The following is a 113816-nucleotide window of genomic DNA, read 5'->3' as shown; positions in this document are numbered from 1 at the left end:
GTCGGTCGAGACGCCGTAGTTCCACTCGGTGCCGGGCTGGAACAGCAGCGGTATGTCGGCGAGCAGGTCGCACGCCCCGGCGAGGTCGACGCCGGGCGGGACCGAGTACTCGAAGCCGCGCAGGCGGTACATCTCGTCGACGGGATGGGCGTGGTGGAAGCCGTAGGTCAGCCCGGAGGTGTGGGTGAGCAGGTGCCAGACCCGCACGGGCTCGGTGACCGGGACCGTCGACGGGTTCAGCGCCGGACCGGCGTTGTAGACGCGGGCGTCGGCGAACGACGGGATGAAGCGCGCCACCGGATCGGTCAGCTCCAGCGCGCCCTGCTCGTAGAGCATCATCGCCGCGACCGACGTGATCGGCTTGGTCATCGAGTAGATGCGCCAGATCGTGTCGTCGGAGACGGGCAGCCCGGCGTCGAGGTCGCGCAGCCCGTGGTGGGACAGGTGCGCGACCCGCCCACGCCGGCTGACCGCGACCGTCCAGCCCGCGAGCAGGCCGTCGTCGACGTACCGGCGGAAGTGCCGATCGATCCGCGCGAGCCGGCCGGGGTCGAAACCGACCTCCGCAGGTTCCGCGTCCACCTTGATCAGGGCCACGCGGCCGACCCTACCGGCGCGCGGTGACCTCGTCGTTCGTCGTGAGACCGGCGGCAGCCAGCGCGCCGTCGAGGTCGGTGTGGCGCAGCACCCGGGAGATGCGGCCGTCCGCGACCCCGAACGCCGTCGCGACCCGGACGGGCGCCGTGAGATCGCCGGTGCCCCCGTCGACCCAGCGCGCGTCCTGCTCGACGACCGCCCCCTCGTCGCCGCAGAACCACCGCAGCGGCTGCAGCCGGACGGCCGCGTGCCCCACCCAGCCGACCAGCAGCCCGCGACCCCGACCGGCGCCGCGGGGGCCGCCGACCTGAACGTCGTCGGTACACAGCGCACCCGCAGCGGGGGCGTCACCGGCGTTCACCGCGGTGTGCCACGCCTCGATCACGTCGAGCATGGCGCGGAGAGTAGCGCCGGGACCCTCGCCTCTTCACCGGTGGACACGTCCTGCGGGCGGCAGGATCCCGCGGGTCGCGTCGACGAGCACGAGCGTCCAGTCGTGTGCGGCCCCGTCGCCGACGTCCGGAGGGTGGAGCGTGACGGCCCGTCCCCGCTTCACCGACCCGACGTCGACCGTCTCGCCGCTGACTCCGTCGACCCACCAGCCCCGCACGTCCGGGCCGGTCAGCGCGGTCGTGTCGACGGTGACCGACGCCGTGCCGGCGTGCCGGACGAGCAGGAGCTCCCCCGATGCCGTCGCCCTGCCGACGACGGCATCGACGGCAGGCCGGGCCGGATGCCCGGCGGTGAGACCCGGAGGGATCAGCGACGGGAGCACGGCCAGGCCGAGCACCGCAGCCATGACGGCACCCCCGGCAGACGGCCACGGTGGTCGCACCTGCATCGTCGTACTCCTTCCGGCGCAACAGCCTCGGTCGGACGGATCAGTACGAGGGTTACCCGCAGCTGGCGGTCGGGCAGTCGGCCACTCCGCACCCGATCAGGTGGTGCGGCGACGTCACGGAATCAGGGGAGATGACGGGCCGGCGAGATCCCGCGCCGTACCGCGATTCGGGTATGCGCCGTAATGAAGGTCGTGCGCAACGCGAGAACGATCATGTCAGTCCCCGCTGGGCCCACCGGAGTGCCGCATGCAGCTCGTCCCCCTGTCCACTGACGGCCGGGTCGAGGCCGTCGTGACGACACCGCTGCCACCCGGGCCGCTGCGCGTCGCCCTGCGGCCGGCGGGCGCGGCCGTGACGGTGGAGGCGCTGGGCCCGGGCCGGCCACGGCGGGTGGGCCGGCTGACCGCTGCGGACGCCGTGGCCTACGGGCCCGTGCTGACCCGGCTGGCCGGCCGGGGACACGTGGGCACGTGCCCGGCCCGGGTGACCCGTACCGGCGAGACCGTGACGCTCACGCTGCAGCTCGGATCGTCGGCCACGTGCGCACCTCGCGACTCCCCCTGCTCGACGCCCCTGCCCATCGCCCGGACGACCAAGCTGCTCGCAGCGGTACCCGGCACCCCCACGGCGTCGCGCCGGACCTGTCCCCCGCGGCCGACGACCGGTCCGCGGCCGCACATGACCGCGGGGACGGCACGTGTCGCGACGTCCGCCCCGGTCCGGCGTCCGCCGCTGCCGGCCCGCCCGCCCGCCCAGTTCGGCCAGGCCGAGGACACTCCGCCCCGGCTCACCCCCTGCCAGCGGCGCCGCATCCTGTGGGCGAGCATCGGCATCGCGGCCCTGCTGCTGCTCGCGTTCACGGTGCAGCAGCACAGCGGCACCGCGCAGGCCGAGGCTCTGACGGTCGTACTTCGTTCTGATGACGGGTGAGCTGCGCCTTCCCGCGGAGCCGACGGCCACGAGGCGGCCGGTCGACGAGCCACTGGCGGTCCCGACGAGCGTGGTCACGCACGCCGTGCCGCGTCAGCGCACACGTCCGCCGACGCCGTACGGCGTGCCGCGCCCCCCGGCCACCCGGCGCCGATCGCGGCGGCTGCTCGGGGTCGTCGGCGCGGTCGTCGGGGTGCTGGTGGTCGCGTCCGCGCTCGGCAGCGGGTGCGTGCCGATCGCCAGCGACGTCGACTGCCGAGGCGGCAGCGGCAACGGTCCGGCGTACGTCGAGGGACCTGTACGGATCATCGGTAAGGACATATACCGCCTCGACGGAGGCGGAGAGCCGGGCGTCGGCTGCGAGTAGCGTCGCCGGCGTGGACGCCGACGTCGTGGTGGTCGGGGCCGGGCTCGCGGGGCTGGTCGCCACCGCCGAGCTCGCCGAGGCCGGGCGCCGCGTCGTCGTCGTGGACCAGGAGCCCGAGGCGTCGCTGGGCGGCCAGGCGTACTGGGCCTTCGGCGGGCTGTTCCTCGTCGACTCGCCCGAACAGCGCCGGACGGGCATCCGCGACTCGTTCGACCTCGCGCTGCAGGACTGGCTGGGCAGTGCGGGGTTCGACCGCGGCGTCGACGACCCCACCGGCGAGGACCACTGGGCGCGCCAGTGGGCCACCGCCTACGTCGACTTCGCCTGCGGCGAGAAGCGCGCGTGGCTGCACGGGCTGGGTGTCCGGTTCTTCTCGGTGGTCGGCTGGGCAGAGCGCGGTGGGCACCTCGCCGACGGGCACGGCAACTCGGTGCCCCGGTTCCACGTCGTCTGGGGCACCGGCCCCGGGCTGCTCGAGCCGTTCGTGCGCACGGTCCGCACGGCCGTCGCCGAGGGGCGCGTCGAGCTGCGGTTCCGGCATCGCGTCGACGGCCTCACCACTTCCGCGGGCGCGGTCGACGGTGTCGCGGGAACGGTACTGGCACCGAGTGACGCCGCCCGTGGCCGGGCGAGCTCTCGGGAGCCGGTCGGCACCTTCACCCTCCGAGCCCAGGCCGTGATCGTCACGTCCGGAGGCATCGGGGCGGACCACGACCTCGTCCGGGAGTTCTGGCCCGACCGGTTGGGCACCCCGCCCGGCCGGATGATCTCCGGCGTACCCGCTCACGTCGACGGGCGCATGCTCGCGATCACAGAGAAGACCGGCGGCCGGCTGGTGAACCGCGACCGCATGTGGCACTACACAGAGGGCATCGAGAACTGGGACCCGATCTGGGCCCGGCACGGCATCCGGATCCTGCCCGGGCCGTCGGCCCTGTGGTTCGACGCCCGCGGCCGACGGTTGCCCGCGCCGAACTTCCCGGGCTTCGACACGCTCGGAACCCTCGCCGCGCTGCGCGCGACCGGCCACGACCACTCGTGGTTCGTCCTCACCATGAAGATCCTCGAGAAGGAGTTCGCGCTGTCCGGGTCCGAGCAGAACCCGGACCTCACCGGCCGGAGCCTGCGCGCGGTGGCCGCACGGCTCCGTCCCGGCCCGGCCGCACCGGTACGCGCGTTCCTCGACCACGGCGCGGACTTCGTCGTCGCCGACACCCTGCCCGAGCTCGTCGCCGGCATGAACGCGCTGACCGACGAGCCGCTGCTCGACCTCGCCGAGATCGAGCGGCAGATCGTCGCCCGGGACCGCGAGATGGCGAACCCCTTCACGAAAGACCTGCAGGTGATGGCGGGCCACAACGCACGGAGGCACCGCGGGGACCGCCTGCTCCGCACCGCGGCGCCGCACCGCATCCTCGATCCGGCGGCCGGGCCGCTGGTTGCCGTCCGTCTCCACGTGCTGACCCGCAAGACGCTCGGCGGGCTCCAGACGGACCTGTCGTCGCGGGTGCTCGACGCGTCCGGCGCTCCGATCGACGGGTTGTACGCGGCCGGCGAGGTGGCCGGCTTCGGCGGGGGCGGGGTGCACGGTTACCGGGCCCTGGAGGGCACGTTCCTGGGCGGCTGCCTCTTCTCCGGCCGCCGGGCCGGGCGCGCGGCAGCACTGGAGGTGCGGTGACGGTCCTGACGGTGCGGCGGGAAGCGCCGGGCGACGTGGGATCGATCCGCGACGTCCACCGCGCGGCGTTCGGCGGTGGTGAGCCCGTCGAGGCGGGACTGGTCGATGCGCTGCGCGCCGACGCCGCCTGGCTGCCCCACCTGTCGCTGGTCGCGGTGCGCGACGGGGAGCTGGTCGGGCACGTTGTCGCGACACGGGCACGGGTCGGCGACGTGCCGGCGCTCGGTGTGGGGCCGCTCGGCGTCCTGCCCGCGGTACAGGGCCGGGGCGTGGGCTGCGCACTCATGTACGCGCTGTTGGGTGCGGCCCAAGCGCGCGATGAGACGATCGTCGGACTGCTCGGCGAGCCCGCGTACTACGGGCGGTTCGGGTTCGTGACGGCGACCGACGTCGGGATCACTCCTCCGGACCCGGGGTGGGGCCGGTACTTCCAGGTGCTCGTGGCCGGTGGCCGGTCGTCGACCGGCACGTTCCGCTACGCGGCGCCTTTCGACGACCTGGTCTGACGGCGGGGAGGCCACGTCGTGCGACGTGGCCTCCCGTCGCCCGACCTACTTGGCGCCCGCGTCGTGCAGCTGGCTGATCAGCGTGGCCGCCCGGAAGTACTTGTTCTTCCCGAGATCGCCGATGGTCTTGATGTTGAAAGCGGCCTTGAGGTGCTCGGCGTCGCCGTCGCTGACGCCGGCCAGTGCGCTGACCGGAGCGCTGAGCAGCTCGGCGAGTGAGCTGTTCTCGAACTCCTTGTCGAGCAGGGAGTCGAGGTTGATCTCCACGGCCATGTCCACCTCCGTCGGTAGGGATCCAGGTGCACGTGCGGCACCGGGTGCTTCAGCACTCCGTACCCCGCGACCCGTGTCGTTCACCCGTGCCTCGTCCGGCGGGGCGCATCCACCCCACGATCGTGATCCTTCAACCACCCGTGACCTGCTATCTCGGGCGAACCGGGCAAGCCGGACGTGATCTCTCGACCATGTAACGGTCGGAGACAAGAAGACGATCTCGGTGCGGGGCCGGTCCCGGTGACGCCCCCTCGCATCCGGGGCCGGTCCTCCCCGCCGCACGAGAACGGCCCTCCCCCGCGTTTCCGCTGGTGGAGGGCCGTTCGTCGAGGTCGTGGCGGGTAGAGGATTCGAACCTCTGCAGCTTTCGCGACGGATTTGCAGTCCACTGTCAACCCGGCCTTGACCTGCGGTGCCGCTGCGCACCTCTCCTCTGCGTCCGTGCATAGTCCGCACGAGTGTTCCTGTCGCGATGGCGAAGGTCGGGGCCGGCCGCGGCGGCCGCTTTCTGGACCACCGCGGCCTTGACCGGTGACGTACCCGGGAACGTCACCGACCCCCGTTGTACTTACCCACGGTCCGGGCAGTGATGCCTCACAGAGCACCTGCCGCGACACGCGCTGGCCGCCCGGTGCCGCTCACACCCGGGGATCACCCGGCAGCCGCCTGCCACGACGAGACCCGGGTATCCGGATCGAGCATGACGATGACGATGACGATGACGATGACGATGACGACAGCGGCACGGTGGCGTAGTGGTGGGAGGAGCGGGCCACGCTGCACCGCTCCCCCCACCCGGCGTGCCCGGCAATCCATGACCGCCGAGCAGGTCGTGCGCCGTTGGCGCCGAGGCGACGGCGTCGGCGCTGCCCGCAGCCTTCGGCTCAGCCCGTCGGTGGGTCAGTCCGTGGCCAGTTGGTGGCGCAAGCGGGTCAGGGTGCGGGTGAGCAGGCGCGAGATGTGCATCTGGGAGAGCCCGACCTGGGCGGCGATCTCGGTCTGGGTGAGTCCGCCGAAGAACCGCAGCAACAAAATCTTTCGTTCGCGCTCGGGCAGCGCCGCGAGCAGCGGTGCGAGATCCTCGCGGTGCTCGACCAGGTCGAACTCCGGCTCGGTCTGCCCGAGGGCGGCGGCGAACCGACCCCCGTCCCTCGAGGCCCCGCCCTCGTCACGCCATCCCGGCTCGTCCAAGGATGCCGTGTGGGCCACATCGTGGGCCGCCAGCGCTTCGAGGATCGTCTCGATGTCCAGCTTGAGGTGTCGGGCGAGCTCGCTCGGCCGGGGAGCGCGCCCGTGTCGCTGAGAGAGTTCCGCGGCGGCGTCGTGGATCCGTGACTGCAACTCACGCAGACGACGGGGCGTGCGAATCGTGTGGACCCGATCGCGGAAGTAGCGCAGCACCTCCCCGTTGATCGTGGGGATGGCGAAGGACAGGAAGTCGACCTCGCGCCCGGGGTCGAAGCGGTCCACAGCCAGGACCAACCCCACCGACGCAACCTGCTCCACATCCTGGGCCGGCTCGCCCCGGCGCCCGTACCTGCGCGCGACATTCCGGGCAACGGGCAGGTACCCGGCGATCAGCTCGGTGCGCAGCCGTTCGCGGTGCGGGTGCCCCTCGGGCAGTGCGGCATGCTCGGCGAACAGCGGAGCCAGGTGCTCGTACCCGTTGCGGTACCCGGGCCGCTGCCCGGGATCTGCCTGCGCAGGCACGGGAGCCGCCCCCGGCAGGGCGACACCGGCGGCGCCGACGGGTGAGAAAACGGTCCTGGGATCGGTCGCGGTCGTGGCGTGAACCGTCGGCGCGGACATGGGCCTCCTCGGACTTACGTCATCGAGTGGCCGCACTGCTGGACCGCTTCATACGCTACGCGGACATGCCTCGCTCCGCCATCCGCCGGTCGGTTGCCGTGGGGCAGACCCGACGACGAATCCGCAGCATGGCTGGTCGGTGGGTCAGGAGAAGCGGGGCTTGTCGGTGGGACGGTGTCCGCTGAGGGCGATGACCATCTCGGCGGCGATGTCGCGGAGCTTCACGTTGCGGTTCTGTGAGGCGGTGCGCAGCACCTCGAACGCCTCGTCGGCGGTGCAGCGGTTCTGCCCCATGACGATCCCGAGGGCTTGGTCGATCACCGCGCGGGAGGCCAACGCGGCCTGCAGGTGCGCCGACATCTCGCTGCGCTCGGCCAACCGCACAGCCAAGGTGAGCGCTCGGGATGCCTCCTCGGCGAACCGCCCGCCGACGACCTGCTCCGGCGGTCCGAATGTCCCCGGTCGGGTGGCGTAGATGTTCAGCGCCCCGACCACTTCGCTATCGGTGTGCAGGGGCAGTGACAACGACGAGCGGACTCCGTGGCCCAGGGCCGGCATCTGGTAGCCGCCCCATCGGTCGTCGGAGGCGAGGTCGTCGACCACAGTCACCTGCCCGGTGGCAAGGGCGTGCAAGCAGGGGCCCTCGTCGTGGCTGTACTGGATCTCGTCGACCTGGCAGGCGCGGGTGTCGCTGCTGGCCATCGTCGTCGCGCCGCGTCCGCGGCGCATGGTGATCCCGCAGGACAGCTCGCCCGGCAGCACCTTCGTGGTCAAGGTGGCCAGCTCGTCGAGGAAGTCGGTGATGTCCTCGGTCGCCAACAACAACTGCAGCAACTCGGCGGCCGCCGAGCCCGCCTCGGTCAACTCGAGCGCCGCAGCGTCCGGCTCGGATCCGGACTTGCTGCCGGAGGTAATCTGATCAAGCATGGAGCACGGCCCATCTGGCAGCGGGCTCCCGGGGAACCGGCTGCGAATCATGGCGAATCAAAGACGGCTCGCCACAGGGCCTGACGGGCGCGGAGTGCCTCCAACCTCTCCAGGGTCGCACACCTGCGGCGTTGGCGGGGCCTGGGCATCTGCCGTACCGTCACTGTCGGTCCCGCAGCGCGGCCACTTCCGATCCATGCCCGAGAAGTGGCCGAGGTGAGACATGTCCGCACTGCTGGTCCGGACCTTCAGCCCCCAGGCTCCGCCGACACTGATCACCGTGACCGGTGACATCGACATCGCATCGGCCCCGTCCCTGCGCCGTCATCTGCTGTCGGTCCCCGACCGCAGCACCGTCCTGGATCTGTCCGGGGTGCAACTGCTCTCGGCCGCCGGCCTGACCGAGTTGGTCGACCTGCGCGACCGACTCACCCGCGCGGACGCCCGCCTCGCGCTCGCCGCCGCCCCACGACTCGTTCGGCGGGTCCTCGTCATCGCCGGGCTCGACGACACCATGATGCTGGCCGACACGGTGGACGACGCCGTCCACCTGGTCACTACCCCGATCCCACCGTGCCCACGGCCACGGTCGCTCACCGCGGCCCGAACTCACGCATGACCGCTCAGCAACGCCGACATAGCCGCGTCGTCGAACAGGCCAAGGGCGTCCTCGGTCAGTACGGCCAGCTGACCATGGACAACGCGTTCGATCGCCTTCGCCGCTACGCCCGCAGATACAGGCTGCTCCTAGGCCAGGTTTCCCGCCGCGTTCTGCCGAACGCGACTCCGCTGACCAGGCCCTGCCCTCCTCGCGAGGTGACATCGCCATCTGGTGCCAGCGATTCGATCCGCTGGTGATGTTCTGAGGCCATTTGTGCGAGGTTGATTCGCGTCTCGTGGTCGATGATGCATTGCTCGACACGGGCCTGGATGGCCGCGGCGGCAGCGCTGTGGGCCTTGCGCCGAGCTTCGAGTGCGACGGCGCCCGCGGCGGGCAAGGCGTGGAGCCGGAACGGCACCCGCCGTGAGCCCCGCCGGCTCAAGCACCGCGCCGTCGACGACGTTCGCATCGTGCCGTGCCCGCCGGAGTTGACCGCCCCGTTGCACGCGCACCGGAGCGAGCACGGCACTTCCCCTGACGGCCGGCTGTTCCGCGGCGCCCGCGGCCGGGCACAGCGTCGACCTCCTGTTGCGGGTCTACGCCACGTGCATCGCCGGTCAGGAGGACGCCGTGCGCCGGCGTGTGCGGCGGAGGCGCTGCGGCAAGAGCGCTCATGATCGCGTCCGTGATGCGTCCGTGGATACCCGTGGACGGGCGTCACCAGCCGGACACGACCGGACAGCACGAGAACGGCCCCTGACCATGTTCGCGCTGGTCAGGGGCCGTTCGTCGAGGTGGTGGCGGGTAGAGGATTCGAACCTCTGTAGCTTTCGCGACGGATTTACAGTCCGCTCCCATTGGCCGCTCGGGCAACCCGCCGGGTGCGCCTTGGCGCGGACGAGAGCATACGACAGCGAGAAGCCGGGCCACGCAGGGGCCTGGTGGAGGAGGAACCCATGGCCGACCCGTCGTTCGACGTGGTGAGCAAGGTCGACAGGCAAGAGGTCGACAACGCCCTCAACCAGGCGGCCAAGGAGCTGTCGCAGCGGTTCGACTTCCGCGGCACGGGCACCTCGATCGCCTGGACGGGCGAGGAGGCGATCAGCGTCGAGTCGGAGACCGAGGAGCGGGCGAAGGCCGCCGTCGAGGTCTTCAAGGAGAAGCTGATCAAGCGGAACATCTCGCTGAAGGCGTTCGAGGCCGATGAGCCCGCCGTGTCCGGGCGGACCTACAAGGTGCGCGGCAAGATCCTTCAGGGGATCGCCGCGGACAAGGCCAAGGAGATCAGCAAGGTCATCCGCGACGAGAAGCTCAAGGGCGTCCAGGCGCAGATCCAGGGCGACCAGCTGCGGGTGTCGGGCAAGAAGAAGGACGACCTGCAGGCCGTCATCGCCCTGCTCAAGGGGCGCGACTTCGGGATCGCGCTGCAGTTCGTGAACTACCGGTAGCCCCGACCGAACGGGGACCATTCACCTTTCGTGACCGGTTGGGCCGTTCCGGTGAGCGGAAGCCGTGGTTGAGCGGCGCAGGGGCGGGAAAGCCGCTGGTCAGCACCGGCCCGCGGCTGACCCCGCCGCCGCGGGTCGGTGCATATGCCATCCGGCGGCCGCGCCGTCGGCGTCAGCGGCGGTGGCGATCCCGGGCCATCGCCTCGAGCCGGGCAACGCGGTCCTCGATGGGCGGGTGTGTGGAGAACATGCGCGAGAACTGTTCGCCTGCCCGGAACGGGTTCGCGATCATCAGGTGGCTCTGCGACGCGAGCCGCGGTTCCGGCGGCAGCGGAGCGAGCTGAGTACCGCGTTCCAGCTTGCGCAGCGCCGACGCCAGCGCCAGGGGGTCGCCCGTCAGAGCGGCACCGCTCGCGTCGGCCTGGTACTCCCGCGACCGGCTCACCGCCATCTGCACGACGCCGGCCGCGACCGGGCCGAGGAGGGCGATCAGCAGTGCGGCGATCGGGTTGGGCCGCTCGCTGTCCGAGCCGCCGAACAGACCGGCGAACATCGCCATGTTCGCCAGGAAGCCGATCATGGCGGCCAGCGCGCCGGCGACCGACGAGATGAGGATGTCGCGGTTGTAGACGTGGCTGAGCTCGTGGCCGAGGACGGCGCGCAGCTCGCGCTCGTCGAGGAGCTCGAGCAGGCCCGTGGTGGCGCAGACGGCGGCGTGCCGCGGGTCGCGGCCGGTCGCGAACGCGTTCGGCGCGTCCGTCGGGCTGATGTAGAGCCGCGGCATGGGCTGGCGGGCGGAGCGGGCCAGCTCTCGAACGATCCGGTAGAGGCCGGGCGCCTCGGGTTCGGAGACCGGGCGCGCGTGCATGGCCCGCAGCGCGATCTTGTCCGAGTTGAACCAGGCGTATCCGTTCATGGCGAGCGCGACGACGAACGCGATCAGCACGCCGCCGCGGCCGAACAGTGAACCGACCAGCAGGACCAGCGCGCTCATGGCGCCGAGCAACAGGGCCGTCTTGAGCCCGTTCAGGTGGCGGTGCACGGATGTCGTCCTTCCGGGGACCGGGCCCTCGGTTCCTGGTGGTGGGCCTCCCCGCTCAATGGAACGAACGACGGCGTGACGGTGTTCCAGGGGTACAGCGGGGTGTGACCTCCGCAGGGCAGACCAGAGCGTCGATAAATGAGGAGTTAACCTCGAATGCGTCCACCCGCAACGACCCTGGGACCGGCTCTCACATGACGTCTTCCGACACCACCGCACGCGAGGTCGTCTCCCGGGACCGGGTCGTCATCCGGTTCGCGGGCGACTCCGGGGACGGCATGCAGCTGACCGGCGACCGGTTCACCTCCGAGACCGCGTCGTTCGGCAACGACCTGTCGACGCTGCCGAACTTCCCCGCGGAGATCCGAGCCCCTGCCGGGACGCTGCCGGGCGTCTCGTCGTTCCAGCTGCACTTCGCGAACTACGACATCCTCACCCCCGGCGACCGTCCGGACGTGCTCGTGGCGATGAACCCCGCAGCCTTGAAGGCCAACGTCGCCGACCTGCCCGCGGGCGGGATGCTGATCGTCAACACGGACGAGTTCACCAAGCGGAACCTGACCAAGGTCGGCTACACGGTCTCGCCGCTCGACGACGGCTCGCTCGAGCGCTACACGGTGCATGAGGTTGCGATGGCGACCCTGACCCGTGGCGCGCTGGAGGAGACCGGCCTGAGCAAGAAGGACGCCGAGCGGGCGAAGAACATGTTCGCCCTGGGTCTGCTGTCGTGGATGTACCACCGGCCCACCGAGGGCACGGAGCGGTTCCTGCGGGAGAAGTTCGCGAAGCGGCCCGACCTCGCCGAGGCGAACGTGCTGGCGTTCAAGGCGGGCCACGCCTACGGCGAGACCACCGAGTCGTTCGCCGTGACCTACGAGGTCGCTCCGGCCCCGCTGCCGGCGGGCACGTACCGGCAGATCACCGGCAACACCGCGCTGGCCTATGGGATCGTGGCGGCCGGACACGTCACCGGCCTGCCCGTGTTCCTCGGCTCGTACCCGATCACGCCCGCGTCGGACATCCTGCACGAGCTGAGCAAGCACAAGTCCTTCGGCGTGACGACCTTCCAGGCCGAGGACGAGATCGCCGGCGTGGGCGCCGCGCTGGGTGCGTCGTTCGGCGGCGCGCTGGGCGTGACGACGACGTCCGGGCCCGGTGTCTCGCTCAAGAGCGAGACGATCGGCCTGGCGGTGGCGCTCGAGCTGCCGCTGCTGGTGATCGACGTACAGCGCGGTGGTCCGTCGACCGGCCTGCCCACCAAGACCGAGCAGGCCGACCTGCTGCAGGCGATGTTCGGCCGCAACGGCGAGGCGCCGCTGCCGATCCTCGCGCCGCGTTCGCCCGGCGACTGCTTCGGCACCGCGCTTGAGGCCGCGCAGATCGCGGTGAAATACCGGACACCGGTGATCGTGCTCTCCGATGGCTCGGTGGCCAACGGCTCGGAGCCGTGGCGGGTGCCGGACATCGCCTCGCTGCCGCACACCGACCCCGGGTTCGCCACCGCCCCGAACTCGCCGGACGGCGCGGAGTTCTGGCCCTACCTGCGCGACGACGACACGCTCGCACGGCCCTGGGCCGTGCCGGGCACGCCGGGGCTCGAGCACCGCATCGGCGGTCTCGAGAAGGCGGACGGCCGCGGATCGATCTCCTACGACCCCGACAACCACGACCGGATGGTCCGGCTGCGAGCGGCGAAGATCGCCGGCATCCCCGTCCCGGACGTGGAGGTCGACGACCCGACCGGCCCTGACGATCCAGCCGACCTGCTGGTGCTCGGCTGGGGGTCGACCTACGGGCCGATCGGCGCAGGTGCCCGCCGGGTGCGCAAGCTCGGCCACTCGATCGCCACGGCGCACCTGCGTCACCTCAGCCCGATGCCGGCCAACCTCGGCGACGTGCTGCGCCGCTACCGGCGGGTGCTGGTCCCCGAGATGAACCTGGGCCAGCTCGCCCTGCTGCTGCGCGGCGAATACCTCGTCGACGTGCTGAGCTACACGAAGGTCGCCGGTCTCCCGTTCGGCGCCGAAGAGCTGCAGAACGTCTTCCTCGACCACCTCGCCCAGAACAGTGCCACCCAGAACAGTGCCACCCAGAACAGTGCCACCGGAGTGATCGCATGACCGCCCTGCACAACGGCTCCACTGCCCAGACGATCGGCTCGGGTATCGACCTGGGGCTCCCGACGATCGGCGGCCTCCACGGCGTCCCCACGACGGAGGCCAAGCAGACCGCCAAGGACTTCACGAGCGACCAGGAGGTCCGCTGGTGCCCCGGCTGCGGCGACTACGCCGTGCTGGCCGCCGTGCGCTCGTTCCTGCCGACGCTGAAGATCCGGCGTGAGAACACCGTGTTCGTCTCCGGCATCGGCTGCAGCTCGCGGTTCCCGTACTACCTCGACACCTACGGGATGCACTCGATCCACGGGCGGGCGCCCGCGATCGCCACCGGGCTGGCCGTGTCGCGGCCGGACCTGTCGGTGTGGGTCGTCACGGGCGACGGCGACGCGCTCTCGATCGGCGGCAACCACCTGATCCACGCGCTGCGCCGCAACGTCAACATCAAGATCCTGCTGTTCAACAACCGGATCTACGGGTTGACCAAGGGCCAGTACTCCCCCACGTCTGAGGAGGGAAAGGTCACCAAGTCGACCCCGATGGGGTCGGTCGACCACCCGTTCAACCCGATCTCGGTGGCGCTGGGCGCCGAGGCGACGTTCGTCGGCCGCGCGCTGGACTCCGACCGCAAGAGCCTGACGGCGGTCCTGCAGGCCGCCGCCGAGCACCGCGGCACCGCGCTCGTCGAGATCTTCCAGGACTGCCCGATCTTCAACGACGGCAGCTTCGACGTGCTCCGCAAGGGTGACGAGGCCGCCTCTCGGGTGATCCCGCTGACCCACGGCGAGCCGATCCGGTTCGGCCCGGCGGGCGGCCCGAGCGATCCTGACGGACTGGGCACGTACGCGGTGGTCCAGGAGGGCTTCAAGCTCCGCGTGGCCAAGGCGGACGAGGTCGACGCCACCCAGATCGTGGTGCACGACGCCGCGGACCACGAGCTGGCGTTCGCGCTCTCCCGGCTGTCGGACCAGGACCTGACCCACACCGTGACGGGGATCTTCCGCAACGTCGACCGCACGACCTACGACGACGCCGCCCGCGCCCAGCTGCAGGAGGCCCGCGACAGGGCGCAGTCGAAGGGCGGGGCGAACCTGCAGGCGATGCTGAACGGCCGCGACACCTGGACCGTCGTCGGCTGAGGCCGACCCGCGAGTCCGCGAGTTCGTCAGCGCGAGTCGGCACGTTCGGCAGCCCGAATGTGCCGACCCGCCGAGCTACCGGCACTCGGCCGCGCCGACGACCTCCTCGGCCACGCGTCGGGGACGGGAGCGCACCAGGTCGACGGTGAAGACCACCAGCGCGACCCACACGAGGCCGAACCCGACCCACCGCTCGGCGGGCATCACCTCGCCGTACACGACGACGCCCAGCAGGAACTGCAGGGTGGGCGCCAGGTACTGCAGCGTGCCCAGGGTCGTGAGCGGGATGCGCCGCGCCGCCGCCCCGAAGAGCAGGAGCGGCACCGCCGTCACCGGGCCGGTCAGCACCAGGAGCGCGACGTGCCCTGCCCCGTGCCCGGTCAACGTGGCCGTGCCGGCCAACTGCAGGAACACGAGGTAGGCGGCAGCGAGGGGCGCCAGCACGACGCCCTCGGCCGTCAGGCTGGCCGTCGCGGGTAGCGGGACGGTTTTCTTGATCAGGCCGTACGTGGCGAAGCTGACGGCAAGCCCGAGCCCGAGCCACGGCACCCGGTGGTCGCCGACCGCGATCACCAGCACGGCCACCGTCGCGATCCCGACAGCGACCCACTGCAGCAGGCGCAGCCGCTCGCGCAGAACCACCACGCCGATGAGCACGCTGACGAGCGGGCCGATGTAGTAGCCGAGGGCGACCTCCACGACGTGGCCGACGGCCGTGGAGTAGATGAACAGGCCCCAGTTGACGGCGATCAGGGCCGCCGCTGCAGTGACCATCGCCCAGACCCGCGGCGGGAGCGATCGCAGCGCTCCCCAACCGCGGACGACGCTCAGGATCACGGCCATGAGCACGAGCGTCCACAGCACCCGGTGCGCGAGGATCTCTGTCGGCGCCGCCGCCCCGAGCAGGTGGAAGAACGCGGGGAACACACCCCAGAGCAGGTAGGCGGCGACTCCGAGCGCGATACCGCGACGGTCCGTGTCCGGCGGCCCGGTCACGCCGTGCGGGCGACGACGTACGTGGTCAGGGACGCCAGAGCCTTGCCCGCGGGGCCGTCGGGGAGCTGGGCCAGCTCCGTGCGGGCCGCCGAGGCGTACTCGGCGAGCACGTCCTGGGCGCGGGTCACGCCGGGACCGGCGCGCAGGAGCTCCAGGGCCTCGTCCACCTCGCCGTCGTCCGTGATCGGACGGGCCAGGAGCACCCGGAGCCGGTCGGCGGCGGCGCCGGTGTCCTGCAGGGCGTAGAGCATCGGCAGGGTGAGCACGCCCTCGCGCAGGTCCGTTCCCGGGGTCTTGCCCGAGCTCGCCGACGGCGAGGTGATGTCGATGATGTCGTCGCTGATCTGGAACGCGAAGCCGATCGCCGAGCCGAAGCGGTGCAGCGACTCGATCTGCCCCGGGGTGCAGCCCGAGAACATGCCGCCGTAGCGCCCGGCGGTCGCGATCAGCGAACCGGTCTTCTCCGCGATCACGGTGAGGTAGTGCTCCACGGGGTCTTCGTCCGGCCGCGGGCCACGGGTTTCGCGCATCTGGCCGGTGACCAGCTCCGCGAACGTCTCGGCGATGATCCGCACCGCCGCCGGGCCGAGGTCCGCCACCAGCCGGGAGGCGTGGGCGAACAGGAAGTCGCCGGTCAGGATCGCGACGGTGTTGTCCCAGCGCGAGTTCGCGCTCGGTGCCCCGCGGCGCATCGTCGCGGAGTCCATGACGTCGTCGTGGTACAGCGTCGCGAGGTGGATCAGTTCGACGACCGTGGCCGCCGTGACTACCTCGTCCGCGTCCGGGCGGGGACCCATCTGCGCGCCGAGAAGGGTGAACAGCGGGCGGAAGCGCTTTCCGCCCGCGTCGATGAGGTGCAGGGAGGTCTCGGTGACGAACTGGTAGCCGCTGGTCACCTCGCGGTGCAGGAGCTCCTCGACGCGGTCCAGCCCCGCATTCGTCGTCGCCGTGAGGTCCGGGTCGCCGAGCTCGACTCCTGCGATCGCGTTGGTTGCCACGGCTCTACCCTACGAAAACCCGTGCGCGGTCCGTAGCCACTCAGCCCACGAACCCGCCGCCGCTCGCCCAGTCCAGGGCCAACGACGGTGCGATGCCGAGCAGCAGCGTCAGCAGCACACCCAGCGTGATCGCGGCAGTGGTGAACGCGCCCGGCACCGTCACGGTCGGACCGTCCGCAGCAGGCTCGCTGAAATACATGAGCACGATCACCCTGAGGTAGAAGAACGCCGCCACGGCGCTCGCGACCAGCGCGATCACGACCAGCGGCGCCATACCGTCGGCGATGCCGGCGGCGAAGATCGCGAACTTGGCGGTGAAGCCGCTCGTCAACGGGATGCCGGCCAGGGCGAGCAGCAGGAACGTCATGATCCCGGCTGTCAGCGGCGAGCGCTTGCCGAGGCCCGCCCACTGCGACAGGTGCGTGGCCTCCCCGTCCGCGTTGCGCACGAGGCTGATCACCCCGAACACCGCGAGCGTGGTGAACCCGTAGGCCAGCAGGTAGAACAGCGTGCCCGAGACGCCCTGCGGGGTGACGGCCATCGCGCCGATCAGCAGGAAGCCGGCGTGTGCCACCGACGAGTAGGCGACCATCCGCTTGATGTCGGTCTGCGTCAGGCCGATGACCGCGCCGATGACCATCGAGACGATCGCCACGGCCCACAGGACGCCCCGCCACTCCCAGCGGGTGGCGCCGAACGCCACCTGCAGCACGCGCAGGATGGCACCGAAGGCCGCGACCTTGGTGCAGGCACCCATGAACGCGGTGACCGGCGTGGGCGCGCCCTGGTAGACGTCCGGGGTCCAGGTGTGGAACGGGCCGACCGAACCCTTGAACATCAGGCCGACGACGAGCAGCGCGAGCCCGGCGAACAGCAGCGTGTCCGATCGCGCGGAGCCCGCCGACGCGTTCGCGATGTCCGTGAGCCGGACCGAGCCCGCGTACCCGTAGATCAGTGCGAGGCCGTAGAGGAAGAACGCCGAGGCGAACGCCCCGAGCAGGAAGTACTTGACCGCCGCCTCCTGCGAGAGCAGCCGGCGCCGCCGGGCGAGCCCGCACATCAGGTACAGCGGAAGGCTGAGCACCTCGAGCGCGATGAACATCGTCAGCAGGTCGTTCGCGGCGACGAAAGTCATCATCCCGCCGAGCGCGAACAGCGTGAACGGGAAGACCTCGGTCTGCATCGTCGGAACCTGGTCCGGCGACCCGTAGGAGCGGTCGGGGTCCGTCGGGTCGTACGCCACCGCAGCCGAGCCTCCGGCTGCGGCCCGGGAGGCCGCGGACGCCACGAACGCCCCGCCCGGCTCGACCGAGCGATCGGCGATCAGCAGGACGCTGCCCAACCCGAGCGCGAGCAGCGTGCCCCAGAGGAAGAGCGTCGGACGGTCGACGGCCAGTGCATCGCCGATCGTCGTGATGCCAGCGGGCTCGCCCCCGGCGTAGAGGCCGAGCGCGAGACCGGCGATCCCCAGTGCGGCGACGCTCAGCCCGACCTGGACGGGCCAGCGCTGGTGCCGCGGGAGGAACGCCTCGACGAGGACGGCAGCGCAGGCGGCGCCCAGCACGACGAGCAGGGGTGCCATGGCGCCCCAGTCGATCGGCGGAGCCGTCACCTGCTCCACCTGGGCGAGGTTGATCATCGGGGAAGCCCTCCCACCGGGTCGGTGAGGCCGACCTCCGTCATCGTGGCCGCGACCGACGGGTTCACCACGTCGAGCACCGGGCCGGGGAAGAAACCGAGCACGAGGATCGCGATGATCAGCGGCACCAGGACCGTGATCTCGCGGACGGACAGGTCCGGGAAGCCCGACCCCGCCCGGCGGGCCGCGATCGCCGGGTCGATCATGGCGCCTGGACCGCCGGCTTGATCCGGCGCGGGGCGGCCGCCCCGCGCGGAGTGCGGGGTGGACGCGTCGGGGCCGGATCGGTTACTGCGCCCCAGGGCGTCGAGGACCGCCTTGCCGCGCACCGGCCCCTGCATCGTCTGCTGGTAGACCCAGAGCACGTACAGCGCGGCGAAGATGATGCCGATGGTGGCCAGCACCGTGAACACTGGCTCACGCGGGAACGAGCCGACCAGCACGAGGAACTCGCTGACGAAGGAGTTCGTGCCGGGCAGCGCCAGCGACGAGAGCCCCGCCAGCAGGAAGCACCCGGCGAGCACCGGAGCGAGCTTGGCGACGCCGCCGTAGTCGTTGATCATGCGCGAGCCGCCGCGGGCGGCGAGCAGGCCGACCATCACGAAGAGCATTCCCGTCGACAGGCCGTGGTTGACCATGTAGAGCACCGAGCCGGCGAACGCCTGCGTCGAGAAGGCGAAGATCCCCAGAGCGATGAAGCCGAAGTGGGCGATCGAGGTGTAGGCGACGAACCGGCTCATGTCCTTCTGCCCCACCGCGAGCAGCGCCCCGTACAGGATGCCGATCACCGAGAGCACCAGCACCAGCGGCGCGAGCCGCTGGCTGGCCAGCGGGAACAGCGGCAGGCAGTAGCGCAGGAAGCCGAACGTGCCGACCTTGTCGAGCACGCCGACCAGCAGCACGCCCGCGCCGATCGGCGCTTCCGCACCGGCGTCGGGCAGCCAGGTGTGCAGCGGCACCAGCGGCGCCTTGATCGCGAACGCGATGAAGAACCCGAGGAAGAGCCAGATCTGGGTCGACTCGGGGATCAGCGGGACGATCGTGCGCAGCGTCGCCCAGTCGAACGTGCCGCCCGCAGGCAGGTACTGCGCGCTCGCGACGTACAGCCCGATCAGCGACGCGAGCATGATCAGGCCGCCGAACAGCGAGTACAGGAAGAACTTCACCGCGGCGTACTGCCGGCGCGGGCCGCCGAAGCGCCCGATGAGGAAGTACATCGGGATCAGCATGGCCTCGAAGAACACGTAGAACAGGAAGACGTCCGTGGCGGTGAAGACGCCCATCAGCGTCGCCTCGGTGGCCAGCAGAAGCGCGAAGTAGCCCGACGCCGTGCGGCCCTCGGGCAGCCGCTCCTCCCACGAGAACAGCATCAGCCCGGGCACGAGGAACGCCGTCAGCGCGATCATCACGAGCGCGATGCCGTCGATCCCGAGCGCGAACCGGGTGCCGAACGCCGGGATCCACTCGAGCACGAACTCGAGCTGGAAACGGGTGCCGGCCTCAGCGGCGGGCACCGAGTAGGCGAACCAGGTGACGGCCGCCAGCACGATCTGCAGCAGGGCGGTGCCGATCGCGACCTTCTTGGCCACGTCCGGCGTGCCCCGCAGCGGGTACATCACGAGGGCGCCGACCAGCGGGAACACCAGCAGGACGGGGAGCAGGAAGTTCACGCGTACACCACCGCGAGGAGAGCGCCGATGACCAGGACCGAGCCGCCGAGCATGCTCAGCGCGTACGAGCGCACGAAGCCGGTCTGCAACCGGCGCATCCGCCCCGAGCTGCCGCCCAGGCCCGCGGCCATGCCGTTGACCAGCCCATCGACGCCGCGGTTGTCGAAGTACACCAGCGCTCGGGTCAGCCACGTGCCGGGACGGGCGATGAGCGCCTCGTTGATCGCGTTCGCGTAGAGGTCGCGACGGGCGGCCCGGACCGGCAGCGAGACGAGGGCGGGCTTCTCGACCGGGACGCGGTGGCGCCCGACCGTCAGCCAGGCGATGAGCACGCCGAGCGCGGAGAGCGCGACGACGAGCCACGGGATCACCGCGTGGGGCAGGACGCCACCCTCGACCTCGGTGAGCTCCCCCAACGACGGCGCGAGCCACTCGGTGAGGCCGATGCCACTGAGCACCGCGCCCGCGCCGACCGACCCGAACGCCAGCACGATCATCGGGACCGTCATCGTGGCTGGCGACTCGTGCGGGTGGTAGTCGTGCCCAGCCGGATTTTCAGGGGTCGGGGCGGACGTCAGCTTCTCCCACCGCCGCTCGCCGAAGAACGTCATCAGCACCAGCCGCGTCATGTAGAAGGCGGTGAGCCCGGCGGCCAGGGTGGCGGCGCCGCCGAACACCCAGCCCTGCCAGCCCTCCTGCGCGAACGCGGCCTCGATGATCGCGTCCTTGGAGAAGTAGCCCGACAGGAACGGGAAGCCGATCAGCGCGAGGTAGCCCAGCCCGAACGTCGCGAACGTGATCGGCATGTAGCGGGCCAGCCCGCCGAAACGGCGCATGTCGACGTCGTCGTTCATCGCGTGCATAACCGAGCCCGCCCCGAGGAAGAGCCCGGCCTTGAAGAAGCCGTGGGTGAGCAGGTGGAAGATGCCCAGCGCGTAGCCGGCCGGACCGAGCCCGACCGCGAGGAACATGTAGCCGATCTGGCTGACCGTCGAGTAGGCCAGCACCTTCTTGATGTCGTCGTAGGCGCAGCCGATGATCGCCCCGATCAGCAGCGTGACCGTTCCGATGATCGCCACGACCAGTCGCCCGGCGGTGGACAGGTCGTAGATCGGGTGCGTCCGGGCGATGAGGTAGACGCCCGCGGTGACCATGGTCGCCGCGTGGATGAGCGCCGAGACCGGGGTCGGGCCCTCCATGGCGTCCGGGAGCCACGCCTGCAGCGGGAACTGGCCGCTCTTGCCGCAGGCACCGAGCAACAGCATCAACGTGATCGCGAGGAGCACCCCGCCCGAGAGGTCGCCGACCCGCTCGAACACCTCGGTGTACTGCAGGGTGCCGAGGTCGCGCCACAGCAGGAAGATCGCGATCGCCAGGCCGACGTCGCCGACCCGGTTCATGAGGAAGGCCTTCTTCGCGGCCGTGGCCGCGGACGGGCGGTCCTGGTAGAAGCCGATCAGCAGGTACGAGGCGAGCCCGACGCCCTCCCAGCCGAGGTAGAGCATCACGAAGTTGTTGCCGAGCACCAGCAGCAACATCGCGGTGACGAACAGGTTGAGCTGGCCGAAGAACCGCCGCCGACCGGGGTCGTGGCTCATGTAGCCGACCGAGTACAGGTGGATCAGCGTGCCGACGCCGGTGATGAGCAGGACGAACGTCAGCGACAGCGGGTCGAGCCGCAGCCCGAAGTCGACGTCCAGGCCGCCCACGGAGAACCACTGGAACAGGGACAGCTCCCGCGTGCGCTGGGCGGGATCCAGCGCGAGGGTGTCGAAGAAGATCAGCAGGCCGACGACGAACGCCGCTGCGACCGTCGCGACACCGAGCCAGTGTCCCCACCGGTTCGCGCGGCGTCCGGCGAGCAGCAGGACCGCGGCGCCGAGCGCAGGCAGCGCGAACAGCAGCCACGCCAGGGACGCGGTACCGGTGGCGGCGCCCACCTCCGGGAGCTCACTCATCTCGGTTCTCCACCGTCGGGGACCGGTGCACGGACACTCCTAGTACTTGAGCAGGTTGGCGTCGTCGATCGACGCGGTGCGGCGGGTGCGGAAGATCGACATGATGATCGCAAGCCCGACGACGACCTCGGCCGCGGCGACGACCATCACGAAGAAGGCCATCACCTGGCCGTCGAGCGCGCCGTTGATGCGGGCGAACGTGACGAGGCTCAGGTTCACGGCGTTGAGCATCAGCTCGACGCACATGAACACGACGATGGCGTTGCGCCGCACCAGCACGCCGACGGCGCCGATGGAGAACAGCAGCGCGGAGAGCAGCAGGTAATAGGTGGTGCTCACCGGTCGGCTCCCTCGACGGCGTCGGCGCGCGAACCGTTGTGATCACTGCCGGCATGCGGGCGGCCGGTCAGCGCGTGTGCGTCGTCCGGCGACGGCACGGGTGCCGGCTGGACGTCGGTCCGGTCGATGATCTCGGAGAGCGACTCGGGCGCGATCGAGCCGTCCGGCAGGAGCGCCGGCACGGCCACCGAGTTCGCCGTGGCGAACACCCCGGGGCCGGGGAGCGGGGAGATCCGGGCGTGCTCGCCGCGCAGCCGTGCCTCCACGGTCTCCCGCTGGCTGCGCTTGGCGTGTGCGCGGGTCTGCGCGTACGCCAGGACCATCGCCCCCAGCGCGGCGGTGATCAGCAGCGCCGAGGTGAGCTCGAAGGCGAACAGGTACTTGGTGAAGATCAGCCGACCGATGCCGGGCACGTTGCCGTTCCAGTTCGCGCCGCCCGCGTCGAGCCCGACCGGCGTGACGTCGGTGAACGCCCGCCCGACCGCGGCCACCAGCAGCACCGCGAGCCCGACGCCGAACAGCAGCGCCGCCGCCCGCTGGCCGCGCAACACCTCGACCACCGAGTCCGAGCTGTCGCGGCCGACGAGCATCAGCACGAACAGGAACAGCATCATCACGGCACCCGTGTAGACGATGATCTGCACGAACCCGAGGAACAGCGCGCCCTGGGCCATGTAGAGCAGCCCCAGCGAGAGCATCGTCCCGGCCAGGCACAGAGCCGAGTGCACCGCGTTGCGCGCGAAGACCATTCCCAGCGCCCCGGCCAGCGCGACCGGGCCGAGGATCCAGAAGGCGATCCCCTCGCCGAGCCCGGTGTCGGCGCCGCCGGGCAGACCCGCCTCCTGGGCGAGCAGCAGAAGACTCATCGGACCTGCTCCCCCACCGGGTCAGGGACATCGGAGCCCGGTTTCATCGAGCGCCGCGCCAGCGTCGGCCCCTGGACGTAGTAGTCCTGCTCGTTCTCCCCCAGCCGCATCGGGTGCGGGGGCTGCTCCATGCCCGGCAGCAGCGGGGCGAGCAGCTGCTCCTTGGTGAAGATCAGGTCCTGCCGGTTGTCGTCGGCCAGCTCGTAGAAGTTCGTCATCGTCAGCGAGCGGGTCGGGCAGGCCTCGACACACAGGCCGCAGCCGATGCACCGCAGGTAGTTGATCTGGTAGATCGCGCCGTAGCGCTCACCCGGGGAGAAGCGTGCCTCCTCGGTGTTGTCGCCGCCCTCGACGTAGATCGCGTCGGCCGGGCAGGCCCAGGCGCACAGTTCGCAGCCCACGCACTTCTCCAGGCCGTCCGGGTGCCGGTTCAGCTGGTGGCGGCCGTGGTAGCGCGGGGCGGGCGGCGGGAAGTCCTCGGGGTACTCCTCGGTGACCACCTTCTTGAACATCGTCGAGAAGGTGACGCCGAACCCCTTGAAGAAGTCGAACATCTACTCGCTCTCCCTAGCCAAAGGGTCATGCGCGGAGTCGGAGCCGGAAGTGCGGGAACGGGCGCCGGCCCCGACCGTGCCCCGGGCCGAGCGGTTCCGACGGCCGCGGGGCGCAGGTGCGTCGTCCACCGCGCGCCTGCGGGGGCGCGACGGGTCGGGAACCACGAGGTCCAGCGGTGGCAGCGGGAAGTCGGAGGCCGGTTCGACCTCGGGCGCCTCGGGCCGGTGGCGGTCCGGGACGAGGAACGCCACCACCAGCACGGCGGCGACCACGATGCCCAGCGTCAGCAGCACGACTGTGACGTCTCCGCTGCCCACGGTGCGGTAGGTGCGCAGCGCGAAGACCACGAGGATCCACAGCAGGCTCAGCGGCACCAGGGCCTTCCAGCCCAGCCGCATGAACTGGTCGTAGCGGTAGCGGGGCAGCGTGCCGCGCAGCCAGATGAAGACGAACAGGAAGATGAACGTCTTGATCAGGAACGCCACGAACTGCAACCAGCCGTTGCCGTTGAGGAACGACAGCGGCCACGGCCACTGGCCGCCGCCGAGGAACAGCGTGGTGGCCATCGCCGAGACGGTGACCATGTTGACGTACTCGGCGAGGAAGAACAGCGCGAACTTCAGCGACGAGTACTCGGTGTGGAAACCGCCGACGAGCTCGGACTCGGCCTCGGGCAGGTCGAACGGGGCGCGGTTGGTCTCGCCCACCATCGCGATGACGAACACGGCGAAACTCGGGATGAGCAGCCAGCCGAACCAGCCCGACGCCTGTGCGCTCACGATGTCCGCGGTCGACAGCGACCCGGCGTAGAGGATCACGGCGACGACGGAGAGACCCAGCGCGATCTCGTAGGAGATCACCTGTGCCGCCGAGCGCAGCGCCGCCAGCAGCGGGTACGGCGAACCGGACGCCCAGCCGCCGAGCACGATGCCGTAGACGCCGATCGAGCTGCACGCCAGCACGACGAGCACGCCGACGGGCAGGTCGACCAGCTGCAGCGCGGTGCGCTCGCCGAAGATCGAGACCTCGCCGCCGAACGGGATCACCGAGAAGGCGACGAAGGCGGGGATCGTGGAGATGACCGGGGCGATGAAGTAGACCTTCTTGTCGGCCGCCACCGGCATGATGTCTTCCTTGAACGCGAGCTTGAGCCCGTCGGCGAGGCTCTGCAGCCAGCCCTTCGGCCCCACCCGGTTCGGCCCCGGACGCTGCTGCATCCGGGCCACGACCTTGCGCTCCCAGTTGATCATGAAGAGCGTGAGCACCACGCCGAGCGCGAACAGGCCCACGACCTTGATCAGGATCAGCCAGATCGGGTCGTCGGCCAGCAGCTGCTGGGTGTGGGTGAGGCCTTCGGGAGCCGGCCCCTGCGCGAGCACCTGTGTCGAACCGATCTGGGCCGAGAGGCTCTGGGCGAGGTTCATGCCGACACCCCCACGAGATCGCCGTGCCCGGCTCCCAGCGTGTCGCGGACACGGGAGCCCGGGGAGTTCGCGGGGAGCCACACCACGCCGTCCGGCAGGTCCGCGATCACCAGCGGCACGGTGATCGCCCCACGCTCGGTGCGCACCGTCGCCGGCGCTCCGGCCGTCAGGCCCAGGCGCTGGGCCGTCGCGAGGTTGCACCGCAGCTGCGGCGGACGGGCCGTGCCGGCCAGCGCAGGCTCGTCGACGGCGAGCGACGACTCGTCGAGCAGCTGACGCCACGTGGCGAGCACGGCCTGCCCGACGACGACGGGGCGCAGCGGCTCGGCAGGCGCCACGACCGGGCCCGGCGAGGAGAGACCGGCACGGGTGCCGAGCCGCGCCATGTCGCCTGCCGCGGCCGCGGGCGTCTGGGTGAACAGGTCGACGTCCATCTCGACGGCCAGGGTGTCGAGCACCCGGCAGTCGGGCAGCACGCCGGTGGCGTCCAGCGCGGGGCCGAACTCGCGACGGCGGCCCTCCCAGTTCACGTAACTACCGGACCGCTGGGCGTCCGGAGCGACCGGCAGCACGACGTCCGCGAGCTCGGTGACCGCCGAGGTGTGCAGCTCGAGGCTCACCAGGAAACCGACGTTCCGCAGCGCCTCCAGTGCCACTGCCGGGTCCGGGAGGTCGAGCGGGTCGACCCCGCCGACGACCAGTGCCGCCAGTTCGCCCGCCGCGGCCGCGTCGAGCATCTCGCTGGTGGAACGGCCCGGGGTGGTCGGCAGTGCGCCGTCCGGGAGCCCCCAGGCCCGCTCGACCTCCGCGCGGGCGGCGGAGTCGGTCACCGAGCGACCGCCCGGCAGCAGCGTGGGCAGTGCACCGGCCTCGACCGCGCCGCGCTCCCCGGCACGCCGCGGCACCCAGCCGACGACGGCGCCGGTGCGCTCGGCGAGCCGGGCGACGGCTGTGTACAGGCCCGGCACCTCGGCGGCACGCTCTCCCACGAGGATCACGCCACCGCCCGTCAGGGCCTCGACGACGTGCGGGGCGACCTCGGCCAGCTCGGTCAGCACCGCGGCCTCGGCTCCGGGCACCGCGCGGATCAGCCCGTCGCGGGCTGCGGGCTCGGACGAGCCGAGCTCGACCCCCGTCCGCAGCACCGCGGGGGTGGTCCACTGGCCGAGGTGGAAGACCTTCTGCCGGTGCTTCTGCGCGGCCTTGCGCAGGCGCAGGAAGACGACCGGTGCCTCCTCCTCCGGCTCCAGCGCCACGCAGAGCACCGCGGGCGCCGCCTCGAGCCGTGTGTAGCTCAGCCGCTCGGGGCCGTGGCCGACGACGTGCGCGGCGAGGAAGTCGAGCTCCTCGGCGCTGTGCGTGCGGGCGCGGGAGTCGACGTCGTTGGTCCCCGCGGCGACGCGCGCGAACTTGGCGTAGGCGTAGGCGTCTTCGACCGTCAGCCGGCCGCCGGCCAGCACACCGATGCCACCCGCGCGGGCGGCGAGCAGGCCCTCCGCCGCCACCTGGAGCGCGTCGGTCCAGGAGGTCTCGACGAGCACGCCGTCGCTGCCCCGCACCATCGGCCGCGTGATCCGGCCCTTGCTCGTGAGGTAGCGGAAGGCGAAGCGACTCTTGTCGTCGATCCACTCCTCGTTGACCTCGGGGTCGTTGCCCGCCAGCCGGCGCATCACGGTGCCCCGGCGGGAGTCGATCCGGATCGCCGCCCCGCTGGCGGAGTGCTCGTCGACGCCGGGGGTCGACACCAGGTCGAACGGGCGCGAGCGGAACCGGTACGCCGCGCTGGTCAGCGCCCCGACCGGGCAGATCTGGATGGTGTTGCCGGAGAAGTACGACTGGAACGGCTTGTCCTGTGCCACACCGATCTGCTGCAGTGCGCCGCGTTCGAGCAGGTCGATGAACGGGTCGCCGGCGACCTGCTCGGAGAAGCGGGTGCAGCGCTGACACAGCACGCAGCGCTCGCGGTCCAGCAGCACCTGCGTGGAGATCGGGAGCGGCTTGGGGAAGGTGCGCTTCACGTCGACGAACCGGGAGTCGGTGCGGCCCGTGCTCATCGCCTGGTTCTGCAGGGGGCACTCGCCGCCCTTGTCGCAGATGGGGCAGTCGAGGGGGTGGTTGATGAGCAGCAGCTCCATGACCCCCTCCTGCGCCTTCTTCGCGACCGGGGAGGAGTGCTGGGTCTTGACGACCATGCCGTCGGCCACCGTCATGGTGCAGCTGGCCTGCGGCTTGGGCATCGGCCGGCCACCCATCTCGACCTCGACCAGGCACTGGCGGCAGGCGCCCGCCGGGTCGAGCAGGGGGTGGTCGCAGAAGCGCGGGACGATGATGCCGAGACGCTCGCAGGCGCGGATCAGCAGCTCACCCTTGGGCGCGTCGACCTCCCGCCCGTCGATCGTGAGCCGGACGTGGCCCTCGGGCACCGGCCTGGTTTCGGGCTTCTGCTCGGGAGCGATGGTCATGCGGAGGCTCCGGTCAGTTCGGCCAGCTGGTCCGGGTGCGCGACCGACGGCTGCTCGGTGCACAGGTCCAGGAACTCCTGGCGGAAGTACTTGATCCCGCTCGTGATGGGGCTGACGGCACCGTCACCGAGCGCGCAGAACGAGCGGCCGAGGATGTTGTCGCAGATGTCGAGCATCGTGTCGACGTCCGCGGGCGTGCCCTCGTGGTGCACCATCCGCTCGAGGATCTGCAGCAGCCAGTACGTGCCTTCCCGGCACGGGGTGCACTTGCCGCAGCTCTCGTGCTTGTAGAACTCGGTCCACTTCATGACCGCCCACGGCACCGAGACCGTCTCGTTGAAGAGCTGGACGGCCGTGGTTCCGAGCATCGAGCCGGCACCCGCGGCGCCCTCGAAGTCGAGCGGGATGTCGAGGTGCTCCGCGGTGAACATCGGCGTCGACGACCCGCCCGGCGTCCAGAACTTCAGCGGGATGCCGTCCTTCATGCCGCCCGCGAGCTCGAGCAGCTGCCGGAGCGTGGTGCCCATCGGCGCCTCGTACTGACCGGGGCGGGTGACGTGCCCGGACAACGAGTAGATCTTCGGACCGGGGCTCTTCTCCCGGCCCATGGTGCGGAACCACGAGCTGCCGCCCTGCACGATCGCCGGGACCGAGGCGATCGTCTCGACGTTGTTGACCACCGTCGGCGAGGCGTAGAGCCCCGCCGTGGCCGGGAACGGCGGCTTGAGGCGCGGCTGGCCGCGGCGGCCCTCCAGCGAGTCGAGCAGCGCCGTCTCCTCGCCGCAGATGTAGGCACCGGCGCCGGCGTGCACGACGATGTCGAGGTCGAACCCGGAGCCGAGGATGTCGCGGCCCAGGTAGCCCTTCGCGTACGCCTGCTCGACGGCGTACCGGACGCGGCGCAGCGGGTGCAGCGCCTCCCCGCGGATGTAGATGGCGCAGAAGTTCGCGCGGATCGCGTAGCTGGTGATGATGCAACCCTCGATCAACGAGTGCGGGTCGGCCATCATCGTCGGGATGTCCTTGCAGGTGCCCGGCTCGCCCTCGTCCGCGTTAACGACGAGGTACTTGGGCTTGGCGCCCGGGCCCGTGGAGCCCTGGGGGATGAAGCTCCACTTCATGCCCGTCGGGAAGCCCGCGCCGCCGCGGCCGCGCAGGCCGGAGGCCTTGACCAGCTCGATCAGCTGGTCCGGGAGGCCGCTGAGGGCGTGCCGCAGGGCGGTGTAGCCCTCCAGCTGCTCGTAGACGTCGATGTCCCAGGCGCGCGGGCTCTGCCAGCGCTTGGTGAGCACCGGGACGATCGGGTCCGGGGTGATGGGTTCCGTCATCGCGTCACTTCTTCTCCGGCAGGTCCGGCAGGACGGGCGGCTTGTCCGGCATCGCGGGCGCCACCCAACCGCGCTCGCTCGCCAGGTGGGCGCCGCGCAGCGTCTCGGGGGACATCGAGTTGCCCTGCACGGCCATGGCGAGGTCCGGGAAGATCCCGGCCAGCTCCAGCTCGACCGTCTTCAGGTCCGTCAGCGGGGCACCCCGGGTGGGCTGGGGCTTCTCGCCGCGCTGCAGCGCGTCGACCAACGCCTCGGCGGACTCGACGGTCTGGTTGTCGAAGTACTCGTAGTTGACCTGCAGTACCGGGGCCAGGTCGCACGCCGCCAGGCACTCGGCGTGCTCCAGGGTGATCGACCCCCGGGAGCCGGGATCGCCGTAGGTCTCCTCGTGCCCGACCCCGAGCTTCCGGGACAGGCGCGCGTAGATGTCGTCGCCCCCCAGCGCCGCGCAGAGCGTGTTCGTGCAGACGCTCACCAAGTGCTCGCCGCACGGTGTGCGCTTGTACATCGTGTAGAACGTCGCGACCGCCGACACCTCGGCGGTGGTCAGCTCCAGCACCTCGGCGCAGTAGCGGATGCCGTCCTGGCTGACGTAGCCCTCGACCGACTGCACGAGGTGCAGCAGCGGCAGCAGCGCCGACCGCGACTGCGGGTACCGCGCGATGATCTCCGCGGTCCGCTGCCGGGTGAGCTCGTCGAAGACGGGCGTGAGCGGCGACTGCTCGTGCACCACCGGCTCCCACTCGACCTCGTGGGGGAGGTAGCCGTTCGCCGCCTGGCCGTTGTGACCGCTCTCCGGCTGACCCTCTGACGTCGTCACCGGTCCACACCTCCCATGACGGGGTCGATGCTCGCGACGGCGGCGATGACGTCGGCGACCATGCCGCCCTCGCTCATCGCCGGCATCGTCTGCAGGTTCACGAAGCTGGGCTCGCGGACGTGCACGCGCAGCGGCCGGGTGCCGCCGTCGGAGACCAGGTGGTAGCCGAGTTCGCCGCGCGGCGACTCGACGCACGCGTACACCTGGCCCGCCGGGACCGCGAAGCCCTCGGTGACCAGCTTGAAGTGGTGGATCAGCGACTCCATCGACTGGCCCATGATCTTGCGGACGTGCTCGAGGGAGTTGCCCATGCCGTCGCCGCCCACCGACAGCTGCGCGGGCCAGGCGACCTTGCGGTCGTCGACCATCACCGGGCCGGGCTCCATCTTCGCCACGGCCTGCTCGACGATCTTGAGCGACTCGTGCATCTCCGCCACCCGCAGGCGGTAGCGGGCGAAGCAGTCGGCCTCCGTGGCCGTGGGCACCTCGAAGTCGTACTCCTCGTAGCCGCAGTACGGCTCGACCTTGCGCAGGTCCCAGGGCAGCCCGGCGCTGCGCAGGATCGGACCGGTGGCGCCCAGCGCCAGGCAGCCGTCGAGCGGCAGGTAGCCGACGCCCTCGAGCCGGTTGCGCCAGATCGGCTGACCGGTGAGCAGCTTGTCGTAGTCCGGCAGCCGCGAGCGCATCACCGCGATGAAGTCGGTGACCTTCTCCGCCCAGCCCTCGGGGAAGTCCTGGGCCAGCCCGCCGGGGCGGATGAACGCGTGGTTCATCCGGAGACCGGTGAGGAACTCCAGCAGGTGGAGCACCTCCTCGCGCTCGCGGAACCCGGCCGTCATGCCGGTCAGCGCGCCCAGCTCCATGCCCCCGGTGGCGAGGCACACGAGGTGCGAGCCGATCCGGTTGAGCTCCATCAGCAGCACGCGGGCGACGGTGGCGCGGCGCGGCGCCTCGATGCCGAGCAGCTTCTCCACGCCGAGGCAGTAGGCCGTCTCGTTGAACAGCGGCGCGAGGTAGTCCATGCGCGTCACGAACGTGACGCCCTGGGTCCAGGTTCGGTACTCGCAGTTCTTCTCGATACCGGTGTGCAGGTAGCCGATCACCGATCGGGCCTGGGTGACGGTCTCGCCCTCCAGCTCCAGCACGAGCCGCAGAACCCCGTGCGTCGACGGGTGCTGCGGGCCCATGTTGATGACGATGCGGTCGTCGTGCTCGTCGTCGAGGAACGTGTCCCAGTCGCCGCCGGTGACCGTGTAGACCGGTCCCTCGGTGGTGATGCGCTCCTGTGCAGGATCGACCGGTGCCGGACGGGCGTCGTCACGGATCTCTGTCATGAGTACGACCTCCGCTGATCGTGACACTGCCGGGATCTGCGCGCCCGAAGCATTTTCACGAGTACGACCTCCGCTGATCGGGCGGCGGTATCTGCGCGCCCTTGTACTCCACGGGGATCCCGCCGAGCGGGTAGTCCTTGCGCTGGGGATGGCCGTCCCAGTCGTCCGGCATGAGGATCCGGGTCAGCGCCGGATGGCCGTCGAAGACGATGCCGAACATGTCCCAGGTCTCGCGCTCGTGCCAGTCGGCCGTCGGGTAGACCCCGACGATGCTGGGGACGTGCGCGTCGTCGACGTCCAACGCGACCTCGAGCCGGATGCGGCGCCGGTAGGTCATCGAGAGCAGCTGGTAGACGACGTGCAGGCGCTTCGCGACGTCAGGTCCGTAGTCGACTCCCGACACCGAGGAGCACAGCTCGAACCGCAGTGCCTCGTCGTCGCGCAGCGTGCGGCACAGGTCGAGCACGCGGTCGCGGTCGACGTAGAAGGTGATCTCGCCGCGGTCGATCGTGATCTGCTCGACCGCACCGCCGACACCGCGCTCGGCCAGTGCCGCGCCCAGCTCGTCGACGAACGCGTCGAACCAGCCGCCGTACGGGCGCTCGGCCGGCGCGGGGACGTAGCCGGGCAGCTGCAGGCCGCCGAACCCGGAGGTGTCGCCGGAGCCGCGGACGTTGAACATGCCGCGGCGCGCACGGGCGGGGGCCTGCCGGGTGCCGCCCTCGGGGCTCGTCTCCGAGCCGAGCGGGTCCACTGACTGCTCGGACTCACCAGCGCGGGCGGGTGTGGCGCCGCCCGCCTCCTGCGCGGCCTGGTCCGGGCCGCTGCGCTGGGCCGACGACTGCGGGCCGCCGGTGGGCTCGGCGTTCTCCTTGCTGGTGCCTGCCGCGTTCTCGTCGCTCATCGCGTGTCCTTGCTGTGCTCCGCCAGCGCCCGGAGCTCGTTCGGGGCACCCAGGACCGTCTCCCGCTCGTGCCGCTTGTCCTTCGGGGCGAACTTGATCGACGACGGGAGCAGCTCCGTCTTGTGCCCGGACGCCGCGAGCTCGGCGGCCCGCTTCGTGCCGAGCGGCTCGTCCATGATCTTGGCGTGGATCTTGAGGATCGCATCCATGAGCATCTCGGGGCGCGGCGGGCAGCCCGGCAGGTACATGTCGACCGGCACCACGTGGTCGACGCCCTGGACGATCGCGTAGTTGTTGAACATCCCGCCGGAACTGGCGCACACGCCCATCGCGAGCACCCAGCGCGGCTCGGGCATCTGGTCGTAGATCTGGCGCAGCACCGGCGCCATCTTGTTGCTCACCCGGCCGGCGACGATCATCAGATCGGCCTGGCGGGGCGAGGCGCGGAAGACCTCCATCCCGAACCGGGCGAGGTCGTAGCGCGGTGCGCCGGTGGTCATCATCTCGATCGCGCAGCACGCCAGGCCGAAGGTGGCCGGCCAGAGCGACGACTTGCGCGTCCAGTTGACCAGCTTCTCGACGCTGGTCAGCAGGACGCCGCTGGGCAGGTGTTCTTCGAGACCCATCTCAGATTCCCTAGTTCCAGTCGAGCCCGCCGCGGCGCCACACGTAGATGTAGGCGAAGCCGACGGTCACGATGAACAGCACGATCTCGACCAGCCCGAACACGCCGAGCGCATTGGCGCTGACCGCGAAGGGGTAGAGGAAGACCATCTCGATGTCGAACAGGATGAACAGCATCGCCGTGAGGTAGTAGGCGACCGGCATCCGGCCGGCTCCCACCACCGGCTGCGGCGAGGGCTCGATGCCGCACTCGTAGGCCTCGAGCTTCGCGCGGTTGTAGCGGCGCGGGCCGATGTAGGGCGCGGCCGTCACCGAGAACAGGGCGAAGCCCGCGGCGAGCGCGAACATCAGCACCAGCGGGAGGTAAGGACCCATTCCTCGTGCAACCCCACAGTCTCCGTCGAACCGTCTCGGGCCGTCCCCCGGCGTCCGGGGAATCCGGTCGGCGCCGCGACACTAGGTCGCGGCGCCCGCCCGGCCGGAGCCAGGCGAGCCTTACTTGCACTAGACACTCGGAGCGAGCCGCGCCATCGCCGTGATCACGCGGTCGCTCGTCGCGCCGTCCTTCGGGTCGTACAGATTCGCGAGCAGCTTGAGCAGGAACTCCATGAGCGTGCGACGGGGCAGGCCGTGCCGGGTCGCGAGGCCCATGATCGTGGGATTGCCGATCAGCCGGGAGAAGAGGTTCCCGATCCGGTAGTAGCCGCCGAGCGCCTGCCGCAACTCCGTCGGGTAGCTCTCCAGCGCCTTCTCCGCGGCGGTGCCGCGTCGAGCCAGCGACTGGATCGCACACCGCGACGCGATGGCGGCCGACTCCATGGCGTAGGCGATGCCCTCGCCGTTGAACGGGTTCACCAGGCCGCCCGCGTCGCCGACCAGCAACATCCCCGGGCGGTAGTGCGGGATCCGGTTGAACCCCATCGGGAGCGCGGCGCCGCCGACCGACCCTTCGGCGTTCTCCTCGCGGAAGCCCCACTCCTCGGGAGTGCCGTCCAGCCAGCTCCGCAACAGGGCCCGGTAGTCCGTGGACCCGTAGGCGCGGCTGGTGGACAGGATCCCCAGCCCGACGTTGCTCGTGCCGTCGCCCATCCCGAAGATCCAGCCGTAGCCGGGCAGGAGCTTCGGGTTCGCCGGGTCCGACCGGTCCCACAGCTCGAGGTGGCTCTCGAGGTAGTCGTCGTTCGTCCGCGGGCTGCGGTAGTAGCGGCGGACGGCGACGCCCATCGGCCGGTCGTCGCGCTTGGTGATGCCGATGCTGAGCGCGAGCCGCGCCGACACCCCGTCGCAGGCCAACGTGAGCGGCGCGCGGAAGCTGACCGGCCGCTTGTCGCCCGATTTCCCACTGCCGCGACCGACGTGGCCGGTGACGCCCACGACCCGCCCCGTGCGCTCGTCCGTGACGGCGTCGGTGACGGTGGTGTCTTCGTGCAGGCGCGCACCCGACTTCTCGGCGTGGCGGACGAGCAGCTCGTCGAAGTCCTGCCGAGTGCGGACGGCGCCGTAGTCCGGGAACGACGCGAGCGTCGGCCACTCGAGCTCGAGGCTGACACCGCCGCCGAGCACGCGCAGGCCGCGGTTGTGCAGCCAGCCGGCCTCTTCGCTGCAGTCGATGCCGAGATCGATGATCTGCTTGATGCCACGGGGTGTGAACCCGTCGCCGCAGACCTTCGCGCGCGGGAAGCTGGACTTCTCGAGCAGCAGCACGTCCAGGCCGGCGCGCGCGAGGTAGGTGGCGGCAGTGGAGCCGGCGGGCCCGGCACCGACGACGATGACGTCGGCGTCGGCTTCGGGGCGGCTGCCGGTGGTGGGATCGGCGACCACGGGGGACTCCTTGTGGGACTCCGGGGCGGGGCTCCTCGGTGAAGCTCCTCGGTGAGGCACCTTGTGAAGGGATTCACGAAGTGCCCCGAGTGTAGGCGGCACCCCCGACAGTTGCGCGCCCGCCCGCCGGGAAAGGGTCGGAAACGCGACCTCAGGCGCGAGTTGCGCGGTGCAGGGCGACGGCGCCGCCCGCGAGGTTGCGCCAACCGACGGCCGTCCAGCCGGCCGCCGCGATCCGGGCCGCCAGCGCGGGCTGCGCGGGCCACGCCCTGATCGACTCCGCCAGGTACAGGTAGGCCTCGGGGTTGCTCGACACCGTCCGGGCCACGGCCGGGAGCGCGTGCTTGAGGACGACGTCGTGGTAGGCGGCGCGGTAGGGGGCCCAGGTCGGCGTGCCGAACTCGCAGACCAGCAGTCGGCCGCCGGGGCGCGTCACGCGGGCCATCTCGGCGAGTGCGGCGTCGGGGTCGGCGACGTTGCGCAGCCCGAACGAGATCGTCACCGCGTCGAAGGCGGCGTCCGCGAAGGGCAGCGCGAGGGCGTCGGCGGCGACCTTCGGGACGTCCCGGGCGGAACCGGCACGCAGCATCCCGAGCGAGAAGTCGGCCGCGACGCACCACGCGCCCGAGCGGGCCAGCGACACGGTCGACACCGCCGTCCCCGCCGCCAGGTCCAGCACCCGCTCGCCGGGCCTCAGGTCCAGCGCGTCGCGCGTCAGGGCCCGCCAGCGCCGGTCCTGGCCGGCGGTCAGCACGGTGTTGGTGAGGTCGTAGCGGCGGGCGACCCCGTCGAACATCGCGGCGACGTCGTGCGGGTCCTTCTCGAGGTCGGCGCGGCTCACGGGACCGAGGTTAACCGGCAGCGGCCCGGTCGCGGTCGCGACGGCTCCTGCGCCGCAACCACACGGCCAGGGGACCGAGCACCGCCCAGACGGCCGCGACGCCCAGGAAGGTCGGCACGATCCCGTCGACGACGCTGCGACCGGCGACGCGGACCTCCTCCGGGTCGGTCAGGGCGTACTCGACGACGACCGTGTCGCCCGTGGTGAGCCCGCGCGGGTACTGGACGCCGCGTTCCGGGACGACCGCCTGCCCGTTGGCCGTCGGGAACCGGATCAGCGTGCGGGAGAACGAGCTGTCGAGCACCTCGGCCGTCGCCGTGCCCCGCTCCGCGTTGATCGCCGCGTCGTCGATGGCCGCCCCGGCCAGCGCCAGGGCGGCCAGGGCCGTGACGACCACCGCGAGGCCCACCACGATCTCGGCCGCGTACCAGCGCACCACCCGCAGCGCGGGAGCGACGGTCCCCACCAGTTCGGTGAGAGGACTGTCGGCACTGGTCACACGGCCGGATCCTAATCGCGCCGGACGTGGCGTCCGCCGCACCTCCCGGCCCGGACGGGCGTCGGACGCGCGGCGTCCCTACTCTCGGAGAGGTGACGATCGCTCCGCTGCCGCCCGGGCTGCGCGTGCGGACCCGTCCGGTCGACGATCCGGGCGGACTGCTCGACCTCTTCCCGGACGAGCACCCGCTGTGCTGGGTGCGTGACGGAGAGGGGCTCGTGGGCTGGGGTGAGGTGGCCCGGTTCACCGCCTCCGGGCCGGACAGGTTCGCGGCGGCCGACGCCTGGTGGCGCTCGTTCGCCGCCGATCTGGAGGTGCGCGACCACGTCGGCACCGAGGGCAGCGGGCCCGTCGCGTTCACCAGTTTCACGTTCGCCGACAGCTCACCGGGCTCGATCGTCGTCGTCCCGCGGGTGATCGTCGGCCGGTCCGAGGGCCGCGCGTGGATCACGGAGTTCGTCGGGGGCGACGGGCCGTCGGTGCAGCCGGTGCGTCCGGTCCGGCGTACCGGACCGCTCCGCTTCCGCGCGGGCCGGCTGCCGGTGGAGGGCTACCGCGCGGCGGTCGCCGCGGCGGTGGACCGGATGCGGGCCGGCGAGCTGGAGAAGGCGGCGCTCGCGCACGACCTGCTGGCCGTCGCCGACGCCCCCCTGGACCCACGCTTCCTGCTCGGCGGCCTGGCGCGGCGCTACCCGTCGTGCTGGTCGTTCGCCGTCGACGGGCTGGTCGGCGCGACTCCTGAGCTGCTGGTACGGCGCAGCGGCGCGACGGTCTCGTCGCGGGTGCTGGCCGGCACCGCCTGGTCGGAGGCGGGCGCTCCCGCGGACCGCCCGACGCTCGCGCGGCGACTGCTGTCGTCGGAGAAGGACCGCCGCGAGCACGCGCTGGCGGTCGAGTCGCTCGCGGCCGCGCTGCGGCCGCTGTGCGCGGAGCTGGACGTGCCGGGCACCCCCGGGGTGATCGCGCTGCACAACGTGTCGCACCTGTCCAGCGACGTGCACGGCAAGCTGGACCGCGACGACCCCGCGACCCTGCTGCGCCTCGCCGCGACGGTGCACCCGACGGCCGCGGTGGGCGGCACACCCCGCAACGCCGCGCTGGCGCTGATCGCCGAGCTCGAGGGCATGGACCGCGGGCGGTACGCAGGCCCCGTGGGCTGGATGGACGCCGACGGCAACGGCGAGCTGGGGCTGGCGCTGCGGTGCGCCCAGCTCGACGGCCCGGTGGCCCGGCTGTTCGCCGGCTGCGGGGTGGTGGCCGACTCGGACCCGGACACGGAGGTCCGCGAGGCGGCGGCGAAGCTCATGCCGGTGCGCGAGGCCCTGACGGGCGGCTCCCCCGCCTGACCCCGACCCGCGAGTCGGCACGTTCGCCAGCGCGAGTCCGCGTGTTCGTCAGCGCGAAAGCGCACATCTCGGCCTGACGAAGGTGCCGACTCGGGGTTACAGAGCGGCGGCGACCGCCGCGCGGACCGCGGCGTGCCCGGTGCGAAGCGTCGTCCGATCGCCGCGGATCTCCACGAGACGCATCCCCGGCCGGGGTTCCAAGGCCGCCGCGAGCGCGGACAGGTCGTCGACGCGGGTGTAGGCGAGGCCTGTCGCCGTCGCGAGCGCCGCCATGTCGACGGTGTGCGGGGTGCCGAACACCCGCTCGAAGGCCTCGGCATGCTCCGGCGCGCCCTGCTCCAGCAGGCCGAAGATCCCGCCGCCGCCGTCGTTGAGCACCACCACCGTCAGGTCCGGGCGCGGCTCGTCAGGGCCGATCACGAATCCCGTGGTGTCGTGCAGCAAGGTCAGGTCGCCGAGCAGCGCGTACCCCGGTCTCGGATGGGCGAGGGCCGCGCCGACGGCGGTCGACACCGTCCCGTCGATGCCCGCGACGCCCCGGTTGGCCAGCACCGTGACGTCCGCACGCGGCGCCGCCGCGAGGGACACGTCGCGGATCGGGTTCGACGAGCCCACGACGAGCAGCGCGCCGCCGGGCAGCGCATCCACCAGCGCCCGGGCCAGGCGCAGACCGCCGGGCGCGCCGGCGGCGTCGAGCGCGGCGTCGAGCGCCTTGCCCGCGGTGCGGTCCGCGTCGAGCCAGCTCGCCGTCCACTCGGGGGCGGGTCTCCACGACGGCGCGGCGCCGACGGCCCGCACGGCTCCGGCGACGTCGGTCCAGCTCCGACCCTGGGGATCGGCCAGTGCGTACACGGCCACCCGCGGGTCGGCGAGCAGCCGCTGCACGGGCCGGTGCAGGGTCGGGCGGCCCACAACGACGACCTGGGCGGGTCGGAGCGCGTCCGGCAGCGCACCGAGCAGCCACGGTCCGGAGCGCAGGCCGACGTCCCACACGCCGGACGCCGGTTCGGCGATCACCGGCAGCCCCCACCCGCGCACCTCCGGCGGGGCCCCGGCTCCGGCGACCACCAGGGTGGGCGCCGCCGGGTCGAGCGGCAGCGGGTCCGTGTGGACCCGTCGCCGCGACACCGCGGTCCACGGGGCCCCGCCGGGCCGGCCCGCCGGAACGGTTCCGGCGTCGGGTACCAGCGGTTCCGCGAAGGGCAGGTTCAGGTGCACCGGGCCTGGCGGCGTCCCGAGCGCGGCGGCCAACGCCCGCGCGACGGCCGCGCGCCACAGTCCGTGCTCCCGCTCGGGATCACTCGCCGGAGCGGTCGTGAGCGCCAGGCGCACGGCGTCGCCGAAGATCCCCGGCTGGACGACCGTCTGGTTCGCCCCCGTGCCCACGAGCTGCGGCGGGCGGTCCGCGGTGAGCACCAGTAGCGGCACGCCCGCGTGGGAGGCCTCCAGAACCGACGGGTGCAGGTTCGCCACGGCGGTGCCGGACGTCGTCACCACGGGCACCGGCCGCCCGGACCGCAGCGCGAGGCCCAGCGCGAGGAAGCCGGCGGTGCGCTCGTCGATGCGCACGTGCAGCCGCAGCCGTCCCGCCGCGTCCGCGACGTGCAGCGCGAACGCGAGCGGTGCGCTGCGGGAACCGGGGCAGAGCACGGCGTCGGAGACCCCGCTGCGCACGAGCTCGTCGACGATCACCTGGGCATGGGCCGTCGAGGGGTTCACCTCACCGAGGTTAGGTCGGGATCAGCTCGAACGCGGCGGCGAGGGTCGCGCCCGGCAGCTTCCGGCCCGCCTCCTCGGCCATCCCACGCAGGAAGGTGTCGGCCGACGGGCCGCCGAGCGCGGCGAGGTAGGCCGCGTGGGCCTGGAGGGAAGCGACGGCGCGGTCGAAGGTGTCGCCGATGTCGACCGCGTGCCCGGCCTCCGGCGAGGCGAACGCCGCCACCCGTCGCACGCCCGGCCACGGGTCGAGCCCGGCCTCCGGGAAGAGCCAGCGGTTCCCGGCGTCGGCGACCGCGTCGATCGCGGCCTGCCCGACGGCGCGGTGGTCGGGGGTGTTGAGGTTGCCGCCCGGCCAGCTCGGGTGGTGGTTGCCGGTGATCACGATGTCGGGGCGGTGGCGGCGGATCGCGTGGGCGATGTCGCGGCGCAGCGCGGGGCCGTACTCGATCGTGCCGTCGGGGTGGTCGAGGAACTCCACGACGTCCACCCCGACGATCCGGGCCGCCGCCCGTTGCTCCGCCTCCCGCAGCGGCCCGCACTCCGCGGGCGCGATCGTGTCGATACCCGCCTCACCGCGGGTCACCAGCAGGTAGACGACCGTGCGGCCCTCGGCGGTCCACCGCGCGACGGCCCCCGCCGCGCCGAACTCGAGGTCGTCGGGGTGGGCGACGACGGCGAGCGCGCGCGACCAGTCGTCCGGGAACGGGGCGTACGGGGTGGGCACGCGACGATCTTGGCCCGGTGTTCCTGCCGTTGCACGGAATCGCTCGGCGCGGCATTGAGTTGAACAACGTGTGACCGCATCGACGAGCGCGCCCACCGCCGCGCAGCGCCTTCTGCAGGTCGGCCTGGTCTACGCCGAGCCCGAGGCCCGCGACTCGCCTCGCGGGCAGGAGATCCTCGCCCGCTTCCCCGGCGCCGAGATCGTCGAGGTCGACTCGCACTGGAAGATCCCCGAGCTGCACGGCAACGAGGGCAACGTCGAGCGCTGGGTACGCGTCAAGACCGAGACGCTCGTGCTCGGCGTCAAGAAGTCGCTCTCGGCGCGGCCCAACGGGCGGTCGGCCGACTTCATCGCGCCCTCGACGTCCAACGGCTGTGCGATGGCCTGTGCGTACTGCTACGTGCCGCGACGCAAGGGCTACGCCAACCCGATCACGGTGTTCACGAACATCGACAAGATCACCCGCTACCTGCGCGGGCACGTGAAGCGCCAGGGCGTGAAGCCGGAGCCGGACCAGATCGACCCGGCGGCGTGGGTCTACGACATCGGCGAGAACTCCGACTGCTCGGTCGACGCCCTGGTCAGCGACAACGTCGCCGACCTCGTGGCCACCTTCCGCGACCTGCCGACGGCCAAGGCCAGCTTCGCGACGAAGTTCGTCAACCGCGAACTGCTCGACCTCGACCCGCAGGGCCGCACCCGCGTCCGGTTCTCGCTCATGCCCGAGCGTGACGCCAGGCTGCTCGACATCCGCACCAGCTCGATCCCCGAGCGGATCGCCGCGATCGACGACTTCGTCGAGGCCGGCTACGAGGTGCACCTGAACTTCTCACCGGTGGTGCTGCGCCCGGGCGGCGACCGCGACTGGGCCGAGCTGCTCACCCGCCTCGACGACGAGCTGAGCCCGGCGACGAAGGCGCAGGCCGCGGTCGAGGTGATCATGCTGACCCACAACAGGGACCTGCACGAGGTCAACCTCGGCTGGCACCCGAAGGCCGAAGACGCGCTGTGGCGCCCGGAGCTGCAGCAGGCCAAGCGCTCGCAGAGTGGCATGTGGAACGTGCGCTACCGCAACGACGTCAAGCGCGCAGGCGTGCAGTCGATCCAGGACCTCATCGCCGCCCACGCGCCCTGGCTGCGGGTCCGGTACGCGTTCTGACGCGCGAACGGCGCCCACCTGCCGTGGGCGCCGTTCGTCTGCCGTGATGTGACATTCGCGCTGTCGAACGTGCCGACTCGCGCGAACGCGGGGGATGGGCTCGCTCAGCCGAAGTTGTCGGGGTCCGGCCCGGTGCGCTCGTGGCGGTCGAGCGCGGCGACCGCGTCCATGTCGTCGTTGGACAGGTCGAAGTCGAAGACGTCGATGTTCTCCCGCATCCGCTCGGGCTTCATCGACTTCGGGAAGACGATGTTGCCCAGCTGGATGTGCCAGCGCAGCACGACCTGGGCCGGCGTCTTGCCGTACTGCTCGGCCAGGTCCTTGAGCGTGCTCTCGGTGAGCAGGTCGCCGCCCTGCGCGATCGGGCTCCACGCCTCGGTCTGGATGCCGTGCTCCACGTGGTAGTTGCGCAGCTCGCGCTGCACCAGCCGCGGGTGCAGCTCGATCTGGTTGACCGCCGGGACGGTGTCGGTCTCCTTCGCGAGCCGCTCCAGGTTGGCGACCGTGAAGTTGGAGACGCCGATCGAGCGGGCCTTCCCGTCGGCCAGCGCCTTCTCGAGGCCCTTCCACGTCTCGACGTAGCGGTCTTCGCGGGGCCGCGGCCAGTGGATGAGGTAGAGGTCGACGTGGTCGGTGCGGAGCTTGGCCAGGCTCTCGTCCAGCCGCTCGACCGCCGCGTCGAAACTGTGGCCGTCGTTGTTGAGCTTGGTGGTGATGAAGACCTCGTCGCGGGACAGCCCGGACTCCGCCAGCGCCTGGCCGACGCCCTCCTCGTTGCCGTACATCTGCGCGGTGTCGATGTGCCGGTAGCCGGCGTCGAAGGCCGCCCGTACCGTCTTCGCCGTCTCCTCCGGCGGCACCTGGTACACCCCGAAGCCGAACTGCGGGATCTCCACGCCGTTGTTGAGCCGGATGTTCGGAACCTGTGTCATACGTGCGGTCTACCCAGCGAGGGCCGCGGCCACCCCGGGTACCGTTCCGACGAGATGAGCGCCACCCTGCAGGCCACCGCCCTCGCCGCCGGCCACGGCGCCCGCGTGCTGTTCTCCGGTCTCGATCTCGTGCTCGCCCCCGGCGACGTCGTCGGTCTCGTGGGCGCGAACGGCGCCGGCAAGTCGACGCTCCTGCGCATGCTCGCCGGAAAGACGACGCCGGAGGAGGGCACCGTCGTGCTCAGCCCGCCGACGGCGACGGTCGGGCACCTGCCGCAGGAACCCGACCGGCGGCCCGGGGAGACGGTGGCGGCGTTCCTCGCCCGCCGGACCGGGGTCGCCCGTGCGCAGGACGAGATGGACGCGGCCGCGGAGGCGCTCGGCTCCGGCGCCCCGGGCTCCGACGACGCGTACGCCCTCGCGCTGGACCGCTGGCTCGCCCTCGGCGGCGCTGACCTCGAGGAACGGGCGGGCGCCGTCGCGGACGACGTCGGGCTCGGCGTCGCGCTGGACGTCCCGATGACGGCGCTGTCCGGCGGGCAGGCCGCCCGCGCGGGGCTCGCCGCGCTGCTCCTGTCGCGCTACGACGTGCTGCTGCTCGACGAGCCCACGAACGACCTCGACCTGGACGGGCTGGAGCGCCTCGAGCGGTTCGTCTCCGGACTTCGCTCGCCGACCATCGTCGTCAGCCACGACCGGGAGTTCCTGGCCCGCACGGTCACCCGGGTCGTCGAGCTGGACCTCGCCCAGCAACGGGTGGGGGTCTACGACGGCGGCTACGACAGCTACCTGGCCGAGCGCGAGGTCGCCCGGCGGCACGCGCGCGAGGCCTACGAGGAGTACGACGACAAGCTCGGGTCGCTGAAGGACCGCGCCGTCATGCAGCGCAACTGGATGGCCCAAGGCGTGCGCAACGCCCGGCGCAAGTCCACCGACAACGACAAGATCGGCCGCAACAAGCGGGCCGAGACCAGCGAGAAGCAGGCCGCGAAGGCCCGGCAGACGCAGCGGGCGATCGAGCGGCTCGACGTCGTCGAGGAGCCACGCAAGGAGTGGGAGCTGCGGATGACGATCGCCGCGGCGCCCCGGTCGGGCGCGGTGGTGGCGTCGCTGTCCGGCGCGGTGGTGCACCGCGGGCCGTTCACGCTCGGGCCGGTCGACGCACGGGTCGACTGGGCGGACCGGGTCGTGATCACCGGCGCGAACGGCTCGGGCAAGTCGACGCTGCTAGGTGCGCTGCTCGGGCGCATCCCGCTCGACGAGGGCAGCGGCGGGCTCGGGGCGTCGGTGCGGGTCGGCGAGATCGACCAGGCGCGCGGGCTGTTCCTCGGCCCGGAGCCGCTGGTGCGGGCGTTCCGTGACGCGGTCCCGGACTGGTCGGAGCCGGACGTGCGGACGCTCCTGGCCAAGTTCGGGCTGAACTCCGCGCACGTGCCGCGGCCCGCGGCGTCGCTGTCGCCGGGCGAGCGGACGCGGGGCGCGCTGGCGTTGCTGCAGGCCCGCGAGGTGAACCTGCTGGTGCTCGACGAGCCGACCAACCACCTCGACCTCCCGGCGATCGAGCAGCTCGAACAGGCGCTCGACGCCTTCCCGGGCACCGTGCTGCTGGTGACGCACGACCGCCGGATGCTGGAGAGCGTGCGCACGACGCGGCGCTGGGTGGTCGAGGCGGGGCGGCTGCGCGAGGAGTGACATCAGCGGCCGTACGCGGGCACGCGGTCGAGGGTCGCGAGCAGGCCCTCGCACGTCCGCACCACCACTCGGCAGGCGTCCGCCGGGCCGCGGGGGAGCATGGGGTTCTCGGCGCGGCGCTGCCAGCGGTCCAGAGCCGTGAGCGCGGCGTCGCGCAGTGCCGCCGCCGGTGCGTCAGCCGGCAGTCCCAGCCGGGCCGGGGCAGCCGCACCGCGCTCCCCCAGCAGCGCCTGAGCCTCCGCCGCCAGCTCACCGGGCAGCGTCACGGCCCGCGACCGCAGCGCCCCCAGCAGGCGCAGCTCGGCGAACTCGTGGGCGTCGGCGAAGATCCGCTCGACCTCGGCGGCGAGGCGCCCGCCATCGCGCGCCGGCGCGTCCGCGACCACCCGCAGCACGGCCAGCAGGGCCGACCGGGCCTTGAGGACGTCGCGGCGCTGGACGAACTGCGCGTCGAGGGCCTGCTGGAGGTCGTGCAGCCCGCTGCGGTCGAGCAGCTCCGCGGCCAGCGCGGCCGGGCTCGCATAGCCCTGCCGGATCAGCACGGTGCCCAGCCGCAGCCCGAACACCCCGAACCGGCGCAGCAGGCGCGCGCGGTCGTCCGCCGCCAGGCCCGCGATGTCCGCATCCGGCCGCAGGAACCGGTCGGCGGTCAGCAGGGCGCTCTCCAGATCCTCACGGGGGACGGCGGCGAGGGCGGCGAGGGCCGCGAACTCCGTGTGCCGCAGCGTCCGGGCGGTCTCGGCGAGCAGCCCGGCGACGGCGACGACGTTCTGGGCGAGCCCACGCAGTACCGGCTCGGTCCGGTACCGCCGCGCGACCGCGCGGGCGGACACCATCGCGTCCACCCGGCCGCCGCCGATCTCGTCGGCCCGCGAGATCACCGCCACGGCGTTGACCCCGGCCGACTGCGACACCCCCTGGTCCCGGAAGGCCTCCAGGAACTCGGCGTCCGCGGCGTGCAGGTGCCGCATCAGGTAGACGACGGCGTCGGCCTCGGTCGGGCGCTCGTCCTCGGGGTCGAGGAACCGCAGCGCCCGCTTGCCCACCTCGGTCGACATCGAGGCGATGCCCGGCGTGTCGATGAGGCTGGCCACCCGCAGCGAGGGCGTGGGCCAGTCGACCTCGAGGTGGTCGACGTCGTCGACCGGGGTGCCGCCCAGGTCGATCACCAGGGCGCCGTCGCGGCGGTCCACCGCGAGCCCGACCGGGGCGCCCTGCCGGGGGAACAGCGTGATCCGCGGCTGCCGCCCCGCGCGGTACCAGGTGACCACCTTCGTGCACTCGCCCGCGTCGGCGGGGGCGATCTGCTCCCCCACCAGCGCGTTCAGCAGCGTCGACTTGCCCGCCTTGACCTTGCCCGCGACCGCGATCCGCAGCGGACCGTCCAGCCGGGCGACCTGCTGGGCCAGCCAGCCCGAGACCGTGGGGTCGTGCCGGTACGCCTCGACCGCCTGGACCAGCACGGCCCGGGCCATCACGGACAGCCTCCCCGGCCCCACTGCGTGCACGGCCGTCATCGCGCCGCGACCACCGGCCGGGGCGCGTTCGGGGTCGCCTCCGGCAGCAGGGTCCCGACCCGCGCCTGCAGCGTCTCCAGCCGCGCCAGCTCCGTGTCGATCTCGGCGATGCGGCGCACGCGGTCCTCCTTCGACGCCGTCGCCGAGCGCTCCGTCGCCGTCAGCGACTCCTTGAGCGAGCGGGTCAGCTGCTCGGCCAGGTCGGTGAAGTGGTCGCGGAGATCGCGCTGCACGCCGCGCAACATGTCGCGGGAGTCCTTGCCGACCTGGAAGGTCACGTCGTCGACGTAGCGGCGCACCACCGTCTTCGCCTCGGCCTGCCGGCGGGTGACGACGCGGCGCCGCTCGTCGCTGATCGTCTTGCCGCCGAGCAGCAGGCCCGCGCCGATGGAGAACGGGTTGAGCAGGCTCAGCCCCACGATCGTCCCGATGAACCCGAACATGAGCACGCCGATGTAGCCGCCCCGCAGGCCGGTGAGCGCCTGCTGGCCGAACGAGAACGACTCCCCCTCGCGGACCTTCATCTCCCGCACCGCGCCGAGGGCCGCCGACGCTTCGGTGCGCAGCGCGGGCAGGACCGCCTCGCGCTGGTCGTCGAAGTGGGTGGACACCTGACGCGCGAGCCAGCGGGCACGCTCCGTGGCCCAGACGAAGTTCGCCGAGGCCGCCGAGGCGACCTGCTGCTGGACCCACGTCGTGAGCTGCTCCCAGGTGCGGGTCGGGTCGCCGCCCCCGTCGATCTCCTCCTCCGCGAGGCGCGTGACCTCGCGCATGCGGTCGCGGAGGTCGTGGTCGATGTCGGCGTTGAGGTCGGTGACGCCGTCGTTGAGCGTGTGCTGCCAGCGCGCCGACCGCTCCTTGAGCGCCGCCGCCCGGCCCTGTGCCCCGGTCAGCTCCCGGACGATCTCCTGCGCCCGCGCCGGGTCGCTGCGCGCGGCCCGCTCGGCCCGCAGGGAGTCGCAGATCTGGTCGGTCACGGCGAGGACGTCGTGCACGGTCGACCGCCGGCTGAGCAGGTCGGCCTGGCCCAGCACCCGCCGGACGAGGTACTCCTCCAGCTCGGCGAACCCCGACTCCGCGTTGAGGTCGAGGTCGCCCGTCGTCACCGCCTGCCAGCGCACCTGCGACGACACCGCGATCAGTTCGGCATCGACGCCCGCGGTGCGCAGGTGTCCGCGGTCGAGCTCGGCGATGCGGCGCCACTCGGGGTACAGGTCGGTCTTGGTCAGCACGCACGCCACGTTCGGGCACAGCCGCACCGCCCGGCTCAGGAACTCCAGCTCGGGAGCCGTGTACTCCTGGGAGGCGTCGGAGACGAGCAGCACGGCGTCCGCGGTCGGCAGCGCGGACATCGTCGCCGCGCCGTGGACCGAGTTCAGCCCGCCGACGCCCGGGGTGTCGACGATCTCCAGACCGGCCTGCAGCAGGTGCCGCGGCACACCGACCTCGACGTGGTGCAGCTTCTGCCGGTTGTCCGGGTTGTGCGACTCCGCGACGTGCGCGGCGACCGCCTCGGACAGCTCGGGCAGCGGGACGTCGGCACGGCTGGTGCGCTGCTCGACCGGCCCGTCGGCGCCGTCGTGCTGCCGGACGACGGTCAGCACCGGTTCCTCGGCGAACTGCACCACGGTCGGCACGGCCGTCGCGACGTCGTCGTAGACCGGGCAGACCGGCGCGCTGACCAAGGCGTTGACCAGCATGCTCTTGCCCTGCTTGAACTCGCCGACGATAAGGACGCGGATGCGGTCGTCGAGCAGCCGCGCGCGGGTCTGGCGCAGTCGCGCCTCGAGGTCGGGTCGGCCGTAGGGCGCGATGGTGGACAACGCGAGGTCGACGGCCCGGACGGGCGCAGGCAGCTCCACGACGTCAGACGTGCTCGAGGCCGGCGTGCTCGGCGCCGTCGCCCGGAGTGACCGACGCCGCCGGCGCGTCCACGGCGTACGAGTCGTTGACGGTGCCAGTGCCGAACGAGCTGCCGAACGAGCTGCCGAACGAGCTGCCGAACGAGCCGCTGTCCGGCTCGCCGTAGGCGATCGAGACCGGCGTGCCGCCGTCGCCGCTGTTCGCGACGTCGTCCCAGTCCTGGACGACGGTCTCGTTGCCCGAGTCGACGACCGTGGTCGAGTCGTTGCCGGACCCGGTGACCGTGGACGTGTCGGTGGTGTTGCCCGAGCCACCCATGTCCCCGCCGGACACGGTGCTGTCGTCGATCCTGCCGCCCTTGTTGTCGACCCCGTCGTTGTCCTGGTTGTAGGAGTCCTGGATCACGGTCGAGCCGTCCGAGGCGTGCACGGAGTTGTCCGTGCTGAACTCGGTGTACGAGTTGTAGGTGTATTCCTGGCTCACGTTGGTGATCTCCGGCCGCGTCACCGTGTACTCGCGGGTCACGTGGTGGATCTCGCGCACGACGTCGTGGTGCGGGGAGGACCCGTGATGCCCGGAGCCGCCGTGCAGCCGGCCACCGTGCTCCCCCGGGCCGTCGCCGGCGACGCACTGGACACCGTCGACGTCGGCCAGCATCGGCTGGACGTCACGGATGTCCTGTGCAGTCACCCCCGCCAGACCGCGCGCAGCGAGCGTGGCGCTCGGGTCGCGCGCGAACTCGGCCTGCGTGGCCTCGTCGCGCAGCATGTCCAGCAGGAACTCGATCAGTGAGGAAAGGGAGAGCACTGTCGTTCACCTCCGACGGCGGGTAGCGGAACCGGGCCGTGCCCGCCCCGGGCGTGGGGCGGGCACGGTCGACGGCGCGGGGTCAGGGGAGGATGTCGGTCACGTTCGAGGCGTCGACCTGGATGTCGCTGACGTCGAGGTCCAGCGCGTCGTTGTCGAAGACATTGCCGACGACATTGCCGACGACATTGCCGACGACGTTGCCGTTGAAGCTGTCGCTGACGTCGACCGAGTCGTCGATCCAGGTCGCGGTGTCGTCGTCCGACGAGTTGTCGATCGTCGTGTCGTTGTCCTGGCGGTAGTCGTTGCCGACGTTCGACCAGTTCTGGGTGGACGTCTCGTTGCCGACGTTGCTCCAGTTCTGGGTCTCGTTGAACGAGTCGGAGACGTTGGTGGTCGACGTGTGGTTGCCCGAGTCGGCCATGTCGCGGCCCGAGATCGTGCTGTTCTCGACCCGGCCGCCGCCCAGGTCGACGCCGTCGTTGTCCTGGTTGAACGAGTCCTCGAACCGGCCGCCCTTGGCGTCGAACCCGTCGTTGTCCTCGGTCTTGAACGAGTCGCTGAACGAGAACGAGTTCGAGGTGTTGATGTTCTGGTCGGCGGAGTTGGACCCGCCGTCGCCGCTGAAGCCTCCTGCGCCGCCGAGGGCCGTGCCGGTCACCGCGTTCGCCGGGCCGGACCCGCCGTCACCTGCGCCAGCCACACCGCCGGTGACCGCCGCACCTCCACCGACACCCGCCGCCGCGCCCGAGGCGCCGGCGCCGGAGCCGCCCGCGCCGCCGACGCCGCCGTCGGTCGCGAACAGGTCCAGGAAGTCGTCGCCACCGTCGCCACCGTCGCCGCCGTCGCCCCCTGCGCCGCCGGTGCCCGTAGCGTCGCCGCTCGCACCGAGGCCGTCGCCGCCCGCGCCCGCAGCCGAGGCCTGTGCGTCGCCACCCGCGCCACCGCTGCCCACCGCCGCCGCGTACGGGTTGCTCTGGGCGGCCCCGCCGTTCGCGTCGCCGCTGCTCGCGTCCTGGTCGTTGCTGTTCACCGGGACGACGAACTGGGCGAAGTTGAAGCTCGGAAGGCTGGGATTGGTCATCGGTACCGGTCCATTCGGTAGGGAAACGCGCTGACGGATCGCTGCGCGACACGGGGAGAACGCGGGAGATCCACCCCCGAATCCGCAGAACGTCAAACGAGCGAGGACTCCCCGACGATTCGCGCAGGCGCCGTCTTTACGAGTCGAGTGCGGGCAGGTTCCGGACGACGTCGGGCAGCACGGCCTGCAGTGCGGTGCAGGAATCGGGGCTCCCGCCCACGAGCGACGCCATGAGCACCTGGTCCGGCGCCACGGCGACGTCGTACTGGCAGAACTCGCCGGTGCCGGTGAACGTCTCCAGCGCCGGGTAGCCCGCGAGGCGGACCCGGGACGTCGTGGGCTCGCTGTTCGCCGCCAGCGTGGCCAGCCCCCCGGTCCCGACGAACACGGTGATCCCCAGTTCAGGCTCCGTTTCCGGGGTCGTCCGCCACTCACAGCGGCGCCCTTCCGCGGCCGTGGTCGCCGCGCCCGGCGTGCGGATCCCCAGCGTCGCGAGCTGCCCGCCCGTGGGCAGCGCGCAGAGATCCGCGCTGCGTGCGTCGCGGGCGTTCCCGATCAGGGGAACCGTCTGGGGCGCCGCGTCGCCGCGTCCGCACGCCGCGACCGTCGTGACCAGCACCACTGTGGCGAGGGCGGCGAATCGACCCCCTCGACCCATCATCACCCTCCGCGATTTCGCCGACGGACACATTCTGCGATCCTGCCCCATTCGGTTGTTCGTCGTCCCCCACACGCAGGAAAAGGCCGACTCGGTAACTGTCGTGGCGCCCCGTTCGAGCGCGGGGACTCCGCGTACGCTAACGCCCTTCCGGTATGTCACCACACACCGGAAAGCCCATGCGAAAGAAGTACTCGGGGGGATCGCCAAGGTGCACCCGCACTACCAGCTCGGTATCGACCTGGGCACCACCTGGACCGCGGCCTCGATCTGCCGCGAGGGTGCTGCCCGCCCCGAGAGCGTCGCACTGGGCGCCGCGGGCGCCGCGGTCGCCTCCGTGGTCTTCCTCGCTCCCGACGGGACCATGCTCACCGGGGATCCCGCCGCGCGGCGTGCGTTGTCCGAGCCGGGCCGGGTCGTGCGGGAGTTCAAGCGCCGGATCGGCGACGGGACCCCGCTGGTGGTGGCCGGACGGCCGGTGCCGGCCGAGGTGCTCTCCGCGCGGTTCGTGGCGCGGGTCGTCGCCGAGGTGGCGCATCGCGAGGACGGACCGGCAGAGGCGGTCGCCGTGACCCACCCGGTCGAGTGGGGCGAGCACAAACGGCGCGCGTTCGCCGACGCACTCGACGCCGAGGGCCTCCCGAACGTCCTGTTCCTCACCGAGCCGCAGGCGGCCGCCATCGGGTACGCGAGCGCGGAGCGCGTCGAGGCCGGCCGCACCGTCGCCGTGTACGACCTGGGCGGCGGCACGTTCGACGCGGCGGTCGTCCGTAAGGCCGACGACGGCACGTTCGCCCTGCTCGGGCGGCCCAGCGGCATCGAGCGCCTCGGCGGCGTCGACTTCGACGACGCGGTGTTCGCCCACGTCCGCGGGGCGGTCGGCGAGGCCTGGGACTCCCTCGACCCGGACGACCCGGGGGTCCAGACGGCGGTCGCGGGCCTGCGCCGGGAGTGCACGGCGGCGAAGGAGACGCTGTCCGCCGACACCGAGGTCATGATCCCGGTGCTGCTGCCGGGCCTGCACACGATGGTGCGCCTGGGCCGGGCCGAGTTCGAGGACATGATCCGGCCTTCCGTGTCGGAGACGGTGGAGGCCCTGCGTCGGGCCGTGACCTCGGCCGGCGTGCACCCGGGCGATCTCGACAGCGTGCTGCTCGTCGGCGGCTCGTCACGGATCCCGCTCGTCGCGCAGATGGTCTCGGCCGAGCTCGGGCGACCGGTCGCGGTGGACGCCGACCCCAAGGCCGTCGTCGCGGCGGGAGCGGCACTGGCCGCGCGCGCTCTGCACGCACCGGCGCCGGCCGCGGACGACCCGACGGCCGAGGAGCCGGCCAGCCCTCCCCTCGCGTTCGACGCCGCGCCGAGCACCGAGGCCGCAGCCGCCTCGCGGCGGCGGCCCCGGACCGGGGTCCTGGCCGCCGCAGGAGTGACGGTGGCGGTGGTCCTCGGGCTGTCGGCGTCGGTGGTGGCGGGGATCGGGCCGGTGGCGGCGAGTTCGGCGGTGGAGGAACCCACGTCCGCGGCGGGGCCGGTGGACGCCTGGACCGGCGACCCCCTGGCAGCAGGCGCCGTCGACCCGGGCCTGGAGGCCGGCACCCTGGAGGCGCTGACGACGCCGGCGGGTCCACGCCGGGAGCAGGCGGTGGCCGCGCAGGTGCGGCCGGTGGCGCGCAACGTCCCGACCGGCGCGTCGGGGGCGAGGCAGGCCGTGGCACCGGTCGTCCAGGCCGGCGGTGCGCCTGCACCGGCCGCACCCGGTGCGCCCGGCAAGCCCGAGGTCCCGCCGGCCGCGGAGCCGGAACCGAGCACGGCGCCCGGTCCCGTCGTCGAGCCGAAGCCCGGCCCCCAGCCCGAGCCGACGGCCCCGCCTACGGCGAACGATCCCGCCCCGGTGACGCAGCCGGAGCCGAAGCCCGACCCGCAGCCCGAGCCGGAACCGGCGCCCGACCCGCAGCCGCCGGCCCCGCCCGAGCCGGTGACCCCGCCGGCCGGCAGCGGTACGGGGGAGGCGGCCGGCGCATGAGGGACACCCCGCCCCGGCAGGTCGGGCCGCCACCGGCCCGTCCCCGCTTCGAGTTCCGCGAACGCCCGTCGGCGGTCACCGTGCACCGCCCGACGATCGTCGTCGCGTCGTCCGTCCTGTGGCTTGCCGCAGGTGCCCTCGGAGCCGTCGCGGCGCTGGTCATGCTGCTCGACCTGCAGGCCCTGGAGGCCGCCGTCCGCACCGTCGTCGACCGCGACTTCCCCGCCGAGCAGCCGGCGACCCGCGACCGCGCTGTCGCCCTGACCAGCGCGGTCCTCGTCGCGGGTGGCGCCGTCGGGCTCGCGCAGGTCGCCGCGGGTCTCCGGCTCCGGGAAGGCCGCGGCGCCGTGCGCTACCTCCTGGTCCTGCTGCTCGTGGCCGCGGTCGTCGAGATCGTGCTGGCGGTCGGCGTCGTCGATCCCGTCGCCCGGCTGGCACTGCTGCTCGGTGCGGCGTGCGGCGCCGTGGCCGCCGTGCTGATGTACCTGCCCGACGCCAACCGGTGGTTCGCCTCCCGCCGGCCCTGACATCCGAAATGTGGGACCGGGAGGTGTCGCCGCGCCCACGAGGGGCACCTGCATGCCGGGCAGGACCTCCGGGTAGCACTGCCCGGGAACGCCGGGACGACACAGATCGGGGACGACGCATGCAGCAGGTCCAGAACGGGGTCGCGCAGGCCGCGAAGGCGGAGGCGGACGCCTACCGCAACGGCGAGCAGCGCCCGCTCGGCGGCTACGTCGTGGTCATGGCGGTGTTCGGGGCGATCCTGTCCGGTGCCGCAGGTCTGGCGTTCGCCACGGGACGCCGGCTGCCGGAGGGCATCGGGCCCTGGGACCTGCTGCTGATCGCCGCAGGAACCCACAAGCTCTCGCGCACCCTGACCAAGGACGCGGTGACCAGCCCGCTGCGCGCGCCGTTCACCCGCTATCAGGACTCCGGCGGGCCCGCGGAGGTCATGGAGGAGGTCCGGCACCGCGACGGCCTGCGACACTCCATCGGCGAGCTGATCACCTGCCCGTTCTGCTTTGACGTGTGGATCGCCGCCGGCTTCACGATCGGTCTCGTCTTCGCCCCGCGGCTCACCAAGCTCGTCGCCGCTGCGCTCACCGCCGTCACCGGCGCGGACTTCCTGCACCTGTTCTACGCCAAGGCGCAGGAAGCCGGGAGCTGATCAGGCAGCGTTGACGGGAGTGGGGTGCCGGGCGGCGTGTGCCGCCCACACCCCCATCACCACGAGAGCGGCGACCTCGGTCAGCGCCACCCCTCGCTCGAACACTCCCAGCGGCACGAACTGCCACCACGGCACACCGGTCAGCGGGCGCAGCACGAAGCCCAGCAGGATCGGAACGAGCCAGGCCAGCGATGCGACCCCGAGCCACAGCGTGGCCCTCGCGAACCCGCCCCACCGCGCGTCGCCCCGCCACGCACGACCCAACGCCAGCGCCGCCACGGGCAGGCAGAGGAACGCCACCAGGCTGGCGTAGCGGTGCACGTAGCCGGTGGGCGTCGGGCCGACCGACCAGTCGATCTTCTCGAAGGCGACGACGACCACCAGGCACACGCTCCACACCGCCAGCAGCGCCACGGCCGCTCCGCGCCCGCGCGTGAGCCCGGTCCGGACCAGCCCGGCCAGCACCGCGACGGACCCGAGCGCCACCGCCAGCACCCCGGCGTCGAAGACCGGCTTCCACGGGCCGAGGGCGTACTGGCTCAGAGTCCGCCGAACCGGGTCGACCTCCTCCAGCGCGACCACGTGCAACGCGAGCACCGCCACGACTCCCGCCGCGATCAGCGCCGTACCCGACAACGCCCAGGTGCGGGCGGCGGCGGAACGGATCGGGGCGTGCGCGGTCACGGGCGACTCCAAGCAGGGGTTGACGGTTCAACGAGGCGGGATCGTGACGTGTTCCCGCGCGCCGCTGAGCCCGAGGCCTAGTGTCCTGGGCCGTGCCCCCGACTGCGCAGCCCGACCAACCGTCAGCCCTCTTCGACCCCGACGCCTGGGTCCCCGTCGCCGGCTTCACCGACCTCACCGACATCACCTACCACCGGGCCGTCGACACCGGCGCCGTACGGATCGCGTTCGACCGGCCCGAGGTGCGCAACGCCTTCCGCCCGCACACGGTCGACGAGCTGTACCGGACGCTCGACCATGCCCGGCAGTCGGCGGACGTGGGCTGCGTGCTGCTCACCGGGAACGGGCCGTCGCCCCGGGACGGGGGCTGGGCGTTCTGCTCGGGCGGCGACCAGCGCATCCGGGGCCGCAGCGGCTACCAGTACGCCAGCGGCGAGACGGCGGACACCGTCGACGCCGCCCGCTCCGGACGGCTCCACATCCTGGAGTGCCAGCGGCTCATCCGGTTCATGCCGAAGGTGGTGATCGCCGTCGTCCCGGGCTGGGCGGCGGGCGGCGGGCACTCGCTGCACGTCACCTGCGACCTCACGCTGGCCAGCGCCGAGCACGCGCGCTTCAAGCAGACCGACGCGGACGTCGGCAGCTTCGACGGCGGCTACGGCTCGGCCTACCTCGCCCGGCAGGTGGGCCAGAAGTTCGCCCGCGAGATCTTCTTCCTCGGCCGCGCCTACACCGCCGAACAGGCGCACCGGATGGGGATGGTCAACGAGGTGGTGGCGCACGCGGACCTGGAGAAGGTCGCGCTCGAGTGGGCGCGGGAGGTCAACGGCAAGTCGCCGACGGCCCAGCGGATGCTCAAGTACGCGTTCAACCTCCTCGACGACGGCCTGGTCGGCCAGCAGCTGTTCGCGGGCGAGGCGACCCGGCTGGCGTACCTGACCGACGAGGCGGTCGAGGGCCGCGACGCGTTCCTGGAGAAGCGCGAACCCGACTGGAGCCCGTACCCCTGGCATTACTGACTGGCACTACTGACCGGCACTACTGACTGGCACTACTGACTGGCACTACTGATTGGCATACCGACGACTCCGTACCGCCACGCGCGCCCGTCGGTTGAGGGGGTATGACCGAGCCCTCCCCCACCGTCCTGGACCGCCTCGTCGCCGCCGGGATCGCCGACGACCGCGCCCGCGCCCACCTCGCCGCCGGCCTGGTGCGGGTGGACGGCGAGGTCGCCGACGGCCCCGACCACCCCGCGCCGCCGCCGTCGCGGGTGGTGATCGACGGCGCGGGGTGACCGTCCGCGGACTTCACCCGCCTGGTGTCGCCCGATCGTGACCGTCCTCAGCGTGACTACAGCGACGACGGGTTACACAGGGGATGAGCACGGCGCCCCCACGGGCGTGGAGGGAGGCGAGCGATGACGACGGAGGTCACCACCGCAGGGGTGTCGTCGGCGGCACCGGCGGTGCGGCAGATACCCGCTCCGCGCCGCGGGGACGACCGTCCCGACACGGACCGGACCGGCCCCCCACGGGCTCAGACGCCGCTGTGCCGGTGCGGGCATGCCGTCGAGGCCCACGAACACTTCCGACCCGGGAGCGACTGCGGGGCCTGCGGCGCCGCGCAGTGCGGGCGGTTCCGGGCACCGGGCCGGCCACGGCTGTGGTCCCGGCTCTCACGGCGCCCCTGACGCACCTGCTGCACAGCAGAGCGTGCGACGGCGGGTCGACACGGCGGAGGATGGTCGGGTGCGGATCATCCGGCTCGACGGCTCGCCCGAGTCCGTGGGCGTGCTCGCCGGGGCCGTCGCCGCCGCGCTCGACGGCGGCCCCGCGGTCCTGCCGCTCGGCCCCGCAGCGCCGCCCCCGCCCCCCGCGAGTCGGCACGTTCGTCAGGCCGAGTGTGCGCCGGACGCCGCGCGAGTCCCCACGCCTCGTACCGCGAACCCCCCGATCCGGGACACCCCTGCCCTCGGCGGGGTGCTCGTCGCGACCTCCGGCTCCACGGGCAGTCCGCGGCTCGTCGTCCTCCCGCCCACCGCGCTGCGCGCCTCGGCGGAGGCCACGGCGACCCGGCTGGGCGGCCCCGGGCGCTGGCTGCTCGCCCTTCCGGCCGACCACGTCGCCGGTGTCCAGGTCGTCGTCCGGGCGCTGCTCGCCGGCGCCGCGCCCGTCGTGCAGGACCTGCGTGGCGGGTTCCGGCCCGACGGGTTCGCCGCCGCGACGGCCCGGCTCGGACCCGGACGCCGCTACACCAGCCTCGTGCCCACCCAGCTGCTGCGTCTTCTCGACGCGGGCGGCGCCGCGCTCGACGCGCTGCTCGGCTACGACGCCGTACTGATCGGCGGGGCCGCGCTCGACGCCGGGCTGCGGGCGCGCGCCGAGGCCGCCGGGGTGCGGGTGGTCGCGACCTACGGCATGACCGAGACGTCCGGGGGGTGCGTCTACGACGGGCTGCCGCTCGACGGGGTGCAGGTCCGCCTCGACTCCGATGGGCGCGTCGTGCTGGGCGGACCGACACTCGCCGCCGGGTACCTCGACGACCCGGCCGCCACCGACGCCGCGTTCGCCGAGCACGACGGGAGCCGGGAGTTCCGCACCGGCGACCTGGGCCGGTGGACCGAGGGCCGGCTCGAGGTGCTCGGCCGGGCCGACGACGTCATCGTGACCGGCGGCGAGAAGGTCGCCCCGGCCGCGGTCGAGCGCGTGCTGGTCGCGCAGCCGGGCGTGCAGGCGGCCTGCGTCGTCGGCCTGCCGGATCCGGAATGGGGCTCGATCGTCGGAGCCGCCCTGGTCGTCGACGGCTCCCCGGCGCCGGACGGGCTGCGCGCCGCGGTGCGGGCCGCCCTCGGCCGGGCCGCGGTGCCGCGCGTGCTGCAGGCCGTCGACGCCCTCCCGCTGCGTGGGATCGGCAAGCCCGACCGGGCCGCGGTCGCCCGTCTGCTCGCGACGCCGCGGGCCACCCGGCACGGTGACCGCCCCGAGGCGATCGTTCAGGTCGACGTCGAGGGGCTGCCGCGGAGCACCTCGATGACGGTGGAGTCGTCGCGGCGACCGAGCCCGGCGCGGTGGCCGGTGAGGTAGAGCTGTTCGGCCGCCTCGGCGAGCGGCGCGGTGAAACCGCCGGCACGGGCGGCGTCGGTGACCAGCGCCATGTCCTTGACGAAGATGTCGAGCGCGCTCTTCACCTCGTCGGTGCCGTGCACCATCCGGGCGCCGCGGTCGTCGAGCATGAACGACGCGGCCGCGCCACCGCGGAGGACTTCCCAGGTGGCGGCGGGGTCGAGGTCGAGGGTCTCGGCGAAGGCGAGTGCTTCGGCGGCGGCGGCGATGTGCACCCCGCACAGCAGCTGGTTGACGAGCTTGACCTTCTGCCCGTCGCCCGGCGCGGTCCCGACGTGCGGTGCGGTGCGGGCCATCGCGTCGAGCAGCGGTCGCACCCGCTCGACGGCCGTCTGTGTGCCGCCGACCATGATGAGCAGATGCCCGGCACCGGCGCGGGCGGCGCCGCCGGAGACCGGGGCGTCGACCAGGTCGACCTGCTGCCGCCCCAACCGCTGCGCCCACCGCCGGACCGGGGCCGGCCCGACCGTCGCCATCACCACGACCACCGCGCCGGCCGGGAGCGCGTCCGCCGCGGCGTCGTCGCCGAACAGCACACTCTCGACCTGGTCGGGGGTGGCGACCATGACACCCAACACGTCGCTGCCGGCGGCCGCCTCGCGGATCGACGTCGCCGGGGCCACCCCGTCCACGGCCAACGCGTGGGCGCGGGCGGGGTCGATGTCGTAGGCGGTGACGGCGAACCCCGCCCGGGCCAGACATCCCGCCATCGGGGAGCCCATCGCACCCAGACCGACCCACCCCACCCGCGGTCCCGCATCGTTCTCGGTCACTGTGCGGTCCTTCCGCTGAACAGGTCGATCACGTAGGCCAGGGTGTTCTCGTCGCCGACGTTGCCGGCGAACACCACGTAGGGGACCCCGACCACTTCCGGTAGGGCTTCGACGGGTTGGAACACCGACACCAGCCCGGGCAGGAGCTGGCCCAGGACGGTGGCGCGGCGGATGCCCAGGCCGCGGACGGCGACGTCGTGAGAGGTGATCCCACCCTTGGCCACCACCCACGCCGGCCCCGACCCCGAGGCAGAACCCGCGACGGCGCCGCGGACGACGGTGATGACCGCGGTGGAGACCTGCCGGGCGATGTCCAGGCTGGCGGCGGGGTCGGTGTCGCGCAGCAGGGTCCGGCTGGTGAACAGCAGCACATCCGACCCGGCCAGCGCGTCCACCACCCGGGCCGTGACCTCGGCGACGTGGGCGTCCCGACGCGTCGGGTCGGCGACCGCGGGCACGTCCAGCTCGACCTCGACGATGCCGCCCCGTTCCTGCGCGACGGCCACCTGGCGGCTGGTCAACCCGACGTGCGAGCCGACCACGACCAGCCCGTGCCCGCCCGGTCGGTCCGCGGGCCAGATGTCGGACGCCGTGAGCGGGGGTCGGGGGTCCAGCCCGGCCAGGGCTTGCGGAAACGACGGCCCGGTCCGGTACAGGAACGCTTTTCCGGCCACCTGCGGCTCGAGCAGGCCGAGGACGACGACGTCGAGGTCGGCGTAGTCGACGGCGTTGACCACGACGAACGCGCCGTCGGTCACCCCGGCGAGGATCTCGGCGACCCGTTGTGATCCGCCGCGGCGGATGTCGTCCAGCGTGAGGCTGTGCACCTGGCCCGGTGCGATGGTGCCGCGGCTTTTCTCGGCGACGAACTCCCGCAGGTCCGAGGCGGTGAAGCCGAAGGTGGCGTCGCGGGCGAACTCCGTCTCGCCGACCGGTGTCGGCTCGCCGTCGACCCGCGCCCAGTGCACATCGCCGGCGGTGAAGCGGCCGGCCTCGAGGAACGCCGGGATCAGCAGCACCCCGTCGAACCCGCGGCCCAGGACTTCGCGGCGGACCGCGTCCAGCGCGCTCACTTCGGCGATGACGTGCCCGCGCAGGGTGGAGTCGCTGCGACTGATCACGTCGATGGGTGCGTCGAGGCGGCGGCCCAGCTCGAACACCGTGCGACCGACCCGGGTGTTGAGCGCGACCGCGTCGGTCTCGTCCATGCTGCGGGTGTTGGTCAGGATGAAACACGTCGAGCCCGGCCCGTCCAGACCGGCGGCGATCTCCTCGGGGTCGAACACGGTCACCACGGCCACGTCATGCACCGTCTGCGACCCGGTCGGGTCGTCGTCGAACACCGCGATCCGACGACCCGCACCGGCGAGCGCCTCCCTGATCCGCCACCGCGCATCAGGCACCACCCGCAACGGTGGGAGCGCGGCCAGATCCACGCCGGGGTTCGTCATGGCTGCCTCAGTGACCGCGGATGTCGGCGGCGGAGTCGACCTCGTCGAGGTGGCCCGCCTCGATCTCGTTGGCCTTCTTGAACACGGCCGTGAGAGCGAACAGCGCCGCGCCGAGGATCGCCGCTACGGCGAGCGAGTAGAGACCCGCGTTGCCGCCGACGCTCTTGTCGAAGTAGTCACGCATGTTCGGCGCCAGGAAACCGCCCAGATTGCCGAGCGAGTTGATCAAGCCGATCCCGGCTGCGGCGGCATACCCGGTCATGTACTCGGTCGGCAGCGTCCAGAAGATCGGCTGCATGGACACGAACCCGATCGCCGCCAGGGAGAGCCCGGCGATCGCCAGGACCGGAGTGCCGCTCAGCGCGCCGGAGACGAAGATCCCCACGGCAGTGGCCAGCAGCAGCGCGCAGCCGATCGGCCGGTGCTTGCGGGTGCGGTCGGCCAGCCCGGGGAAGAACGCCACCCCGAGCAGAGCGAACACCCAGGGGATGGCGGTGACCAGCGAGGCCTGGAACCCGAGCTTCTGCCCGGTGATGGCAGTGACCTGGGTGGGGAGGAAGAAGGTGACCCCGTACACGGCGATCTGGATGCAGAAGTAGATCAGCGCGAAGTACCAGACCCGCCAGTTCCCGAGCGCCGCGAGCACCTTCTGCGGGCCGTGCCCCTCGGCCTTCGCGGTGTCCTCGGCCTCGACCGTCTCCATCAGGGCCTGCCGCTCGTCCGAGGGCAGCCACGTCGCGTCCTTGGGCCTGTCGGTGAGGTAGAAGTAGGCCCAGACACCGACCACCACCGCCAGCAGGCCCTCGACCAGGAACATCCACTGGATTCCCCGCCACCCGAGGACGCCGTCGAGCTCGAGCAGCCCACCGGACAGCGGGTTGCCCAGGATGCCGGCGATCGCGATTCCCATGTAGAAGTAGCCGCGGGCACGGCTGAGGTGCCGGGCGGGAATCCAGTAGGTCAGATACAGGATGACCCCGGGGAAGAAGCCGGCCTCCGTGACTCCCAGCAGGAACCGCAGGATGTAGAAGCTGGTCGGGCCCTGCACGAAGACGAAGGCGGCGGAGACGAGCCCCCAGCTGACCATGATGCGGGCCAGCCACCATCGCGCCCCGACCTTGTGCAGCAGGATGTTGCTCGGGATCTCGAACACGGCGTATCCGACGAAGAACAGCCCCGCGCCGAAGGCGTAGGCCGAGGCGCTGATCCCGAAGTCGACCTCGAACTCCTTCTGCGCGAAGGAGACGTTGCTGCGGTCCAGGAACGCGATGATGTACATGAGCAGGAGGAACGGAATCAGGCGGCGGAAGACCTTCTTCGTCGCCGCCTCGCTCAGCTCATGACGTCGTCGGGTGCCCTCGGCACCGCTGACCTCAGACATCGATGTCTCCTCGCTCAGTGAGCACGCGGTCTTCCCGCGTCAGTGCATGTGCTTCCCGCCGTCGATCTGGATGGTCGAGCCGTTCAGGTAGCCGCCGCCGTCGGAGAGCAGGAACGCCACGGTGGCGGCGATCTCCTCGGGCTGGCCGACCCGGCCGAGGGGGATGCCTTCGGACATCGACGCCTTGCGCTCGTCGGTCAGCCGGCCGCCCATGATCTCGGTGTCGATCGGCCCGGGCGCCAGGACGTTCACGGTGATCCCGAACGGCCCGAGCTCCCGGGCACCCCCACGACACATCCCGATCACGGCGGCCTTCGCCGTGGCGTAGACGCCCTTGGAGAAGGTCCCGCCCCCGTCGAAGGCGGTGATCGACGACGTGTTGACGATCCGGCCGACGCCCTGCGGGATCATCCGGGCGGCGGCCGCCCTGAGCATGAGGAACGACCCGGTGACGTTCACCGCCATCACCCGCTCGAACTCCTTCAGGTCGCACTCGTGCAGCGGGGTCGGGCAGGCGATGCCGGCCAGGTTGACCAGGCCCACGACCGGGGGAAGCGCGCCGTCGATCCGGTCGAACGCCTCGTTCACCGAGGATTCGGAGGCGATGTCGGCCGTCACGGCCAGCAGGTCCTCGTGCCCGGCACCGCGCAGTTCGGCCTCGACGGCGGACAGGCCGTCGGCGTTGATGTCGACCAGCGCGACCGCCCACCCGCTCTCGGCCAGCACCTGGGCCGTCACCCGGCCGATCCCGGCCGGCCCGCCGGCCCCGGTCACGACCGCGGTGCGGCGGTCCGGCAGGCGTGATGATGTCGAAGCGGTGGCGGCGGACGTCATGTCGCTCCTTTCGGGAGGCAACGGCTCGAGGTCAGTCGAGGAGCTGGGCGAGGAGTTCCCGGACGTAGGCCCGGTTCCGGCCGATCACGGTGATCGCGTCGTTGCCGTAGTGCTCGCACAGGAACGCGCCGCGGAAACCGAGGTCGAGCGCCTGAGCGATCGCCGCCCGGTAGTTGATCAGTCCGAACTCCATCGGGACGGGGAAGGTCATCACCTGGCCGGTGGCCGGGTCCTCGTCGCGCGCGTAGTTCTTGACGTGCCAGTAGTTGCTGTACGGCAGCACCTTGTCGAGCATGTCCTGCACCGGCTCGATCGGGCGGTGGAGGCGGATGAAGTTGCCCAGGTCGGGGTTCAGCCCGCAGGCGTCGTGGCCGACCTCCTCGAGGAACTTCACCGCGCCGTCGCAGGTGCCGACGTAGGTGTCCTCGTACATCTCCAGGGTGATCTGCTGCCCGTTGCCGGCGGCGTGCTCCGCCAGCTCGCGGATCAGCGAGGCGGCGCGGCTCCGGGCCTCCGCCGACTCGTCGTCGTGCCATCCCTCGGCCAGCCAGAACCACAGAACCTGCCGCTGGGCCGGGGTGAACGCCTGGAAGAAGCCGAAGCTCACCATCGGCACACCCAGCTCGGCCGCCGCGTCCAGCAGCCGGTGGCTGTAGGCGAGGTTCTCCTCCCCGTGCGCGGGGTCCATCACGCTCCGGCGGGACGTGGAGATGGCGGGGACCGTGAGTCCGACGTCGCCCAGCACGCCCCGGAACTCCTCCAGCCGCCCCGCGTCGAGGTCGCCGACCCGGACCCACGTGTCGGTGGGGTCGACCTCGGTGAAGCCGATCCGCCGCACCAGCCGCAGGTGCCTGGCCCATTCCTCCGGATCGGCGTCCTGGATCGGTCCGCCGTGGGAGTCCGTGCTCCCGAACGGGAGCATCGCGGCCGCGATCGGCCAATTCTCGGCCGTGTACGGAACGGCGGTCATCGGAGCCGTCTCCTTCCGGGCAGGTGAACGAGAAGCAACCGGCGTGGCCCGGGTGGGCCGGCCACAGGGCATCACCCCGGGCACCGCGTGGTCTTGTCGGTGACGGAACAGTCATGGACGGGCAGCGCACATCCGCCGGTGCGGCTGCCCGAAGACCGGCCCGGCCCCTCGTCGGCTGGTTAGCGTGGCCCGACCCTGCTTCAGCGAGAAGGGACGCGTCGAGGTGGAGATCAACAAGGTTGCCCAGGTGGGGGCGGGATACATGGGTGGCGGGATCGCCCAGTCGCTCGCCAACGCGGGCTTCCAGGTCCGGCTCGCCGACGTCGACGCCGACGCGACGCGGAAGGCGCACGAGCGCCTGCTGGCCGAGGCCGAGCAGTTCCAGGCGCAAGGCCTCTTCCCTCCCGGCAGCACCGACCGGATCCGCGAGAACCTGCACGTGGCGCCGTCGATCGAGGAGGCGGTCGCCGACGTCGACTTCGTCGAGGAAGCGGTCCCCGAGGTTCCCGGGATCAAGCGGGACGTCCTTGCCAGGGTCGAGGCTGCGGCCCGGCCGGGCACGATCATCGGGACCAACACGTCGACCATCCCGGTCCACGTGCTCGCGGAGGGGCTGAAGGATCCGAGCCGGTTCCTCACCGTGCACTGGAGCAACCCCGCGCCGTTCATCCCGGGAGTCGAGATCGTGGCCGGGGAACAGACCGATCCCAGCGTCATCCCCGTCGTCGAGCGGATGCTGGCGCGGGCCGGCCGGCGCAGCGCGCAGGTCGCCGACGTACCGGGCTTCGTCCTGAACCGCCTGCAGTACGTGCTGCTGAATGAAGCCATGGCGATCGTGGAGGAGGGCGTTGCCGACGCCACCGCCGTGGACACGATCGTCACGAGCACCTTCGGCTTCCGGCTGCCCTTCTTCGGTCCGTTCGCGATCGCGGACATGGCGGGCCTCGACGTCTACGCCGACTCCTTCAAGACCCTCGAGCAGGCCTTCGGCGAGCGCCTCGCGGCGCCCAAGGTCCTCACCGACCTCGTCGCCCAGGGCAGGTTCGGCGTCAAGTCCGGATCGGGCTTCCTCGAGCTCGACCCGGAGAAGCGGGATGCGCTCATCGCGTACCGGAACAAGGCCTACAGCGCGATGAACGACCTGCTGCGCGAGCTCGGACCCTCACCCCTCGCCGACGGTTCGTGAGGCGGACGGACACATGCGCGCCCTCGTCTACCACGGCCCGAACGACATCGGCGTCGAAGAGCGTCCCGATCCGCAGCCGGGTCCGGGCGAGGTGCTGCTCCGCATCACCGCGACCGGGATCTGCGGGTCAGACCTGCACGGCTACACGGGAGAGAACAAGCGGCGGCACCCCGGTCAGGTCATGGGCCACGAGACGGTGGGCAGGATCGTCGCCGTGGGCGCGGACGCCGCCGGCGACGGCCGTGAACCGGGCCGGGTCGCGACCGTGAACCCGGTGATCGGCTGCGGCGAGTGCGCGCAGTGCGCCGCCGGGAGCGAGCAGCTGTGCCCGCGCCGGAAGGTGATCGGCGTCGACAGGGAGATCGAGTCGGCGTTCGCCGAGCTGATGCTGGCGCCCGCCCGCAACGTCGTCGTGCTGCCGGACGGCATGCCGGAGGAGTGGGGGTCCCTCGTCGAACCGCTCTCGGTCGGGTACCACGCCACACGCAGCGGAGGTGTCGCGCCCGACGACACCGTGCTGGTCATCGGTGGCGGCCCGATCGGGCAGGCGTGCGCCCTGGCCGCTCGCCGCCTCGGAGCGGAGCAGGTGGTGGTCTCGGAGCCGGGCACCGCGCGGCGCCGACTCGTGGAGAAGCTGGGCTTCGCCACGATCGACCCGACGACCGGTGATCTCGCCGACCAGGTCCAGGACGCGCTCGGCCGGCCGGCGACGGCGGTGCTCGACGCCGTCGGGACCAGCCGGACGGTGGGCGACGCCCTGCGCGCCTCGTCCCTCGGAGCCCGGATCGTGCTGGTCGGGATGGGGTCCCGTGAGCTGACGCTCGCCGCGTTCGACGTGACCACGTTCGAGCGGTCGATCATCGGCTCGTTCACCTACCCGTCGAGGGAGTTCCGCGAGACCGCGGAGTGGGTGGCGTCGCGACCCGAGGGCCTGGCGCACCTCATCGACGACCGCGTGGGGCTCGACGATGCGCCGGAGGCCTTCGCCCGGCTCGCCTCGGGCGACCTCCACGCCAGCAAGATCGTGGTCTTCCCGCAGGGACCGAGGGGCGCGGGCGGATGAGCGTGCCGCGGATCCGGCACGTGCGCGCGTCGGTGGTCCGCGGCGGCGGCGCGGACTACCACGACCAGTCGTCGGGCCACTGGATCGACGACCACATCGCCACACCCATGGCGAAGTACCCGGAGTACCGGCAGAGCCGCCAGTCCTTCGGCATCAACGTGCTCGGCACACTCGTCGTCGAGGTCGAGACCGACGACGGCGCCACCGGGTTCGCGGTGACCACCGGCGGCGAGCTCGGCGCGTGGATCGTCGAGAACCACCTCGCGCGGTTCATCGAGGGCCGACCGGTCACCGACATCGAGAAGATGTGGGACCAGATGTACCTGTCGACGCTCTACTACGGGCGCAAGGGCATCGTGCTCAACACCATCAGCGGCGTCGACCTCGCGCTGTGGGACTTGCTCGGGCAGGTGCGGCAGGAACCCGTGTACCACCTCCTCGGCGGGGCGGTCCGCGACGAGCTGGTCTTCTACGCCACCGGCGCCCGACCCGACCTCGCCAAGGAGATGGGGTTCATCGGCGGGAAGATGCCGCTGCAGCACGGCCCCGCGGAGCGCGAGGAGGGGCTCACCCGCAACATCGAGACCCTGCGCACCATGCGGGAGCGGGTGGGTGACGACTTCTGGCTGATGTTCGACTGCTGGATGTCGCTGGACCTCGACTACGCCACCAGGCTGGCCCACCGCGGGGCGGAGTACGGGCTCAGGTGGATCGAGGAGGCGCTGCTCCCCGACGACTACTGGGGCTACGCCGAGCTGCGGCGACGGGCGCCCGCGCAGATGCTGATCACGACCGGGGAGCACGAGGCCACCCGCTGGGGCTTCCGGCTGCTGCTCGACATGGGCTGCTGCGACATCCTGCAGCCGGACGTCGGGTGGTGCGGCGGGATCACCGAGCTGCGACGGATCTCCGCGCTCGCCGACGCCCACGGCAAGCTGGTCGTCCCGCACGGGTCGAGCGTGTACTCGTACCACTTCGTGATCACGCAGCACAACAGCCCGTTCGCCGAGTTCCTGATGATGCATCCGGTGCCCAGCGAGGTCGTTCCCATGTTCTCGCCGCTGCTCGCCGGGGAACCGGTCCCCGAGCGAGGACGCCTGAGGCTGTCCGACAAGCCGGGCTTCGGCGTCGAGCTCGACCCTGCCACGACGCTCGAACGCCCCTTCACACACTGACGACCCGGAGGCCGGGAATGCGATTGCTGCGCGTGGGAGAGCCGGGTGCCGAACGGCCGGCCGTCGAGGAGGGCGGGCGGGTCTTCGACCTCAGCGCGGCGCCGGGCCCGGTACCTGGCCTCGCCCGAGGAGGCGGCGGACGTCATCGCCGGGTACACCGTCTCGCACGACGTCTCCGAGCGCGCCTTCCAGACCGAGGTCTCCGGAGGGCAGTGGTCGAAGGGGAAGTGCTGCGAGACGTTCAATCCGCTCGGCCCGTACCTGGTGCCGGCCGACGAGGTCGATCCGCAGCGCCTCGGCCTGCGCTCCTGGGTCAACGGGGAGCCCCGCCAGGACTCCAGCACCGCCGACATGATCTTCTCCGTGCACCACCTCGTCTGGGATCTGAGCCGGTACCTCGTCCTGGAGCCCGGCGACCTCATCAACACCGGCACTCCGCAGGGGGTCGCCCTCTCCGGCCGCTACCCGTACCTGACCGACGGCGACGTCGTCGACCTCGAGATCGACGGCCTCGGAGCGCAGCGGCAGACGGTGGTGCCGGCCGACGTACCCGCCCCGAGCACGGCCAGGGCCTCCTGAGGCTACGCGCCTGCGTCTGCGGGCAGCCGCTCGAGGGCGGCCAACAGCACGTCGGTGGTCCGGCCGACGTGGGCGCGCAACGCAGCGACGGCGCGCTCCGGGTCGCGGGCGAGTGCGGCGTCGAGCATCTCGCGGTGTTCGGCCGGCGCGTCCCGGTCTGTGTCCTGCCCGATCGACAGGGTCCAGCGCTGGTAGAGGACGGAGGCGTCCCGCATCGAGAGCGCGATCGAGAGCAACCGCCGGTTGCGGCAACCGCTCAGAAGGGCGGCGTGGAAGGCGTTGTGCGCCGTGACCCACGCGTCGTCCATCAGGGCCGGGTCGGCCGCCCCGGTCTGCGGGGTCCGCTCGAGTCGGCCGTGGGCCTGCACGATCCGCGACTCCCACGCGGAGTCGCCCTCGACGACGGCCGAGCGGAGGGCGAGCGTCTCGTTGAGCAGGCGCACCTCCGTCAGGTCGCGCAGGTCGTCCGCGGTGAGCGGGATGACCCGGAAACCACGCTGCGGCGTGGCGACGACGAGGCCCTCCTCGGCCAGGCGGGACAGCCCCTCCCGCACCACACCCGCACTCGCCTGGTAGCGAGCGCACAGCTCGGCGAACGGCAGCCGCGATCCCGGCTCCCGCCTCCCCGCGAGGACGTCGGAGCGCAGCTTGCCGTAGACCTCGTCGGCCTTCGTGCGGGGCGGCGCGTGAACGGACCTGTCGACCATCGGGATCCCTCGACCTCTCTGCACGAGCGGATCATCTCGAGGGCACCAGATGTCGCGGGCGCGGTCTTGTCCGTGAGGGAACAGCGATGAGCCGACGACGCACGGTGCTCCTCGCCGCCCGGGACGATCACGCGCCTCGTGCTGCGAGGGACAGGCGGTCGCCGTGGTGCAGGCGGTATTCGCGCGGACTGACCTGGAACGCCTCCCGGAACAGGCGGCTGAAGCGCGACGCGTCGGGAAGGCCCCACCGCGCGCCCACGGCGCTCACCGACCGCGCGGCCAGAGCCGGATCGGCGAGGTCGCGGCGGCAGTGCTCGAGCCGCCGGGCACGGATCCACGCACAGGCCGTGGTGCCCTCGGCCTCGAACAGCTTGTGCAGGTACCGGGTCGAGATGTGCAGCGACGCGGCGATCGCCGCCGGGCCCAGGGCGGGGTCGTGCAGGTTGTCCTCGACGAACCGCAGGGCCCGCGTCAGAAGGCCCTGCCGGAGATCCGGCACCGGCTCCGCATTCCGCAGGTTCTGTTCGAACATCGTCCGGAGGAGGTCGATGACGTTGTCGGCGAGGTGGACGACGCTGCACCCGTCGCAGTCGGCCAGCCGCGCCAGGAGCCCGGACAGGAACGGTGACACCAGGGCGCCGACGCCGCGCCGTCCGGAGAAACTGGTCGCGGTCAACCGCTGGACGTCCCGGGACGTCAGCCGCATGAAGCGCCTCGGGCAGGTGATCACCAGAGCCCGGAACGGCGCACGGGAGGCGAACTCGTAGGGCCGGGTGGTGTCGCAGATGGTGATGTCGCCGGGCGTCAGTGCGGCCTTCCGGCCGTCCTGCACGACGACGGCGTCCTCGCGCAACGCCATCGTGATCAGGTAGCACTGCGGGTCGCTCGACGAGATCACCTGCGGCGTCCGCCGGACCCGCTGGACGTCGGACGTCACCTCGGACACCCGCAGCGGGCCGAGCTCGGTCGACTCGATCCGGCCGCGGAACAGAGCGTGCGGATCGCCGGTGACCTCGACGGGCACGAACGCGCGTGACACGAGCTCCTGCCAGGCCGACAGGCGGTACCGGGGCGGAAGTCCGTCGACCGAGACGAGGTCCATCGCAGCACTCCCTCGGGCCACGCCGGGGTCTGACCGGGTTCGGGCCCCGATGGACGGGTCGCTCCGACGGTAACCGCAGCGTAACCAGGGTGCAACAAAATTTCGAAATTCCGGGGAACCGCCGCACGAGGTCGGCCGGCGCTCGCGAGATACCCCCGACGACGAGCGTCAAGCCGCCCGATGTGATGTTTCGAACGGGCTCTTGTGGTGCGCCGCGGGACCTCGGACCACCCGTTCCGGTACTGCTCACTCTCCGTACTTGCAGGACCCCCGAGGGTGCGATGTCCTTCGCCGTGGACGACGACCGACCCGGGGAGTGAGCGACGATGCAGACGGCAGGGGCGCTCCTCGCCGGAGTGCTCGTCGTGGCGACGACGGTCGTGGGATCGTCCACCGCGGACGCCGCCCCGGCCGACACGATCAGCTGGTCCCCGCCGCTCGCCGGCGAGGCCGCGGGGGTCACGGTGTCCGGCGGAACGGCGCAGCTCAGCCCGGACCGCGCGCAGGTGGGCACCGCACGAGCCGACGGCCACGGCGACGCGGGCGCCCCCGGTCTGCTGACCCTGCCCGCCCGGTCCCTGGACGTACCCGTCGACCGGGTCGACGCGGTGCTGACTCTCGCGCCAGGAACCAGCGGCGCCACGGCCTCGCTGGACGTCCGCGGACTGCGTCCGGGCGGCGGATGGACCGAGTGGGAACCCGCCGAGCCATCGGCGGGCGCCCCCATCCTGACCGCTGCGCTGCCCGTACCCGTCGTCCAGGTGCAGGCGCGCCTCGTGCTCGGCCCCGTCCAGGATGCGGCGGACCCGGGCCCGGTCGTCCGGAACCTGACCCTGACGGCCCGGCCCGCGGCCGGCCCGGCCGCCACCGCCGTCCAGGAGGACCCGAAGCGTTACCGGGTGTTCGCGACGCGCGAGGGCCTCGTCGGCGGCACGACCGCGAACGGCCACGTGATCACCAAGCGGGACCTGTTCGTCGCCCTGCCCTCGCGACGAGCGCTCGCGCCGCGCAACACCAGCGACTACACGGTGAAGGTGTGCGCGCCGACCGGCCGCTGCGCGTTCGCGCCGGTGTGGGACGTCGGCCCGTGGAACACCCGCGACGACTACTGGAACGCCCCCAAGAGGCGCCAGGAATGGCGCGACCTGCCCCGCGGAGTGCCGCAGTCACAGGCCGCGAAGCAGAACGGCTACCACGGTGGGAAGGACCAGTTCGGCCGGAAGGTGGTCAATCCCGCGGGCATCGACCTGGCCGACGGCTTGTTCTGGGACGCGCTCGGACTCAAGGACAACGCCTGGGTCGAGGTCGACTACCTGTGGACCGGCGACAGCCCGCTGGGCACCGTCCGGGTCCACGACCGGGTGGAGCTGCACGAGGCACCGGATCCGAAGGCGCCGGTCGTCGGGCTCGCCGCGGAGGGGGCGGCGGTGCCGCTCCAGTGCGCGACCGGCGCCTGGCTGCGGGTCGGGGCCGGCGAGTTCCTCCCGGCCTCGGCGGTGCCTCCCCAGCAGTGGCCGCGTCACCTGCCCGGCTGTTCTGGATAACCTCGTCGGGTGGCGAGTGTCGGACAGTGGGTCGCGGGAGCGCGGCCACGGACGCTGCCGACCGCGATCTCCCCGGTGCTGGTCGGCACCGGCGCGGCGGTCGGCGGCGGAGCGGTGCAACCGGGACGGGCGCTGCTCGCGCTGGTCGTCGCCGTCGCGCTGGTGATCGGCGTCAACTACGCCAACGACTACTCCGACGGCATCCGCGGCACGGACGACGATCGGGTCGGCCCGGTGCGGCTGGTCGGGTCGCGGCTGGCCGTGCCGGCGGCGGTGTGGAACGCGGCGTTCCTGTGCTTCTCGATCGCCGCCCTCGCCGGGCTGACGCTCGTGTCGCTGACGCGGCAGTGGTGGCTCGTGGCCGTCGGCGCCGTGTGCATCGCCGGGGCCTGGTTCTACACGGGCGGGCGGCGACCCTACGGCTACGCCGGGCTCGGCGAGGTGGCCGTCTTCGTGTTCTTCGGGCCGGTCGCGGTGCTCGGGACGGCGCTGACGCAGAGCGGCACGGTGAGCCCGCTCGCGATCGTCGGTGCCGCGGGAGTCGGCCTGCTCGCCTGTGCCGTGCTGGTGGTCAACAACCTGCGCGACATCGACGGCGACACGGCTGCCGGCAAGCGGACGTTGGCGGTCGCGCTCGGCGACACCGACACCCGACGCCTCTACGTCGCGTGCGTCCTGCTGCCGCTGGGCCTCTCGGCGCTGGCCGGGATCCGCAGCTGGCCGATGCTGCTCGGACTGCTCGCGCTACCGCTGGCCGCCGCCGTGACCCGCCGCGTGCTCGGCGGTGCGGACGGACGCCGCCTGGTGCGCGTGCTCGGCGACACGGGCCTGCTCCTGCTGGCCTGGTCAGTCACCACGGGGGTCGGACTGGCTCTCGGGCCGATCGCCTGACGCGGTGTCGGGCTCGTCGCCGCGTAGCCTCGCCCGCAGCGCCGACCGCTCCGTGGTGCGTCGGGCCCGGGACGTGGCGAGCGCGACGTCCAGCCGGGCCCGCAGCCCGCGGAACACCAGCATCGACAGCGGCAGCGCGACGATCAGTGCCACGAGCAGGGCGATGAGAACAGGAGTGCCGGCCAGGAGCAGCAGGCCGGCGATCAGCGCGAGCAGGCCGAGCCGGGCCAGGGTGTAGAGAGCCAGGGTGGCGGCCATGCCCGGCTCGCGGGCAGGTCGGCTCGCCCGCGGGTCGGTGGGGGCGCTCATACGGACGAGCGTACGGCGTCGCCGGCGCTCACCGTCCGCGTCCGATTCGTCCTTTAAGTTCTCTTTACCTCTACACAACCGTTCGAGTACCTGGCATCCCCGGTGTCACGATGGCCGGGAACATCCACGTTGCTGCTCCATCGACGCACACGGGAGACACCATGGTCACCCCCACCCAGCCGGCCCCGACGGACGGCGCGGAGCACCTGCTCACCCCCGGCGAGGTCGCGAGCCTCTTCCGCGTCGACCCGAAGACCGTCACCCGGTGGGCCTCGGCCGGCCGCATCGGCTCGATCCGCACCCCCGGCGGGCACCGCCGGTTCCGCGAGTCCGAGGTCCGCAACATGCTCGCGAGCCTGACGAGCGAGGCACTGCCCCAGACCACCCGCTGACCATCCACCCTCGTCCGGCCCCTGCGCACAGCGTCGTGTCGGGTGACCGGGTGGACTTCACACCCCGTCGCCGACGCCTCGGCTAATCTCGACGTCGGAGGTGGTACCGATGCTGTTCCTCATCGCGTTCGTCGGCGCCGCGATCATCGCACTGGTGCTGTGGAAGGCGATGAACTCGTCCCGCAGCGACGCTCCCCCGGTCGCCCGGCGGCCACAGCCCCCGGGTGCAGGCCGGCCGCGGGTCAGCGGCCCGGACGACGACCCCGACTTCCTGCGGCAACTCGACGAGAAGGTCAAGCGGCGCGACGACCCCCCGACCGTGTAGATCCTCAGGAGGGGAACGCGTCGGCGACCTCGGCCGCCAACTCGAGCAGGCCCAGCCGCGTGCGCGGGTCGAGGCGGTCCAGGTCCACCTCGGCCCCCTCCTGCAGGTGCGGGTCGAACGGGATCCGCACCACCGCCCGGCACCGGCCCGCGAAGTGCTCCGCGACCCGGTCCAGGTCCACCCCGCCCGCCGACCGGCTCACACAGTTGATCACTACGACCGCGTTGCGGACCAGGTCGCCGTGCCCGTGCGCGTCGAGCCAGTCCATGGTGGCGCTGGCGCTGCGGGCACCGTCGATCGAGCCCGACGAGACCACCACGATCTGGTCCGCCACGCCCAGCACCCCGTACATCGCCGAGTGCATCAGGCCGGTGCCGCAGTCGGTGAGCACCATGTTGTAGAAGTGCTCGAGCAGGTTCACCGTGCGTCGGTAGTCGTCTTCGCTGAAGGCCACGGACACCGCGGGGTCCTGCTCGCTGGCGAGCACCTCCAGCCGCGACGCGCCCTGCGAGGTGTAGGCACGGACGTCGGTGTAGCGCCGCACGCGCTGGGCGTCGCGCAGTAGGTGCCGCACCGTGGCGCTGGTCTCCAGCGGAATCTTCTGGCTGAGCGTGCCGCGGTCCGGGTTCGCGTCGACGGCCACGACCCGGTCGCCGCGCAGCGACGCGAAGGAGGCGCCCAGCGTCGCGGTCATCGTGGTCTTGCCGACGCCGCCCTTGAGGCTCAGCAACGCGATCTTGTGGCAGCCGAGGAGCGGGGCGTTGATCCGCGCGATGAGCTCGCGGCGGTGGATGTCGGCGGGGCTCTCGCCCGGGTTGATCAGCTTGCCGGACAGCACGTACACCAGCCGCCGCCAGCCGGACTGCGGCGGCCGCTTCGCGGGGCGCAGCAGCCGGGCCGACGAGAGATCGGTCGGGAGACCGTCGATCCCGGAGCTCACCACACCGCTGCGGGCCCGCTGGGCCTCCTGGGCGGCCACGGCGCCGGGATCGACCCAGCGACCGACGCCGCGCGGTGGTGTCCAGGGCGCCTGGTGCGCCGTGTGGTCGCTCGCGCTGCGCGCCTCGGGCACGCGCGGCAGGTCCGCGACGACGTGTGGGCCGGCGCCGTCCGGGCGGACGATGTCCGGGCCGGCCGCCCGCTCGACCGTCCCCGGCTCGGTGTCGACCGGTTCCGGGGCGGGTCGCACGGCGCCCAGGCCGGCGGCCGGGGTGGCGTGCTGGGGCCCCGGCGACCGGGGTCCGGGCGAAGGAGGAAGCGTCGAGGAGGTGCGGCGCCGGGATCGGCGTACCGAGGTGTCGGTGTCCCACTGCTCCCGCACGTACCGTCGCACGGCCCCGTCCGGCTGCTCCGGATCGGGCTCGCTCTGCGTCACGACCGGCCCCCCGCAGAGGCCCTTTCCCTTTTGGTCAGCACGCTGTCCCCCACGGAATCCGACGGTAGTCGCGTCGTCCCTGTCGGTCGATGGGCTAGCCGGGGGCCGATGGTCACGGACCGCGAGAGATGGGACGGCACATCCGCTCAGATGCCGGCGTAGGAGTGCAGGCCCGCGACCACCATGTTGATGAAGAACAGGTTGAACAGCACGACCGCCCACCCGGCGACGTTGATCCACGCGGCGCGGCCGGTGCGCCAGCCGGCTGTGGCCCGGGCGTGCAGGTAGGCGGCGTAGACCACCCAGGCGACGAACGCGACGGTCTCCTTGGGGTCCCAGCCCCAGAACCGGCCCCACGCGGCCTCCGCCCAGATCGCCCCGGCGATCACGCCGAACGTGTACAGCGGGAAGGCGACGATCGTGGTGCGGTAGGCCAGCCGGTCCAGCGTCGCGGCCGACGGCAGGCGGTCGACCAGCGCCCCGCCCCGGCCCGACCGGCGCAGCAGGAAGAGCAGGCTGGCGACGCCCGGGACCAGCAGCAGCCCGGACGACACGGTGATCGTGGTGACGTGCACGACCAGCCAGTACGAGCGCAGCGCCGGCACCACCGGCGCCGCCCGCGCGTAGAGGACCGTGCCGCCCAGGAAAAGCAGGATCACCACCGGGAGCAGGACGAACAGTGCGACGGCGCGCAGTGCCGGCAGCCTGCGCAGCACGACCAGCCAGGTCACCACCGCCGCGAGGCAGACGGCGGAGGTGAACTCGTACATGTTCCCCAGCGGCCAGCGGTCGGCGGCCAGCCCGCGGGTGACGATCGACCCGAACTGGAGCAGCGCCGCGAGCACGACCAGGTTCACCGCGGCCCCGCCGAGCCGGTCGGCGCGGGTGCGCGGACGAGCGGCACTCTCGTCGGACAGGTCCGGACCGCCGGGCCCTTCGTCGGGGACGGCCGCCCCCGGGCTCGCGGACGTCGCCCCGACAGCGACCGCCTCGGCCGGCGCTGCTGCCGGCTGTGCCGAGCGGAGCGCGGCGTACTCGGCGGCGTGCAGCGCCATCGCGAGCACGTACACCCCGACCGCCGCCATGAACAGCCGGTCGCTGTACATGGCGAGCACCACGTCGTTCACGGGCGGTCCTCCGTCTTCGGGGATTTCTGCATGTCCATGCCGGCCGAGTCTGCGCCGGGTCCGTCGGGATCCGTACCCAGCACGGCCGCGGTGAGGCGGTCGAACTCCTCGCCGTAACCCGCGCGGTCCGTGCGCGCCAGCCCGCCGAGCTCCACCCGGGTTTCGCCTGCACCCGTCGGGGTGAGCCGTACCCAGAACCGGCGGCGGCGCACCGCCAGCGACAGCATCAGCCCGGTCAGCATGAAGACCGCCGAGGTCAGCACCCACACCTGCGCGGGGTCGTGGCTGACCTGCAGCGACACCCAGTCGCGCACGCCGTCGAAGCGGACGCGCGTGCCGTCGTCCAGGGTGATCTCGTCGCCGGGCCGCATGTTCTTTCGCGCCGCGCGCGTCAGCTCGCCGGTGTCGAGCTTGCTCCGGTCGACCGTGAAGATCGACTGCCCGCGGCCGTCGTCCAGCCCGAGGTCGCCCCGCAGCACGTCGACGGCCACCTCGGGGTCGTCCAGCGCCGGGAACACCGAGGTCACGACCTGCCCGCCCGAGCTGGTGGGCGCCAGCAGGCCGGTGACGGCGAGCTGGCTGGTGCGGCGCTGCTCCTCGTCCGTCACACCGGGGCGGGCGAACTTCGTGGCACCCTCCGACAGCAGCGTGGTCTGGTCGACGGGCCGCCACTGGACCTCGCCGGTCCGCTGCCGGCCGTCCGGGTAGGTGACGGTGAAGCGCGGGGCGTAGCCGTGCCCGAGCAGGTAGAGGCGGCTGCCGTCGGTGCGGAGCGGGTGGTTGACCGCGATCGTCGTCGGCCGCCAGGCGTCCGTGCCGGCAGCGAGGTCCGCCGCGGTCTGGTAGCCGATCCCGGCGGTGAAGCTCGCGGGCTGCCCCGTCGCCTCATACGTGGCGGTGAAGTCGTCGACGCGCACGCAGAACGGCTGCAGGTCCGTTCCGTCGACCCGCAGGCCGGCACGGAAGGAGTCGTACCCGAGGATGCCGGTGTTGCAGAACTGCCCGCCGCCGGACAGCACGATCACCTGGCCCTCGTAGCCGAACATCTTGCCGGCGGCGAACGCGACGAGCAGGCCGAGCAGGCTGAGGTGGAACACGAGGTTGCCGACTTCGTGCATGCGACCCCGCTCGGCCGACACGGTCCGGACCGGGTGGGCGGAATCAGGGCCGGGTTCGTCGCGCCAGCGGACCTGCCAGCCCCGCAACCGCCTGCGCACCCGAGCCTCGACGTCGCCGGCCGGCTCGTCCAGGGTGGTCGTTAAGGCGTGCGGGAGCCGGGAGAGGTTGCGCGGGATGGCGACCGGCGGGGTGCGCAGCCCGCGGATCTGCTCGACGGTGCGCGGCACCAGGCAGCCCACCAGCGAGATCATCAGCAGCAGGTAGACGGCGGCGAACCAGGGCGCGGCGAAGACGTCGAAGAACTTGAGGTCGTCGAGCAACGGGGCGAGCGTTGGATGGTCGGTGAAGTACTGGGTGACCAGGCGCTGGTTCAGCGAGCGCTGCGGGAGCAGCGCCCCCGGCAGCGCGGCGACGGCGAGCAGGAACAGCAGCACCAGCGCGGTGCGCATGCTCGTGAGGCCCCGCCAGGTGTTGCGCAGCAGCGCCCACAGCGCGTGCGGCGGGGCCGGCGGGCTCTCGTCCGGAGGGGCGGTGGGCGGTGCGGTGGTGGTCATCCGGAGCGCCGCCTACAACACCGGGGTGAAGCCGGCGACCGACACCTGGAGCTGCGCCAGCAGCCCGCCCCACAGCCCGCTGACCAGGAGCAGGCCGACCGTGACGAGCAGCACTCCCCCGCCGACCTGGATCCCGCGCGTGTGCCGGCGCAGCCAGCCGAGCGCGCGCACGGCCCGGGCGGCGCCGAGGGCGATCACCACGAACGGCAGGCCGAGCCCGGCGCAGTAGGCCAGGGTGAGCACGACCCCCCGCACCGACCCGCCGCCGGTGCCGGCGGCGACGGCGACGACGCCCGCGAGCGTCGGCCCGACGCACGGCACCCAGCCCAACCCGAACACCGCGCCGAGCAGCGGCGCACCCCAGATCCCGGCGCGGGGTACCCAGTGCACGCGGCGCTCGCGCTGCAGGAACGGCACCAGCCCGACGAACGCGAGGCCCATCGCGACCATCACGACCCCGCCGGCCCGCTGCAGCAGCGCCTCGTTGCGGACCAGCGCGTCCGCCACCCACACGACGCCGACGAGGATCGCGCCGAACACCGCCGTGAACCCGGCGACGAACAGCACGGCTGCCCCGGCCACCCGCCACCGGCCGCTGCGCGGCCCGCGGGCCTCCTCGAGCGTCGCGGGCGGCGCGTCGGCCCCCACCAGCCCGGCGAGGTAGGCCAGGTAGCCGGGGACCAGCGGCACCACGCACGGCGACGCGAAGCTGACCGCGCCCGCCAGCACGGCCACGGCCACCGCTGCAAGCAGCGGGCCGCTGACCGCGAGAGTGGTCGAGGGGTCCATCGAAGACGAGAGTAGGTGCCAGGACCGACACTTCGCCCGTCGGGTTCTACGACGCGTAGATCCGATCGTGGGTGGGCTGCATCACCGGCCGCGCGGGCTACGGGGCCGGTTCGGCTGCGAGGCGCTGGACCAGCGGGATGAGCTCGGGCACGCGGATGGACGTCAGGTACACCGCCGCCACCCGATGCCGGCGGTCGAGCACGATCGTCGACGGCACGGTGTTGCGCGGGTAGCCGCGCAGGGCCGCGAGCGTGCGGCCGGGCGGGTCGAAGACCGAGTCGTAGGTGATCCCGCGGTCGCGGATGAAGTCGGCGGCGGCGTTCCGGTCGTCGCGGACGTCGACGCCCAGCACCGAGACCCCGTCCGCGGCCGTCTGCTGCGCGACGAACTCCAGGTCCGGGGCCTCGGCGCGGCACGGGCCGCACCAGGAGCCCCAGATGTTGAGCACGACGACGCGGCCGGTGAGGTCCTCGAGCCCGACGGTCGTGCCCGGGTTCAGCAGGCTCTCCCCCGACAGTTGCCGCAACGCACCGCGGCTCTCCGGCGGGTCGTAGACGATCATGGTCTGCCCGCCCGGGGCGACGAAGGTGAAGTCCTGGCCGGTCTCCACGGCGTCCTTGCTGGTGCTGCAGGCCGTCAGCAGGAACGCGGCGACGAGCAGCGCAGCAAGCCTGCGGAAGATGGTCGTGGTCATGCGCCGGTCTGGGCGGGGTCGCTGCGTCCGGCGGGCTCGGTGTAGCGCAGCTGCACCAGCTCGCCGTCGTCGAACACCAGCGAGGTCAGCGAGGCGAGCGCGCACTGGCGGCGGCGCGGGTCGTGCCAGAGATGTTGACCGCTGACGTAGCGACGCAGCGTCCAGATCGGCAGCTGGTGGCTCACGCACAGCGCCTCGTGCCCGGCAGCGAGCTCGCGGGCGCGGTGCACGACGGCGAGCATCCGCTGCGCGATCTCCTGGTACGGCTCGCCCCACGAGGGGGTGAAGGGGTCGCGCAGCAGCCACCAGTGGCGCGGGTTGCGCAGCGCGCCGTCGCCGACGGACACCCGCTGCCCCTCGAAGCTGTTGCCCGCCTCGATCAGCCGGTCGTCGGTGACGATCTCCAGGCCGTGCTGGGCGGCGACCGGCGCGGCGGTCTCCTGCGCGCGCTGCAGCGGTGAGGCGAGCACGGCGGTCAGGTCGGCGTCGGCGAGCGACTTCGCGACGATGTCGGCCTGGTCGCGGCCGTTCTCGGAGAGCCGGAACCCCGAGATGCGCCCGTAGAGGATGCCGCCGGGGTTGTACACCTCGCCGTGGCGCAGCACGTGCACGACCGTGCGCACGGCCGTCACTGTGCCGCGTCCGTCGGCGAGATCGCCGTGGCCGCCGCCTTCGCGGCGTGGGGCAGGGCGTCGTCGATCGTCTGCCAGGCGTCGTCGTCCAGGGCCGTGGAGACGAACCACGCCTCGAAGGCGCTCGGCGGCGGGTAGACCCCGCGGTCGAGCAGCGCGTGGAAGAACGGGGGGAAGCGCCAGGTCTGCGCGGCCTGCGCCCCGGCGTAGTCGTGCACCTCGTCGCCGGTGAAGAACACCGACAGCATGTTCCCGGCCCGCTGCACGCGGTGCGGCACACCTTCGGCCGACAGCGCGTCGCCCAGCATCCGCGTCAGCCGGTCCGCGTTCGCGTCGAGAGTCGCGTAGACGGCGTCGTCCGCGTGCCGCAGCGTGGCCAGACCGGCGGCGACCGCGACCGGGTTCCCCGACAGCGTCCCCGCCTGGTACACCGGGCCGGCCGGGGCGAGGTGGCCCATCAGCGTCGCCGACCCGCCGAACGCCGCCGCCGGCAGTCCGCCCGACATGACCTTCCCGAACGTGTAGAGATCGCCCGCGACCCCCTCCACGCCGAACCAGCCGGAGCGGGAGACCCGGAAGCCGGTCATCACCTCGTCCATGATCAGCAGAGCTCCGTGGGCGGCGCACAGCTCCTTGAGCCCGGCGTTGAAGCCCGCGAGCGGGGCGATCGCGCCCATGTTGCCCGCCGCCGCTTCGGTGATCACGCAGGCGATCTCGCCGCCGCGCGCCGCGAACACCGCGCGGACGGCGTCGAGGTCGTTGTAGGGCAGCACGATGGTGTCGGCGGCCTGTGCACCCGTGACCCCGGGGCTGGTGGGCAGGCCGAGCGTCGCGACGCCCGAGCCGGCCTGGGCGAGCAGCGCGTCGACGTGCCCGTGGTAGCAGCCGGCGAACTTGACGACGCCGGTCCGGCCGGTGATCCCGCGGGCGAGCCGGACGGCGCTCATCGTCGCCTCGGTGCCCGAGTTGACCAGTCGCACCTGCTCGACCGGCGCGACCCGCCCGATGATCTCCTCGGCGAGCTCGATCTCGGCCGAGGTCGGCGCGCCGAACGACAGCCCGCCGCCCGCGGCCTCACGGACCGCCTCGACGACCGCGGGATGCGCGTGGCCGAGGATCATCGGGCCCCACGAGCAGATGAGGTCCACGTAGCGGTGGCCGTCGGCGTCGGTGAGCCACGGGCCGCGGGCCGAGGCCATGAACCGCGGCGTGCCGCCGACCGAGGTGAAGGCGCGGACGGGCGAGTTGACCCCGCCGGGGATCACGGCGGCGGCGCGGGTGAACAGGGCGCGGGAGACGTCAGTGCCGAGTTCGGCGACGGGGGGCGTGCTCACGACCCCAGTCTTCCCCAGCACACGGCCGGCCCGCAGCACGCCCGGTGTGAGGTGCGATCAGCGGCGGCGCGCGAACCATTCGCGGGCGGCCGAGCCGAACATCAGCGCGAGGGCGAGCAGGGCGAGCACCAACGGAACGCCGAGAACGAGCAGGCTCCCGCCGTCCATCGGCAGGCCCTGGGATCCCGCCGCGACCGCGGAGGTGGCGACCATGAAGACGAACCCCGCGGTCACGGCGGCGAGCAGGCCGCGGGCCCAGCGTCGTCCCGTCCAGGCGAGCACCCCGAGCAGCAGGTACACCAGGGCGGTCGCCACCAGCACGAAGCCGGTGACGCGGACGAGCTGCTCGAGGTCGACCCCCAGCTCCTGGATCTGCGCCAGGTCTTCGGGCGGCAGTGCGGCCGCGGCCTGCCCGGCGCCGACCACCGCGAGCAGCCCGACCAGCAGGTACGGCAGTGCCGAGAGGACGACCAGCAGCAACGCCAGGTGCAGCGATCCCGGCCGCCGGGGCGGCGGCAGCACCTGCTCGGGGCCCAGCCCCGCGGGGGACGACGGGTACGAGGCGGGGTAGGGGAAGTTGCCGTACGGGTTGTAGACGTACGGCGGCGCGGCCGCAGGATCCGCCGGACCGCCGGCCGGAGCCTGCGAGTACGGGGACGGACCGGGGTACTGGGACGGCCCGGGGTACGGCCGGGCCGGGTCCGGCAGATCGCGCTCGTCGGGCGCCCGCCCGTCCCCCGGGATGCTCACACGACCTCCTCGCCCGTACCCGTCGGCCGCGTCCGCGGCGCGCCGGCCGAGCTCACGCGGTCACGGTACCCGCTGTCCACGTCCGGTCAGGAGCGGTTGCGCATCGCCCGGATGTCCTCCGACATCCGCACCACCGCGTAGTAGAACTCCAGGAACACGCGGAAGAAGATGACGTAGAACAGCGCGGCGACCGCGCCGAGCAACAGCACGACGAGGCCGTAACCGGCGCTCTGGGCGAACGCGGTGACGACGAACCCGACGTAGCCCAGCCCGATCCCCACCAGGCCCAGGATGTAGAGCACCTTGATCACGACGGGGGTCGCGAACGAGTTGAAGCCGAAGTCGAACAGCGCGCCGAAGAAGCTCGGCGCCTCGTTCTGCGGCGGGATGCCGGTCGTCCCCGCCGGGTAGCCCGGGTAGCGCTGCTGGCCGGGGGTCTGCTGCTGCCAGGTCGGCTGCGCCGCCTGCCCGTAGCCCGCGGGCTGCCCGGGCGGCGGCGGGTACGACGCGTACGTCGGCTGCTCCGGCTGCTGCTGGCCGTAGCCCCCCGGATAAGGCTGCTGACCGTGCCAGCCGGGCTGCTGCTCGCCGCCGGGAGCCGGGTCGTTACTCATCGTGCAGTTCCTCCACCAGATAGGTCGCGCCGGCCTTCGGGCTTCGGCGGGGCGGCAGCATACCTGCAGGTCGATGGACGAACGCCCAGGTGGGCCCGCTCGTGACCTAGTCGCGGTCCAGCCGGGCGGCGACCTCGACCGCCCAGTAGGTGAGGACGACGTCCGCGCCGGCCCGGCGGATCGCGGTGAGCGTCTCCAGGATCGTCCGGTCGCGGTCGAGCCAGCCGTTCGCCGCAGCCGCCTCGACCATCGCGTACTCGCCCGAGACCTGGTAGGCGGCCACCGGCACGTCGGAGACCTCGGCCACCGCCCGCAGCACGTCCAGGTAGGCCATCGCGGGCTTGACCATCACCAGGTCGGCGCCCTCCTCGAGGTCGAGCGCGAGCTCGCGCAGCGACTCGCGGATGTTGCCGCCGTCCTGCTGGTAGGTCTTGCGGTCGCCGCGCAGCTGGCTGTCGACGGCCTCGCGGAAGGGCCCGTAGAACGCCGAGGCGTACTTGGCGGTGTAGGCGAGGATCCCGGTGTCGCGGTGACCCGCGGCGTCGAGGGCGGCCCGGATGACGCCCACCTGGCCGTCCATCATCCCGCTCGGTCCGAGCAGGTGCGCTCCCGCGTCGGCCTGCGCCACGGCCATCTGCGCGTAGACCGCGAGCGTGGCGTCGTTGTCGACCCCGCCCTCGTCGTCGAGCACGCCGCAGTGGCCGTGGTCGGTGAACTCGTCGAGGCAGGTGTCGGCCATGATCACGGTGGCGTCGCCGACCTCGGCCCGCAGGTCGCGCAGGGCGACGTTCAGGACGCCGTCCGGGTCGACGCCCGCACTGCCGGTGGCGTCGCGGCGGGCGGGCACGCCGAACAGCATGAGCCCGCCGACACCCGCGGTCACGGCGTCGACGGCGGCCTTGCGGAGCGAGTCGCGGCTGTGCTGGACGACACCGGGCATCGACCCGATCGGCGTCGGCTCGGTGGCGCCCTCCTTCACGAACATGGGCAGCACGAGCTGGCGCGGGCGCAGGGTCGTCTCGGCGACCAGCCGCCGCAGCGCCGGCATGGCGCGCAGCCGGCGGGGCCGGTGGGTCGGGAAGGCCATCAGCCCAGCGTACGACCGGCCGGCGGCTTGTCGTCGCCCTGGCGTCGGATGAGGACGCCCAGCATGTCCGCGATCTGCCGGCGGCGAGATGCGGCCGGGAAACGAGCGAACGCGGCGTTGGCAAGGTCTGACTTGCCGAACGCCGCGTTCGCTCGTTTCCGTGCCGCGATCCGATCAGCGGCGGCGGATCTTGGCCTTCCGCGGGGGAGGCAGTGCGCCCTCGGCGCGGAGCCGCGCCGCGTGCGCCGCCAGCGCGTCGACCAGCGCGGGCACCCGCGCCTCCTCCGGCTGCACGTCGACCCGCAGGCCGAACTCGCGTGCGGTCTCGGCCGTCTGCGGGCCGATGCAGGCGACGATCGTGCGCGCGTGCGGCTTGCCGGCGATCCCGACCAGGTTGCGCACCGTCGACGACGAGGTGAAGCACACCGCGTCGAACCCGCCGGTCTTGATCGCCTCGCGGATCGGGGCGGGCGGCGGCGCAGCGCGCACCGTGCGGTACGCGGTCACGTCGTCGATCTCCCAACCGCGGTCGCGCAGGCCTGCGGCCAGCGTCTCCGTCGCGATGTCCGCACGCGGGAGCAGCACGCGGTCCACGGGGTCGAGCACGTCGTCGTGCGGCGGGAAGATGCCCAGCAGGCCCTCGGACGACGACTCCTGCTCCGGCACCGTGGGCACGAGGTCCGGCACGATGCCGAAGGCGCGCACCTTCTCCGCCGTCGAGGCGCCCACGCAGGCGATCTTCACGCCGGAGAACGCGCGGGCGTCGAGCCCGAACTCCGCGAACTTCTCCCACACCGCGCGCACGGCGTTCGTCGAGGTGAACACCACCCACTGGTAGCGGCCGTCGACGAGGCCCTTGACCGCGCGTTCCATCTGGGTGGGCGACCGCGGCGGCTCGACCGCGATGGTCGGCACCTCCTCCGCGGTGGCGCCGTGCACGGCGAGCCGGTCGCTCATCACGCCGGCCTGGTCCTTCGTGCGCGGCACCAGCACGCGCCACCCGTAGAGGGCCCGCGACTCCCACCACGACAGCCGGTCGCGCTGCGCGACCGCGTCGCCGATCGTCACGACGAGCGGGCCGTCGAGGTCGGCGCCCTCGCTCGCCAGCGCCGCGAGAGTGGTCTGCACCGTCTTCTGCGCGGTCAGCGTGCCGCGGGAGGTCACGGCGACCGGGGTGGTCGGCGCGACGCCGTGCTCGGTCAGCCCGGTGACCACGTCGAGCAGGTGCGCCGCGGTGGCGTGCAGCACCAGCGGCCCGGGTACGGCGGCGAGCGCCGCCCAGTCGAGACCCGCCCGCACGTCCGCCTCGACGTGCGCGGAGCCGAGCGGGACGCCGGCGTAGGCCGGCACCGCGGTGCCGGTGCCGACGCCCGGGACGACGTCGAACGGCACGCCTGCGGCGGCGACGGCGAGCGTCTCGGCCACGACGGCGTCGGCGGTCAGGGGGTCGCCGCCGACCAGCCGCACCACCTGCCGGCCTGCGGCCGCCTCGGCGACCAGGCCTGCGGCGACGTCGGCCGGCTCGCCCACGGCGGGCCGGATGTCGGCGCCGTCGGCCACGAGGGCGAGCACGCCCTCGGCGACGTCGGGGTCGGTGACCACCAGCGGGGCGCCGGCGATCGCGTCGCGAGCGCGGACGGTGAGTAATCCGGGGTCGCCGGGGCCACTGCCCACGAAGGCGATGCGTCCGGGGGTGGACGGTGCGCGGTTCATCGATCTACTCCCGATTGAGCTTGTACGGAGTCCGCGCCGGCAGGGCTCGGGCCTCCCTCGGCGGCATCCAGTGAGCCGCCTCCTATGTCGAGCAGCTCCGCGGCCAGCGCCGCGCCGAGCTTCTCGACGTCGTCGAGGTCGCCGGTGGCCGACGCGCGCACCAGCGCACCGTCGCCCGTGCCGACCACCGCGCGCAGGAACACGCGGTCGACGACCCGGCCGTCGTCTGTCAGGTCGGACACCACGTCGGCCAGCGCGCCCACGGGGGCACTGCAGCCGGCTTCCAGCGTGGCCAGCACCGCCCGTTCGGCGGTGACGGCAGCCCGGGCGCCTGCGTCGTCGAGCACCTGCGCGAGGAGCGCGGCCAGCGCGGTGTCGGCTCGCCCGAATCCCTCAGCGCGGCACTCGACAGCGAGCGCACCCTGGGCGGGTGCGGGCAGCATCTGCAGGGGGTCGAGCAGCTCGCTCGCCTCGTCGATGCGGCCCAGGCGGCGCAGCCCTGCGGCGGCGACCACCACGGCGTCGAGCTCCCCCGCGGCGACCTTGCCGATGCGGGTGTCGACATTGCCCCGGATCGGCACGATGCGCAGACCCAGGCCGAGCGCCTCCAGCTGAGCGACCCGCCGCGGTGCGCCGGTACCGACCGTCGCTCCTGCGGGCAGCTCGCCGAGCACCCGGCCGTCGCGGGCGACCAGTGCGTCGCGCGGGTCCTCCCGCGGCGGGACCGCGGCGATCACGAGCCGCGGGTCCGGTGCCGTGGGCAGGTCCTTGTAGGAGTGCACGGCGACGTCGACCTCGTCCGCGACGAGCGCGTCGCGCAGCTGCGAGACGAACACGCCGACGCCCAGAGTCGGGATCGGGGCCGCCGACCGGTCGCCGGAGGTGCTGACGGTGACCAGCTCGACTGCGTGGCCGGCGGCGCGCAGCCGCTCCGCGACGAGCTCGGACTGGGCCACGGCCAGGGCGCTGGGCCGGGTGCCGAGGCGGAGGGGACGGTTCTGGGCCGACGCGGTCACCGGTGGTCCTCTCGGTGTCGCGGAAGGCCGGGGCCCTCCGCTGCGGTGCCCACCGGCGCCTCCAGCGCGGCGAGGACGTCGCCGTGGCGTTGCACCGCGACGGCCGCCGGGGTCTGCGGGTCGAGCTCGAACAGCTCGCGCAGGGCGTGCGCGTAGCTGCTGCCGTCCGGGCCCTCGGCGAGCCGCTTGACCTGCACTGTCGGCGTGTGGAGCAGCTTGTCGACCACGCGGCGGACCGAGCGGACGAACTCCTCGCGCACCGCGGGGTCGAGCTCCGGCAGCCGCGAGTCGAGCCGCAGCAGCTCGCCGTCGATGACCTCCGACGCGCGGCGGCGCAGGGCCGTCACCGTCGGGGTCACCTCCGCCGAGCGCTGCGCGGCCAGGTAGGCCTGCGCCTCCTCGGCGACGAGCTCCTGGGCCGCCGCGACGGCCTCGCCGTGGGCGCGGGGGGCGAGCCGGGCCTGCAGCGAGACGAGGTCGACGACGGAGACACCGGGCAGCGCGGCCACGCCGGGGTCGACGTCGCGGGGCAGCCCGAGGTCGATGACCGCCAGCGGGCGCCCGTCGCGGGCGACCATCGCGGCGGCGACGGTCTCGCGCGCGACGACCGTGCCGACCGCGCCGGTGCTGGCCACCAGCAGGTCCGCCGTGGTCAGCTCGTCCGCGAGCGCCTCGAGCGGTGCGTGCCGGGCGGGCGTTCCGGTACGCCGGGTGTTCTCGACGAGCCGCTGGGCCCGCTCGGCGGAGCGGTTGAGCACGACGATCTCCTGCGCGCCCGCGCGGCGCAGGTGGGCCGCGGTGAGCGCGCCCATGGCCCCGGCGCCGACCACGACGGCCCGCACACCCCGGAGATCGCCGAGCGTCTGGGTGGCCACGGTCAGCGCCTCGGAGACGACCGAGGCGCCCGCGGCGTCGATCCCGGTGCGGGTGTGCACTCGCTTGCCGACCCGCAGCGCCTGCTGCGACAGCTCGTGCAGCGTCCGCCCGACCGTGCCTGCGGTGTCCGCCGCGGCGTACGCGGCGCGCAACTGGCCGAGGATCTGCGCCTCGCCGATGACCATCGAGTCGAGCCCGGCCGCGACGGCGAACAGGTGCTGGACCGCCGACCCCGCGTAGTGCACGTAGAGGTGCTCGGTGAGCTCGGTCAGCGGCAGCGCGGCGTGGCGCCCGAGCACACTCGAGACGTCGGCGAGGCCGCCGTGGAAGGCGTCGACGACCGCGTAGACCTCGATGCGGTTGCAGGTCGACAGCATCATCACCTCGGTGACGTGGCTGCCGTGCAGCATCTCGTCGAGCAGCTTGGGGATCTCGTCGGCACCGACGGCGGCGCGTTCCAGCACCTCGACCGGAGCACTGCGGTGGGACATCCCCACGACAAGAACACTCATGACCTCACCACCGCGTGCCCGTTGACCGCATCGAGCCCTTCCCTCTCGGCGAGGTGCCTGCGCGCGACGTGGAAGGACAGGATCTGCAGTTCCACGGCAAGGTCCACCTTCCGCACCTCCACCTGCTCCGGTACCTGCAGGACGACCGGGGCGAAGTTCAAGATGCACGAGACACCCGCTCGGACCAGCAGGTCGCAGGCACCCTGGGCCGCGGGAGCGGGCGTGGCGATCATGCCGATCGTGACGTCGCGCTCGCGGCAGACGTGCGGGATGTCCCGCACGTGGTCCACGAGGATGCCGTTGATCTTGATGCCCACCAGGTCCGGGTCGACGTCGAACAGCGCCGTGACCGGGAAGCCGCGACCGCCGAACCCGCCGTAGCCGGCCAGCGCGTGGCCGAGGTTGCCGATGCCGACCAGCGCGACGGACTGGCGGTGCGTGAGCCCGAGCGTCGACTCCAGGTGGTGCAGCAGCGGGCCGACCTCGTAGCCGACGCCACGGATGCCGTGCGAGCCGACGTACGAGAGGTCCTTGCGCAGCTTGGCCGAGTTGACCCCGCAGACGGCCGCGAGCTCGTCGCTCGACACCGTGTCGGTGCCCTGCTCGGCGAGCTCGCCCAGCATGCGCAGGTACACCGCGAGGCGCGCGACGGTGGCCTCCGGGACGGCGCGTGCAGCAGGCGCTCCGCCGGTTCCGGTGGCCGCTGCCTCCCCGAGGGCTGGGGTGCCCTCCGGGCCTGCCTGCGGCGCGGACGTCACGCTGACGCACTCCTCGGACGATCGAAATCGGGGCGGTCGCGGTACCCCGCGGCGGTGAACGCATGGGGGCGGGGTATTGACGGCGACGCTCCGCCACGGTAGCCGCTCGTGAACGCGTGCACAAAGTTGCGATCTTGAGGCGGATCGTGCTCGCGCGCGCGTGCCGGTGGGCGCGTGCGGGCTGCCGTTGGTCGCGCCCGGTCAGGACACGGTGACGACCACCGAGTGCCAGCCCGCCGCCCCGTCCGGAACAGGCGCGGTGCGTTGCTCGGGCTGGGTCGCGCCCGACCTGTCCGTGGCCCGGCACTGCAGCACGTGCCGGCCGGGCCCGAGATCGAGCTCGGCCCGCCACATCCGCCACGTGTCGAGGTTCACCTCGGTGGCGAGTTCCGCGGTCTGCCACGGCCCGTCGTCGGCACGGACCTCCACCCGCTCGACACCGGTGTGCTGCGCCCAGGCCGTACCGGCCAGCAGGACGGGCCCGGCCGGGACCGAGCCGAACGCGCGCGGGCGGTCGATCCGCGACTGGGTCTTGATCGGCGCCTGCTGCGCCCAGCCGCGCTGCACCCAGTAGGCGTCGCGGGCGGCGAAGGTCGTCAGCTCCAGGTCGGTGACCCACTTGGTGGCCGAGACGAAGCCGTAGAGGCCGGGGACGACCATCCGCACCGGGAAGCCGTGCTCGCGCGGCAGCGCCTCGCCGTTCATGCCGACGGCGAGCAGCGCGCCGCGGTCGGGCTCGAGCACGACGGCGGTCGGCGTGCCCGCGGTCCACCCGTCGACGCTGGTGGACAGGAGCTGGTCGGCGCCGTCGCGCACCCCGGCGTCGCGCAGGACGTCGCGCAGGTCGACGCCCACGAAGCGGGCGGTCGAGACGAGATCGCCGCCGACCTCGTTGGACACGCAGGTCAGCGTCAGGGTCCGCTCGACGAGTGGGCGGGCGAGGAGGTCGGCGAACGACAGCGTGAGCTCACGGTCGACCATGCCGTGGATCCGCAGCGTCCAGTCCGTGGCCGAGAGCGCGGGCACACGCAGGGCGGTGTCGATCCGGTAGAAGTCGGCGTTGGAGGTGATCACCGAGGGCGCGCCGAACGCGGTGAGGTCCGCGCCGGGCGGTACCGGCGGTGCGGGGGCGACTCGGGCGGCGGCGAGCAGACGGGTCACGTCGGCACGGGAATCGCCGACGCCGCGGCCCAGGAGCTGGCCCGCTCCGCCCGCGACGACCGCGGCGGCGCCGACGAGGCCGAGCGCGGCGGAACCGTGCAGGACGCCGCGGCGGGTCACCGTGCCCGGGTCGGCGTCGGCGGGCGACGGGTCGGACGGCTCGACGGGGACGGGGAGCAGCCCCCGGTGCAGCCAGCGGACCGCCATCACGCCGACGATCGTGGCGGCCAGCGCCGGCACCACGTCGAGCTGCGCGAACGACGGCGCCGTCCAGGCCGCGGCCCCCGCCACCACGCCGAGGGCGACGACGACCGCGACCGCGGGCAGCGGCCGACGCCGGGAGGCGAGGCCGGCCAGCGCTGCGACCGCCACCAGCACGACGGCGACCCCGACGAACAGCACCAGCTTGTCCGCGGTGCCGAACGTCGAGGTCGCGAACTCGACCACCGGCAGCGGGGCGAGCCGCACCGCGGCCGCGGCGACGGCGAGCGGCGGCGAGGCGGCCGGGGCGACGAGCGCCGCGGCGAGGTGCCCGGCGCCGACGGCGACGGCCACCGAGGTGACGCCGAGCGCCGCGGCGTACCCGCGCGGGATCCGCTCGGGTGGCGCGAGCTGGTCGGCGGGCACCGGCCGGGTCAGCGGGAGCGGCCGGTGAGCGCGGCGCGGAACCGCTGCTCCTCGACCTTCCAGTAGCCGTGCTCACGGCCGTCGATGTCGATCACGGGCACCCGGTCGCCGTACTCGGCGCGCAGGTCGGGGTCTCTGTCGACGTCGACGGCCTGCCAGGTCTCCCCCAGCTCGCCGCAGATGCGGGCGACGTCGTCCTCGGCCTTCGCGCAGGCGGGGCACCCGATGCGCGTGTAGACCGTCACCCGCGCAGCGTCCGCGGGCCCTGCCGCCCGGGCCGCTGCCGTCTCCTCGGACACGCCGTCTCCCTCTCCCGTGCACAGGTCGGCCTCCGGCCGACCTCAGCATGGTGGCTTTGCTGCGGTCGGACCGCAGTAAAGCCACCATGCTGCATTCCCGTCGACCGGCCGCGCGTCAGGTCTGCGTCGCCCGCTCCGCCAGCAGGTGGCGGGCCAGGCGACCCGCCGCCGTGCGTGGCAGCTCCTCGACGAACACCACCTGCGCCGGCACCTTGAACCGGGCGAGCCGCGTGCGGCAGTGCGCCCGGACGGCGTCGTCGTCCAGCGCGGCACCCGGCGCGCGCACCACCACTGCCCGCACCGCGTGGCCGGTGCGCTCGTCCGGCACCCCGACCACCGCGGCGTCGGCGACGGACGGCAGCTCGGCCAGAACCCGCTCGACCTCGTGCGGGTAGACGGTGAAACCGCTGACCACCACCAGGTCCGGCGACCGGTCGACCAGGTGCAGCGCGCCCGTGCCGTCGAGGAACCCCATGTCGGAGGTGACGAACCAGCCGTCGGGGCCCGGGCCCCCGGTGCGTCCTGGCCAGTACCCCGAGAACAGGTTGGGGCCGCGCAGCGCGATGTGGCCGGCGTCGCTCGTGGGATCCGCCGGACCCTCGACGTCCTGGGCGTCGTCGATCATGTCGCCCACCGGATCGCCGACGCGGACCCGGTCGGCGGCCGCGCGGACCTCGGCGACGCTGCGCTCGGCCGCCGCACGGACCTCGGCGACGCTGCGCTCGGCGACGGCGCGGAACTCCGCGACTCCGCGCTCGGCCACCGCCCGCACGTCCGTCGCCACCCGGCTCGCGGTGGCGCGCACGTCGGTCGCCCCGGCGCCGGATCCGCTGTGCGGCCGGTCGTCGGGAGCAGCGGCGTCCACCTCGGCCGGGTCGGCCGCCGGCTCGTCCCCGTTCGCCTCGGGCCCGAGCGGCTCGGCGGCTGCGGGCTCCGCCTCGTGCTCCGGCGCCTCCGGCGCAGCGGCCGCCCGCGGCGTCGCCAGCAGCCGGCCGTCGCCGTCCAGCAGCCTCAGCTCGACCCCCGGCAGGGGATGCCCCACCGAGCCGGGCGAGGCGACCCCGTCGATCGGCGTGCTGGTCACCACCGGACCGGCCTCCGTCAGCCCGTAGCCCTCGACGATGCGGTGCCCGGTCGCCTCCTGGAAGGCCGTCGCCCACGGCCGCGGCAGCGGGACCCCGCCGCACGTGCACAGCCGCAGGCCGGCCAGGGCGGTGCGCAGCTCGTGCGGATCCAGCTCGAGCAGCGCGCGGTAGGTCGACGGCACGCCGGCGAGCCCGCTGACCCGGTGCCGCGCCACGATGTCGGCGAGCTCCTCGGGGTCGGGGCGCCCGGGGCCCGGCAGGACGGCGGTCGCCCCGGCCCAGCAGACCTGGAACAGACCGGCGGCGAGCCCGTAGGAGTGGAAGAGCGGCTGGGCGAGCAGCACCCGGTCCACCGGGGTGACGGGGGCCGGACGCAGCGCCGCCGCCTGCGCGCGGTTGGCCAGCACCGCGCGGTGCGACAGACAGACGGCGCGCGCGTCGGAGGTGTAGACGAGCAGCGCGATGTCCTCACCGCCGCCGACCGCGGTGACGGGCTCTGCGCGGGCGTCGAGATCGGGGGGACCGACGACGGTGACGGCGGCGGGCACCGGCTCCGGCCCGTCGGTCACGACCAGCCGGGGCGCGCAGTGGGCGACGACCGCGGCGACGTCGCCGGGCGGTACCGGAACGGCCACCCCACCGGCCCGCAGCGCCCCGAGCACGGCGACGGCGACGGCGGGACCGCTCGCGCAGCGGATCACGGCCCGGTCGCCGGCCGTCAGCCCGGCGTCCGTGAGCCGCCGGGACTCCGCCGACACCGTGGCGTCGAGCTCGGCCCACGAGAGAGTGGCTCCGGTCGCGGCGTCGACGAGCGCCGGGTGGTCGGCATGGCGGGCTGCGGCGGCCGCGACCAGGTCGGCCAGGTGCGTCGGGCGGGGCGTGCTGTCCACGGCGGCCGGCCTCCTCGATGCGTCGTTCTCGCGTTCCTCCGCCAGTCTGGCGCGCACACGACCGGCACGGCGAGCGCGGTCCGGCTACGAACTCATAGTGACCGCCGATCGCACGCAGAGTCACGCCGGGCGCACTCACACCTTGTTGATGATTTAACACGCTGCGCGGCCTGACGCTGACCGATCGTGATCGTCCGCTCGGCGGTTGATGCGGACGGTGAGCGACCGTGTGCGATCCGGGGTCGAGATCCGGTCGTATGCTCCGCCGCTACAGCCGACTCAACGCGCGACCCGACGGGTCGGGCGTCAAGCTCACCCGAGGGAGTGGCATGCCGACTGTCGTCAGTACGCCGCGGACAGTTCCGCGGTCCCCTGCACCACCCGCTCCCGGGGTCGATCGGGAGTCATGACCCGCCCGATGCGCGCTCCCCGGCTGCTCCGCAGCGACACCGCCTCCACCGGCGTGGACCGGCCCGCCCCGGTCCCGCCCGCCGGTCGCACCCGACCGGCTCCCGGCGCTCCCACCGGTGCGTCGCCCACCGCGGCACCGGCCACACCGCCCCCCGGCCCGGCGCACCCGAACGTGGACCGGCCCACCCGGGCGGCCCCGTCGGCCGCGGTCGACCCCGCCGGCGGCCGCGGCCCCGCCAGGTACACCGGTGCCGACGCGGCACAGGTGGCCGGCCCTCCGCGGCAGCGGGTGCCGGGCCCGTCGGGCGATCTCCGTGCGGCGACGCCTCCCGGGCCCACCGCCACGCCGAACCAGCGCCCGGCACCGGCGGATCCTCCGGTCCCGGAGGAGAACGGCCCATGGGCGCTGGTCCGCAGCGCCCAGGCCGGCGACATGAACGCCTTCAGCGAGTTGTTCGACCGCTACTACGACGTCGTCTTCCGCTATGTGCTGTTCCGGATGAACGACCGGACCCTGGCCGAGGACGTGACCCAGGAGACGTTCCTGCGCGCCCTGCGCAGGATCTCCTCGGTCACGTATCAGGGCCGCGACATCGGGGCGTGGTTCGTCACGATCGCCCGCAACCTGATCTTCGACCACGTCAAGTCCAGCCGGTACCGGCTGGAGTCGACGACGTCGGACATCGTCGAGCTGTCGCCCAGCACCCATGGCCCCGAGCAGCAGGTGCTGGACATGGCGACGAACGAGGAGCTGCTGCGCTGCATCCGCAAGCTCAACGCGGACCAGCAGGAATGCATCTCCCTGCGGTTCCTGCAGGGCCTGTCGGTCGCCGAGACGGCCACCATCATGGACCGCAACGAGGGGGCGGTGAAGGCACTGCAGCACAGAGCGGTCCGCAGGCTCGCCCAGCTGCTGCCCGAGGGGTTGCGATGACGGCCGCGAGTCGAGTGGCCATCTGTATCGTTCCGGAAGACCCGAGCGCTACAGGAGCGACGAATGTGCGACTCGATGCGGTGAACGGTACATCGGCCGTAACCCGCGCCCACCCGCCTCGTTGGATGGATGAACGTCGGGGACGCGCAGCGACCACACGATGCACAGGGATGCAGTGAGGACGGCCAACATGCCCGCGGGATGGGGCGAGGAAGAGCGGTTCGCCGCCGAGGTGGAGCGCGGACGGACGCCCGTCGGAATCGACGACGGGATGGACGACCTCGCACACGAGTTGGAGATCGTGGCACTGCTGCGATCCGCCGGTCCGGCACTCGGGCCGACATCCGCCGCGAGAGCGCGGGCGAAGCAGCGGCTCATGTCCGCCTTCGCGGAGCAGCACGGGATCGGACACGCGGACGACACCGGCCCGGTGCAGGTGATCGCCCCCGTCGCCGTCGCGGAACCGCCGACGGAGCGCCACGCGGAGCCGACGCCCCTGCGGGCGCGGCACGGCGGCCGGCACTCGGCGCCCGCCGAGACGGCCGACGACGAGGGCACCGCGCTCGCCGAGACGGTTGAGCCCGACCTCGGGCCCGACGTCCGCCGCCTGCGCCGGAACCGGCCGGAGCGCGTCGGGCACCGGCGGGCCGCGCTGCTGGGTGCGGCGGCCGCCGCGGCACTCGTCGCGTTGGCCGGCACGGGGACCTTCGCGAGCCAGGGCGCGCTGCCCGGCGACCCGATGTACGGGGTCAAGCGGGTGGCGGAGTCGACCGGCTACGCGCTGACGTTCGGCGAGGAGGCGAAGGCCCGCCGGCACCTCGAGCAGGCTCAGCGACGGCTCGACGAGGTCGAGGGCATGGTGGCCCGCGACCAGGCGGAGCGGGCCAGCGGCGCCGCCGTCGATCCGGCGGACTCCGAGCGCGTGCGCTCGACGATGCAGGAGTTCGACAGCAACGCGACCGAGGGCTCGCGCCTGCTGCTCGCCGGGCAGTCGCCGGACACCGCCCAGGTGGACGACGTGCGCGAGTGGGCGACGGAGCAGTCGACACGGCTGTCGGAGCTCAAACCGACGCTCCCGGCGCAGGACAAGGCCGACGAGTCGCTGGCGCTCCTGAACCGGCTGCTCGGGCAGACGGGCGGGCTCCAGGACTCGGCGTGCGACCCGACGGTCGTGGCGTGCCCCGACGTGTCCGTCACCGACCCGGCCCAGACGGGGCCGACGTCCGATCCGGACGGCACGAGGTCCGGCACGCCGGAGGGCAGGACGTCCCCGCGCGGCGGTGCCGACACGGCCGGCGGAGCCGACGGCGACGACGCCGACGACCCGACGTCCGCGGACGACGAGCAGGCCCCGTACGGCGGCGCGTCCGGCGGCGCGTCCGACGACGGGTCGGACGACCGGAACCGCAGCAACTCCGGCGGCTCGAGCGGGTCGGGCGGCTCGAGCGGGTCCGGCGGTACCACCGGCGGTGGCGCCGGGTCCGGTGGCAGCGGTCTCCCGTTGGACGTGCCGGGGATCGTGAACAACCTGCTGCCGGGACTCGGCTGACCCCGGTGACACAGCCCGGACGGGCCGCCGTGACACCACCGCGGCGGCCCGTTCGGGCGTGTTCCGGCGGGACCGTGCAGGCACGACGCGGCACCCGACGGCGACGGGCGGCGACAGTAGGCTGGCGCCACGTTCGTCCGTCGACCGGAGGCACTGGTGGGAGTAGGAGAGCAGGGTCGCCCCGAGGTCGCGGGCATCGCGGAGTCGTCGGGCGTGCTCGACGCCGTGACGGCACTCGACCCGGCCGTCCGGGCCGGTGAAGCCGCTGCGGCGGCCGCCGTGGCCGCCGAGCGCAGCGTGCCCTCCGCGCCCCTGCCCACGGACCTGACCGCGGCCGCCTTCTTCGACGTCGACAACACGATGATGATCGGCGCGTCGATCTTCCACTTCGCCCGCGGGCTGGCCGCGCGCAAGTTCTTCACCACCTCGGACATGCTCGGCTTCGTCTGGCAGCAGCTGAAGTTCCGGGTCGGGGGCCGGGAGCTCAGCTACGGCCACACCACCGGCCGCGACACCGCGCTCTCGTTCGTGGCGGGCCGTCCGGTCGCCGACATCGTCGAGCTCGGCGAGGAGATCTACGACGAGCTGATGGCCGACCGGATCTGGGCCGGCACCCGGGCGCTGGCCCAGATGCACCTCGACGCCGGTCAGCGGGTCTGGCTCGTCACGGCCACTCCGGTGGAGCTGGCGCTGATCATCGCGCGGCGGCTGGGCCTCACCGGCGCGCTCGGCACGGTGGCCGAGAGCGTCGACGGGCACTACACGGGCCGACTGGTCGGCGAGGTGCTGCACGGCCCGGCCAAAGCGCACGCGGTGCGTGCCCTGGCGGTCACCGAGGGCCTCAACCTGCGCCGCTGCACCGCCTACTCGGACTCGGTCAACGACGTCCCGATGCTGTCGGCCGTCGGGACGGCTGTGGCCGTCAACCCGGACCGCGACCTGCGCGACATCGCGCGGGCCCGCGGCTGGGCGATCCGCGACTTCCGCACGGGCCGGCGAGCGACCCGCATCGCCGTGCGCTCGGTGCTCGGTGCGGGCGCCGTGACGGGGGCGGTGGCGGCGGGCCTCCGCCGCTGGCGCTAACGCGTGTCCTGTCGGTCGGCGCCGTAGCGAAGCACGGCGACGATCCACAGGTGGAGTGACGTCGCCTCAGCCGCGGAAGGCCCCGCGGCGGCGACCGAGCAGCCGGTAGAGCGTGAGCTGGATGGTCTCCCGGACCTGGTCGGCCAGGTTGAACACCAGCATCGGGTCGTCCGCGGCGTCGGGGCCCAGCTCCGCGGTGGAGATCGGCTCGCCGAACTCGATGAGCCACTTCGACGGCAGCGGCACGGCGCCGAGCGGCCCGAGCAGCGGGAACGTCGGCGTCACCGGGAAGTACGGGATGTTCAGCAGCCGGGCCAGGGACGGGATATCCGCGATCTTGGGGTAGGTCTCCTCGGCTCCGACGATCGAGCACGGGATGATCGGCTTGCCGGTGCGCAGCGCCGCGGAGACGAAGCCGCCGCGGCCGAACCGCTGCAGCTTGTACCGGTCGGCGAACGGCTTGCCGATCCCCTTGAAGCCCTCCGGCCAGACCCCGACGAGCTCGCCGTCGGCCAGCAGGCGCTCCGCGTCCGCGTTGCAGGCCAGCGTGCTGCCGTGCTTGCGGCTGAGCTGGCCGACGACCGGCAGCCGGAACACCAGGTCCGCGCCGAGCATGCGCAGGTGGCGGTGCGCGGGGTGGTCGTCGTGCAGCGCGACCGAGGTCATCAGGGCGTCGAGCGGGATGGTGCCGGAGTGGTTGGCGACGACCAGCGCCCCGCCCTCGTCGGGGACGTGGTGCAGGCCGGTGGTCTCGACCCGGAACCACGTCCGGTACAGCGGCCGCAGCAGCGGGAGGACGACGTTGTCGGTGAGCTCGGCGTCGAAGCCGAACTCGTCGACGGCGTAGTCGCCGGTGAGCCTGCGGCGCAGGAACGCGAGCGCATCGGCGAGCGCGGCCTCCCAGTCGGGCGGGAGCCCGGGCTCCGCCCCGGTGTCGACGGACGCGGCCGCGTCGGTGGCCGGCTCGGGAACCGCTCTGACCGGGGCGACCGGTGTGGGGCCGGACCTGCGGGCCGCCCGGCGGGGCTCGGCGCGGCGGCGGGCCCGGGTCGGGTGCGCCGGGGCCGCAGGCTCGGCCGGCGCCGCGGGATGCAGGGGGACGACCCGGGCACCGTCCCGATCGGGGGCGCGCCGGTCGTCCGGGCCGTCGCCGGTCATGTCCGCGCTCCGAGCCCGGCGAGCAGCCGCGCGGCGGCGTGCACGCCGCGGTCGACCAGCCGCTCGGCCTCCTCCACCCGCTCGTGCGCGATGACGGGGCGCAGGGCGCGGCCGCGCACGAAGTCGTCGAACGCCTGCACGGTGGTCCAACGCGGAGTGAAGCCGAAGTCCGTGCGCAGGCGGGTGGTGTCGACCACCCGGCCGAAGTCGAGGAGCCGCAGCTGCTCCGGGGAGAAGGAGGCGATCCGAGCCCCGGCCAGCACCCGGCCCACGACGCCCACGGCGGGCGGCGGCACCGGCAGCGGAACCCGCCCGGCGCGCCGGATCGCCTGGGAGAGCAGGAGCACGCCGTCGGCAGCCACGTTCACGACGTCGGGCAGGTCGTCGTGCGCGACCGCGCGTTCGAGCACGGCGAGTGCGTCTTCCTCGTGCAGCAACTGCAGGCGGGCGTCGTAACCGAGGACGGTGGGGACCACGGGCAGCGCGAAGTAGCGCGTGACCACCGTGTCGATCCGCGGGCCGACCAGGCTGGCGAAGCGGAGCACGGTGGTCGAGACGTCCGGCCGCCGCCGGGAGAAGCCCCGCAGGTAGCCCTCGATCTCCGTGGCGTCGCGCGCGTACCCCGACGTCGGCAGGTCGTTCGGCGTCATCGTCTCGTCGAACAGCGCGGGGTCGAGCGGGCTCGCCCCGTAGACCGCGGTGGTCGACTCGAGCACCACCCGCCGCACGGTGGGCGCCTTCTGGCACGCCGCGAGGAGCTGCATGGTGCCGAGGACGCTCATCTCCTTCGTCGCCGACCCCCACGTCCCGGACGGGTCCGGCGAGAGCGCGGCGTGCACGACCGTGTCGACGTCCGCGCGAGCGATCACCTTGGCGATCAGCGGGTTGCGGATGTCGGCACGGACGAACTCGACCCGGCCCATCCGGCTGCGCAGGTCCGGCCCCGGAGGAGCGGTGTCGACGCCGAGCACCCGCCCGATCGACGGGTCGGCGGCGAGCCGCGCGGCGAGATGGCCGCCGAGGAAGCGGCTGACACCGGTGACGAGGACGACCGAGGGGGCCACCGACCGGACCCTAGGACCCCGCCGGACCGCGGCGGAACGCCGTGACGACCGCTCGGGTCACTTGCCGAGCTTGCGACGCTGCACGCGGGTCTTGCGGAGCAGCTTGCGGTGCTTCTTCTTCGACATCCGCTTGCGGCGCTTCTTGATGACCGAACCCATACGTCGGTTCCTTCCTCGGTTGAACGGGGACTGACCGGCGGCCCAGGGCACACCGTCACGAAGACATGCGCCGACCGGGCGTCGACCGATGGCCCACTGTACCGGCGCCGACCGACACCCAGCGGCCTGGGACGGCAGCGGCCGTCAGCCGGCGTCGGACCAGGCGTCGCGCAGGTGGCTCTCGACGGCGCGCCGCGGCACGCGGAAGGACCGGCCCACCCGGGCGGCAGGCAGCTCGCCGCCGTGCACCAGCCGGTAGACGGTCATCTTCGACACCTGCATCCGGGCGGCGACCTCGGCCACCGTCAGGAACTGCACCTGGGGAAGGTCGACCTTGTCGGACTGTTCCGAGGGCATCGGATCACCGCCTCCTGGTCGCACCGGCCGGCGCGGCCCCTCGCCAGGCCCGGACGGTGTCGCGCCGGGAGCCTATTCCCCGGTCCCCCGCGCCCTTTCCGCGGCCTGCGTCGGGCGCCTGGTCAGCGCTTGCCGAGCTCCACCGACCGGTCGCGGGCGGCCTCGATCGCGGCCAGCAGGGCGGCGCGCACGCCGTGGCGCTCCAGCTCGCGGACCGCCGCGATCGTCGTCCCCGCGGGCGAGGTGACGGCCTCGCGGAGGATCACGGGGTGGTCGCCGGACTCGCGCATCATGACCGCCGCGCCGTAGGCCGACTGCACGATCAGCTCGGCCGCCACCGCCCGCGGCAGCCCCAGCAGGATGCCTGCGTCGATCATGGCCTCGACGAGGAAGAAGAAGTAGGCCGGTCCGGATCCGGAGAGGGCCGTGACCGCGTCCTGCTGGCTCTCGGGCAACCGCACCACCCGCCCGACCGAGCCGAGCATCTTCTCCACCGCGGCGAGGTGCTCGTCGGTCGCGTGCGTGCCGCCCGAGACCGCACTCATCGCCTCGCCGACCAGCATCGGGGTGTTCGGCATGACCCGCACGACCGGTGTCCCGGCCGGCAGTACCTGCTCGTAGAGCGAGGTGGGCAGCCCCGCGCACAGCGACACCACGAGCGTGCCCGGCTTCAGCGCGGCGGTCAGCTCGGCGAGCAAGGGGTCGATGTCCTGTGGCTTCACGGCCACGACCAGCACCTCACTGCGTGCGGCCGCCTCGGGCACGCCGACGGCGGCGACGCCGTGCCGCGCGGTCAGCTCGCGGGCCCGCTCCGGGTGGCGCTCGGTGAAGAGGAGGTCGCCCGCCGGCTGCCCCGCGGCCAACAGCCCCGCCAGCAGCGCTTCCCCGATCTTGCCCGCCCCGAGCACCGCGATCCGCGTCATGGCTCGCACCGTAGCCCGCGACTCCGGCGACTAGCTCGGGGCGGGGGTGGGCTCGGCGGGGGCCCGCAGGTGCAGGCGCGCGAACAGGAGCGCCTCGGCCAGGAGCGCCGCCCGGTCGTCGCGGGTGCGGGCGCGCCGCGTGTTGATCTCCAGGACGACGGTTCCCGCGAACCCCGACGCCGCGAGCAGCTCGCACACCTGCGCGCACGGCTGGTTCCCGCGGCCGGGGACGAGGTGCTCGTCCCGAGGTGCGCCGGTGCCGTCGGCGAGGTGGACGTGGGCGAGCCCGGCCGTGGCACCCGAGCCCGTCCCGCCCACCCCCATCCGGTTCGCGAGGGCGAGCGCGTCCGTGCCGCCGACCGCGGTGTGCGACAGGTCCAGCGTGTAGTGCCGGTAGCCGACGTCGGTGGGGTCGTAGCCCGGGCTGTAGGGCACCGCCCGTACGCCGCCCCGCACGATCGGGAACATGTTCTCCACGGCCACCGCGATGCCCGTGTGCTCCTCGGCGCGGCGCACCTCGTCGTCGAACACGGCGGCGTAGCGGCGCTGCCACCGGAACGGCGGGTGGACGACGACCGTCGACGCACCGAGCTCACCGGCGGCGGCCACCGAGCGCCGCAGGCGCTCGACCGGGTCCGCGGTCCAGACCCGCTGCGTGACCGCGAGGCACGGCGCGTGCAGCGCCAGCACGGGGACGCCCGATGCCTCGGCGAGCCGGCCCACCGCCGCCACGTCCTGGCTGAGCCGCTCGGACCAGACCATCAGCTCGACGCCGTCGTAGCCCAGCTCACGGGCGAGGGCGAACCCGGCACGGACCGACTCCGGGAACACCGAGGCCGTGGAGAGCGCGACGGGCGGAGTCATCTCCCCAGTAGTACCAGCACCGCCGGCGACGCCGTGAGCAGCAGGCCGACGAGGACGGCGAAGCCCGTGGTGCGCCGGTCCACGTGGTGCAGGAGCTGCCTGACCAGCAGGACGAGCCCCGCGGTGACGAGCACCGCGGCCGCGAGCGCGACGACCGGCAGCTCGCGCCACAGGAAGCGGAACAGCACCCAGAGCACCGCGCCCGCGACGGCACCGGCCAGCCACTGCGCCACGACACCCGCCCACGCCTGGGCCGGTCGGGTGCCCTCCCGCTCGGGGTCGTCGTCGAGATCGAGGTCGGGGTCGTCGCGCGCGTCGTAGTCGTCGTGCCCACGGTCGTCGTCGCGCTCGTCGCGCTCGCCGTCGTCGTGCTCACGGTCGAGGTCGTGCTCACGGTCGAGGTCGTGCTCGCGATCGAGGTCGAGGTCGAGGTCGCGGTCGAGGTCGAGGTCGAGGTCGAGGTCGTGACCACGGTCCAGGAGGTGCTCGTCGGCCCGATCGAGCCGGTCCCCCGAGAATCCATCAGCGAAGAAGCCGTTGCCGGCGAAGGCGTCGGCGCCCTGCAGGTCGTCGTCCTCGTCGTCGTCCAGGACGTCCGGACGCGCGCCGCGGTCCGTCAGCTCGGTCGGCTCGTCGAGGACACTGCCGACGACATCGCCGGCGAACGGGCGGACCCGCGGCGGCGGCGATGTCGGCCGGGGCGCCGGAGGGGGGACGAGGGGCGCGGCCGCGTTGCGGCCCGACCGCACGCGCGAGCCGGCACCGAACTGGGGGCGGCCGGGCGCAGGCCGCTGGCCGCCGGTGACGTCGAACTCCGTGGCGGGCCCGTCGGCCAGCCCGCTCCGGCCCGTGACGTCGAGATCGGTGGCCCCGCCGTCGCGCCGCAGGGCCGTGACGTCGAAGTCCGTCTCCGGGCCGTCGGTCGGCCGCGCGGGGTCGGGCCGGGCGCCGCGGCGGCTGCCGAGGTCGAACTCGGTGGCCGGGCCGTCGCCACGGACCGTGTACTGATCCCGGCGGGGAACGGCCGTCGGGCCGCGGCGTCGGGCGTCCGCCCCGTCGACGACGGTGTGCGGCCCGTCGTCGTCCTCGTCGTCGAACTCGAACGGGTCCCACGCCCCGGTGGCCGGCCCGGAGTCGGGCACGGGACGCACCGGCGGACCTGCGTGCTGCTGGCCGCGCGCGGGAACGGCGGACGGACGGTGCGGCGCCGGCTGCGGGGTCGCAGCGGGCAGGTACGGGCGACCGACCGGTTCGCGGAGGGCGGACGGTCCGGGCTGCTCGCGCACGGGTGCGGCGGTCGTCGGCGGCCCACCCCAGGCCGTCGCGGGTCGCAACCGGCCCGGTCCGCCGGCTTGGGTGGCGCGCTGGGGCTCCCACGGGTTCGCGGCCGGCGACGGTGCCACCGGGCGCATCGGGCCCGAGGCGGCGCCGCGACCGTTCGAGGGCGGCGCGACGTCCGGTGCCCCTGGGCCGGCAGTCGGCACCGCACGCAGCGGACCCGACGCCGTCGCCCTTCCGGGCACCTCACGGCCACCCGGCGGCACCACGCGCATCGGACCGGACGCCGAGGACGGGCCGGCTCCGTTCGACGGAGCGCCCCCTCGGGGCGTGCCGGGCCCGTACCCGGCGGTTCCGGGCCGGCCCGTGGGCGGCCGGTCCGCGATGACGCCGGTCGGGCGATCGCGACGGACGGGCGCCGGTCGTGGAGGCACCGGCGGGGCACCACGGTATCCCGGATCGCGGCCCGCGACGGTCTGCGGGCCGGGGTCGTGCATCGGCCGGGCGGGGCCGGCGTCGGGCGGGTACCGCGGCGGCGGACCCTGCGGCGGCCCGGGCGGACCACCGGGGGGCGGGCCGTCGCCCTGGCGCCGACGACGGCGCCCGGGGCCGGCCTCGCCGTGCTCGGCGAGCAGCTCGGCGACGGTGCGCTGCCGCGTGTAGTCGATCTCCGGCCTCATCGCCTACACCGTGCCCCGTCGCTCGTCAAAGTCCAGGCCCCTCTCGTGCGCGGTGCGCCGAGCGGTCGCTGTGTGCCGGAGCGGCGGACGTCCGGCGCGGCATCCGCGCGTGCGCGCACCGCTCGGACGCAGGGGTCCGCGGGACGACGCATTCGGGTGCACACGAGGAGGCTACTGCCCGGGCGTGACGAGTTCGTGACACGGGCCGTCACGCACGGGTGAAGCACAACTACTAAACGTGATCAGGCCTCGAACTTGTACCCCAGCCCACGCACGGTGACCAAGTGACGCGGCACCGACGGGTCGGCCTCGACCTTCGACCGCAGCCGCTTGACGTGCACGTCGAGTGTCTTGGTGTCGCCCACGTAGTCCGCTCCCCACACCCGGTCGATCAGCTGGCCCCGGGTGAGCACGCGGCCCACGTTGCGCAGCAGGTACTCCAGCAGGTCGAACTCCTTGAGCGGCAGCGCCACCTCCGCGCCGTCGACGCTCACGACGTGCCGCTCGACGTCCATGCGCACGGGACCGGCGGTGAGCACCCCGGCCGCCGGTTCGCCCTCCGCCGCCTCGCCGCCGCGGCGGAGGACAGCCCGGATCCGCGCGATCAGTTCGCGGGCCGAGTAGGGCTTGGTGACGTAGTCGTCGGCACCCAGCTCCAGCCCGACGACCTTGTCGATCTCGCTGTCGCGGGCGGTGACCATGATCACCGGTACGGCGGAGCGGGTCCGCAGCGCCTTGCAGACGTCCGTGCCGCTCATTCCCGGCAGCATGAGGTCGAGCAGCACGATGTCGGCACCGTTGCGGTCGAACTCCTCGAGCGCGCCCTGCCCGGTCGCGGCGATCGCCGTGGCGAAGCCTTCCTTGCGGAGCAGGAACTCGAGCGGTTCGGCGAACGACTCCTCGTCCTCGACGATGAGCACCCTGGTCATGCACGTCCTCCGGGATCGGTGGTGGTGACGGCCGCGGCGGTGCGATCGGCAGAACGATCGGCGCTGCGCGCGGGAAGGCACATGGTGAACGTCGAGCCGGTGCCGGGACTGCTCCACAGGCGCACGTGGCCGCCGTGGTTGGCCAGCACGTGCTTGACGATGGCGAGCCCGAGCCCCGTGCCGCCGGTGGCGCGGGAGCGGGCCGGGTCGACGCGGAAGAACCGCTCGAACACGCGGGTCTGGTGCTGGGGGGCGATCCCGATGCCGCGGTCGGTGACGGCGATCTCCACGGTGTCGCCGATCCGGCGGCGCGAGACCGACACCGACGCCTCCGGCGGGGAGTACGCGATCGCGTTCTCCAGCAGGTTGGTCAGGGCGGTGACGAGCAGCGTCCGGTCGCCGTCGACCTCCAGCCCGGACGGCCGGTCCACGGTGATCTCGATGCCTGCCGACTCGGCGGAGAGCCGGTTGCGGGCGAGTGCCTCGCTCACCAGGTCGTCGACGTCGACGGCGGACAGCTCGGGCAACCGCTCCGCGCCCGTGAGCCGGGACAGCGCGATCAGCTCGGTGACCAGCGCGCCCAGCCGCGTCGACTCCTTGAGGATCCGGGCGGCGAAGCGGCGCACCTCGGTCGGGTCGTCCGCAGCGTCGAGCACGGCCTCGGCCAGCAGCCCGACCGCCCCGACGGGCGTCTTGAGCTCGTGGCTGACGTTCGCGACGAAATCGCGCCGCGTGGCCTCCAGCCGCACGACGTCCGAGCTGTCGGTGGCCTCGACCACCGTGAACCCGTCGCCGAGACCGCGCACCTGACCGAGCACCGCCGCCGGCCCCCGGCCGCGGCGCTCGAGCGGCGACAGGTCGACCTCGACGGGCAGCGCACCGGGAGCGCCGTCGGAGGTGCCGTGAGCCGCGGCCTGGCGGCAGGCCGTGCGGGCCCGCGGATCGGCGACGCCGGCGTTGACGAGCCCGAGCTCGACCGCGCGCGGATTGTGCAGCACCACCTCGCCCGAGCCGGTCAACACGGCCAGCCCGGCATCCGACGAGCGGAACACGCGCAGCAGCAGGTCGGCCAGCGTGGGACCGGGCTCGTCGACGGGGACCGGATGCTCCACCCGGGGCACCGCGACCCGGCGGGCGAGCAGGACACCACCTCCGAGCCCGGCCAGCAGCGCCACCGCGGCCGGCAGGATCGACGCCAGCAGACTCACGGCCGCATCGTAGGCGCGCACCACGGCACGACAGGGCCGTCGTGATCCCGGCGACCACCGGTCGGGGGACTTTTCGACCTCCGTTCATGTGGCGTTCACCATGTACGTCACGCTCGATATAGTTGAAGCTCCACGTTTTTCCTGGCACACTGGGTGCGAACGACGACCATCGGAGGTTCCCGTGCCCATCCAGCGCCTCAACCACGCAGTCCTGTACGTCCGCGACGTCGACGCGAGCGTCGCCTTCTACACCGAGGCGCTCGGTTTCCGGGTCAAGGCCGCCCTTCCCGGTGCAGCTTTCCTGCAGGCCGAGGGCTCGACCAACGACCACGACCTGGGCCTCTTCGCGGTCGGCGGTGCCGCGGGCGCCTCGGGCGCCGGGCGCAGCACCGTCGGGCTCTACCACCTCGCCTGGGAGGTCGACACCCTCGCCGAACTGCGGCGCGTCGCCGCCGTGCTGGCTGAGCGCGGCGCTCTCGTCGGCGCGTCGGACCACGGCACCACCAAGGCGCTCTACGCCCGCGACCCCGACGGGCTGGAGTTCGAGGTCAGCTGGCTCGTGCCGGCGGCTCTGATCACGCCCGACCTCACCATGCGGACCAGCCCGCTCGACCTCGACGCCGAGATCGCCCGCTACGGCGCCGACACCCCCGGCGGCATCGGTGTCTCGATAGCAGCGCTGTCGTAACCCTCGGTCGCGGCTCGCGTACCGTTCGGCGAGACCGGACGGCGTTCGTCCTGGTAGGGCTTACACTGTGAGTTGCGATCGTGAGCGGATCCAGCCTGCGAATCCGCCGAATGCGCGGCCTGCAGGGCCGCCGCCGACTCCGCAGGAGGTCCGATGGGCTCGAAGGACGCGGTGCCGTGACGGCGACCGCCGAGCAGGGCGGCCCCCTGGGCACTCTGGAGCACGACGCGCTGTTCTACGCGAACGACGACGAGTACGTCGCCGGCGTACTCGGCTTCGTCCGTGAGGGCCTCGAGCGCGACGAGCCGGTTCTCGTCGCAGTGCCCGGCTGGAACCTGGAACTGCTGCGCGCGGCGCTGACGCCCGAGGAGATGCCGCGCGTCCGGCTGCGCGACATGACGGTCGCCGGTCGCAACCCCGGCCGGATCATCGGCACCGTGCTCACCGCCTTCGTCCGCGAGCACGCGGACCGGCGCGTCCGGATCGTCGGCGAGCCGATCTGGGCGGGCCGGACGGACGAGGAGTACCCGGCCTGCGCCGAACACGAGGCGCTGATCAACGTCGCCCTCGGCTCGTCGCCCGCGTACATCCAGTGCCCGTACGACACGGCCAAGCTGCCCTCGTCCGTGCTCACGGACGCCACGCGCACGCACCCCATGCTCGCCACGGCGTTCGAGCGCTGGACCAGCCCCACCTACACCGACCCCGGCGCGGTCGCCGCGTCCTTCGACTCCCCGTTGAGTCCCGTTCCGAGCGACGCGGAGTTCGTCGTCATCGGGCCTGCGACCGGTGCGCGGTCCGCGCGGGTCCTCGTCCACGACGCCGGCCACATGTTCGGGATGGACGCCGACCGCCTCACCGACGTCCGGCTCGTCGCGCAGGAACTGGCCGTGAACACCCTCACGCACTCGCCGAACGGACGCGGCGTGCTGGAGGTCTGGACGGCGGACGACCACCTCGTGCTGCAGGTCGAGGACGGCGGCCGGATCACGGACCCCCTGGTGGGTCGCCGTCCGCCGGAACCGCCGCACGTCGGGCACGGGCTGTACGTCGTCCACCAGCTCGCGGACCTGGTCCGGATCCACCGCGACACCACCGGGACGACAGTCCGGGCCTACTTCCGACTTCCTTGAGCCGTCACGCCATCCGGTAGCCCTGCGCGGGCGAGAACGTCGCCGTCACGCTGAACCGGTCGCCGCGCACCAGCGTGTGCCGCCACTCCACCGCCTGCGCGCCCGCGAGCCCGAGCCGGTCGATCGCGAACGCCGCCACCTCCGGCCCGGTACCGAGCAGCTCGCGTTCGGCCTCGCCGGGCACCACGGCGTGCAGGTGCTCGTGACCTCCCGTGACGCGGATCCCGCAGCGGGTGGCGTACTCGTCGTAGAGGGCGGTGCGGGCGAAGTCGACGTCGAGCAGCGGCGCGGCCAGCCGCTCGGGCATCCACACCCGGTCGATCGCCAGGGGCTCCTCGTCGGAGAAGCGCAGCCGCTCCAGGTGCACCAGCGGCGTCGACTCCTCGAGGCCCAGCCGCGCCGCCACCACGCCGTCCGCCCGGACGTCGAGCGTGCGGACGACGTTGCGCTGCACCCGCCCGGTCGCCTCGACCGACTGGAACAGGCTGTACGGGGTGCCCAACGGTTGGGCGATCTCGGTCGGCGACGCCAGCCGCGGCGGCCGCCCGCGCTCGGCGACGACGAGCCCCTCTTCGCGCAGGCGGCGCAGGGCCTCCCGGACCGTGTGCCGGCTGACGCGGTACTCGCCGACGAGCGCCAATTCACCCGGGAACGCCACGCTGAACTCGCCCGCCGCCAGCCGTCGGCGCAGGTCCGCGAGCAGCTGGACCCACAGCGGGGTGGCACCCCGGCGGTCCAGATCGTGCGCCCCGGCCCGGTCGTGCCGGACCGGGTCGACACGGGTGGTCATCGGACGCTCACGGGACCAGTCTGCACCACTTACTGGAACAGTTCGTCCAACGCCCGCTGCTCGAGATCGACCCACCGGCGCACCCGCTCGCGCGCCTGCTCGATCTCCTTCTCGTCGAGGTGACGGGCGCCCTCCGGGGTCATCCGACAGACGTTCATCGGGCCGCCGATGCTGGGCGAGGTGCGATCCAGCGCGTCAAGCGTCCGCATCGCGGCCAGCACGCCGTGGTCCACGCTGCGCTCGGTCATGCGGTACTGCGCGAGCAGCGAGCCGGCCTGCTGGGCCATGGCCGCACCGCTGCCGATGGCGTGGAAGCCGACCTCCTCGTAGCGGCCGATCAGCCCGTGCGGGTCGACGTCGACGATGAACGGCTGGTCGCCCGAGTAGCCGACCGCGAGGACGAAGGTCGCAGGCGTAGCCCCACCCGCCGGCTTCCCCGGGATCTCGGGGATGAAGCTGGCGTAGTGCCTGCGCAGCACCGGCACCACGGCGTCCTGCAGCGCGTGCCCGACGTCCGAGGCCTCGACGATCGGCGTCGGGTTGGCGTCGAACATGCCCTCGAGCTCGCTGAGCACCGCCCGCGCGCCGCTGCCGCCCCACGCCGCGTGGTCGCCGAGGTGGTGCAGCTTGCGGGCGGGATAGCTCAGGCCGCGGTCGGCGTCGGTGATCTGCGAGTCGGCCGCGAGCACCAACCCGTCCGCACAGCGCATGGCGAGGACGACGGTCACGGGCACCTCCGTTGGTGGGACTGCACACACTACGGCGGCAGGCGGCACGCCGCGGATCCCGCCTCCTGCGGCAACGGACAAATCGGTTGCCGTCGCGGCCTACCGTCGAGGGGTGCGCGTGACGTTTACCCGCCTCCCCGACGGAGCCCGGTCCTACAGCGTCGTCGAGCGCTCGGACGGGGTCCGGTACCGCGTGTACGACGGCACCGCGACGTCCCGGCTGCCGCACGACCTGGGCCACCTGGTCGTCGAGCGGGAGACCGGCGACCACGAGGGCTTCTGGGGCGCCGTCGCGGCCGGTGTGGTCTTCGCGAGCATGGAGCACCTCGACGGACGGCGGCCGCCGCATGCGCGCGAGCGGTCGGAGGCCGCGATGCGCGAGCGGAGCGGCGGGCTGCGTCGGGCCGAGCTGATGGTCTGGCTCACCGGGAAGGTCGCCGAGCAGGGCGTCACGTCGCCGGAGCGGGTCCGGGCCGCCGCTCAAGAGGCGCTCTCGACGTTCCCGGGCGCTTCGGTCGACGCGGACCGGGTGCTCGCGGCGAGTCGCGCCTTGCGGGAGGCGGAGGAGCGCTGGGCCGCCCTGAGGCCGGGCGAGGAGCTCGTCGTGGACTGGCCGGAGCAGCGCCCGCGCCGACCCGCGCACCACGCCGGCGCCGACCGGGGACCGCGGCGGGACCGGGGCCGCCGACAGCGATCGCGCTGACCCCGCGTGACGCGGAGACGGAACACGGACATCGGAAGGGTTGCCTCCCGACGACTGAGGCCACCCGATCGGCCCAGCGTAGAGATCTTGTCGCGGATCTTCGTTCATGCCATCGTGGCCGCCTCGGCAAGACGGGGTGCCCCCCGCAGCCGAGGTGGCCGCGCTCCCCACGCGGCCCGACCGGCCGACCGCGCGACGCCCCCGATCCCGCGGTCGACGGGTGGAGAACTGCGGGGTGGCCCGGGGTCAGATTCCCCCCTCAGGACCCGGGCCACCCCGCCTCCGCCCCGCTCGGCGGCGCACCGCCCACACCACGGCCCCGGCCACCGCGAGCAACGGCAGGAACGGGAGCAGGAACCCGGTCGCCGTCGCCAGGCCCGAGCCGATGACCTTCAGTCCCGACCAACCCGCTCCCAGCCCGGCCCCGAACCCGGCGGGATCCGCGGGCGCCGGAGTGCTGGCGGTCCGCAGCTCGACGGTCAGAGTGGAGAGAGCGACCCGGTCCTTCAGGGTCGCGAGGCGGCGCTGCAACGAGTCGAGATCCGCCTCCCGGCGGGCCAGCTCCGACTCCACGGACACGATGTCGCCGATCGAGGTCGCCTGGGCGAGCAGCGCCCGCACCCGCGTGACGCTGGCCTGCTGCGTGGCGACGCGGCTGTCGAGGTCGACGACCTGCTCGGTCGCGTCCTCCGTCCGTCCCGACCGGCCGAGCACGGTGCCGGTCGCGGCCAGGTCGTCGACGAGCCGGTCCAGGCCGGTCGCGGGCACCCGGACGACCAGCCAGGCGCCGGTGCTGTCGACCTGCTCCTCGGAGATGACCCCGCCCGCCGCCGCGACCGCGGTACGCACGCCGCGGGTGGCGGCGGTGAGGTCGGCGACCTGCACGGTGAGCTGGGCCGTGCGGACGACGTCGCGGCCAGCCAGGTCGGGTGCTGCTGTGTCGGGCGCGGTGCCGGATACCGGGGGCGCGGCCGGGCTCGTGGCGGAGCGAGCGTCGTCGGCGCTCTTCCCGGCCGCCCCGCTCGGCGCCTCCGCCGTGCCGATCTCCGGCGCGGGCGCGATCATCGGTGATCCGGCCGAGGACGAGGTCCCGCCGCCGTCACCGCTCCTCCCGTCGACGAGGGCCACGACCGCCCCGAAGACCCCGAGCAACGCCACCCCCACCGTCGCCGCCACCACAATCCGCCGTCGCACACCGCGCACGTCGCCCTCCTCGCCGGTTCGTTGAGGGGAGGACGGAAGCCGTGCCGCGGCGCGTTGGCCGGGTCAGGTCACGATCCGGTCGCGGGTGCGCGCCGGGGTTCGCAGCATGGTGGCTTTGCTGCGGTGGGAGTGCAGCAAAGCCACCATGCTGCACTCCCGCGCCCCGCCCCAAAGGCCCCACGGGACGAGCGTTGTCGCCCGCAGGTCGCGCTGGCCGGGCCTCACCCCAACAGGTGCTCGAACGCCGCCAGGTTCGCCGTCGACTCGCCCCGCTCCGTGCGCCACGCGTACTCGCGGCGGATCGAGGAGGCGAAACCCAGCTCCAGCAGCGTGTTGAAGTCGCCGTCCGCCGCCTCGAGGACCTGTCCCAGCAGCCGGTCGACCTCCTCGGTCGTCACCGACCCGAGCGGGACGCGGCCGACGAGGTGGATGTCGCCGATCCGGTCGAGCATGTAGTGCACGCCGTACAGGCGGGCATTGCGCTGCAGCAGGAAGCGGTAGACGACCTCGTTCTCCTCGTCCGGCCGCCTGCAGACGAACGCCTGCACGAAGAGCGCGTGCTCGCGCACCACGAGCCAGCAGTGGGTCCGCAGCCGCCGGGTGCCGGGCAGGGTGACCAGGAACTGGCCCGGATCGCGCTCCTCGTGCTCGACCCCGAGCTCGGCCAGCGCCGCCGCCAGCACCTTCGCAGGAGTGCTCATGACATCCACGCCGTCGCGTGCAGCTCCGCCGCCTGCCGCCGGGCGAACTCCGCCGCGGCCTCCTCGTAGGTGCTCAGCAGGGCGTCGGTCGTGCGGTCCCACGAGAACCGGTTCGCGTGCGCCACCGCCTCGTACGACAGCGCCGCCCGCCGGGCCGGATCCAGGGCGACCGCGGCCAGCGCGTCCGCCCACGGCCCCGCCCGGTGCCCGTCGACGAGCAGGCCGGACCGCCCGTCCGCCACCGCGACCGGCAGCCCGCCCACACGCGTCGCGACCACCGGTGTCCCGCACGCCTGCGCCTCGAGCGCGACCAGCCCGAACGACTCGTTGTGGCTCGGCACCGCCACGACGTCCGCCGCGCGGAACACGGTCGCGAGCCCGTCCGGGGTCTGCGGCGGGAGGAAGCGCACGACGTCGTCGAGCCGCAAGCGGGCGGCGAGCTGTTGCAGCCCGGTCGGCTCGGCTAGGCCGCTGCCCGACGGTCCGCCCGCCACGAGCACCACCATCCGCGCACGCAGCGCGGGGTCGCGCTCGAGCAACGCAGCGGCGGCGTGCAGGAGCACGTCCGGGGCCTTCAACGGCTGGATCCGCCCGGCGAACGCCAGCACCACGGCGTCCGCAGGGATCCCCAGCCTGGTCCGGGCGGCGGCCCGGTCGCCCGGCCGGAAGCGGGCGAGGTCCACGCCGGGCGGGATCGTGACGATCCGCGCGGGGTCCGCGCCGTAGAGGTCGACGAGCTCGCGGGCCTCGATGTCGGTGTTGCAGACGAGACGGTCCGACTCGGCGACGACCTGGTCCTCGCCGATCACCCGGACCATGGGCTCGGGCGGGTCCCCCTCGGCCAGGGCGGCGTTCTTGACCCGGGCCAGGGTGTGCGCGGTGTGCACGAGCGGCACGCCCCAGCGGTCGCGGGCCAGCCAGCCGACCTGCCCGGACAGCCAGTAGTGCGAGTGCACGACGTCGTACCAGCCGGGCTCCTGGCGGGCCTCGGCGCGCAGCACCCCCGCGGTGAAGGCGCACAGCTGGCTGGGGAGGTCGTGCTTGCCCAGGCCTTCGAACGGGCCTGCGACGACGTGGCGCACGAGCACTCCCGGCGCCAGCTCCACCACCGGCTGATGCTCCGACGACGTCGCCCGCGTGAAGATCTCGACCGCGATGCCGCGGCGGGCCATCCGCAGCGCGGTCTGGACCACGTAGACGTTCATCCCGCCCGCGTCGCCCGTGCCCGGTTGCTCGAGCGGCGACGTGTGCACCGACAGCAGACACACCCGCCGGACGCGTCCGGCGCCGTCGCGGGGCCGCGGTACTCCAGAAACCACGACTCTTGGTACCACGCCGAGCCACTCCGGGGAGACGAGACCGGGGGACATCGCACGAATTGTCCGGACAGTCGGCAGGCCCCGGTCTCGTCCCCCCGTTCAGCCGCCGCCGAGCACCGCGAGCAGGGCACGCACCGGGTCGTCGGCGTGGCGGCGACCATCCCCGGCGCGCCAGGTCGGCACCCGACGACGGCCCGAGGCCGGCCGGTGCAGCACGATCTCCAGCCGGTCGTGGCACCACAGCTCGCCGGCGGGGACCGGGACTCCGAGGGTGTGGCAGGTCACGACCACCTCGGGCAGCGCGGCCCATGACACGGGCCTGCCGGTGCCGACGACCTCGCCGTCCACGATCTCGGACGCGGTCGGCAGGTCGAGGAGGTCCGCGAGCGCGCGGGGGTCACCGCCGACGACCACCTCGCCGGCAGGCAGGACGGCCACGAGCTCCGGGAGGTCGAGGACCACGGCGTCCGCGACGTCGGCGACGGATCCGTCCAGCACCCGGACCCGCTCGGGCGGGTCGAGATCCGCGGGGTCGACCCGGCCCTCGACGACCGCGGCGGCGAGCGCGGCGTGGGCGTCGGCGACGAGTGCGACGTCCGGTCGACGGTCGGGGTCGGCGAGGCGGTCGAGCAGGTCCGCGGCGTCGCGGTGATCCGTGACGGTGAGCGCGGCGCGCACCCCGGCGGCGGCGAGCACGGTGTCGTCGGCGCCGGTAACAGGCAGCGGGTCGTACAGGGCCCCGAGGCCCGTCGCCGACGGCAGGCGCCAGAAGCCGGGACGGTGGCCGTGCAGGCGGGCGTGCCGGGCCAGCCACCACGCCGTGTACGAGCCGGGAGCGAGCACGGCGGCGCGGGTCTCCGGCTCGCCGGCGAGCAGGGCCAGGGCGGCGGGCCAGGCGTCGTCGCGCACCAGGTCGAGGTCGCGGACGGCGACGACCACGTCCGGGTCGTGCTCGTCGAGCCACCGGTCGACGTCGTCCAGGCCGAGATCGGGAGCGCTCGCGGCGTCGGTCTCGACGACCGCGAACCCGTCGAGGACGCCGACGGCGACGAGCACCTCCCGCGACGCGCGCTCCTGCCACGCGGTGCCGAGCACCGCAGGCGGGGCGTCGTCGGCGAGCAGCGGGCGCAGTGCGGCGTCGGGCAGCATCAGCTCGTCCGCACGAGCCGGCTCGCCGTCGACGTCGGTGAGGGCGAGCGCCGACAGCCAGTCGCGGGACGCCGCGGCCCCCGGGCCCAGCTCGGCCACCAGCCCGAGCACGGCCTCGGCCAGCGGCACCGGGTCCAGCCCGGCGTCGGCGTCGTCCACCGAGCGGTCGACGGCGTCGCGCAGGGCCGGGTGGTCGAGCAGCGCGTCGGGCTCGGCGAGCGCGGCACCGAGCCGGAGCAGCAACGGGTGCACGGCGTCGGGGTCGACGACGTGCAGGCCGGGCAGCGCGAGGTCGCCCACCCGCCCGGCGTCGGTGCCCAGCGGCAGCAGCACGCTCGCGGGCCCGCGCACCGTGCGCCCGTCGGCGAGCGGGACGGGCAGCGCGCGCAGCTCGTCGCGCAACCCCGGCACAGTGTCGACGGCCTGCTCGAGCGCCGCGTACACGGCGCGCCACCAGTCGGCGGGGCGCCGGATGCCAAGGAGCCGGTCGGCGAGTTCGGCGGGGCCCGTGCGGTGCACGCCCAGCTCGGCGAGCACCGCCGCCGCGCCCGGAGTGTCAGGAAGGCCACCTTGCAGGCGTGTGGTGCCCTGAAGGTGGCCTTCCGGGCGTACGGGTACCGCGGAAATCGGGGCGAGGAGGCCCGGCACGACGTCGACGAGCAGGGCCGGCAGCTCCGGCGCCGGCAGGTCCAGGATCGTCGCGGCCCGCGGGGCGACGTCATCGCCGTCGGCTCCCGGCAACCACGCGGCGCCGCGCAGGACGTCGAGCAGCAGCGCCCGCAGCCGGGCGTCGAGCTCCGAGCGCGGGAACCCGGCCACCGGCACGAGCGCCAGCCGGTCGGCGGGGTCGACCGCCGCGACGAGATCCAGGTAGGCGTCGGCGGCGGCGTGCAGGACCGCGTCGGTCGCCGGCCCGCTGCGGACGCGGCGGCGGTCGGGGTCGAGCGGGACGTCCGCGATCAGCCGGGCGGGCAGGCCGAGCCGTTCGACCGTGGTGGTCGGGGCGTGCAGGACGTCGTCGGCGAGCGGGGCCGGGCGGCCGTCCGCGTCGAGGGGCAGGGCCCAGCAGAACGACCGGACGAGGCGTCCGCGCTGCTCGGTGGCGGAGTCCGCCGCGCCGTCCGCGGTTACGCGGGCCAGCAGCCAGCGCCGCACCGCACCGCCCGCCGTGCCGATCTCCACGGCACTGCCGACAGCAGCGGCGTCGACGCGCACGTCGCCCACGGTGATCTCGACGAGATCCGGGAGCGCGAGCAGGAGGTCCGGAGCACCGGCGGTCGCCGCCGCCAGCAGCGCTCCGGGATCGACGTCCGGGCGCAGCGGCAGGCGGACCTCCGTGGCGTACCCGTCCGGCAGCGGCGGCTCGTCCGCGCTCGTCGGCCACACCAGGCGCAGCACGGGGAGCTGCCCCTCGCGGCGAACCAGCTCTGCGGCCGGGCCGGACAGCTCGCGCACGGCCTCCGCGGTCGCCGAGGCCGAGAAGGCGACCCCGCCGTTCACGGACACGACCCGAGGGGCGTCCGACAGCGCGAGCACCGCGGCGAACCCGACGCCGAACCGCCCGACCGACCCCGCGTCGTCCCGCTTCGCCGACGCACGCAGCGCGGCGAGCGCGGTGACACCCGCGGCCTCCAGCGGCGCGCCGGTGTTCGCGACCCGCAGCTCGCCGCCCTCGACGGTGATCCGCAGACGTCCCGGGACGCCGGCAGCCCGCGCGGCGTCGGCCGCGTTCTGCGCCAGCTCCACGCACCAGGTGTCGGCGTAGCCGCCGAGCCGCAGGTCCTCCTCGGCGTTCGCGTCTTCCCGGAAGCGGGTGGGCGAGTCGGCCCAGGCGGCGAGGACGCCCGCCCGCAGTGTCGCGGTGTCGAACGGGTCGTCGACGCGCGTCACGTCGTGGCGCCAGCGGGCTCCAGCTCGACACCGTCGTCGTACACCAGCTCGGCGACCGCGACCGGGGACACCGGCTCGTACACGACGTCCGAGTGCGCGCCGCAGCCGAACTCCACCGCCACCACCTCGCCGTCAGCGGGCGAGTAGGCGTTGGCGCAGACCCCGAAGGCGCCGCGCAGCGCGCCGGCCAGCGGCAGCAGGAACCCGCAGGTGCCGCAGTGCGCGGGAGCGGAACGGGCGATGTCGGCGCCCGGGCCGTGCTCGCCGCCGTACCAGCGCTCCGTGGCGGCGTCGCGACCCTCACGGCTCAGCACGGTCCTGCGGCCGAGGCCGACCTCGCGGGCGAGGTCCTCCACGGCAGGATCGTCCGAGGCGACGTAGGCGGGGACGAGGCGCGGGTCGTCGGACGGGCTGGGCAGCAGGTCGCCGACGCCCAGGTCGCCGGGCCGCACCCGCTCGTGCCAGGGCACCCACGCCGGCGCGGTCACCGCGTCCGGCCCCGGCAGGAGCACGACCTCGCTGACCGTGATCGGCGACTCGTCGTCAGCGCAGGCCAGCGTCACCGACCAGCGCCAGCCCCGGTAACCGCCGTGCTGTGCGGAGAAGAAGTGGGTGACGGCGTCGTCTTCGATCCGTGCCTCGAGATGCTCGCCGACCGCATCCGCCGCAACCGTGACACCCATGTCCACGGCGGCATCGGCGACGGCGGCCTCGCGCGCCTGCTCGACGGCCTCGACCAGACGGGACGGACTCGTTGGGGCACCCACCGGGCGATTGTGCCACCCTTCCCGACCGTGACCGGAAGCCCGGCCCGCACGGTGCGGGCACTGCTCACCGCAGTCCTGCTCACCGTCGCCGGCTGCGGTGCGGCCGCACCCGCTGAATCCGGGCCGACGACCGCCCCGCCGACGGTGCCCACGCTCCGCCCGGAGGTGCTCGCCGAGCTCCCGCACGACCCTTCGGCGTTCACCCAGGGGTTCGAGATCGACGACGGCGTCCTCTACGAGGGCACCGGCCTGGAGGGCCGCTCCCAGCTGCGCGAACTGAACCCCGACACCGGCGCCGTCCTGCGATCCGTGCCGCTGCCCGGCGAGCTGTTCGGCGAGGGCATCACGGTGGTGGGCGACCGGATCTGGCAGCTGACCTGGCAGGACGGCGTCGTGCTCGAGTGGGACCGCGCGACGCTAACGCTGCGCCGCGAGGTCCCGATCCAGGGCGAGGGGTGGGGGCTGTGCGACGACGACGGCGAGCCGTCCAATGGACACGACGGCGAGCCGTCCAATGGACACGACGGCGAGCCGTCCAATGGACACGACGGCGAGCCGTCCAATGGACACGACGGCGAGCCGTCCAATGGACACGACGG

108 protein-coding genes, 2 tRNA genes and 1 pseudogene (1 of these 111 running past the window's edge) are annotated in these 113816 nt (G+C 73.1%); 33 read left to right on the top strand and 78 right to left on the bottom strand.

Annotation, left to right across the window (positions count from 1 at the left end; genetic code table 11):
* The 3 genes in view from RM445_RS03490 to RM445_RS03480 are tightly spaced (at most 33 nt apart) and all read right to left on the bottom strand, a layout consistent with a single transcriptional unit that may run on beyond the window.
* Window positions 1-597 carry the beginning of a serine hydrolase domain-containing protein gene (locus RM445_RS03490; RefSeq protein ID WP_311554510.1) on the bottom strand. Its footprint begins 633 nt before the window's first position, so only the first 597 of its 1230 coding nucleotides appear in the window; its start codon is at window positions 595-597; its stop codon lies beyond the left edge, outside the window.
* 10 nt (window positions 598-607) lie between these two features.
* Window positions 608-991 carry a nuclear transport factor 2 family protein gene (locus tag RM445_RS03485; RefSeq protein WP_311554509.1) on the bottom strand — a complete coding sequence of 128 codons (384 nt, stop codon included), beginning with the start codon at window positions 989-991 and terminating at the stop codon, window positions 608-610.
* 33 nt (window positions 992-1024) lie between these two features.
* The gene (locus RM445_RS03480) at window positions 1025-1396 is read right to left on the bottom strand and encodes a putative collagen-binding domain-containing protein (protein ID WP_311554508.1); all 372 of its coding nucleotides are present in this window, start codon (window positions 1394-1396) and stop codon (window positions 1025-1027) included.
* Between the two features lie 289 nt (window positions 1397-1685).
* Between RM445_RS03480 and RM445_RS03475 the strand changes: the two genes are divergently transcribed.
* From RM445_RS03475 to RM445_RS03460, 4 genes are read left to right on the top strand one after another with little or no spacing between them, the layout of a single operon-like run.
* Entirely contained in the window at window positions 1686-2369 is a 684-nt protein-coding gene (locus RM445_RS03475) for a hypothetical protein (protein WP_311554507.1), read from the top strand.
* A complete protein-coding gene (locus RM445_RS03470) occupies window positions 2359-2736 on the top strand; it encodes a hypothetical protein (protein WP_311554506.1) in 378 nt (125 codons plus the stop codon). Before RM445_RS03475 ends, RM445_RS03470 begins: the two co-directional genes overlap by 11 nt.
* Before the next feature lie 10 nt (window positions 2737-2746).
* Entirely contained in the window at window positions 2747-4414 is a 1668-nt protein-coding gene (locus RM445_RS03465) for an FAD-binding dehydrogenase (RefSeq protein ID WP_311554505.1), read from the top strand.
* Window positions 4411-4920: a GNAT family N-acetyltransferase gene (locus tag RM445_RS03460; RefSeq protein WP_311554504.1), complete on the top strand. Its 510-nt coding sequence runs from the start codon at window positions 4411-4413 to the stop codon at window positions 4918-4920. Before RM445_RS03465 ends, RM445_RS03460 begins: the two co-directional genes overlap by 4 nt.
* A 45-nt stretch (window positions 4921-4965) precedes the next feature.
* Here the strand turns inward: RM445_RS03460 and RM445_RS03455 are convergent, their stop codons facing one another.
* The 4 genes from RM445_RS03455 to RM445_RS03440 all read right to left on the bottom strand — a co-directional run bounded on the left by RM445_RS03455 (window position 4966) and on the right by RM445_RS03440 (window position 7929).
* Complete coding sequence (locus RM445_RS03455) at window positions 4966-5193, bottom strand: hypothetical protein (RefSeq protein WP_311554503.1); 228 nt, start codon at window positions 5191-5193, stop codon at window positions 4966-4968.
* A 335-nt stretch (window positions 5194-5528) separates the two neighbouring features.
* Window positions 5529-5601: transfer RNA gene (locus RM445_RS03450), tRNA-Cys, on the bottom strand.
* Window positions 5602-6093: 492 nt separating this feature from the next.
* Window positions 6094-7002, bottom strand: a complete 909-nt coding sequence (locus RM445_RS03445) for a SigB/SigF/SigG family RNA polymerase sigma factor (RefSeq protein WP_311554502.1) — start codon at window positions 7000-7002, stop codon at window positions 6094-6096.
* 144 nt (window positions 7003-7146) lie between these two features.
* The gene (locus RM445_RS03440; RefSeq protein WP_311554501.1) at window positions 7147-7929 is read right to left on the bottom strand and encodes a GAF and ANTAR domain-containing protein; all 783 of its coding nucleotides are present in this window, start codon (window positions 7927-7929) and stop codon (window positions 7147-7149) included.
* 223 nt (window positions 7930-8152) lie between these two features.
* Here RM445_RS03440 and RM445_RS03435 point away from each other — a divergent pair, with 223 nt between their 5' ends.
* Complete coding sequence (locus tag RM445_RS03435; protein ID WP_311554500.1) at window positions 8153-8548, top strand: STAS domain-containing protein; 396 nt, start codon at window positions 8153-8155, stop codon at window positions 8546-8548.
* Window positions 8545-8787: an ANTAR domain-containing protein gene (locus tag RM445_RS03430; protein WP_311554499.1), complete on the top strand. Its 243-nt coding sequence runs from the start codon at window positions 8545-8547 to the stop codon at window positions 8785-8787. The genes RM445_RS03435 and RM445_RS03430 overlap by 4 nt, the downstream gene beginning before the upstream one ends.
* A gap of 538 nt (window positions 8788-9325) precedes the next feature.
* Here RM445_RS03430 and RM445_RS03425 read toward each other — a convergent pair.
* A tRNA-Tyr gene (locus RM445_RS03425) sits at window positions 9326-9409 on the bottom strand.
* 77 nt (window positions 9410-9486) lie between these two features.
* On the opposite strand from RM445_RS03425, the gene RM445_RS03420 reads away from it, so the two are divergent.
* Window positions 9487-9978: a YajQ family cyclic di-GMP-binding protein gene (locus RM445_RS03420; protein WP_311554498.1), complete on the top strand. Its 492-nt coding sequence runs from the start codon at window positions 9487-9489 to the stop codon at window positions 9976-9978.
* 172 nt (window positions 9979-10150) lie between these two features.
* On the opposite strand, the gene htpX is transcribed toward RM445_RS03420, so the two are convergent.
* Window positions 10151-11020, bottom strand: a complete 870-nt coding sequence (htpX, locus tag RM445_RS03415; RefSeq protein WP_311554497.1) for a zinc metalloprotease HtpX — start codon at window positions 11018-11020, stop codon at window positions 10151-10153.
* 194 nt (window positions 11021-11214) lie between these two features.
* Here htpX and RM445_RS03410 point away from each other — a divergent pair, with 194 nt between their 5' ends.
* Together RM445_RS03410 and RM445_RS03405 are read left to right on the top strand one after the other, a co-directional pair.
* A complete protein-coding gene (locus RM445_RS03410; protein WP_311554496.1) occupies window positions 11215-13140 on the top strand; it encodes a 2-oxoacid:acceptor oxidoreductase subunit alpha in 1926 nt (641 codons plus the stop codon).
* The gene (locus tag RM445_RS03405; protein WP_311554495.1) at window positions 13137-14273 is read left to right on the top strand and encodes a 2-oxoacid:ferredoxin oxidoreductase subunit beta; all 1137 of its coding nucleotides are present in this window, start codon (window positions 13137-13139) and stop codon (window positions 14271-14273) included. Before RM445_RS03410 ends, RM445_RS03405 begins: the two co-directional genes overlap by 4 nt.
* Window positions 14274-14348: 75 nt before the next feature.
* Here RM445_RS03405 and rarD read toward each other — a convergent pair whose 3' ends face one another.
* From rarD to RM445_RS03310, 19 genes are all read right to left on the bottom strand, one after another.
* The gene (gene rarD, locus RM445_RS03400) at window positions 14349-15269 is read right to left on the bottom strand and encodes an EamA family transporter RarD (protein ID WP_311554494.1); all 921 of its coding nucleotides are present in this window, start codon (window positions 15267-15269) and stop codon (window positions 14349-14351) included.
* Window positions 15266-16267: a polyprenyl synthetase family protein gene (locus RM445_RS03395; protein WP_397469215.1), complete on the bottom strand. Its 1002-nt coding sequence runs from the start codon at window positions 16265-16267 to the stop codon at window positions 15266-15268. Before RM445_RS03395 ends, rarD begins: the two co-directional genes overlap by 4 nt.
* A 40-nt stretch (window positions 16268-16307) precedes the next feature.
* Window positions 16308-17888: an NADH-quinone oxidoreductase subunit NuoN gene (nuoN, locus tag RM445_RS03390; RefSeq protein ID WP_311554903.1), complete on the bottom strand. Its 1581-nt coding sequence runs from the start codon at window positions 17886-17888 to the stop codon at window positions 16308-16310.
* A 14-nt stretch (window positions 17889-17902) separates the two neighbouring features.
* On the bottom strand, window positions 17903-19576 hold the full coding sequence (locus RM445_RS03385; protein ID WP_311554493.1) for an NADH-quinone oxidoreductase subunit M: 1674 nt from the start codon (window positions 19574-19576) through the stop codon (window positions 17903-17905).
* The gene (gene nuoL, locus RM445_RS03380) at window positions 19573-21534 is read right to left on the bottom strand and encodes an NADH-quinone oxidoreductase subunit L (RefSeq protein WP_311554492.1); all 1962 of its coding nucleotides are present in this window, start codon (window positions 21532-21534) and stop codon (window positions 19573-19575) included. The genes RM445_RS03385 and nuoL overlap by 4 nt, the downstream gene beginning before the upstream one ends.
* 39 nt (window positions 21535-21573) lie before the next feature.
* The gene (gene nuoK, locus RM445_RS03375) at window positions 21574-21873 is read right to left on the bottom strand and encodes an NADH-quinone oxidoreductase subunit NuoK (protein ID WP_311554491.1); all 300 of its coding nucleotides are present in this window, start codon (window positions 21871-21873) and stop codon (window positions 21574-21576) included.
* Window positions 21870-22739: an NADH-quinone oxidoreductase subunit J gene (locus RM445_RS03370; protein ID WP_311554490.1), complete on the bottom strand. Its 870-nt coding sequence runs from the start codon at window positions 22737-22739 to the stop codon at window positions 21870-21872. The genes nuoK and RM445_RS03370 overlap by 4 nt, the downstream gene beginning before the upstream one ends.
* Window positions 22736-23293, bottom strand: a complete 558-nt coding sequence (nuoI, locus tag RM445_RS03365) for an NADH-quinone oxidoreductase subunit NuoI (RefSeq protein WP_311554489.1) — start codon at window positions 23291-23293, stop codon at window positions 22736-22738. The genes RM445_RS03370 and nuoI overlap by 4 nt, the downstream gene beginning before the upstream one ends.
* Window positions 23294-24718, bottom strand: coding sequence for an NADH-quinone oxidoreductase subunit NuoH (nuoH, locus tag RM445_RS03360; RefSeq protein WP_311554488.1), 1425 nt, complete (start codon window positions 24716-24718; stop codon window positions 23294-23296). It lies immediately after the preceding gene.
* Window positions 24715-27180, bottom strand: a complete 2466-nt coding sequence (locus tag RM445_RS03355) for an NADH-quinone oxidoreductase subunit G (RefSeq protein WP_311554487.1) — start codon at window positions 27178-27180, stop codon at window positions 24715-24717. Before RM445_RS03355 ends, nuoH begins: the two co-directional genes overlap by 4 nt.
* Complete coding sequence (gene nuoF / locus RM445_RS03350) at window positions 27177-28508, bottom strand: NADH-quinone oxidoreductase subunit NuoF (protein WP_311554486.1); 1332 nt, start codon at window positions 28506-28508, stop codon at window positions 27177-27179. The genes RM445_RS03355 and nuoF overlap by 4 nt, the downstream gene beginning before the upstream one ends.
* Window positions 28509-28512: 4 nt before the next feature.
* Window positions 28513-29328, bottom strand: coding sequence for an NADH-quinone oxidoreductase subunit NuoE (gene nuoE / locus RM445_RS03345; protein ID WP_397469213.1), 816 nt, complete (start codon window positions 29326-29328; stop codon window positions 28513-28515).
* Entirely contained in the window at window positions 29325-30662 is a 1338-nt protein-coding gene (locus tag RM445_RS03340; protein ID WP_311554485.1) for an NADH-quinone oxidoreductase subunit D, read from the bottom strand. The genes nuoE and RM445_RS03340 overlap by 4 nt, the downstream gene beginning before the upstream one ends.
* Before the next feature lie 55 nt (window positions 30663-30717).
* A complete protein-coding gene (locus RM445_RS03335; protein ID WP_311554484.1) occupies window positions 30718-31566 on the bottom strand; it encodes an NADH-quinone oxidoreductase subunit C in 849 nt (282 codons plus the stop codon).
* Entirely contained in the window at window positions 31563-32192 is a 630-nt protein-coding gene (locus tag RM445_RS03330; protein ID WP_311554483.1) for a NuoB/complex I 20 kDa subunit family protein, read from the bottom strand. The genes RM445_RS03335 and RM445_RS03330 overlap by 4 nt, the downstream gene beginning before the upstream one ends.
* Before the next feature lie 10 nt (window positions 32193-32202).
* Window positions 32203-32565 carry an NADH-quinone oxidoreductase subunit A gene (locus RM445_RS03325; RefSeq protein ID WP_311554482.1) on the bottom strand — a complete coding sequence of 121 codons (363 nt, stop codon included), beginning with the start codon at window positions 32563-32565 and terminating at the stop codon, window positions 32203-32205.
* Between the two features lie 129 nt (window positions 32566-32694).
* Complete coding sequence (locus RM445_RS03320) at window positions 32695-34011, bottom strand: geranylgeranyl reductase family protein (RefSeq protein ID WP_311554481.1); 1317 nt, start codon at window positions 34009-34011, stop codon at window positions 32695-32697.
* Between the two features lie 151 nt (window positions 34012-34162).
* Window positions 34163-34852, bottom strand: a complete 690-nt coding sequence (locus RM445_RS03315) for a demethylmenaquinone methyltransferase (protein ID WP_311554479.1) — start codon at window positions 34850-34852, stop codon at window positions 34163-34165.
* 10 nt (window positions 34853-34862) lie between these two features.
* On the bottom strand, window positions 34863-35351 hold the full coding sequence (locus RM445_RS03310) for a DUF3592 domain-containing protein (protein ID WP_311554478.1): 489 nt from the start codon (window positions 35349-35351) through the stop codon (window positions 34863-34865).
* 92 nt (window positions 35352-35443) lie between these two features.
* On the opposite strand from RM445_RS03310, the gene RM445_RS03305 reads away from it, so the two are divergent.
* Window positions 35444-36697, top strand: coding sequence for an isochorismate synthase (locus tag RM445_RS03305; RefSeq protein WP_311554477.1), 1254 nt, complete (start codon window positions 35444-35446; stop codon window positions 36695-36697).
* Window positions 36698-36793: 96 nt separating this feature from the next.
* On the opposite strand, the gene menD is transcribed toward RM445_RS03305, so the two are convergent.
* Both menD and RM445_RS03295 read right to left on the bottom strand, forming a co-directional pair.
* On the bottom strand, window positions 36794-38416 hold the full coding sequence (gene menD / locus RM445_RS03300; protein ID WP_311554476.1) for a 2-succinyl-5-enolpyruvyl-6-hydroxy-3-cyclohexene-1-carboxylic-acid synthase: 1623 nt from the start codon (window positions 38414-38416) through the stop codon (window positions 36794-36796).
* Between the two features lie 10 nt (window positions 38417-38426).
* The gene (locus RM445_RS03295; protein WP_311554475.1) at window positions 38427-39140 is read right to left on the bottom strand and encodes a PIG-L deacetylase family protein; all 714 of its coding nucleotides are present in this window, start codon (window positions 39138-39140) and stop codon (window positions 38427-38429) included.
* A gap of 70 nt (window positions 39141-39210) precedes the next feature.
* On the opposite strand from RM445_RS03295, the gene RM445_RS03290 reads away from it, so the two are divergent.
* A complete protein-coding gene (locus RM445_RS03290) occupies window positions 39211-40299 on the top strand; it encodes a spore photoproduct lyase family protein (RefSeq protein ID WP_311554474.1) in 1089 nt (362 codons plus the stop codon).
* A gap of 104 nt (window positions 40300-40403) precedes the next feature.
* On the opposite strand, the gene RM445_RS03285 is transcribed toward RM445_RS03290, so the two are convergent.
* Window positions 40404-41231, bottom strand: coding sequence for an aldo/keto reductase (locus RM445_RS03285; protein WP_311554472.1), 828 nt, complete (start codon window positions 41229-41231; stop codon window positions 40404-40406).
* A 54-nt stretch (window positions 41232-41285) separates the two neighbouring features.
* Here RM445_RS03285 and RM445_RS03280 point away from each other — a divergent pair, with 54 nt between their 5' ends.
* Entirely contained in the window at window positions 41286-42923 is a 1638-nt protein-coding gene (locus tag RM445_RS03280; protein WP_311554470.1) for an ABC-F family ATP-binding cassette domain-containing protein, read from the top strand.
* A gap of 2 nt (window positions 42924-42925) precedes the next feature.
* On the opposite strand, the gene RM445_RS03275 is transcribed toward RM445_RS03280, so the two are convergent.
* The 5 genes from RM445_RS03275 to RM445_RS03255 form a co-directional block, all read right to left on the bottom strand.
* Complete coding sequence (locus RM445_RS03275; protein WP_311554901.1) at window positions 42926-44398, bottom strand: dynamin family protein; 1473 nt, start codon at window positions 44396-44398, stop codon at window positions 42926-42928.
* A gap of 38 nt (window positions 44399-44436) precedes the next feature.
* The gene (locus tag RM445_RS03270) at window positions 44437-46302 is read right to left on the bottom strand and encodes a dynamin family protein (protein ID WP_311554469.1); all 1866 of its coding nucleotides are present in this window, start codon (window positions 46300-46302) and stop codon (window positions 44437-44439) included.
* 4 nt (window positions 46303-46306) lie between these two features.
* Window positions 46307-47110, bottom strand: a complete 804-nt coding sequence (locus RM445_RS03265; RefSeq protein ID WP_311554468.1) for an IniB N-terminal domain-containing protein — start codon at window positions 47108-47110, stop codon at window positions 46307-46309.
* Between the two features lie 82 nt (window positions 47111-47192).
* A complete protein-coding gene (locus tag RM445_RS03260; RefSeq protein WP_311554467.1) occupies window positions 47193-48194 on the bottom strand; it encodes a hypothetical protein in 1002 nt (333 codons plus the stop codon).
* A 136-nt stretch (window positions 48195-48330) separates the two neighbouring features.
* Window positions 48331-48855 carry a DUF3558 family protein gene (locus tag RM445_RS03255; RefSeq protein ID WP_311554466.1) on the bottom strand — a complete coding sequence of 175 codons (525 nt, stop codon included), beginning with the start codon at window positions 48853-48855 and terminating at the stop codon, window positions 48331-48333.
* Window positions 48856-49063: 208 nt separating this feature from the next.
* Here RM445_RS03255 and RM445_RS03250 point away from each other — a divergent pair, with 208 nt between their 5' ends.
* The 3 genes from RM445_RS03250 to RM445_RS03240 all read left to right on the top strand — a co-directional run bounded on the left by RM445_RS03250 (window position 49064) and on the right by RM445_RS03240 (window position 52046).
* Window positions 49064-50875 (top strand): Hsp70 family protein, encoded by a 1812-nt coding sequence (locus RM445_RS03250; protein ID WP_311554465.1) that lies wholly within the window; start codon window positions 49064-49066, stop codon window positions 50873-50875.
* Window positions 50872-51402 (top strand): hypothetical protein, encoded by a 531-nt coding sequence (locus tag RM445_RS03245; protein ID WP_311554464.1) that lies wholly within the window; start codon window positions 50872-50874, stop codon window positions 51400-51402. The genes RM445_RS03250 and RM445_RS03245 overlap by 4 nt, the downstream gene beginning before the upstream one ends.
* A gap of 119 nt (window positions 51403-51521) precedes the next feature.
* A complete protein-coding gene (locus tag RM445_RS03240) occupies window positions 51522-52046 on the top strand; it encodes a DUF1360 domain-containing protein (protein WP_311554462.1) in 525 nt (174 codons plus the stop codon).
* Here the strand turns inward: RM445_RS03240 and RM445_RS03235 are convergent, their stop codons facing one another.
* The gene (locus tag RM445_RS03235) at window positions 52047-52730 is read right to left on the bottom strand and encodes a DUF998 domain-containing protein (RefSeq protein WP_311554461.1); all 684 of its coding nucleotides are present in this window, start codon (window positions 52728-52730) and stop codon (window positions 52047-52049) included.
* A gap of 92 nt (window positions 52731-52822) precedes the next feature.
* Here RM445_RS03235 and RM445_RS03230 point away from each other — a divergent pair, with 92 nt between their 5' ends.
* From RM445_RS03230 to menE, 3 genes are all read left to right on the top strand, one after another.
* Window positions 52823-53749, top strand: a complete 927-nt coding sequence (locus tag RM445_RS03230) for a 1,4-dihydroxy-2-naphthoyl-CoA synthase (protein ID WP_311554460.1) — start codon at window positions 52823-52825, stop codon at window positions 53747-53749.
* 104 nt (window positions 53750-53853) lie between these two features.
* A complete protein-coding gene (locus RM445_RS03225; RefSeq protein ID WP_311554459.1) occupies window positions 53854-54027 on the top strand; it encodes a hypothetical protein in 174 nt (57 codons plus the stop codon).
* A gap of 454 nt (window positions 54028-54481) precedes the next feature.
* The gene (menE, locus tag RM445_RS03220; protein ID WP_311554458.1) at window positions 54482-55816 is read left to right on the top strand and encodes an o-succinylbenzoate--CoA ligase; all 1335 of its coding nucleotides are present in this window, start codon (window positions 54482-54484) and stop codon (window positions 55814-55816) included.
* Here menE and RM445_RS03215 read toward each other — a convergent pair.
* From RM445_RS03215 to RM445_RS03195, 5 genes are read right to left on the bottom strand one after another with little or no spacing between them, the layout of a single operon-like run.
* Window positions 55726-56628, bottom strand: a complete 903-nt coding sequence (locus RM445_RS03215; protein ID WP_311554457.1) for an NAD(P)-dependent oxidoreductase — start codon at window positions 56626-56628, stop codon at window positions 55726-55728. The genes menE and RM445_RS03215 overlap by 91 nt on opposite strands.
* A complete protein-coding gene (locus RM445_RS03210) occupies window positions 56625-58079 on the bottom strand; it encodes a four-carbon acid sugar kinase family protein (protein WP_311554456.1) in 1455 nt (484 codons plus the stop codon). The genes RM445_RS03215 and RM445_RS03210 overlap by 4 nt, the downstream gene beginning before the upstream one ends.
* A gap of 7 nt (window positions 58080-58086) precedes the next feature.
* Window positions 58087-59460 (bottom strand): MFS transporter, encoded by a 1374-nt coding sequence (locus tag RM445_RS03205; protein WP_311554455.1) that lies wholly within the window; start codon window positions 59458-59460, stop codon window positions 58087-58089.
* Between the two features lie 39 nt (window positions 59461-59499).
* On the bottom strand, window positions 59500-60294 hold the full coding sequence (locus RM445_RS03200) for an SDR family NAD(P)-dependent oxidoreductase (protein ID WP_311554454.1): 795 nt from the start codon (window positions 60292-60294) through the stop codon (window positions 59500-59502).
* 31 nt (window positions 60295-60325) lie between these two features.
* Window positions 60326-61264 (bottom strand): sugar phosphate isomerase/epimerase family protein, encoded by a 939-nt coding sequence (locus RM445_RS03195; RefSeq protein WP_311554453.1) that lies wholly within the window; start codon window positions 61262-61264, stop codon window positions 60326-60328.
* A 184-nt stretch (window positions 61265-61448) separates the two neighbouring features.
* Here RM445_RS03195 and RM445_RS03190 point away from each other — a divergent pair, with 184 nt between their 5' ends.
* The 4 genes and pseudogenes from RM445_RS03190 to RM445_RS03175 all read left to right on the top strand — a co-directional run.
* The gene (locus RM445_RS03190; protein ID WP_311554452.1) at window positions 61449-62450 is read left to right on the top strand and encodes a 3-hydroxyacyl-CoA dehydrogenase family protein; all 1002 of its coding nucleotides are present in this window, start codon (window positions 61449-61451) and stop codon (window positions 62448-62450) included.
* Window positions 62451-62463: 13 nt separating this feature from the next.
* Entirely contained in the window at window positions 62464-63513 is a 1050-nt protein-coding gene (locus tag RM445_RS03185; RefSeq protein ID WP_311554451.1) for a zinc-dependent alcohol dehydrogenase, read from the top strand.
* Window positions 63510-64688 carry an L-rhamnonate dehydratase gene (gene rhmD / locus RM445_RS03180; RefSeq protein ID WP_311554450.1) on the top strand — a complete coding sequence of 393 codons (1179 nt, stop codon included), beginning with the start codon at window positions 63510-63512 and terminating at the stop codon, window positions 64686-64688. Before RM445_RS03185 ends, rhmD begins: the two co-directional genes overlap by 4 nt.
* Window positions 64689-64787: 99 nt before the next feature.
* A pseudogene (locus RM445_RS03175) lies at window positions 64788-65267 on the top strand (fumarylacetoacetate hydrolase family protein); the annotation flags it as partial.
* A 2-nt stretch (window positions 65268-65269) separates the two neighbouring features.
* Here RM445_RS03175 and RM445_RS03170 read toward each other — a convergent pair.
* Both RM445_RS03170 and RM445_RS03165 read right to left on the bottom strand, forming a co-directional pair.
* Window positions 65270-65974, bottom strand: coding sequence for a GntR family transcriptional regulator (locus tag RM445_RS03170; protein ID WP_311554449.1), 705 nt, complete (start codon window positions 65972-65974; stop codon window positions 65270-65272).
* A 127-nt stretch (window positions 65975-66101) separates the two neighbouring features.
* Window positions 66102-67076, bottom strand: coding sequence for an AraC-like ligand-binding domain-containing protein (locus tag RM445_RS03165; RefSeq protein ID WP_311554448.1), 975 nt, complete (start codon window positions 67074-67076; stop codon window positions 66102-66104).
* A gap of 326 nt (window positions 67077-67402) precedes the next feature.
* Between RM445_RS03165 and RM445_RS03160 the strand changes: the two genes are divergently transcribed.
* A complete protein-coding gene (locus RM445_RS03160) occupies window positions 67403-68620 on the top strand; it encodes a hypothetical protein (RefSeq protein ID WP_311554447.1) in 1218 nt (405 codons plus the stop codon).
* Between the two features lie 9 nt (window positions 68621-68629).
* Entirely contained in the window at window positions 68630-69511 is an 882-nt protein-coding gene (locus tag RM445_RS03155; protein WP_311554446.1) for a 1,4-dihydroxy-2-naphthoate polyprenyltransferase, read from the top strand.
* On the opposite strand, the gene RM445_RS03150 is transcribed toward RM445_RS03155, so the two are convergent.
* The gene (locus RM445_RS03150) at window positions 69467-69820 is read right to left on the bottom strand and encodes a DUF4229 domain-containing protein (protein ID WP_311554445.1); all 354 of its coding nucleotides are present in this window, start codon (window positions 69818-69820) and stop codon (window positions 69467-69469) included. The genes RM445_RS03155 and RM445_RS03150 overlap by 45 nt on opposite strands.
* A gap of 161 nt (window positions 69821-69981) precedes the next feature.
* Here RM445_RS03150 and RM445_RS03145 point away from each other — a divergent pair, with 161 nt between their 5' ends.
* The gene (locus RM445_RS03145) at window positions 69982-70212 is read left to right on the top strand and encodes a BldC family transcriptional regulator (protein ID WP_311554444.1); all 231 of its coding nucleotides are present in this window, start codon (window positions 69982-69984) and stop codon (window positions 70210-70212) included.
* Between the two features lie 109 nt (window positions 70213-70321).
* Entirely contained in the window at window positions 70322-70537 is a 216-nt protein-coding gene (locus tag RM445_RS03140) for a hypothetical protein (protein ID WP_311554443.1), read from the top strand.
* A gap of 4 nt (window positions 70538-70541) precedes the next feature.
* Here RM445_RS03140 and RM445_RS03135 read toward each other — a convergent pair whose 3' ends face one another.
* The 17 genes from RM445_RS03135 to RM445_RS03055 form a co-directional block, all read right to left on the bottom strand.
* Window positions 70542-71912: a MinD/ParA family ATP-binding protein gene (locus RM445_RS03135; protein ID WP_311554442.1), complete on the bottom strand. Its 1371-nt coding sequence runs from the start codon at window positions 71910-71912 to the stop codon at window positions 70542-70544.
* Window positions 71913-72058: 146 nt separating this feature from the next.
* Window positions 72059-73018 carry a c-type cytochrome biogenesis protein CcsB gene (gene ccsB / locus RM445_RS03130; RefSeq protein WP_311554900.1) on the bottom strand — a complete coding sequence of 320 codons (960 nt, stop codon included), beginning with the start codon at window positions 73016-73018 and terminating at the stop codon, window positions 72059-72061.
* 17 nt (window positions 73019-73035) lie between these two features.
* Complete coding sequence (gene resB / locus RM445_RS03125; RefSeq protein WP_311554441.1) at window positions 73036-74712, bottom strand: cytochrome c biogenesis protein ResB; 1677 nt, start codon at window positions 74710-74712, stop codon at window positions 73036-73038.
* 12 nt (window positions 74713-74724) lie between these two features.
* The gene (locus RM445_RS03120) at window positions 74725-75501 is read right to left on the bottom strand and encodes a cytochrome c biogenesis CcdA family protein (RefSeq protein ID WP_311554440.1); all 777 of its coding nucleotides are present in this window, start codon (window positions 75499-75501) and stop codon (window positions 74725-74727) included.
* Between the two features lie 97 nt (window positions 75502-75598).
* Window positions 75599-76195 carry a TlpA disulfide reductase family protein gene (locus RM445_RS03115; protein ID WP_311554439.1) on the bottom strand — a complete coding sequence of 199 codons (597 nt, stop codon included), beginning with the start codon at window positions 76193-76195 and terminating at the stop codon, window positions 75599-75601.
* The gene (locus RM445_RS03110) at window positions 76192-76818 is read right to left on the bottom strand and encodes a histidine phosphatase family protein (protein WP_311554438.1); all 627 of its coding nucleotides are present in this window, start codon (window positions 76816-76818) and stop codon (window positions 76192-76194) included. The genes RM445_RS03115 and RM445_RS03110 overlap by 4 nt, the downstream gene beginning before the upstream one ends.
* 5 nt (window positions 76819-76823) lie before the next feature.
* Window positions 76824-78161 carry a glutamate-1-semialdehyde 2,1-aminomutase gene (gene hemL / locus RM445_RS03105; RefSeq protein WP_311554437.1) on the bottom strand — a complete coding sequence of 446 codons (1338 nt, stop codon included), beginning with the start codon at window positions 78159-78161 and terminating at the stop codon, window positions 76824-76826.
* Between the two features lie 57 nt (window positions 78162-78218).
* Window positions 78219-78911, bottom strand: coding sequence for a hypothetical protein (locus RM445_RS03100; protein WP_311554436.1), 693 nt, complete (start codon window positions 78909-78911; stop codon window positions 78219-78221).
* 86 nt (window positions 78912-78997) lie between these two features.
* The gene (locus tag RM445_RS03095; RefSeq protein WP_311554435.1) at window positions 78998-79525 is read right to left on the bottom strand and encodes a DUF4282 domain-containing protein; all 528 of its coding nucleotides are present in this window, start codon (window positions 79523-79525) and stop codon (window positions 78998-79000) included.
* Window positions 79526-79631: 106 nt separating this feature from the next.
* The gene (hemB, locus tag RM445_RS03090) at window positions 79632-80612 is read right to left on the bottom strand and encodes a porphobilinogen synthase (protein WP_311554434.1); all 981 of its coding nucleotides are present in this window, start codon (window positions 80610-80612) and stop codon (window positions 79632-79634) included.
* 174 nt (window positions 80613-80786) lie between these two features.
* Window positions 80787-82325 (bottom strand): bifunctional uroporphyrinogen-III C-methyltransferase/uroporphyrinogen-III synthase, encoded by a 1539-nt coding sequence (locus tag RM445_RS03085; protein WP_311554433.1) that lies wholly within the window; start codon window positions 82323-82325, stop codon window positions 80787-80789.
* On the bottom strand, window positions 82322-83341 hold the full coding sequence (gene hemC / locus RM445_RS03080; protein WP_311554432.1) for a hydroxymethylbilane synthase: 1020 nt from the start codon (window positions 83339-83341) through the stop codon (window positions 82322-82324). The genes RM445_RS03085 and hemC overlap by 4 nt, the downstream gene beginning before the upstream one ends.
* The gene (locus RM445_RS03075) at window positions 83338-84729 is read right to left on the bottom strand and encodes a glutamyl-tRNA reductase (RefSeq protein ID WP_311554430.1); all 1392 of its coding nucleotides are present in this window, start codon (window positions 84727-84729) and stop codon (window positions 83338-83340) included. Before RM445_RS03075 ends, hemC begins: the two co-directional genes overlap by 4 nt.
* The gene (locus RM445_RS03070) at window positions 84726-85487 is read right to left on the bottom strand and encodes a redox-sensing transcriptional repressor Rex (protein WP_311554429.1); all 762 of its coding nucleotides are present in this window, start codon (window positions 85485-85487) and stop codon (window positions 84726-84728) included. Before RM445_RS03070 ends, RM445_RS03075 begins: the two co-directional genes overlap by 4 nt.
* Before the next feature lie 201 nt (window positions 85488-85688).
* Window positions 85689-87275 (bottom strand): molybdopterin-dependent oxidoreductase, encoded by a 1587-nt coding sequence (locus tag RM445_RS03065; protein ID WP_311554428.1) that lies wholly within the window; start codon window positions 87273-87275, stop codon window positions 85689-85691.
* An 8-nt stretch (window positions 87276-87283) separates the two neighbouring features.
* Entirely contained in the window at window positions 87284-87574 is a 291-nt protein-coding gene (locus RM445_RS03060; RefSeq protein WP_311554426.1) for a glutaredoxin family protein, read from the bottom strand.
* A gap of 115 nt (window positions 87575-87689) precedes the next feature.
* Complete coding sequence (locus RM445_RS03055) at window positions 87690-89549, bottom strand: AMP-binding protein (RefSeq protein ID WP_311554425.1); 1860 nt, start codon at window positions 89547-89549, stop codon at window positions 87690-87692.
* An 817-nt stretch (window positions 89550-90366) separates the two neighbouring features.
* On the opposite strand from RM445_RS03055, the gene RM445_RS03050 reads away from it, so the two are divergent.
* From RM445_RS03050 to RM445_RS03040, 3 genes are all read left to right on the top strand, one after another.
* Entirely contained in the window at window positions 90367-90894 is a 528-nt protein-coding gene (locus tag RM445_RS03050) for a sigma-70 family RNA polymerase sigma factor (RefSeq protein WP_397469232.1), read from the top strand.
* Window positions 90895-91084: 190 nt separating this feature from the next.
* On the top strand, window positions 91085-92443 hold the full coding sequence (locus RM445_RS03045) for a DUF5667 domain-containing protein (RefSeq protein WP_311554424.1): 1359 nt from the start codon (window positions 91085-91087) through the stop codon (window positions 92441-92443).
* 213 nt (window positions 92444-92656) lie between these two features.
* On the top strand, window positions 92657-93526 hold the full coding sequence (locus RM445_RS03040) for an HAD family hydrolase (RefSeq protein WP_397469231.1): 870 nt from the start codon (window positions 92657-92659) through the stop codon (window positions 93524-93526).
* A 66-nt stretch (window positions 93527-93592) separates the two neighbouring features.
* Here the strand turns inward: RM445_RS03040 and RM445_RS03035 are convergent, their stop codons facing one another.
* The 9 genes from RM445_RS03035 to RM445_RS02995 all read right to left on the bottom strand — a co-directional run bounded on the left by RM445_RS03035 (window position 93593) and on the right by RM445_RS02995 (window position 102146).
* Window positions 93593-94684: a lysophospholipid acyltransferase family protein gene (locus RM445_RS03035; RefSeq protein ID WP_311554423.1), complete on the bottom strand. Its 1092-nt coding sequence runs from the start codon at window positions 94682-94684 to the stop codon at window positions 93593-93595.
* A complete protein-coding gene (locus RM445_RS03030; RefSeq protein WP_311554422.1) occupies window positions 94681-95748 on the bottom strand; it encodes an NAD-dependent epimerase/dehydratase family protein in 1068 nt (355 codons plus the stop codon). Before RM445_RS03030 ends, RM445_RS03035 begins: the two co-directional genes overlap by 4 nt.
* A gap of 57 nt (window positions 95749-95805) precedes the next feature.
* Window positions 95806-95907 (bottom strand): 30S ribosomal protein bS22, encoded by a 102-nt coding sequence (locus RM445_RS03025; protein WP_010241351.1) that lies wholly within the window; start codon window positions 95905-95907, stop codon window positions 95806-95808.
* Window positions 95908-96051: 144 nt separating this feature from the next.
* The gene (locus tag RM445_RS03020; protein ID WP_311554418.1) at window positions 96052-96264 is read right to left on the bottom strand and encodes a helix-turn-helix domain-containing protein; all 213 of its coding nucleotides are present in this window, start codon (window positions 96262-96264) and stop codon (window positions 96052-96054) included.
* 122 nt (window positions 96265-96386) lie between these two features.
* A complete protein-coding gene (gene proC, locus RM445_RS03015) occupies window positions 96387-97187 on the bottom strand; it encodes a pyrroline-5-carboxylate reductase (RefSeq protein ID WP_311554417.1) in 801 nt (266 codons plus the stop codon).
* A 30-nt stretch (window positions 97188-97217) separates the two neighbouring features.
* The gene (locus RM445_RS03010; protein ID WP_311554416.1) at window positions 97218-98051 is read right to left on the bottom strand and encodes a sugar phosphate isomerase/epimerase family protein; all 834 of its coding nucleotides are present in this window, start codon (window positions 98049-98051) and stop codon (window positions 97218-97220) included.
* Entirely contained in the window at window positions 98048-100009 is a 1962-nt protein-coding gene (locus RM445_RS03005) for a hypothetical protein (RefSeq protein WP_311554415.1), read from the bottom strand. Before RM445_RS03005 ends, RM445_RS03010 begins: the two co-directional genes overlap by 4 nt.
* A gap of 242 nt (window positions 100010-100251) precedes the next feature.
* Window positions 100252-100938 carry a response regulator transcription factor gene (locus tag RM445_RS03000; protein WP_311554414.1) on the bottom strand — a complete coding sequence of 229 codons (687 nt, stop codon included), beginning with the start codon at window positions 100936-100938 and terminating at the stop codon, window positions 100252-100254.
* On the bottom strand, window positions 100935-102146 hold the full coding sequence (locus RM445_RS02995; RefSeq protein ID WP_311554413.1) for a sensor histidine kinase: 1212 nt from the start codon (window positions 102144-102146) through the stop codon (window positions 100935-100937). The genes RM445_RS03000 and RM445_RS02995 overlap by 4 nt, the downstream gene beginning before the upstream one ends.
* A 181-nt stretch (window positions 102147-102327) precedes the next feature.
* On the opposite strand from RM445_RS02995, the gene RM445_RS02990 reads away from it, so the two are divergent.
* Window positions 102328-102834, top strand: coding sequence for a VOC family protein (locus tag RM445_RS02990; RefSeq protein ID WP_311554412.1), 507 nt, complete (start codon window positions 102328-102330; stop codon window positions 102832-102834).
* 176 nt (window positions 102835-103010) lie between these two features.
* A complete protein-coding gene (locus RM445_RS02985) occupies window positions 103011-103967 on the top strand; it encodes a sensor histidine kinase (protein WP_311554411.1) in 957 nt (318 codons plus the stop codon).
* Window positions 103968-103971: 4 nt separating this feature from the next.
* Here the strand turns inward: RM445_RS02985 and RM445_RS02980 are convergent, their stop codons facing one another.
* Both RM445_RS02980 and RM445_RS02975 read right to left on the bottom strand, forming a co-directional pair.
* Window positions 103972-104757, bottom strand: a complete 786-nt coding sequence (locus RM445_RS02980; protein WP_311554410.1) for a GntR family transcriptional regulator — start codon at window positions 104755-104757, stop codon at window positions 103972-103974.
* Between the two features lie 29 nt (window positions 104758-104786).
* On the bottom strand, window positions 104787-105485 hold the full coding sequence (locus tag RM445_RS02975; protein WP_311554409.1) for an Ntn hydrolase family protein: 699 nt from the start codon (window positions 105483-105485) through the stop codon (window positions 104787-104789).
* Window positions 105486-105597: 112 nt separating this feature from the next.
* Here RM445_RS02975 and RM445_RS02970 point away from each other — a divergent pair, with 112 nt between their 5' ends.
* Complete coding sequence (locus tag RM445_RS02970; protein ID WP_311554408.1) at window positions 105598-106188, top strand: hypothetical protein; 591 nt, start codon at window positions 105598-105600, stop codon at window positions 106186-106188.
* A gap of 246 nt (window positions 106189-106434) precedes the next feature.
* On the opposite strand, the gene RM445_RS02965 is transcribed toward RM445_RS02970, so the two are convergent.
* The 5 genes from RM445_RS02965 to RM445_RS02945 form a co-directional block, all read right to left on the bottom strand.
* Complete coding sequence (locus RM445_RS02965; protein ID WP_311554407.1) at window positions 106435-107391, bottom strand: DUF4349 domain-containing protein; 957 nt, start codon at window positions 107389-107391, stop codon at window positions 106435-106437.
* Between the two features lie 221 nt (window positions 107392-107612).
* Window positions 107613-108092, bottom strand: a complete 480-nt coding sequence (locus tag RM445_RS02960; RefSeq protein WP_311554405.1) for a type III secretion system chaperone family protein — start codon at window positions 108090-108092, stop codon at window positions 107613-107615.
* Window positions 108089-109462 carry a D-inositol-3-phosphate glycosyltransferase gene (gene mshA, locus RM445_RS02955; RefSeq protein WP_311554404.1) on the bottom strand — a complete coding sequence of 458 codons (1374 nt, stop codon included), beginning with the start codon at window positions 109460-109462 and terminating at the stop codon, window positions 108089-108091. Before mshA ends, RM445_RS02960 begins: the two co-directional genes overlap by 4 nt.
* Before the next feature lie 48 nt (window positions 109463-109510).
* On the bottom strand, window positions 109511-112450 hold the full coding sequence (locus tag RM445_RS02950) for a sacsin N-terminal ATP-binding-like domain-containing protein (protein WP_311554403.1): 2940 nt from the start codon (window positions 112448-112450) through the stop codon (window positions 109511-109513).
* Window positions 112447-113217 (bottom strand): DUF3027 domain-containing protein, encoded by a 771-nt coding sequence (locus RM445_RS02945; RefSeq protein WP_311554402.1) that lies wholly within the window; start codon window positions 113215-113217, stop codon window positions 112447-112449. The genes RM445_RS02950 and RM445_RS02945 overlap by 4 nt, the downstream gene beginning before the upstream one ends.
* A gap of 27 nt (window positions 113218-113244) precedes the next feature.
* On the opposite strand from RM445_RS02945, the gene RM445_RS02940 reads away from it, so the two are divergent.
* The coding region (locus RM445_RS02940) for a glutaminyl-peptide cyclotransferase (protein ID WP_311554401.1) at window positions 113245-113816 on the top strand (572 nt) is incomplete at its 3' end.

Source organism: Pseudonocardia charpentierae, assembly GCF_031845345.1.
GTDB lineage: Bacteria > Actinomycetota > Actinomycetes > Mycobacteriales > Pseudonocardiaceae > Pseudonocardia > Pseudonocardia charpentierae.
The sequence above is the reverse complement of the archived record's forward strand: the minus strand, read 5'-3'. Positions and strand labels throughout refer to the sequence as shown.

Coding starts and splice junctions, on each gene's coding strand:
- RM445_RS03485 (WP_311554509.1), bottom strand. CDS start 991: ATGCTCGACGTGATCGAGGCGTGGCACACCGCGGTGAACGCCGGTGAC.
- RM445_RS03480 (WP_311554508.1), bottom strand. CDS start 1,396: ATGGCTGCGGTGCTCGGCCTGGCCGTGCTCCCGTCGCTGATCCCTCCG.
- RM445_RS03475 (WP_311554507.1), top strand. CDS start 1,686: ATGCAGCTCGTCCCCCTGTCCACTGACGGCCGGGTCGAGGCCGTCGTG.
- RM445_RS03470 (WP_311554506.1), top strand. CDS start 2,359: ATGACGGGTGAGCTGCGCCTTCCCGCGGAGCCGACGGCCACGAGGCGG.
- RM445_RS03455 (WP_311554503.1), bottom strand. CDS start 5,193: ATGGCCGTGGAGATCAACCTCGACTCCCTGCTCGACAAGGAGTTCGAG.
- RM445_RS03445 (WP_311554502.1), bottom strand. CDS start 7,002: ATGTCCGCGCCGACGGTTCACGCCACGACCGCGACCGATCCCAGGACC.
- RM445_RS03440 (WP_311554501.1), bottom strand. CDS start 7,929: ATGCTTGATCAGATTACCTCCGGCAGCAAGTCCGGATCCGAGCCGGAC.
- RM445_RS03435 (WP_311554500.1), top strand. CDS start 8,153: ATGTCCGCACTGCTGGTCCGGACCTTCAGCCCCCAGGCTCCGCCGACA.
- RM445_RS03430 (WP_311554499.1), top strand. CDS start 8,545: ATGACCGCTCAGCAACGCCGACATAGCCGCGTCGTCGAACAGGCCAAG.
- RM445_RS03420 (WP_311554498.1), top strand. CDS start 9,487: ATGGCCGACCCGTCGTTCGACGTGGTGAGCAAGGTCGACAGGCAAGAG.
- RM445_RS03410 (WP_311554496.1), top strand. CDS start 11,215: ATGACGTCTTCCGACACCACCGCACGCGAGGTCGTCTCCCGGGACCGG.
- RM445_RS03405 (WP_311554495.1), top strand. CDS start 13,137: ATGACCGCCCTGCACAACGGCTCCACTGCCCAGACGATCGGCTCGGGT.
- nuoL (WP_311554492.1), bottom strand. CDS start 21,534: ATGAGTGAGCTCCCGGAGGTGGGCGCCGCCACCGGTACCGCGTCCCTG.
- RM445_RS03370 (WP_311554490.1), bottom strand. CDS start 22,739: ATGAGTCTTCTGCTGCTCGCCCAGGAGGCGGGTCTGCCCGGCGGCGCC.
- nuoI (WP_311554489.1), bottom strand. CDS start 23,293: ATGTTCGACTTCTTCAAGGGGTTCGGCGTCACCTTCTCGACGATGTTC.
- nuoH (WP_311554488.1), bottom strand. CDS start 24,718: ATGAACCTCGCCCAGAGCCTCTCGGCCCAGATCGGTTCGACACAGGTG.
- RM445_RS03355 (WP_311554487.1), bottom strand. CDS start 27,180: ATGACCATCGCTCCCGAGCAGAAGCCCGAAACCAGGCCGGTGCCCGAG.
- nuoF (WP_311554486.1), bottom strand. CDS start 28,508: ATGACGGAACCCATCACCCCGGACCCGATCGTCCCGGTGCTCACCAAG.
- RM445_RS03340 (WP_311554485.1), bottom strand. CDS start 30,662: ATGACAGAGATCCGTGACGACGCCCGTCCGGCACCGGTCGATCCTGCA.
- RM445_RS03335 (WP_311554484.1), bottom strand. CDS start 31,566: ATGAGCGACGAGAACGCGGCAGGCACCAGCAAGGAGAACGCCGAGCCC.
- RM445_RS03330 (WP_311554483.1), bottom strand. CDS start 32,192: ATGGGTCTCGAAGAACACCTGCCCAGCGGCGTCCTGCTGACCAGCGTC.
- RM445_RS03325 (WP_311554482.1), bottom strand. CDS start 32,565: ATGGGTCCTTACCTCCCGCTGGTGCTGATGTTCGCGCTCGCCGCGGGC.
- RM445_RS03285 (WP_311554472.1), bottom strand. CDS start 41,231: ATGACACAGGTTCCGAACATCCGGCTCAACAACGGCGTGGAGATCCCG.
- RM445_RS03280 (WP_311554470.1), top strand. CDS start 41,286: ATGAGCGCCACCCTGCAGGCCACCGCCCTCGCCGCCGGCCACGGCGCC.
- RM445_RS03275 (WP_311554901.1), bottom strand. CDS start 44,398: ATGGCCCGGGCCGTGCTGGTCCAGGCGGTCGAGGCGTACCGGCACGAC.
- RM445_RS03260 (WP_311554467.1), bottom strand. CDS start 48,194: ATGACCAATCCCAGCCTTCCGAGCTTCAACTTCGCCCAGTTCGTCGTC.
- RM445_RS03255 (WP_311554466.1), bottom strand. CDS start 48,855: ATGATGGGTCGAGGGGGTCGATTCGCCGCCCTCGCCACAGTGGTGCTG.
- RM445_RS03245 (WP_311554464.1), top strand. CDS start 50,872: ATGAGGGACACCCCGCCCCGGCAGGTCGGGCCGCCACCGGCCCGTCCC.
- RM445_RS03240 (WP_311554462.1), top strand. CDS start 51,522: ATGCAGCAGGTCCAGAACGGGGTCGCGCAGGCCGCGAAGGCGGAGGCG.
- RM445_RS03225 (WP_311554459.1), top strand. CDS start 53,854: ATGACCGAGCCCTCCCCCACCGTCCTGGACCGCCTCGTCGCCGCCGGG.
- RM445_RS03210 (WP_311554456.1), bottom strand. CDS start 58,079: ATGACGAACCCCGGCGTGGATCTGGCCGCGCTCCCACCGTTGCGGGTG.
- RM445_RS03205 (WP_311554455.1), bottom strand. CDS start 59,460: ATGTCTGAGGTCAGCGGTGCCGAGGGCACCCGACGACGTCATGAGCTG.
- RM445_RS03200 (WP_311554454.1), bottom strand. CDS start 60,294: ATGACGTCCGCCGCCACCGCTTCGACATCATCACGCCTGCCGGACCGC.
- RM445_RS03195 (WP_311554453.1), bottom strand. CDS start 61,264: ATGACCGCCGTTCCGTACACGGCCGAGAATTGGCCGATCGCGGCCGCG.
- RM445_RS03185 (WP_311554451.1), top strand. CDS start 62,464: ATGCGCGCCCTCGTCTACCACGGCCCGAACGACATCGGCGTCGAAGAG.
- rhmD (WP_311554450.1), top strand. CDS start 63,510: ATGAGCGTGCCGCGGATCCGGCACGTGCGCGCGTCGGTGGTCCGCGGC.
- RM445_RS03170 (WP_311554449.1), bottom strand. CDS start 65,974: ATGGTCGACAGGTCCGTTCACGCGCCGCCCCGCACGAAGGCCGACGAG.
- RM445_RS03165 (WP_311554448.1), bottom strand. CDS start 67,076: ATGGACCTCGTCTCGGTCGACGGACTTCCGCCCCGGTACCGCCTGTCG.
- RM445_RS03160 (WP_311554447.1), top strand. CDS start 67,403: ATGCAGACGGCAGGGGCGCTCCTCGCCGGAGTGCTCGTCGTGGCGACG.
- RM445_RS03150 (WP_311554445.1), bottom strand. CDS start 69,820: ATGAGCGCCCCCACCGACCCGCGGGCGAGCCGACCTGCCCGCGAGCCG.
- RM445_RS03145 (WP_311554444.1), top strand. CDS start 69,982: ATGGTCACCCCCACCCAGCCGGCCCCGACGGACGGCGCGGAGCACCTG.
- RM445_RS03140 (WP_311554443.1), top strand. CDS start 70,322: ATGCTGTTCCTCATCGCGTTCGTCGGCGCCGCGATCATCGCACTGGTG.
- ccsB (WP_311554900.1), bottom strand. CDS start 73,018: ATGTACAGCGACCGGCTGTTCATGGCGGCGGTCGGGGTGTACGTGCTC.
- resB (WP_311554441.1), bottom strand. CDS start 74,712: ATGACCACCACCGCACCGCCCACCGCCCCTCCGGACGAGAGCCCGCCG.
- RM445_RS03120 (WP_311554440.1), bottom strand. CDS start 75,501: ATGGACCCCTCGACCACTCTCGCGGTCAGCGGCCCGCTGCTTGCAGCG.
- RM445_RS03115 (WP_311554439.1), bottom strand. CDS start 76,195: ATGACCACGACCATCTTCCGCAGGCTTGCTGCGCTGCTCGTCGCCGCG.
- RM445_RS03095 (WP_311554435.1), bottom strand. CDS start 79,525: ATGAGTAACGACCCGGCTCCCGGCGGCGAGCAGCAGCCCGGCTGGCAC.
- hemB (WP_311554434.1), bottom strand. CDS start 80,612: ATGGCCTTCCCGACCCACCGGCCCCGCCGGCTGCGCGCCATGCCGGCG.
- RM445_RS03085 (WP_311554433.1), bottom strand. CDS start 82,325: ATGAACCGCGCACCGTCCACCCCCGGACGCATCGCCTTCGTGGGCAGT.
- RM445_RS03075 (WP_311554430.1), bottom strand. CDS start 84,729: ATGAGTGTTCTTGTCGTGGGGATGTCCCACCGCAGTGCTCCGGTCGAG.
- RM445_RS03045 (WP_311554424.1), top strand. CDS start 91,085: ATGCCCGCGGGATGGGGCGAGGAAGAGCGGTTCGCCGCCGAGGTGGAG.
- RM445_RS03035 (WP_311554423.1), bottom strand. CDS start 94,684: ATGACCGGCGACGGCCCGGACGACCGGCGCGCCCCCGATCGGGACGGT.
- RM445_RS03025 (WP_010241351.1), bottom strand. CDS start 95,907: ATGGGTTCGGTCATCAAGAAGCGCCGCAAGCGGATGTCGAAGAAGAAG.
- RM445_RS03020 (WP_311554418.1), bottom strand. CDS start 96,264: ATGCCCTCGGAACAGTCCGACAAGGTCGACCTTCCCCAGGTGCAGTTC.
- proC (WP_311554417.1), bottom strand. CDS start 97,187: ATGACGCGGATCGCGGTGCTCGGGGCGGGCAAGATCGGGGAAGCGCTG.
- RM445_RS03010 (WP_311554416.1), bottom strand. CDS start 98,051: ATGACTCCGCCCGTCGCGCTCTCCACGGCCTCGGTGTTCCCGGAGTCG.
- RM445_RS03005 (WP_311554415.1), bottom strand. CDS start 100,009: ATGAGGCCGGAGATCGACTACACGCGGCAGCGCACCGTCGCCGAGCTG.
- RM445_RS03000 (WP_311554414.1), bottom strand. CDS start 100,938: ATGACCAGGGTGCTCATCGTCGAGGACGAGGAGTCGTTCGCCGAACCG.
- RM445_RS02980 (WP_311554410.1), bottom strand. CDS start 104,757: ATGACCACCCGTGTCGACCCGGTCCGGCACGACCGGGCCGGGGCGCAC.
- RM445_RS02960 (WP_311554405.1), bottom strand. CDS start 108,092: ATGAGCACTCCTGCGAAGGTGCTGGCGGCGGCGCTGGCCGAGCTCGGG.
- mshA (WP_311554404.1), bottom strand. CDS start 109,462: ATGTCCCCCGGTCTCGTCTCCCCGGAGTGGCTCGGCGTGGTACCAAGA.